The 113,301-nt window shown below is 56.8% G+C and carries 110 protein-coding genes and 2 pseudogenes (2 of these 112 running past the window's edge); 57 read left to right on the top strand and 55 right to left on the bottom strand.

Annotated features, from left to right (window positions below; genetic code table 11):
- On the bottom strand, window positions 1-338 hold the 5' end (the start) of the coding sequence (gene ydcK / locus UR289_RS14220) for a YdcK family protein (RefSeq protein WP_087822560.1). 643 nt of this gene lie to the left of the window's left edge; the window shows 338 of its 981 coding nt (coding positions 1-338); it begins with the start codon at window positions 336-338; its stop codon lies off the left edge, out of view.
- 114 nt (window positions 339-452) lie between these two features.
- Between ydcK and tehB the strand changes: the two genes are divergently transcribed.
- Window positions 453-1,067: a tellurite resistance methyltransferase TehB gene (gene tehB / locus UR289_RS14215; protein ID WP_259678412.1), complete on the top strand. Its 615-nt coding sequence runs from the start codon at window positions 453-455 to the stop codon at window positions 1,065-1,067.
- Here tehB and pepT read toward each other — a convergent pair.
- The gene (pepT, locus tag UR289_RS14210) at window positions 1,064-2,293 is read right to left on the bottom strand and encodes a peptidase T (protein ID WP_320710580.1); all 1,230 of its coding nucleotides are present in this window, start codon (window positions 2,291-2,293) and stop codon (window positions 1,064-1,066) included. The genes tehB and pepT overlap by 4 nt on opposite strands.
- 111 nt (window positions 2,294-2,404) lie before the next feature.
- On the opposite strand from pepT, the gene UR289_RS14205 reads away from it, so the two are divergent.
- The gene (locus UR289_RS14205; protein WP_221702888.1) at window positions 2,405-4,000 is read left to right on the top strand and encodes an ABC transporter substrate-binding protein; all 1,596 of its coding nucleotides are present in this window, start codon (window positions 2,405-2,407) and stop codon (window positions 3,998-4,000) included.
- 135 nt (window positions 4,001-4,135) lie between these two features.
- Window positions 4,136-4,810 carry a DUF3313 domain-containing protein gene (locus tag UR289_RS14200; protein WP_033145514.1) on the top strand — a complete coding sequence of 225 codons (675 nt, stop codon included), beginning with the start codon at window positions 4,136-4,138 and terminating at the stop codon, window positions 4,808-4,810.
- A 34-nt stretch (window positions 4,811-4,844) separates the two neighbouring features.
- Here the strand turns inward: UR289_RS14200 and UR289_RS14195 are convergent, their stop codons facing one another.
- Complete coding sequence (locus UR289_RS14195) at window positions 4,845-5,741, bottom strand: DMT family transporter (RefSeq protein ID WP_045888391.1); 897 nt, start codon at window positions 5,739-5,741, stop codon at window positions 4,845-4,847.
- 173 nt (window positions 5,742-5,914) lie between these two features.
- Here UR289_RS14195 and UR289_RS14190 point away from each other — a divergent pair, with 173 nt between their 5' ends.
- Window positions 5,915-6,787 (top strand): helix-turn-helix domain-containing protein, encoded by an 873-nt coding sequence (locus UR289_RS14190; protein WP_033145516.1) that lies wholly within the window; start codon window positions 5,915-5,917, stop codon window positions 6,785-6,787.
- Here UR289_RS14190 and UR289_RS14185 read toward each other — a convergent pair.
- Entirely contained in the window at window positions 6,767-7,933 is a 1,167-nt protein-coding gene (locus UR289_RS14185) for a benzoate/H(+) symporter BenE family transporter (protein ID WP_320710576.1), read from the bottom strand. The two genes, UR289_RS14190 and UR289_RS14185, sit on opposite strands and share 21 nt — an antisense overlap.
- A 92-nt stretch (window positions 7,934-8,025) precedes the next feature.
- Here UR289_RS14185 and UR289_RS14180 point away from each other — a divergent pair, with 92 nt between their 5' ends.
- Window positions 8,026-8,553 (top strand): helix-turn-helix domain-containing protein, encoded by a 528-nt coding sequence (locus tag UR289_RS14180; RefSeq protein WP_087822565.1) that lies wholly within the window; start codon window positions 8,026-8,028, stop codon window positions 8,551-8,553.
- Window positions 8,554-8,633: 80 nt separating this feature from the next.
- Window positions 8,634-10,598: a U32 family peptidase gene (locus UR289_RS14175; protein ID WP_320710574.1), complete on the top strand. Its 1,965-nt coding sequence runs from the start codon at window positions 8,634-8,636 to the stop codon at window positions 10,596-10,598.
- Here UR289_RS14175 and UR289_RS14170 read toward each other — a convergent pair whose 3' ends face one another.
- Window positions 10,599-10,829, bottom strand: coding sequence for a DUF2554 family protein (locus UR289_RS14170; protein ID WP_033145520.1), 231 nt, complete (start codon window positions 10,827-10,829; stop codon window positions 10,599-10,601). It lies immediately after the preceding gene.
- A 245-nt stretch (window positions 10,830-11,074) separates the two neighbouring features.
- Here UR289_RS14170 and UR289_RS14165 point away from each other — a divergent pair, with 245 nt between their 5' ends.
- Window positions 11,075-11,437, top strand: coding sequence for a hypothetical protein (locus tag UR289_RS14165; RefSeq protein ID WP_047060846.1), 363 nt, complete (start codon window positions 11,075-11,077; stop codon window positions 11,435-11,437).
- Between the two features lie 164 nt (window positions 11,438-11,601).
- Here UR289_RS14165 and UR289_RS14160 read toward each other — a convergent pair whose 3' ends face one another.
- Both UR289_RS14160 and ftrA read right to left on the bottom strand, forming a co-directional pair.
- Window positions 11,602-12,138, bottom strand: a complete 537-nt coding sequence (locus tag UR289_RS14160; protein WP_320710573.1) for a dihydrofolate reductase family protein — start codon at window positions 12,136-12,138, stop codon at window positions 11,602-11,604.
- A 478-nt stretch (window positions 12,139-12,616) separates the two neighbouring features.
- A complete protein-coding gene (gene ftrA / locus UR289_RS14155) occupies window positions 12,617-13,624 on the bottom strand; it encodes a transcriptional regulator FtrA (protein WP_320710572.1) in 1,008 nt (335 codons plus the stop codon).
- Window positions 13,625-13,697: 73 nt separating this feature from the next.
- On the opposite strand from ftrA, the gene UR289_RS14150 reads away from it, so the two are divergent.
- From UR289_RS14150 to zinT, 8 genes are all read left to right on the top strand, one after another.
- On the top strand, window positions 13,698-14,111 hold the full coding sequence (locus tag UR289_RS14150) for a rhodanese-like domain-containing protein (RefSeq protein ID WP_320710570.1): 414 nt from the start codon (window positions 13,698-13,700) through the stop codon (window positions 14,109-14,111).
- A 157-nt stretch (window positions 14,112-14,268) separates the two neighbouring features.
- A complete protein-coding gene (locus UR289_RS14145) occupies window positions 14,269-15,372 on the top strand; it encodes a cobalamin-independent methionine synthase II family protein (protein WP_320710569.1) in 1,104 nt (367 codons plus the stop codon).
- 202 nt (window positions 15,373-15,574) lie between these two features.
- On the top strand, window positions 15,575-16,846 hold the full coding sequence (gene urtA, locus UR289_RS14140) for an urea ABC transporter substrate-binding protein (protein ID WP_033145526.1): 1,272 nt from the start codon (window positions 15,575-15,577) through the stop codon (window positions 16,844-16,846).
- A gap of 22 nt (window positions 16,847-16,868) precedes the next feature.
- Window positions 16,869-18,443, top strand: coding sequence for an urea ABC transporter permease subunit UrtB (gene urtB, locus UR289_RS14135; protein ID WP_320710567.1), 1,575 nt, complete (start codon window positions 16,869-16,871; stop codon window positions 18,441-18,443).
- Window positions 18,443-19,516, top strand: coding sequence for an urea ABC transporter permease subunit UrtC (gene urtC, locus UR289_RS14130; protein WP_320710565.1), 1,074 nt, complete (start codon window positions 18,443-18,445; stop codon window positions 19,514-19,516). Before urtB ends, urtC begins: the two co-directional genes overlap by 1 nt.
- Window positions 19,516-20,313 carry an urea ABC transporter ATP-binding protein UrtD gene (gene urtD / locus UR289_RS14125; protein WP_023311769.1) on the top strand — a complete coding sequence of 266 codons (798 nt, stop codon included), beginning with the start codon at window positions 19,516-19,518 and terminating at the stop codon, window positions 20,311-20,313. Before urtC ends, urtD begins: the two co-directional genes overlap by 1 nt.
- Before the next feature lie 9 nt (window positions 20,314-20,322).
- Window positions 20,323-21,021, top strand: coding sequence for an urea ABC transporter ATP-binding subunit UrtE (urtE, locus tag UR289_RS14120; protein ID WP_320710600.1), 699 nt, complete (start codon window positions 20,323-20,325; stop codon window positions 21,019-21,021).
- A gap of 52 nt (window positions 21,022-21,073) precedes the next feature.
- Complete coding sequence (gene zinT, locus UR289_RS14115) at window positions 21,074-21,715, top strand: metal-binding protein ZinT (protein ID WP_045888408.1); 642 nt, start codon at window positions 21,074-21,076, stop codon at window positions 21,713-21,715.
- Between the two features lie 46 nt (window positions 21,716-21,761).
- Here zinT and ydeE read toward each other — a convergent pair whose 3' ends face one another.
- Window positions 21,762-22,955, bottom strand: coding sequence for an efflux MFS transporter YdeE (gene ydeE, locus UR289_RS14110; protein ID WP_221702352.1), 1,194 nt, complete (start codon window positions 22,953-22,955; stop codon window positions 21,762-21,764).
- Between the two features lie 194 nt (window positions 22,956-23,149).
- On the opposite strand from ydeE, the gene eamA reads away from it, so the two are divergent.
- The gene (gene eamA, locus UR289_RS14105; protein ID WP_033145532.1) at window positions 23,150-24,055 is read left to right on the top strand and encodes an O-acetylserine/cysteine exporter; all 906 of its coding nucleotides are present in this window, start codon (window positions 23,150-23,152) and stop codon (window positions 24,053-24,055) included.
- A gap of 32 nt (window positions 24,056-24,087) precedes the next feature.
- Here the strand turns inward: eamA and marB are convergent, their stop codons facing one another.
- From marB to marR, 3 genes are read right to left on the bottom strand one after another with little or no spacing between them, the layout of a single operon-like run.
- A complete protein-coding gene (gene marB, locus UR289_RS14100) occupies window positions 24,088-24,306 on the bottom strand; it encodes a multiple antibiotic resistance protein MarB (protein WP_029741246.1) in 219 nt (72 codons plus the stop codon).
- Between the two features lie 32 nt (window positions 24,307-24,338).
- Complete coding sequence (marA, locus tag UR289_RS14095; RefSeq protein WP_008502237.1) at window positions 24,339-24,719, bottom strand: MDR efflux pump AcrAB transcriptional activator MarA; 381 nt, start codon at window positions 24,717-24,719, stop codon at window positions 24,339-24,341.
- 20 nt (window positions 24,720-24,739) lie between these two features.
- On the bottom strand, window positions 24,740-25,174 hold the full coding sequence (gene marR, locus UR289_RS14090; RefSeq protein ID WP_008502236.1) for a multiple antibiotic resistance transcriptional regulator MarR: 435 nt from the start codon (window positions 25,172-25,174) through the stop codon (window positions 24,740-24,742).
- A 255-nt stretch (window positions 25,175-25,429) separates the two neighbouring features.
- Between marR and UR289_RS14085 the strand changes: the two genes are divergently transcribed.
- On the top strand, window positions 25,430-26,095 hold the full coding sequence (locus tag UR289_RS14085; protein ID WP_087822575.1) for a MarC family NAAT transporter: 666 nt from the start codon (window positions 25,430-25,432) through the stop codon (window positions 26,093-26,095).
- Window positions 26,096-26,180: 85 nt separating this feature from the next.
- Here UR289_RS14085 and UR289_RS14080 read toward each other — a convergent pair whose 3' ends face one another.
- Window positions 26,181-27,377, bottom strand: coding sequence for a sugar transporter (locus UR289_RS14080; RefSeq protein WP_320710560.1), 1,197 nt, complete (start codon window positions 27,375-27,377; stop codon window positions 26,181-26,183).
- Window positions 27,378-27,554: 177 nt separating this feature from the next.
- Here UR289_RS14080 and UR289_RS14075 point away from each other — a divergent pair, with 177 nt between their 5' ends.
- The 3 genes from UR289_RS14075 to UR289_RS14065 all read left to right on the top strand — a co-directional run bounded on the left by UR289_RS14075 (window position 27,555) and on the right by UR289_RS14065 (window position 29,729).
- Window positions 27,555-28,343 (top strand): PhzF family phenazine biosynthesis protein, encoded by a 789-nt coding sequence (locus tag UR289_RS14075; RefSeq protein ID WP_167819202.1) that lies wholly within the window; start codon window positions 27,555-27,557, stop codon window positions 28,341-28,343.
- A gap of 27 nt (window positions 28,344-28,370) precedes the next feature.
- Complete coding sequence (locus UR289_RS14070; protein WP_048974737.1) at window positions 28,371-29,162, top strand: PhzF family phenazine biosynthesis protein; 792 nt, start codon at window positions 28,371-28,373, stop codon at window positions 29,160-29,162.
- 84 nt (window positions 29,163-29,246) lie between these two features.
- On the top strand, window positions 29,247-29,729 hold the full coding sequence (locus UR289_RS14065) for a GNAT family N-acetyltransferase (protein ID WP_039262482.1): 483 nt from the start codon (window positions 29,247-29,249) through the stop codon (window positions 29,727-29,729).
- Here UR289_RS14065 and ptrR read toward each other — a convergent pair.
- A complete protein-coding gene (gene ptrR, locus UR289_RS14060) occupies window positions 29,683-30,561 on the bottom strand; it encodes a putrescine utilization regulator PtrR (protein WP_033145537.1) in 879 nt (292 codons plus the stop codon). The genes UR289_RS14065 and ptrR overlap by 47 nt on opposite strands.
- Window positions 30,562-30,659: 98 nt before the next feature.
- Here ptrR and sad point away from each other — a divergent pair, with 98 nt between their 5' ends.
- From sad to UR289_RS14015, 9 genes are all read left to right on the top strand, one after another.
- On the top strand, window positions 30,660-32,048 hold the full coding sequence (gene sad / locus UR289_RS14055; RefSeq protein WP_320710555.1) for a succinate-semialdehyde dehydrogenase: 1,389 nt from the start codon (window positions 30,660-30,662) through the stop codon (window positions 32,046-32,048).
- A gap of 122 nt (window positions 32,049-32,170) precedes the next feature.
- Window positions 32,171-33,760, top strand: coding sequence for a methyl-accepting chemotaxis protein (locus tag UR289_RS14050; RefSeq protein WP_058840597.1), 1,590 nt, complete (start codon window positions 32,171-32,173; stop codon window positions 33,758-33,760).
- Between the two features lie 62 nt (window positions 33,761-33,822).
- The gene (gene glsB / locus UR289_RS14045) at window positions 33,823-34,749 is read left to right on the top strand and encodes a glutaminase B (RefSeq protein ID WP_032657066.1); all 927 of its coding nucleotides are present in this window, start codon (window positions 33,823-33,825) and stop codon (window positions 34,747-34,749) included.
- Window positions 34,749-35,105 (top strand): DUF4186 domain-containing protein, encoded by a 357-nt coding sequence (locus UR289_RS14040; protein WP_047060875.1) that lies wholly within the window; start codon window positions 34,749-34,751, stop codon window positions 35,103-35,105. The genes glsB and UR289_RS14040 overlap by 1 nt, the downstream gene beginning before the upstream one ends.
- A gap of 113 nt (window positions 35,106-35,218) precedes the next feature.
- Window positions 35,219-36,658 (top strand): GGDEF domain-containing protein, encoded by a 1,440-nt coding sequence (locus tag UR289_RS14035; protein WP_045888374.1) that lies wholly within the window; start codon window positions 35,219-35,221, stop codon window positions 36,656-36,658.
- Between the two features lie 119 nt (window positions 36,659-36,777).
- Window positions 36,778-37,743: a sensor domain-containing diguanylate cyclase gene (locus UR289_RS14030; RefSeq protein ID WP_039262472.1), complete on the top strand. Its 966-nt coding sequence runs from the start codon at window positions 36,778-36,780 to the stop codon at window positions 37,741-37,743.
- 82 nt (window positions 37,744-37,825) lie between these two features.
- The gene (locus tag UR289_RS14025; protein ID WP_033145544.1) at window positions 37,826-38,353 is read left to right on the top strand and encodes a GNAT family N-acetyltransferase; all 528 of its coding nucleotides are present in this window, start codon (window positions 37,826-37,828) and stop codon (window positions 38,351-38,353) included.
- 118 nt (window positions 38,354-38,471) lie between these two features.
- Window positions 38,472-39,923, top strand: coding sequence for a tagaturonate reductase (locus tag UR289_RS14020; protein ID WP_320710550.1), 1,452 nt, complete (start codon window positions 38,472-38,474; stop codon window positions 39,921-39,923).
- Between the two features lie 200 nt (window positions 39,924-40,123).
- The gene (locus UR289_RS14015) at window positions 40,124-41,038 is read left to right on the top strand and encodes a bestrophin family protein (RefSeq protein WP_033145546.1); all 915 of its coding nucleotides are present in this window, start codon (window positions 40,124-40,126) and stop codon (window positions 41,036-41,038) included.
- On the opposite strand, the gene UR289_RS14010 is transcribed toward UR289_RS14015, so the two are convergent.
- Window positions 41,026-41,574, bottom strand: a complete 549-nt coding sequence (locus tag UR289_RS14010) for a GNAT family N-acetyltransferase (protein WP_033145547.1) — start codon at window positions 41,572-41,574, stop codon at window positions 41,026-41,028. The two genes, UR289_RS14015 and UR289_RS14010, sit on opposite strands and share 13 nt — an antisense overlap.
- A gap of 117 nt (window positions 41,575-41,691) precedes the next feature.
- Here UR289_RS14010 and UR289_RS14005 point away from each other — a divergent pair, with 117 nt between their 5' ends.
- The 6 genes from UR289_RS14005 (at window position 41,692) to UR289_RS13980 (ending at window position 47,162) form a co-directional block, all read left to right on the top strand.
- Window positions 41,692-42,162, top strand: a complete 471-nt coding sequence (locus UR289_RS14005) for a GNAT family N-acetyltransferase (protein WP_045888368.1) — start codon at window positions 41,692-41,694, stop codon at window positions 42,160-42,162.
- A gap of 12 nt (window positions 42,163-42,174) precedes the next feature.
- Window positions 42,175-42,615: a GNAT family N-acetyltransferase gene (locus UR289_RS14000; protein ID WP_033145551.1), complete on the top strand. Its 441-nt coding sequence runs from the start codon at window positions 42,175-42,177 to the stop codon at window positions 42,613-42,615.
- A 145-nt stretch (window positions 42,616-42,760) separates the two neighbouring features.
- On the top strand, window positions 42,761-43,756 hold the full coding sequence (locus UR289_RS13995) for an alpha/beta fold hydrolase (RefSeq protein WP_087822582.1): 996 nt from the start codon (window positions 42,761-42,763) through the stop codon (window positions 43,754-43,756).
- Between the two features lie 44 nt (window positions 43,757-43,800).
- Window positions 43,801-44,541, top strand: a complete 741-nt coding sequence (locus UR289_RS13990; RefSeq protein ID WP_033145553.1) for a response regulator — start codon at window positions 43,801-43,803, stop codon at window positions 44,539-44,541.
- Window positions 44,538-45,836: an ATP-binding protein gene (locus UR289_RS13985; protein ID WP_064672505.1), complete on the top strand. Its 1,299-nt coding sequence runs from the start codon at window positions 44,538-44,540 to the stop codon at window positions 45,834-45,836. The genes UR289_RS13990 and UR289_RS13985 overlap by 4 nt, the downstream gene beginning before the upstream one ends.
- Window positions 45,837-45,971: 135 nt before the next feature.
- Window positions 45,972-47,162 carry a cytochrome c biogenesis protein/redoxin gene (locus UR289_RS13980; protein WP_320710544.1) on the top strand — a complete coding sequence of 397 codons (1,191 nt, stop codon included), beginning with the start codon at window positions 45,972-45,974 and terminating at the stop codon, window positions 47,160-47,162.
- A gap of 4 nt (window positions 47,163-47,166) precedes the next feature.
- Here the strand turns inward: UR289_RS13980 and tam are convergent, their stop codons facing one another.
- A complete protein-coding gene (gene tam / locus UR289_RS13975; RefSeq protein ID WP_219939644.1) occupies window positions 47,167-47,925 on the bottom strand; it encodes a trans-aconitate 2-methyltransferase in 759 nt (252 codons plus the stop codon).
- 383 nt (window positions 47,926-48,308) lie between these two features.
- Here tam and UR289_RS13970 point away from each other — a divergent pair, with 383 nt between their 5' ends.
- Window positions 48,309-48,947 (top strand): acyl-homoserine-lactone synthase, encoded by a 639-nt coding sequence (locus UR289_RS13970; RefSeq protein WP_087822586.1) that lies wholly within the window; start codon window positions 48,309-48,311, stop codon window positions 48,945-48,947.
- A 14-nt stretch (window positions 48,948-48,961) separates the two neighbouring features.
- Here UR289_RS13970 and UR289_RS13965 read toward each other — a convergent pair whose 3' ends face one another.
- A complete protein-coding gene (locus tag UR289_RS13965) occupies window positions 48,962-49,654 on the bottom strand; it encodes a helix-turn-helix transcriptional regulator (protein WP_023311808.1) in 693 nt (230 codons plus the stop codon).
- A gap of 302 nt (window positions 49,655-49,956) precedes the next feature.
- On the bottom strand, window positions 49,957-50,541 hold the full coding sequence (locus tag UR289_RS13960; RefSeq protein ID WP_219939645.1) for a GDP-mannose pyrophosphatase: 585 nt from the start codon (window positions 50,539-50,541) through the stop codon (window positions 49,957-49,959).
- A gap of 86 nt (window positions 50,542-50,627) precedes the next feature.
- Between UR289_RS13960 and UR289_RS13955 the strand changes: the two genes are divergently transcribed.
- A complete protein-coding gene (locus tag UR289_RS13955) occupies window positions 50,628-51,395 on the top strand; it encodes a DeoR/GlpR family DNA-binding transcription regulator (RefSeq protein ID WP_320710598.1) in 768 nt (255 codons plus the stop codon).
- Between the two features lie 12 nt (window positions 51,396-51,407).
- Here the strand turns inward: UR289_RS13955 and UR289_RS13950 are convergent, their stop codons facing one another.
- The 4 genes from UR289_RS13950 to UR289_RS13935 all read right to left on the bottom strand — a co-directional run bounded on the left by UR289_RS13950 (window position 51,408) and on the right by UR289_RS13935 (window position 53,813).
- A complete protein-coding gene (locus UR289_RS13950) occupies window positions 51,408-51,779 on the bottom strand; it encodes a VOC family protein (RefSeq protein WP_047060887.1) in 372 nt (123 codons plus the stop codon).
- A gap of 87 nt (window positions 51,780-51,866) precedes the next feature.
- Window positions 51,867-52,295: a DUF4354 family protein gene (locus tag UR289_RS13945; RefSeq protein ID WP_048981345.1), complete on the bottom strand. Its 429-nt coding sequence runs from the start codon at window positions 52,293-52,295 to the stop codon at window positions 51,867-51,869.
- Window positions 52,296-52,332: 37 nt separating this feature from the next.
- The gene (locus tag UR289_RS13940) at window positions 52,333-52,776 is read right to left on the bottom strand and encodes a PACE efflux transporter (RefSeq protein ID WP_033145563.1); all 444 of its coding nucleotides are present in this window, start codon (window positions 52,774-52,776) and stop codon (window positions 52,333-52,335) included.
- Window positions 52,777-52,850: 74 nt separating this feature from the next.
- Window positions 52,851-53,813: an NAD-dependent epimerase/dehydratase family protein gene (locus UR289_RS13935; protein ID WP_320710538.1), complete on the bottom strand. Its 963-nt coding sequence runs from the start codon at window positions 53,811-53,813 to the stop codon at window positions 52,851-52,853.
- A 94-nt stretch (window positions 53,814-53,907) separates the two neighbouring features.
- On the opposite strand from UR289_RS13935, the pseudogene UR289_RS13930 reads away from it, so the two are divergent.
- A pseudogene (locus tag UR289_RS13930) lies at window positions 53,908-54,430 on the top strand (LysR family transcriptional regulator).
- Window positions 54,431-54,693: 263 nt separating this feature from the next.
- On the opposite strand, the pseudogene UR289_RS13925 reads toward UR289_RS13930, so the two are convergent.
- Window positions 54,694-54,852, bottom strand: a pseudogene (locus UR289_RS13925) (alpha/beta hydrolase); the annotation flags it as partial.
- A gap of 158 nt (window positions 54,853-55,010) precedes the next feature.
- Here UR289_RS13925 and UR289_RS13920 point away from each other — a divergent pair.
- Window positions 55,011-55,595 (top strand): hypothetical protein, encoded by a 585-nt coding sequence (locus tag UR289_RS13920; protein ID WP_320710536.1) that lies wholly within the window; start codon window positions 55,011-55,013, stop codon window positions 55,593-55,595.
- A gap of 42 nt (window positions 55,596-55,637) precedes the next feature.
- Here UR289_RS13920 and silA read toward each other — a convergent pair whose 3' ends face one another.
- Genes silA through UR289_RS13900 form a run of 4 tightly spaced genes read right to left on the bottom strand, consistent with a single transcriptional unit; the run spans window position 55,638 to window position 61,806 of the window.
- Entirely contained in the window at window positions 55,638-58,778 is a 3,141-nt protein-coding gene (silA, locus tag UR289_RS13915) for a Cu(+)/Ag(+) efflux RND transporter permease subunit SilA (RefSeq protein ID WP_320710596.1), read from the bottom strand.
- Window positions 58,779-58,788: 10 nt separating this feature from the next.
- A complete protein-coding gene (locus UR289_RS13910; protein WP_320710534.1) occupies window positions 58,789-60,039 on the bottom strand; it encodes an efflux RND transporter periplasmic adaptor subunit in 1,251 nt (416 codons plus the stop codon).
- 11 nt (window positions 60,040-60,050) lie between these two features.
- Window positions 60,051-60,392 carry a cation efflux system protein CusF gene (gene cusF, locus UR289_RS13905; RefSeq protein ID WP_320710533.1) on the bottom strand — a complete coding sequence of 114 codons (342 nt, stop codon included), beginning with the start codon at window positions 60,390-60,392 and terminating at the stop codon, window positions 60,051-60,053.
- A 28-nt stretch (window positions 60,393-60,420) separates the two neighbouring features.
- Window positions 60,421-61,806, bottom strand: a complete 1,386-nt coding sequence (locus UR289_RS13900; protein ID WP_320710531.1) for an efflux transporter outer membrane subunit — start codon at window positions 61,804-61,806, stop codon at window positions 60,421-60,423.
- A 162-nt stretch (window positions 61,807-61,968) separates the two neighbouring features.
- Between UR289_RS13900 and UR289_RS13895 the strand changes: the two genes are divergently transcribed.
- Window positions 61,969-62,652 carry a copper/silver response regulator transcription factor gene (locus tag UR289_RS13895; protein WP_320710529.1) on the top strand — a complete coding sequence of 228 codons (684 nt, stop codon included), beginning with the start codon at window positions 61,969-61,971 and terminating at the stop codon, window positions 62,650-62,652.
- A complete protein-coding gene (locus tag UR289_RS13890) occupies window positions 62,642-64,096 on the top strand; it encodes a Cu(+)/Ag(+) sensor histidine kinase (protein WP_320710528.1) in 1,455 nt (484 codons plus the stop codon). Before UR289_RS13895 ends, UR289_RS13890 begins: the two co-directional genes overlap by 11 nt.
- A 3-nt stretch (window positions 64,097-64,099) precedes the next feature.
- Here UR289_RS13890 and UR289_RS13885 read toward each other — a convergent pair whose 3' ends face one another.
- Window positions 64,100-65,005 carry a LysR family transcriptional regulator gene (locus UR289_RS13885; RefSeq protein ID WP_320710526.1) on the bottom strand — a complete coding sequence of 302 codons (906 nt, stop codon included), beginning with the start codon at window positions 65,003-65,005 and terminating at the stop codon, window positions 64,100-64,102.
- A 117-nt stretch (window positions 65,006-65,122) separates the two neighbouring features.
- Between UR289_RS13885 and UR289_RS13880 the strand changes: the two genes are divergently transcribed.
- Window positions 65,123-66,523 (top strand): MFS transporter, encoded by a 1,401-nt coding sequence (locus tag UR289_RS13880; RefSeq protein ID WP_320710525.1) that lies wholly within the window; start codon window positions 65,123-65,125, stop codon window positions 66,521-66,523.
- Between the two features lie 39 nt (window positions 66,524-66,562).
- On the opposite strand, the gene UR289_RS13875 is transcribed toward UR289_RS13880, so the two are convergent.
- The 6 genes from UR289_RS13875 to UR289_RS13850 all read right to left on the bottom strand — a co-directional run bounded on the left by UR289_RS13875 (window position 66,563) and on the right by UR289_RS13850 (window position 70,855).
- The gene (locus UR289_RS13875) at window positions 66,563-67,048 is read right to left on the bottom strand and encodes an Hcp family type VI secretion system effector (protein WP_023311839.1); all 486 of its coding nucleotides are present in this window, start codon (window positions 67,046-67,048) and stop codon (window positions 66,563-66,565) included.
- A gap of 21 nt (window positions 67,049-67,069) precedes the next feature.
- Window positions 67,070-67,504: a hypothetical protein gene (locus UR289_RS13870; protein ID WP_320710523.1), complete on the bottom strand. Its 435-nt coding sequence runs from the start codon at window positions 67,502-67,504 to the stop codon at window positions 67,070-67,072.
- On the bottom strand, window positions 67,482-67,874 hold the full coding sequence (locus UR289_RS13865) for a polymorphic toxin type 44 domain-containing protein (protein WP_032668456.1): 393 nt from the start codon (window positions 67,872-67,874) through the stop codon (window positions 67,482-67,484). The genes UR289_RS13870 and UR289_RS13865 overlap by 23 nt, the downstream gene beginning before the upstream one ends.
- A 270-nt stretch (window positions 67,875-68,144) precedes the next feature.
- Window positions 68,145-69,140 carry a DUF2891 domain-containing protein gene (locus UR289_RS13860; RefSeq protein WP_320710522.1) on the bottom strand — a complete coding sequence of 332 codons (996 nt, stop codon included), beginning with the start codon at window positions 69,138-69,140 and terminating at the stop codon, window positions 68,145-68,147.
- Window positions 69,141-69,149: 9 nt separating this feature from the next.
- On the bottom strand, window positions 69,150-70,136 hold the full coding sequence (locus tag UR289_RS13855) for a DUF979 domain-containing protein (protein WP_320710520.1): 987 nt from the start codon (window positions 70,134-70,136) through the stop codon (window positions 69,150-69,152).
- Complete coding sequence (locus UR289_RS13850; RefSeq protein ID WP_047060902.1) at window positions 70,133-70,855, bottom strand: DUF969 domain-containing protein; 723 nt, start codon at window positions 70,853-70,855, stop codon at window positions 70,133-70,135. The genes UR289_RS13855 and UR289_RS13850 overlap by 4 nt, the downstream gene beginning before the upstream one ends.
- 199 nt (window positions 70,856-71,054) lie before the next feature.
- On the opposite strand from UR289_RS13850, the gene UR289_RS13845 reads away from it, so the two are divergent.
- Window positions 71,055-71,600, top strand: coding sequence for a winged helix DNA-binding protein (locus UR289_RS13845; protein ID WP_039262429.1), 546 nt, complete (start codon window positions 71,055-71,057; stop codon window positions 71,598-71,600).
- A gap of 2 nt (window positions 71,601-71,602) precedes the next feature.
- On the opposite strand, the gene glgX is transcribed toward UR289_RS13845, so the two are convergent.
- From glgX to treZ, 3 genes are read right to left on the bottom strand one after another with little or no spacing between them, the layout of a single operon-like run.
- A complete protein-coding gene (gene glgX / locus UR289_RS13840) occupies window positions 71,603-73,678 on the bottom strand; it encodes a glycogen debranching protein GlgX (RefSeq protein ID WP_087822603.1) in 2,076 nt (691 codons plus the stop codon).
- A 15-nt stretch (window positions 73,679-73,693) separates the two neighbouring features.
- The gene (gene treY / locus UR289_RS13835; RefSeq protein WP_320710518.1) at window positions 73,694-76,162 is read right to left on the bottom strand and encodes a malto-oligosyltrehalose synthase; all 2,469 of its coding nucleotides are present in this window, start codon (window positions 76,160-76,162) and stop codon (window positions 73,694-73,696) included.
- A complete protein-coding gene (gene treZ, locus UR289_RS13830) occupies window positions 76,159-77,946 on the bottom strand; it encodes a malto-oligosyltrehalose trehalohydrolase (RefSeq protein WP_320710516.1) in 1,788 nt (595 codons plus the stop codon). The genes treY and treZ overlap by 4 nt, the downstream gene beginning before the upstream one ends.
- A 132-nt stretch (window positions 77,947-78,078) precedes the next feature.
- Here treZ and UR289_RS13825 point away from each other — a divergent pair, with 132 nt between their 5' ends.
- The 4 genes from UR289_RS13825 to UR289_RS13810 all read left to right on the top strand — a co-directional run bounded on the left by UR289_RS13825 (window position 78,079) and on the right by UR289_RS13810 (window position 81,483).
- The gene (locus UR289_RS13825; protein WP_033145585.1) at window positions 78,079-78,606 is read left to right on the top strand and encodes a GNAT family N-acetyltransferase; all 528 of its coding nucleotides are present in this window, start codon (window positions 78,079-78,081) and stop codon (window positions 78,604-78,606) included.
- A gap of 86 nt (window positions 78,607-78,692) precedes the next feature.
- Window positions 78,693-79,442: a 5'-nucleotidase, lipoprotein e(P4) family gene (locus tag UR289_RS13820; protein ID WP_414146681.1), complete on the top strand. Its 750-nt coding sequence runs from the start codon at window positions 78,693-78,695 to the stop codon at window positions 79,440-79,442.
- Between the two features lie 141 nt (window positions 79,443-79,583).
- Window positions 79,584-80,570 carry an MBL fold metallo-hydrolase gene (locus UR289_RS13815; RefSeq protein ID WP_320710514.1) on the top strand — a complete coding sequence of 329 codons (987 nt, stop codon included), beginning with the start codon at window positions 79,584-79,586 and terminating at the stop codon, window positions 80,568-80,570.
- 1 nt (window position 80,571) lies between these two features.
- Window positions 80,572-81,483 (top strand): LysR family transcriptional regulator, encoded by a 912-nt coding sequence (locus UR289_RS13810; protein ID WP_033145588.1) that lies wholly within the window; start codon window positions 80,572-80,574, stop codon window positions 81,481-81,483.
- Here the strand turns inward: UR289_RS13810 and UR289_RS13805 are convergent.
- Window positions 81,474-82,358 (bottom strand): LysR substrate-binding domain-containing protein, encoded by an 885-nt coding sequence (locus UR289_RS13805; RefSeq protein ID WP_033145589.1) that lies wholly within the window; start codon window positions 82,356-82,358, stop codon window positions 81,474-81,476. The two genes, UR289_RS13810 and UR289_RS13805, sit on opposite strands and share 10 nt — an antisense overlap.
- A 113-nt stretch (window positions 82,359-82,471) precedes the next feature.
- Here UR289_RS13805 and UR289_RS13800 point away from each other — a divergent pair, with 113 nt between their 5' ends.
- Window positions 82,472-83,959 carry a UbiD family decarboxylase gene (locus tag UR289_RS13800; RefSeq protein ID WP_320710510.1) on the top strand — a complete coding sequence of 496 codons (1,488 nt, stop codon included), beginning with the start codon at window positions 82,472-82,474 and terminating at the stop codon, window positions 83,957-83,959.
- A gap of 73 nt (window positions 83,960-84,032) precedes the next feature.
- Here UR289_RS13800 and UR289_RS13795 read toward each other — a convergent pair whose 3' ends face one another.
- Together UR289_RS13795 and UR289_RS13790 are read right to left on the bottom strand one after the other, a co-directional pair.
- The gene (locus UR289_RS13795) at window positions 84,033-85,367 is read right to left on the bottom strand and encodes a J domain-containing protein (protein ID WP_262769911.1); all 1,335 of its coding nucleotides are present in this window, start codon (window positions 85,365-85,367) and stop codon (window positions 84,033-84,035) included.
- The gene (locus tag UR289_RS13790; RefSeq protein WP_320710506.1) at window positions 85,368-87,062 is read right to left on the bottom strand and encodes a molecular chaperone HscC; all 1,695 of its coding nucleotides are present in this window, start codon (window positions 87,060-87,062) and stop codon (window positions 85,368-85,370) included.
- Window positions 87,063-87,227: 165 nt separating this feature from the next.
- Between UR289_RS13790 and UR289_RS13785 the strand changes: the two genes are divergently transcribed.
- Together UR289_RS13785 and UR289_RS13780 are read left to right on the top strand one after the other, a co-directional pair.
- Window positions 87,228-87,515 (top strand): VF530 family DNA-binding protein, encoded by a 288-nt coding sequence (locus UR289_RS13785; protein WP_033145603.1) that lies wholly within the window; start codon window positions 87,228-87,230, stop codon window positions 87,513-87,515.
- Between the two features lie 7 nt (window positions 87,516-87,522).
- On the top strand, window positions 87,523-88,815 hold the full coding sequence (locus UR289_RS13780; RefSeq protein ID WP_033145604.1) for a glycoside hydrolase family 10 protein: 1,293 nt from the start codon (window positions 87,523-87,525) through the stop codon (window positions 88,813-88,815).
- Window positions 88,816-88,853: 38 nt separating this feature from the next.
- Here the strand turns inward: UR289_RS13780 and dsbG are convergent, their stop codons facing one another.
- The 15 genes from dsbG to UR289_RS13705 all read right to left on the bottom strand — a co-directional run bounded on the left by dsbG (window position 88,854) and on the right by UR289_RS13705 (window position 105,562).
- The gene (gene dsbG, locus UR289_RS13775) at window positions 88,854-89,612 is read right to left on the bottom strand and encodes a thiol:disulfide interchange protein DsbG (RefSeq protein WP_320710504.1); all 759 of its coding nucleotides are present in this window, start codon (window positions 89,610-89,612) and stop codon (window positions 88,854-88,856) included.
- Window positions 89,613-89,653: 41 nt separating this feature from the next.
- Window positions 89,654-90,265, bottom strand: coding sequence for a DsbA family protein (locus UR289_RS13770; protein ID WP_320710502.1), 612 nt, complete (start codon window positions 90,263-90,265; stop codon window positions 89,654-89,656).
- A gap of 7 nt (window positions 90,266-90,272) precedes the next feature.
- Window positions 90,273-92,297, bottom strand: a complete 2,025-nt coding sequence (locus tag UR289_RS13765) for a protein-disulfide reductase DsbD family protein (protein WP_320710500.1) — start codon at window positions 92,295-92,297, stop codon at window positions 90,273-90,275.
- Window positions 92,298-92,344: 47 nt separating this feature from the next.
- Window positions 92,345-92,716: a hypothetical protein gene (locus UR289_RS13760; protein ID WP_087822620.1), complete on the bottom strand. Its 372-nt coding sequence runs from the start codon at window positions 92,714-92,716 to the stop codon at window positions 92,345-92,347.
- A gap of 87 nt (window positions 92,717-92,803) precedes the next feature.
- Window positions 92,804-93,364, bottom strand: a complete 561-nt coding sequence (locus UR289_RS13755; RefSeq protein WP_320710594.1) for an RNA polymerase sigma factor — start codon at window positions 93,362-93,364, stop codon at window positions 92,804-92,806.
- Window positions 93,365-93,369: 5 nt separating this feature from the next.
- A complete protein-coding gene (locus UR289_RS13750; RefSeq protein ID WP_126795444.1) occupies window positions 93,370-93,789 on the bottom strand; it encodes a hypothetical protein in 420 nt (139 codons plus the stop codon).
- 149 nt (window positions 93,790-93,938) lie between these two features.
- Window positions 93,939-94,457 carry an AAA family ATPase gene (locus UR289_RS13745; RefSeq protein ID WP_069302856.1) on the bottom strand — a complete coding sequence of 173 codons (519 nt, stop codon included), beginning with the start codon at window positions 94,455-94,457 and terminating at the stop codon, window positions 93,939-93,941.
- A 118-nt stretch (window positions 94,458-94,575) separates the two neighbouring features.
- Window positions 94,576-96,126, bottom strand: a complete 1,551-nt coding sequence (locus UR289_RS13740; protein ID WP_064672574.1) for a methyl-accepting chemotaxis protein — start codon at window positions 96,124-96,126, stop codon at window positions 94,576-94,578.
- An 89-nt stretch (window positions 96,127-96,215) separates the two neighbouring features.
- On the bottom strand, window positions 96,216-97,232 hold the full coding sequence (locus tag UR289_RS13735; RefSeq protein WP_320710496.1) for a LacI family DNA-binding transcriptional regulator: 1,017 nt from the start codon (window positions 97,230-97,232) through the stop codon (window positions 96,216-96,218).
- Between the two features lie 28 nt (window positions 97,233-97,260).
- Window positions 97,261-98,667, bottom strand: coding sequence for a sucrose-6-phosphate hydrolase (locus UR289_RS13730; protein WP_167818578.1), 1,407 nt, complete (start codon window positions 98,665-98,667; stop codon window positions 97,261-97,263).
- Entirely contained in the window at window positions 98,667-100,037 is a 1,371-nt protein-coding gene (locus UR289_RS13725; RefSeq protein WP_048974816.1) for a sucrose-specific PTS transporter subunit IIBC, read from the bottom strand. The genes UR289_RS13730 and UR289_RS13725 overlap by 1 nt, the downstream gene beginning before the upstream one ends.
- Window positions 100,038-100,103: 66 nt before the next feature.
- Window positions 100,104-101,621, bottom strand: coding sequence for a carbohydrate porin (locus UR289_RS13720; RefSeq protein ID WP_320710493.1), 1,518 nt, complete (start codon window positions 101,619-101,621; stop codon window positions 100,104-100,106).
- 173 nt (window positions 101,622-101,794) lie between these two features.
- Complete coding sequence (locus tag UR289_RS13715; RefSeq protein WP_143346974.1) at window positions 101,795-102,685, bottom strand: aminoimidazole riboside kinase; 891 nt, start codon at window positions 102,683-102,685, stop codon at window positions 101,795-101,797.
- A gap of 88 nt (window positions 102,686-102,773) precedes the next feature.
- Complete coding sequence (locus UR289_RS13710; RefSeq protein WP_143346973.1) at window positions 102,774-103,985, bottom strand: diguanylate phosphodiesterase; 1,212 nt, start codon at window positions 103,983-103,985, stop codon at window positions 102,774-102,776.
- A 95-nt stretch (window positions 103,986-104,080) separates the two neighbouring features.
- The gene (locus tag UR289_RS13705; RefSeq protein ID WP_320710489.1) at window positions 104,081-105,562 is read right to left on the bottom strand and encodes an alpha/beta hydrolase; all 1,482 of its coding nucleotides are present in this window, start codon (window positions 105,560-105,562) and stop codon (window positions 104,081-104,083) included.
- A gap of 266 nt (window positions 105,563-105,828) precedes the next feature.
- On the opposite strand from UR289_RS13705, the gene UR289_RS13700 reads away from it, so the two are divergent.
- The 7 genes from UR289_RS13700 to UR289_RS13670 are packed head-to-tail and all read left to right on the top strand — an operon-like array spanning window position 105,829 to window position 112,663.
- Window positions 105,829-106,683, top strand: coding sequence for a MurR/RpiR family transcriptional regulator (locus tag UR289_RS13700; protein ID WP_033145617.1), 855 nt, complete (start codon window positions 105,829-105,831; stop codon window positions 106,681-106,683).
- A 12-nt stretch (window positions 106,684-106,695) separates the two neighbouring features.
- Window positions 106,696-107,271 (top strand): D-alanyl-D-alanine dipeptidase, encoded by a 576-nt coding sequence (gene ddpX, locus UR289_RS13695; RefSeq protein WP_023311885.1) that lies wholly within the window; start codon window positions 106,696-106,698, stop codon window positions 107,269-107,271.
- A gap of 15 nt (window positions 107,272-107,286) precedes the next feature.
- A complete protein-coding gene (locus UR289_RS13690; RefSeq protein WP_320710486.1) occupies window positions 107,287-108,819 on the top strand; it encodes an ABC transporter substrate-binding protein in 1,533 nt (510 codons plus the stop codon).
- A 23-nt stretch (window positions 108,820-108,842) separates the two neighbouring features.
- Window positions 108,843-109,865, top strand: coding sequence for an ABC transporter permease (locus tag UR289_RS13685; RefSeq protein WP_033145620.1), 1,023 nt, complete (start codon window positions 108,843-108,845; stop codon window positions 109,863-109,865).
- The gene (ddpC, locus tag UR289_RS13680) at window positions 109,862-110,755 is read left to right on the top strand and encodes a D,D-dipeptide ABC transporter permease (protein ID WP_029740902.1); all 894 of its coding nucleotides are present in this window, start codon (window positions 109,862-109,864) and stop codon (window positions 110,753-110,755) included. The genes UR289_RS13685 and ddpC overlap by 4 nt, the downstream gene beginning before the upstream one ends.
- On the top strand, window positions 110,755-111,741 hold the full coding sequence (locus tag UR289_RS13675; RefSeq protein WP_320710484.1) for an ABC transporter ATP-binding protein: 987 nt from the start codon (window positions 110,755-110,757) through the stop codon (window positions 111,739-111,741). Before ddpC ends, UR289_RS13675 begins: the two co-directional genes overlap by 1 nt.
- Complete coding sequence (locus tag UR289_RS13670) at window positions 111,734-112,663, top strand: ABC transporter ATP-binding protein (RefSeq protein ID WP_047060929.1); 930 nt, start codon at window positions 111,734-111,736, stop codon at window positions 112,661-112,663. The genes UR289_RS13675 and UR289_RS13670 overlap by 8 nt, the downstream gene beginning before the upstream one ends.
- On the opposite strand, the gene UR289_RS13665 is transcribed toward UR289_RS13670, so the two are convergent.
- Window positions 112,660-113,301 carry the 3' portion of an SDR family NAD(P)-dependent oxidoreductase gene (locus UR289_RS13665; RefSeq protein WP_058840956.1) on the bottom strand. 108 nt of this gene lie beyond the right edge of the window, so 642 of the gene's 750 nt are visible here — the last part of the coding sequence; its start codon lies beyond the right edge, outside the window; the stop codon is at window positions 112,660-112,662. The genes UR289_RS13670 and UR289_RS13665 overlap by 4 nt on opposite strands.

The following is a 113,301-nucleotide window of genomic DNA, read 5'->3' as shown; positions in this document are numbered from 1 at the left end:
ACGTTGTCACTTATTTGTGCCCCGTGGCTGACCTCTGCCGCGTCCAGCCAGCAGCTGCCGCTGATATGCGCATCGTGGCTAACGATGCACGGCAGGGTAAGTCGCGCATTGCCGGACACGACGGCACCGGCGAACACCACGCTGTTTTCGTCGTAGATCCAACAGTCGCCGTCCTGCGCGAGGGCGCGCTCATCGTCAACCCAGCCGCCTTTCGTACCGACCGTCACGTCGTTAAAATCCACTGTCGCGATAATCTGCCGCAGCGTGACGGAGCGGGTAGTGTCGCCGTTTTTCCATTGCCAGAGGCGGGTTTCGTCGCTAAGGCGATATTTGTTCATCTTTAGGTCTCTGATAAGCGTCTTAACTAAACGTAGCAAATTTTTCGGTTTTCGAGCGGCTGGCAACCAGACGGTAAACGCCTTAAAATGGCATTCAGGATGCACTTTAAACTTATGCAGGCTCAGGAAAAAATAATGACCGTTGATGAGAATTACTTCACAGAGAAATATGGCTTAACCCGCACCCATTCAGAGGTGCTGTTCAGTGCGGCAAAGATTAAACCGGGTAAAACGCTGGATCTGGGCTGCGGCAACGGCCGCAACAGCCTTTATCTGGCGGCCAACGGTTACGAGGTGACCGCGTGGGATAAGAACCCGATGAGCATCGAGAATATCGAGCGCATCAAGGCGGAAGAAGGGATCGATAACCTCCACACGGCAATTAAAGATCTCAACAGCCTGAGTTTTGACGGCGAGTACGATTTTATTCTCTCCACCGTGGTGCTGATGTTCCTGGAGTCAAAAACCATCCCGGGACTTATCGCCAACATGCAGCGCTGCACCAGGCCCGGCGGCTACAACCTGATTGTTGCCGCGATGGACACGGCGGATTACCCGTGCACCGTCGGCTTCCCGTTTGCGTTCAAAAGCGGTGAGCTGAGCAACTACTACGAAGGCTGGGAGTTGCTCAAATACAACGAAGACGTTGGCGAACTGCACCGCACCGACGAAAACGGCAACCGCATCAAGCTGCGCTTTGCCACAATGCTGGCGCGCAAGCCCGCTTAGCGGGCAGCAAGCAGGCAGATCTGCAGGGCGGTGTTGTAAGACGCCTCGAACGACGACAGCGGCAGGAATTCAAACTTCGAGTGAAAGTTATGCGCGCCGGTGAAGAAGTTCGGCGTGAGCAGCCCTTTTGCCGAGAGCGCCGCGCCGTCGGTACCGCCGCGCATGGGCGTCGGTTTCGGCGTGATGCCGAGCGAATCCATCGCCTCGAACATCAGATCGATGGCGCGCCTGTCTTCACCAATCGCATTGCTGATATTGCTGTAGGTATCTTCAATGCGATAGTCCACCCTGGCCGTTGGATACTGGGCGGCAACCAGCGCGGCTACGTCGGCAATCTGCTGCTTGCGGGCGGCAAAGTTGTCCTTGTCAAAGTCGCGGATATTGGCCTTAAGAATGGCCTCGCTTTGCCCGGCCTGAATGCCGTTAAACCAGATATAGCCCTCACGCCCCTCGGTGCACTCCGGCGTTTGCTGGCGGTCAAAATGGTTGATGTAGTCAGTCGCCATCAGCAGGGGATTCACCAGCACGCCTTTGGCGGACATCGGGTGCGCCGTTACGCCGGTAAAGCGGATTTCAGCGGCTGCCGCATTAAAGTTCTCGTAGACAATTTCCCCCAGCTCGCAGCAGTCGATGGTCCAGGCGAAGTCGACGTCAAAGCGCTTAAGGTCCAGCGCTTTTGCCCCGTTCAGGCCGATCTCTTCGTCAGGCACAAACGCCACGACGATATCCCCGTGCTGATGTTCCGCCGTCAGGTTTTCCAGCACCGTCATGACCACCGTGACCGCCGATTTATTATCCGCGCCCAATACGCTGGTTCCGTCGCTGAAAATAATCTCCTCATTCGGATACGCCAGAATTTCAGGATGCTCGTTAACCCGCAGCCAGATGTCTTTCTCTTTATTCAGGCAGAGATCTTCACCGGTAAAGGTTAATATTTGTGGATGAATATCCGGTGATAATCCCACGTCCACGGTATCTATATGGGTAATAAAGCCGATGCGCGGCGCGCCGGGCACGTTGCCTTTTTTGACCGCCGTTACCGTGGCGAATTCATCAATCACAATATCGTCTAACCCCAGCTGTGCCAGCTCCTGCGCCAGCTCCCGCGCCATGTCGTGCTGGCCCGGCGTTGAGGGCAGGGTTTTGACTTTGGGGTCGCTCTGGCTGGTGATCGCGAGATAGCGGAAAAAACGGTGCGTTAATTGTCTGGAAAGCGGCGAGCCCATAGTGATTTATTCCTTATTTATTTTTCAGGTGTTTGCCACATCACTTTAATGTTATTTATGAAATGGCAAAAGAATTAATTAGCCGTCGAATTAAAAAGACAGGAATAAATGATGAAAAGCAAACTCACAACTATAACGCTGGCGCTTGCTGTACTCACGGTCAGTTCCACCGTCGCCGCGAAAACGCTGGTGTATTGCTCCGAAGGATCGCCGGAAAACTTTAATCCTCAGCTATACACCTCGGGAACCAGCGTGGACGCCAGCGCCGTGCCGGTCTATAACCGGCTGGTTGATTTCAAACCCGGCACCACGGAGCTGGTGCCAAGCCTGGCGGAGCGCTGGGAGGTGAGCGACGACGGCAAGGTTTACACCTTCCATCTGCGTAAGGGCGTCAAATTCCAGAGCAATAAATCCTTCACGCCGACCCGCGACTTTAACGCCGACGACGTGATTTTCTCGTTTATGCGCCAGAAAGACGTGAATCATCCGTATCACAACGTCTCTAACGGCAGCTATTCCAACTTCGAAAGTCTGGAGTTTGGCAGCCTGATTACCGGCATTGATAAAGTTGATGACCACACCGTGCGCTTTACCCTGGCGCACCCGGAAGCGCCGTTTGTCGCCGATCTGGCATGGTATTTTGCCTCTATCCTGTCCGCGGAATATGCCGACGCGATGCTCAAAGCGGGCACGCCGGAGAAGGTGGATATGGAGCCTATAGGCACCGGGCCGTTTAAGCTGGCGCAGTATCAGAAGGATTCGCGGATCCTGTTTACGGCGTTCGACGACTACTGGCAGGGGAAATCGAAGCTGGATCGGCTGGTGTTTAGCATCACCCCGGATGCCTCCGTGCGGTTTGCCAAAATTGAGAAGAACGAGTGTCAGGTGATGCCGTTCCCGAACCCGGCGGACCTGCCGCGCATGAAGGCGAACAAAGACATCAACCTGATGAGCAAAGCCGGACTGAATACCGGCTTTCTGGCGTTCAATACCCAAAAGCCGCCGCTGGATAACGTAAAAGTCCGTCAGGCGCTGGCGATGGCCATCAATAAGCCGGCTATTATTGATGCGGTTTTCCACGGCACCGGCACTGCAGCAAAGAACCTGCTGCCGCCGGGCGTCTGGAGCGCAGACAGCGAGCTTAAGGATTACGATTACGATCCTCAAAAGGCGAAAGCGCTGCTGAAAGAGGCCGGTTTTGCCAACGGCGTGAGCGTCGACCTGTGGGCGATGCCGGTGCAGCGTCCGTACAATCCGAATGCGAAACGCATGGCGGAGATGATTCAGGCCGACTGGGCGAAAATCGGCGTACAGACCAAAATCGTCACCTACGAGTGGGGCGAATACCTTAAGCGCGTGAAGGGCGGGGAACATCAGGCCGCGCTGATGGGCTGGACGACCGCAACGGGCGATCCCGACAACTTCTTTGGCCCGCTATTTACCTGTACCTCGGCAAACGGTGGCTCAAATTCGGCGAAATGGTGCTATAAGCCCTTCGATAACATTATTGCGGAAGCAAAATCAACCACCGATCGCGATAAACGCGTGGCGCTGTATAAAGAGGCTCAGCAAATGATGCATGATCAAATGCCGGCGGTGATGATTGCGCATTCAACCATTTTCGAACCGGTGCGCAAGGAGGTGACGGGCTATGAAATTGACCCGTTTGGCAAACATCTGTTCTGGCAACTGGATATAAATCAGTAATTTTTCACTGCCCGGCACGCTTCCGGGCAGTCTTTTCGCAATTTGTGCTCTCCGCATCATTTTTTGTCACAACAAACCCGTCGGTCTTTTGCTATAACTTCAAATGCATACTTGCAGATAACATGGAAAACTATCATGCGTACTCAAACTTTTTTTAAAGTTGCAGTGCTTACTGGTCTGTTGGCGTTGGCGGGCTGTTCTTCAAAAGTCGCGGCTCCCGAACAATATTCTGGCTTTTTGAAAGACTATTCAGGCTTGCAGCAGACGACGTCTGCGACGGGTAAACCAACGCTGCGTTGGGTTGATCCTTCTTATAACGAAGCTAATTACGACAGTATTCTCTGGACGCCGATTACTTATTATCCTGCGCCTAAACCGACCACTCAAATTGGTCAAAAAACGCTTGATGAGCTGCTGAATTACACCAATAACAAAATGAAAACCGCTATTGGTACCCGTAAGCCAGTCGTGACCACGCCGGGTAAACACAGCCTGATTTTCCGCGGTGCAATTACCGGGGTGAGTTCGCAGAAAGAAGGTCTGCAGTTCTATGAAGTGGTGCCGGTCGCGCTGGTTGTAGCAGGTACGCAGATGGCAACCGGGCATCGCACCATGGATACGCATCTCTTCTTTGAAGGCGAACTGATCGATGCGGCCACCAACAAACCGGTCATGAAGGTGGTGCGTAAAGGCGAAGGTAAAGATCTGAACAACGAAAGTACGCCGATGACCTTTGCGACGCTGAAGCAGGTAGTTGATGACATGGCGACGGACGCCACCATGTTTGATGTGAAAAAGACCGCGAAATAAAATAAAACGGCCTGCGTAATGCAGGCCTTTTTATTTACGCCATTCGTAAGCGTCTGAACCAGGTTTCTGGTTTGGTAAACATCACCATATTTCCCCCCAGAATCAGCAATAACCCCACGATACCGTTGATATGCCAGACGTAGCCTTCATACACCGTTGAGATCGTCAGCGCCACCAGCGGGAAGAGCAGCGTACTGTAGGCCGCTTTGCCCGGACCGATACGTCCCACCAGCGTGAAGTAGGCGCCAAAGGCAATCACCGAACCAAACACGGCCAGATAGAGCAGCGCGCCAATGTAGCTGATGGTCCACTCTGGCGCGAAGCTGTCGCCTCTGAACAGGGCAATGCAGCCCATTACCAGGGTGCCGTAGAGCATCGCCCAGGCGTTGGTGGTCATGGTTTCAAGGCCTTTGCGCTGGTGACGCATGCTGATCATATTGCCCAGCGAGAAGCCGTAGGTGCCGAGCGCGGAGAGACCAATCCCGGTCAGGAGCGACGCGCTCCAGCCGCTGGCCAGCAGATCGTCCCAGAAGAGGGTGACGATCCCAGTCAGGCCCAGTGCCGCCGCCGTCCAGAAACGCGCGGGCGGGCGCTGCCCGAAGAAGATAAAGCTGTTAATGGCGTTATAGAGTACGGCCATGGAAAAGATCACCGATTCCAGCCCGGTGTTGATGTGCGAGGCTGCGGCGTAAAAACACCAGAAGTTAAAGCAGAAAACGCAGCATCCCTGGAGCATACAAAAGAGGTGATCCCGCAGCGCCAGCTTGCGCAGGCGGCGCAGGGCGATTAACACCACCATCATCGTGAGGCTGGCGACGGCGAAACGCCAGAAAATAGAGACGGGCGCCGCTACGGGACCTTGCTGCAGGAAAATCGCAATCCAGGTGGTTCCCCAGATGACCACCACCAGTCCGTATAATAATGCGTTCATATTTTTCTCTTCTCAAACCACGGAAGCCCGCAGTATGCCGCTGAGATCGGTCAGGGGCTTTCACCGGCTTGCGGTCGACTTGCAAAATCTTGCGCTTTTTTCTTTCCCGGGGGCTGGCAACGGGAGACAACTCTTCTTAGACTGATATTCCAGTCAATCACGCGCTTACGGTCATGTCTCACGCTTACGATACCTTTGAAACGCTTTGCCAACAGAATGCGGTCCTGCGGGAAACCGTCTCGCTGAATTCGGGCATTCAGCTGGCAGCGTGGTACAACAAGCACGATACGATAACGGTAAAAAGTAACCACCATACCCTGAGCCTGTACGTGGCGGACGGCTACGAAAGCTACCAAAAAACGCCGGGCGGCTGGAAGAACGGCGGGGGGCCGGACCGTTTCTGCTTGATGCCAAAAGAGAGCGAATCGACGTGGGATATCCGTGATGACCTGTCGTTTGTGCACCTCTACTGCACCGATGAACACCTGCGCGACGTGGGGGAAAAGATCTGGGACAAGCGCCCGCTTTCGCTGACGCTCGACGAGCGCATTTTTGGTAGCGATCCGAAAATCACCGCGCTGTATCGCCAGTTTTTGCTCGGCTGCGACTGGCAGCAGCACGCCAACCAGCTCACCCTGAGCACGGCCTCTACGCTGCTCCTGACCCATCTGCTGCAAAACTACTCTAACGTTCAGTGGAAGCTGCCGGTCGTCACCGGCGGGCTATCGCCATTCGTACTGCGCAACGTGCTGGCCTTTATCGAAGAGAACCTCGGGCAACCCCTGACGCTGGCTGAACTGGCGGCGCAGGCCACCCTCAGCGAATACCATTTTGCCCGCATGTTTCGCCAGTCGACGGGGCTGGCGCCGCATCAGTACGTGATGCAGAGGCGAATGGAAAAAGCGAAGGCCCTTGTGCAGAACACGGCGACGCCGCTAACGGACATCGCGCTTGCCTGCGGGTTTAACTCCGCCAGCCACTTCAGCAACCGCTTTCGCAGCGCGACGGGCATGACGCCTTCGCAGCTACGCGCGGCGAGCGCGTGAAAACAGGGCATAGCACACGCCGCCCAGCACCAGCCCCCAGAATGCCGAACCGATCCCGAGGATCGTGACGCCGCTCGCGGTCATCAGGAACGTGACGATGGCCGCGTCGCGCTCCGCCTCGTGGCTCAGTGCCTGATATAAACTCCCGCTGATGGTGCCCAGCAGCGCCAGACCGGCCAGCGTCTGGATCCAGCTGAGCGGCAGAGCGGCCATCAGCCCGGTAATCGAGCCGCCGAAAATCCCCGCCAGCAGATAAAATCCTCCGGCTGCGATGGCCGCCAGCCAGCGTTTACCGGCATCCGGATGCGCATCCGGGCTTTGACAAATGGCGGCAGTAATGGCCGCGATACAGATAGAAAAGACGCCAAAAGGGGATAACAGCAGCGCCAGCGCTCCCGTAAAGATGATAAGCGGCGAGACCGCCAGCGGATAACCGGAGGCTTTCATCGTGGCGAACCCCGGCGCGTTTTGTGAGGCCATAGTCACCAGGAAGAAGGGCACGCCAATACTCACCAGGCTGGTGAAGGTGAACGTAGGCGCAATAAATTCAGGCATTACCAGAGATAGGGTAACCTTGTCAGTGACAACGTCACCGCCCGCCCATGCCACGATACCGCCGACCAGCAGCGTGACCACGATGGCGTAGCGCGGTGCCAGCGCTTTTGCTATCAGCCACGCCGCAATCATGCTGCCGCACAGCAGAAAGTGCCCCTCAAGATGCGCAAACGCGTGCAGGCCAAACTGCAGCAACACGCCTGCCAGCATGGCGGCAGCAAGCGAATGGGGGATCAGCCTCATCAGACGGGCGAAGAGCCCGGTGATGCCGCAAAGTAAAATGAGCGCGTTAGCAAAGATGAACACGCCGATCGTTTCCGGCAGCGTTACGCCGTGCAGGCTGGTGGCGAGCAGCGCCGCGCCGGGCGTTGACCAGGCGGTCAGCACCGGCGCTTTGTACCACCAGGAAAGCGCCAGCGTGCTGACGCCCATCCCAATCCCCAGCGCGGTCATCCAGCCTGCGATCTGCTGTGCGCTGGCACCAGCCGCCGCGGCGGCCTGCCAGATGATGGCGGCCGAGCTGGCGTAACCGACCAGCACGGCGACAAAACCAGCCAGGGCGACTGGAACAAGGTGAGAGGAAGGGCGCATGAAAACTCCGTTGTGCGTTATAACGTCCGATATAAGGTAACACTGTGCGCTATAGCGTACAAGTGGTATGCTGATCGCCATCAGGAGGGACTATGGACATCACACTACACCTTGCAACAACGCTGAAAACGCTGCGCCAGACGCGCGGCTGGAGTTTATCGAAGCTCGCGGACGAGACCGGCGTGTCAAAAGCGATGCTGGGGCAAATCGAGCGCAATGAATCCAGCCCGACGGTGTCGACGCTGTGGAAAATAGCCACCGGGCTGAACGTGCCGTTTTCCGCGTTCATCACGCCAGAGGCGGACCGGCAGGCGGTGTTTGACCCGCAGCAGCAGGCGATGGTGGTCAAACCGCTTTTTCCGTGGGACGAGGCGCTCGGGTTTGATTATTTCTCCATCACGCTGGCACCCGGCGCGCTGAGTGAATCCACGCCGCATGAGGCCGGGGTGATTGAACATGTGGTGGTGGTCAGCGGCGAGCTGGAGATGAAGCTTGACGGCACGTGGCAGACGATTTCTGCCGATTCGGGCGTCCGTTTCGCCGGCGATAAACCGCACGCCTACCGCAACAGCAGCGACCGGACGGTGCATTTTCACTCCCTGATTCATTATCCCCGCTGACGCTACGCAAAACTGTTTCGCTGACGCATACTTCTGACTACAATAGCCGCCATTTTGACCATAACGGATAACGACGAAGTATGCGCCTGCAATCCCATCATCTTGAACTTTTAAGCCCGGCCCGCGACGCCGCCATTGCCCGTGAAGCGATCCTTCATGGTGCTGATGCCGTCTACATTGGCGGCCCGGGCTTCGGTGCCCGCCATAACGCCAGCAACAGCCTGAGCGATATTGCAGAACTGGTGCCGTTCGCCCACCGTTTCGGGGCGAAAGTGTTCGTGACCCTGAACACCATTCTTCATGATGATGAGCTGGAGCCTGCACAACGTCTGATTACCGATCTCTACCAGGCCGGCATTGATGCCCTGATCGTTCAGGATATGGGCGTGCTTGAGCTGGATATTCCGCCCATTGAACTGCATGCCAGTACCCAGTGCGATATCCGCACGGTCGAGAAGGCCAGGTTTCTCTCCGACGTCGGCTTTTCGCAGATCGTTCTGGCGCGCGAGCTGAACCTGAATCAGATCCGCGATATTCACCAGGCGACAGACGCGACGATCGAATTCTTTATCCACGGCGCGCTGTGCGTGGCTTACTCAGGTCAGTGCAATATTTCCCACGCGCAGACGGGCCGCAGCGCCAACCGCGGCGACTGTTCTCAGGCCTGCCGCCTGCCGTATACCCTGAAAGACGATCAGGGCCGCGTCGTGGCGTTCGAAAAACACCTGCTCTCCATGAAGGATAACGATCAGACGGCCAACCTGGGCGCGCTGATCGACGCGGGCGTGCGTTCCTTCAAGATTGAAGGGCGCTACAAAGATATGAGCTACGTGAAGAACATCACCGCGCACTATCGCCAGATGCTGGACGCCATCATCGAAGATCGCGGTGACCTGGCGCGCGCGTCGGCCGGTCGCACCGAACATTTCTTTATTCCGTCGACGGACAAAACGTTCCACCGCGGCAGCACGGACTATTTTGTGAATGCCCGTAAAGGGGATATCGGCGCGTTTGACTCACCGAAGTTTATCGGTTTACCGGTGGGCGAAGTGCTGAAAGTGGCGAAAGATCACCTTGATGTCGAAGTGACGGAACCGCTGGCGAACGGAGATGGCCTTAACGTGATGATTAAGCGTGAGGTCGTAGGCTTCCGTGCCAATACGGTCGAGAAAACCGGCGAGAACCGCTACCGCGTCTGGCCGAATGAAATGCCCGCCGATCTCTACAAGGCGCGGCCGAACGCGGCGCTTAACCGTAATCTCGATCATAACTGGCAGCAGGCGCTGCTTAAAACCTCCAGCGAACGCCGTATCGCCGTGGATATTGAGCTGGGCGGCTGGGAAGAGCAGCTGATTCTGACCATGACCTGCGAAGATGGCATCAGCGTGACGCATACGCTCGATGGTCATTTCGAGGTGGCAAACAATGCCGAAAAAGCGCTTAACAGCCTGAAGGATGGCGTGGCGAAGCTGGGCCAGACGATCTACTACGCGCGTGCGATCGACGTGGCGCTGCCGGACGCGCTGTTCGTGCCGAACAGCCTGCTTAACCAGTTCCGCCGCGAAACGGCAGAGATGCTGGATGCCGCGCGCCTGGCGCAGTATCCGCGCGGAAGCCGTAAAGCGGAAACCGTACCTGCGCCAGTCTACCCGGACACCCATTTATCCTTCCTCGCCAACGTCTATAACCATAAGGCGCGTGAATTCTATCATCGCCACGGCGTGCAGCTGATCGACGCAGCCTATGAAGCGCATGAAGAGAAGGGCGATGTGCCGGTGATGATCACCAAGCACTGCCTGCGCTTTGCGTTTAACCTGTGTCCTAAGCAGGCGAAAGGGAACATTAAGAGCTGGAAGGCCACCCCCATGCAGCTGGTAAACGGCGATGAGGTTCTGACCCTCAAGTTCGACTGCCGTCCTTGTGAAATGCATGTGATTGGTAAGATGAAAAACCACATCTTCAAAATGCCGCAGCCCGGCAGCATCGTGGCGTCCGTCAGTCCGGACGATCTGATGAAAACGCTGCCGAAACGCAAGGGCAGCTAATTACCGAACGTGCGTGTCCGGTTTGCGCGACTTCTGCCACAGGTGGTGCTCGCGCAAACCCTCCGCCGACTCTTCCGCAGCGCTTCGCAACTCATCGCTGTCGGCTTCATGACGAAGCTGATGCGCCACATTCTTGACCAATAAATATTCGTGTCCTTTGTGCCCGGCCATAAGCTGGCCGGAAAACAGCGCACAGATAAGCATGACGAAAGATAACCCTTTTTTAATCATGGATTCACCGCTGAAAAAGAATGCGGGATAATCATGTCGATTATTTTTTAGGGTTATTATTCAAAAATTAAAATTAGCGAAAAGAAAATGTCAAATAATGTGGGTTCGGAATTACGGCTAAGATATTTCCTAAAAAAACCATGACGCTTTGTAAAGTATCATTTCTGGACCTCAATTAGATATTTGCATTAAGGATAAACCTTATATAATAGTAAGTCTCTGGCTAAGGAACAGGTCATTTCTAAATGAAAAAAATAATAGCGCTTGCGCTTCTGGCGGTTGCTGCTGTGGCCGCTGCAGGGATTCGTTATGCAGGTAATGACGAACCAGAATATATTCGTTCTGCGGAAATTCGCGTGGGTTCCTATTTAACCAGCGATTATGGTGGCGTTGCCTGCTCCAGCAAAAAAATAAACGATCGGCGCTGGGAATTAGATTGTACTCATCAGGCAAGAGGAAAAACATTCCAGTTTGCGGTGTATCCCTCTGAAAAAGCACCTTATGGTGTCGCCCGTTCCTTTTATCTTGAAGCCCTTAATGACGACGCAAAACAGAGCGCTGAGCAGGGGCTTATGCGTTATTTGCAGATCAATACTCATGCAGGTTAATAAGGTTGTTTAGCGTTCGTTAAGACAACAGGTGTTAGGTTGTAAGGGATCCGCAGCCCGGCCACGGAGTGTCGGGACGTAGAGACCAAAACACAAATCTATCCATGCAAGCATTTACCGCCAGTTATTGGCGGTTTTTTTTTGCGCAGGCCGTCGCGATGGTTTTATGGCCTCAGCCGATAATGTGACTGCACCAGACCCGAAGGGAAACTGCGGCTTGATACAAGCGTTAAATCAATATCCTGAGGAAGGGTTCCGAACAGCGGTTTTCCCGCTCCGAGCATGACAGGAACGGTCGTGATCACCATATCGGCCACCAGTCCTTCGCGCAGGAACGACTGGATCACCTGTCCGCCATCGAGATAGACCCGATGAACGTTCTGCGCAGCGAGATCGTCCAGCACCTCCTTTGGCGTGCGGCAAGAGAACTGCACTTTTCCCTTCAGCGCCTCCGGCACGGTCGTACCGGCCAGCTGTCGGGAGAGTACCAGCACGGGCCGATCGTAAGGCCATGCGTCAAAGGTCAGTACCTTTTCATAGCTACCCCGGCCCATCACGATCCACTCTTTGTCCGCGATGAACGCCTCATAGCCATGATCTTCTGTGGGATCGTCGCGCTGCAGCAGCCAGTCGATATCGTCATTCTGTCGGGCGATGTAACCATCAAGACTGACCGCGATAAAAACGTGTGTGGTGACCATCAGGTGCTCCGTATTACGAAAATTAAAAAATGAATCTTCCTCTTAGCGGAGAGGGGCCCCTTTGTAAACGTGTATTCTGAAGCAATAAGACTGTCTTCAGAATAATGACAGACTTACAGCGATGCCCTGGTCCGGCTGTAAATCGCCGAAGCGTTTCCATAAGGCCGGGGCGAGGCGCAGGGATGCGCCGAGAGGGCGTGGCCTGCAGGGATGCAGGCTCATGCCCGACCCGATAGCCTGAAGGAATAAGCTGAGGGCACCGCGAAGCGGCGATTTACCGCCGGGAGCCCGGGTCGCCAGGGTGGTGGCGATTGAGCCACCCTGGCACGTTCACAGGTTATGTCGTTAAAGAATAGCAAGGAACATAAAGTGAACGGAATGACCACCAGAGCCGTATGTTCCCCCTCACCCCAGCCCTCTCCCTCAAGGGAGAGGGGGGCGTCCGTGCAGGCATTATTTTGTGGGGAACCCTCAACCGTTAGCGGGCAGTACCCGGACGTGAAAATTGTTTGCGATACTGAGCCGGGGAAAGCGCGAACTGCTGGCGAAAATGATGACGCAGTGTCGACGCCTGACCAAACCCGGTCTGTTCAGCGATGCTGTCGATGCTCAACCGGCTGCTTTCCAGATAATCTTTTGCTCTCAGCAGGCGTTCATTGATTAACCAGCGTGCGGGCGTCGTCCCCGTTGCCGCCTCGAAGCGACGAAGGAAGGTGCGCTGGCTCATTCCGACCCGACGCGCCAGGGAGTCGACGCTGTGCGCCTCGATAAGATGCGTGTGCAGAAAGTCAAACAGCTGGCCGAGACGCTGGCTTTCCCGCAGCTGGGCTACCGGGCGGCTCAGCTGTTGTGGCTGTGAACCATCCCGGTGAGGGGGAATGACCAGCCGACGCGCCACGCTGTTGGCGGTTTCCATGCCATAATCCCGCCGCACAACGTGCAGACAGAGATCGATTCCCGCCGCGCTGCCCGCGGACGTCAGAATATCGCCTTCGTCCTGGTAGAGCACATCCTCAACCACGTCGATGTCTGGATAACGGGCTTTAAGCGCGTCGATGTAGCGCCAGTGGGTTGTGGCTTTGCGGCCGTTCAGCAGCCCCGTAGCGGCCAGCACAAATACCCCCGAACAGATGGAGAGCAGCCGGCATCCTCGCGCGCTGGCCTGGCGTAGTGCCTCGCAGAGCGCGTCCGGAACCGGTGAATCCAGCCCCCGCCAGCCGGGAACCACAATCAGGTCCGCAGACGCAAGCAGGTTTAAATCACCATCGGTAACGATGCGGATCCCGCCAGTTGCCCGAAGTTCACCGCTGTCCACGCTCGCCACCGCAAAACGATACCATTCATCGCCAAGCTCGGGACGCGGCAGGCCGAAGATCTCCACCGCTACGCCAAACTCAAAGGTACACAGACCGTCATACGCCAGCACGACCACCTGCGGGCGGGCAATTTGTCTTAAGTTTGTCATCTTTTTGCTGTTTTCTGGCATAAGCGAACGCATTCATGGGCTGAATTTGTGGATAGAGTAGTGTTAACACAAACGCCAAAGATGAGGAAGGATCATGAGCTATGTTACTGAATTTCCGGCTGCCGAGCCGCAGGAAGCCGTTACCCATTTTCTGCGCCGCCTGAGCGTTGAAACCGACTGTGCGGATGTGCGCCACGCCATCGCAAATAATGAGCAGGACTTCGTGTTGCTGCACGTGGTGGGCAGCCCGGAGCAGTTTGCCCGCCGTCACGTGCCTGGCGCACTGCACCTGCCGCGGAGCCAGATGACCGCCGAGCGCATGGCCCAATGGCCTGAAGGCACGCTGTTCGTCGTTTACTGCGCAGGGCCGCACTGTAACGGCGCGGACAGAGCCGCGCTGAAGCTGGCGCGCCTCGGGCTGCCGGTCAAAATCATGCTCGGGGGGATCACCGGCTGGGAGGATGAAAAGTTCGCCTTTGCCAGCAGCGAAACCGCCGTCGCGCTGTGAAGATGAATTTTTTTCAACACCCGTGAAATTTTCTCGTTTGCCGGAACAGGACAGGTATGACATCTTTTTTTGGACATTTAGACATCCAGAAGTCTAAAGCTTCAAATGATGAATTATCACTGCTGGCAATTATCGCCGGCAGACTGAGGAGATTTCCATGCAACGACAGCACGCCCCGTACCGCGCCGATGTAGTCGGCAGTTTTTTACGCCCGGATGCCATCAAAGAGGCTCGCCTGAAGTTCGCCAGCGGCGAAATTGACGCCGGACAGCTTCGCGCGGTAGAGGATGATGCCATTCGCCACGTCGTTGAGCAGCAGTGTGCGTGCGGCCTGCATGTGGTCACCGACGGTGAATTTCGCCGTGCCTGGTGGCACTTCGACTTCTTCGACGGTCTGCAGGGCGTTGAGCGTTACGATTCGCAGCAGGGCATTCAGTTCAACGGGGTACAAACCAAAGCCCACGGCGTGCGCGTGACCGGCAAGCTGGGCTTTGGCGACCATCCGATGCTCGAAGATTTCCGCTACCTGAAAAGCATCAGCGGCAATGCTCAGCCGAAGATGACCATTCCCAGCCCAAGCGTGCTCCATTTCCGCGGCGGCCGTAAAGACATCGATGCGACGGTCTACCCGGATCTGAATGACTATTTCGACGATCTGGCGACCGCCTGGCGCGACGCCATCCGCGCATTTTACGACGCGGGCTGCCGTTACCTGCAGCTGGACGACACCGTCTGGGCCTATCTCTGTTCGGACGATCAGCGCCGTCAGATCCGCGAGCGCGGTGACGATGCCGATGAGCTGGCACGCATCTATGCCCGCGTCCTGAACAAGGCGCTGGAAGGCAAGCCGGACGATCTGACCATCGGCCTGCACGTCTGCCGCGGTAACTTCCGTTCAACCTGGATTTCCGAAGGCGGCTATGAGCCGGTGGCGGAAGTGCTGTTCGGGACGGTCAACGTTGACGCGTTCTTCCTTGAATACGACAACGACCGCAGCGGGGATTTCGCGCCATTGCGCTTCATTCGCCCGGGCAAGCAGCAGGTGGTGCTGGGCCTGATCACCACGAAAAACGGCGAGCTGGAGAACCCGGAGGGGATTAAAGCTCGTCTGGAAGAGGCGGCGAAATACGTGGCAAAAGAGCAAATTTGCCTCAGCCCGCAGTGCGGCTTTGCCTCTACCGAAGAGGGCAACAGCCTGAGCGAATCCCAGCAGTGGGACAAAGTCCGTCTGGTCACGCAGATCGCCAGCGAAGTCTGGTAAAGCCTCATCCACAGCGCTGCATTATAAAAGTGCAGCGCTGTGCCATTCTGAGACGTTCTCTTTACATCCCGCGTTCCCCCTCCAGAAATAGCGCTACCTCCATTCTGGCATCCTTTTTGCTCCTGCTTCGCTGACACATTTTTTTCCGCGTCCACGCCGTAACGGACGTTTTCGCACAGCGTTCTTTTTCAGGAGTGAAAATATGCAGCGTCGTACCTTATTAAAAGCCTTTGCGTTATCCGCGTCCGTCGTGACGATGGGAATGAGTTTTGGCGTGCAGGCGGCCGATACCATCAAAGTGGGGATCATGCATTCTCTTTCCGGCACCATGGCCATCTCCGAAACGCCGCTGAAAGACGTCGCGCTGATGACCATCGACGAGATCAACGCGAAAGGCGGCGTACTGGGTAAAAAACTGGAGCCGGTGGTGGTGGATCCCGCCTCAAACTGGCCGCTGTTTGCCGAGAAGGCGCGCCAGCTGTTAAGTCAGGATAAAGTGGCGGTGGTATTCGGCTGCTGGACGTCGGTATCGCGCAAATCCGTGCTGCCGGTCTTCGAGGAGCTGAACGGTCTGCTGTTTTATCCGGTGCAGTATGAAGGCGAAGAGATGTCGCCAAACGTCTTCTATACCGGCGCCGCGCCGAACCAGCAGGCCATCCCCGCGGTGGAATACCTGATGAGCGAAGACGGCGGCGCGGCGAAGCGCTTCTTCCTGCTGGGTACGGACTATGTTTACCCGCGCACCACCAACAAGATCCTGCGCGCGTTCCTGCATTCGAAAGGGGTGGAGGATAAGGACATCGAGGAGGTTTACACCCCGTTCGGTCATAGCGACTACCAGACCATCGTCGCCAACATCAAGAAATTCTCCGCGGGCGGCAAAACCGCCGTGGTGTCGACCATCAACGGCGATTCCAACGTTCCGTTCTACAAAGAGCTGGCTAACCAGGGGCTGAAGGCGACCGACGTGCCGGTGGTGGCGTTCTCCGTGGGAGAAGAAGAGCTGCGCGGGATCGACACCAAACCGCTGGTCGGCAACCTCGCGGCGTGGAACTACTTCGAATCCGTGGATAACCCGACCAACCAGGCCTTCGTGGCGGATTACAAAGCCTATGCGAAGGCGCACAAGCTGCCGAACGCCGATACCGTGGTGACCAACGACCCGATGGAAGCGACTTACGTGGGGATCCATATGTGGGCGCAGGCGGTGGAAAAAGCGGGCACAACCGACGTGGATAAAGTGCGTGCGGCGATGGCCGGTCAGTCCTTTAAGGCGCCGTCAGGCTTTACGCTCACCATGGATGCCACCAACCACCATCTGCATAAGCCGGTCATGATCGGCGAAATCGAAGGCAACGGTCAGTTCAACGTGGTGTGGCAGACAGAACAGCCGGTACGCGCCCAGCCGTGGAGCCCGTTCATCGCCGGTAACGATAAAAAGCCCGACCAGCCGATGAAAACCGCCAGCAACTAAGCCATCACCAGGGAGAAACGTCATGAACGCCATGCGCATGTTCATCGCTCTTGTATGGCTTTCCGGACTGCTGCCAGGGATGGCGCAGGCATCGGATGCCGATCGTTTTGTTGCCGCCAGCCGCAGCCAGCAGGCAGAGTTGCTGACGCAGTGGGCCGCCGCGCCGGACGCCTCGAGGCTGCCGCTGCTGCAGGCACTGCAAAAAGAAAACCTCTATACCGACAGTCAAAAGCACGCCTTTGCGCAGCGCAACGGTCAAATGGTGTCGCTCGGTGACGCTAAGTCGACCGAAGGGGCAGCCAAAGCCGTTCGTCTGACCAACCGGCTGCGGGTTCTGGCCGCCACGGCCATCGCTACGCATCAGCTGGTGAGTGACAGTGTCACAGAAAGGCGGGCGGCGGCTCGTCAGCTTCAGCGGGATGCCCAGCCCGGAATGCTCGCTTTTCTGGAAAAGCGGGTAAACGATGAAACGGACGCGGTGGCACGTCAGGCGCTTTTACTGGCGGTGGCGAATCTCCAGCTAGCCAGCCCGCAGGCAGAGGTGCGCCGCAAGGCCGTCGAGTTATTAGGGCAGTCAGACGATCCGGACGTGGAGTCCAGGCTTACCCCGTTTACCCAGGCACAGACAGAGCCGGATGCCGGGGTGCGCGCCGCCGCGCAGGAGAGCCTGAGCCAGATCCAGCATCGACTGATGTGGGGCGATCTGTTGGGCCAGGCGTTTATGGGGCTCTCTCTGGGGTCGGTGCTGCTGCTGGCGGCGCTGGGGCTTGCCATCACCTACGGCCTGCTGGGCGTCATCAATATGGCGCACGGTGAGATGCTGATGCTGGGGGCGTATGCCACCTGGATGGTGCAGCAGGCGATGGCCGGGCTTGCGCCACAGTGGCTGGCGCTCTATCCCGTTATCGCGCTTCCGGTCGCGTTCTGCCTGACGGCGGGCATCGGGATGGTGCTGGAGCGCACCGTGATCCGCCATCTGTACGGTCGTCCGCTGGAAACGCTGCTGGCAACGTGGGGGATCAGCCTGATGCTCATCCAGCTGGTGCGCATGACCTTTGGCGCCCAGAACCTGGAGGTGGCCAACCCGGCATGGCTGTCCGGCGGAGTGCAGGTTTTTGCCAACCTGACGCTGCCGTGGAACCGCATTGTGGTGCTGGGCTTCGTGCTGCTGGTGCTGTTCTTTACCTGGCTCATTCTGAATAAAACCCGTCTGGGGCTCAACGTGCGTGCGGTGACGCAGAACCGCAGCATGGCCGCCTGCTGCGGGGTACCGACAGGCCGCGTCGATATGCTGGCGTTTGGGCTTGGCTCAGGAATTGCGGGGTTAGGCGGCGTGGCGCTATCGCAGCTCGGTAACGTCGGGCCGGAGCTGGGCCAGGGCTACATTATTGATTCCTTCCTCGTGGTCGTGCTCGGTGGCGTAGGCCAGCTGGCAGGCAGCGTGGCCGCGGCGTTTAGTCTGGGTATTTTCAATAAAATTCTTGAACCGCAGATGGGGGCGGTGCTGGGCAAGATCGTGATTCTGGTGGCGATCGTGCTGTTTATTCAAAAACGCCCTCAGGGGCTGTTTGCGCTGAAAGGGAGGGTGATTGACTGATGAGCCAGCCGCTGACCTTAACGCTGGCGCGCAAAGCGCCGCGCACAACGCAACTTGCAGGTAGCCTGATGGTGGTGTGTCTGCTGATATTACCGTTTTTCGCCTTACTGCCTGCGACGCATCCGCTGGCGCTGTCGACCTGGATGCTGACGTTGATTGGCAAGATCCTCTGCTATGCCATCGTTGCGGTGGCGCTGGATCTGGTGTGGGGCTACGCCGGGATGCTCTCTCTTGGGCACGGCATCTTCTTCGCCCTGGGCGGCTACGCCATGGGCATGTACCTGATGCGCCAGGCCGCGGGTGACGGTCTTCCCGCGTTTATGTCGTTTCTCTCCTGGAGCGAGCTGCCCTGGTTCTGGTGGGGAACCCAACATTTTGCCTGGGCGCTGGTCTTGATTGTGCTGGTGCCGGGCCTGCTGGCGCTGGTGTTCGGCTGGTTCGCCTTCCGCTCAAAAATCAAAGGGGTCTACTTCTCGATTATGACCCAGGCGCTGACCTATGCCGGGATGCTGCTGTTCTTTCGCAACGAAACCGGTTTTGGCGGCAATAACGGCTTTACCGGCTTCACCACGCTGCTCGGGTTTTCGGTAACGGAAACGACCACCCGTATCGCGCTGTTTCTGGCGACCGTGCTGTTGCTGCTCCTGGCGTTAGGCACCGGATTTGCGCTGGCGAAGAGCAAGTTTGGCCGCATCCTGACCGCCGTTCGCGACGCCGAAAACCGCCTGACGTTTTGCGGCTACGATCCGCGCGGGTTCAAGCTGCTGGTATGGACGCTCTCCGCCGTGCTGTGCGGCCTGGCGGGGGCGCTGTACGTCCCGCAGGTGGGCATTATCAACCCCGGTGAAATGTCACCGACCAACTCAATAGAAGCGGCAATCTGGGTGGCGCTGGGCGGGCGCGGCACGCTGGTCGGGCCGGTGATTGGCGCGGCGCTGGTGAACGGCGCCAAGAGCTTCTTCACCGTCGCGATGCCGGAATACTGGCAGCTGTTCCTGGGGCTGATTTTCATCGCCGTCACGCTGTTTTTACCGCGCGGCGTCTACGGTCTGTTTCGAAAGGGAGATAAATAATGCAGCCAGCCGAAGGGTTATTTACCCGCCAGTTGCCGGGCGATCGTTACCGTGAACAGACCGACCCGGTGCTGCAGCTTGAGGCCATTAACGTCAATTTTGATGGTTTTCAGGCCCTGACCGATCTGTCGCTGAATATCGGCGTGGGCGAGCTGCGCTGCGTGATTGGCCCTAACGGCGCCGGTAAAACCACGCTGATGGACGTTATCACAGGTAAAACTCGGCCAAAGAGCGGCAGGGCGATTTACGATCAGTCTATCGACCTGACCGCGCTGGAGCCTGCGGCCATTGCCCGCCAGGGGATCGGGCGTAAATTCCAGAAGCCCACGGTTTTTGAAGCGCTGACGGTGTGGGAAAACCTTGAGATCGCCATGAAAACCGATAAATCCGTCTGGGCGAGCCTGCGGGCAAAACTCAACGGTGAACAGCGCGACCGCATCGATGAGATGCTGGTTTTGCTGCGCCTTAGCAGCGAGCGCGACCGCCGCGCCGGGCTGCTTTCGCACGGGCAAAAACAGTTTCTGGAGATCGGTATGCTGCTGGTTCAGGACCCGCACCTGCTGCTGCTGGATGAACCGGCCGCCGGGATGACCGACGCGGAAACCGAATACACCGCCGAGCTGTTCAAAACGCTGGCGGGTAAGCACTCCCTGATGGTGGTGGAGCATGATATGGGCTTTGTTGAGACTATCGCCGACCACGTCACGGTGTTGCATCAGGGCCGCGTGCTGGCGGAAGGTTCGCTTCGCGAGGTGCAGGCTAACGAGCAGGTGATTGAGGTCTATCTGGGGCGCTAAGGAGCGATGATGTTACAGGTTAACGAACTGAATCAGTATTACGGCGGCAGCCATATCCTGCGCGGCGTGAGTTTTGAGGCCGTCACCGGAGAAGTCACCTGCCTGCTGGGGCGCAACGGCGTCGGGAAAACCACGCTGCTGAAGTGTCTGATGGGGCTGATCCCGGCGAAAACCGGGGAGGTCATCTGGCAGGGTAAAAAGATCACCCACAGCAGGCCGCACCAGCGGGTGCACTCTGGCGTGGCGTACGTCCCGCAGGGCCGCGAGATTTTCCCGCGCCTGACCGTGGAAGAGAATCTTCTGCTCGGGCTGTCGCGTTTTTCCGCCCGCGAGGCGAAGCAGGTTCCGGATGAGATCTGGCAGCTGTTTCCGGTGCTTAAAGAGATGAAGCACCGCCGCGGGGGCGATCTCTCCGGTGGACAGCAGCAGCAGCTGGCGATTGGTCGCGCGCTGGCGAGCCGTCCGCAGCTGTTGATTCTGGACGAGCCGACCGAAGGCATACAGCCATCGGTGATTAAAGAGATTGGACAGGTGATCCGCACCCTGGCGAACCGAGGCGACATGGCGATCCTGCTGGTCGAACAGTTTTACGACTTTGCCGCCGAGCTGGCCGACAGCTATCTGCTGATGTCGCGCGGCGCCATTATCCAGCGCGGCCGGGGTGAAAACATGGAGCAGGAGGGCGTTCGCGGATTGGTTGCGATTTAAAATGTTATAATATAACATCCGCATTCTTATAAAACGGAATGAGGGTGTTATGTTGGCTGCACATTTTGGGAAATTTGCCATGACTCTGGGGGCGCTGCTGGTCAGCGGCCAGCTGTTTGCTCACTCGCACGGCCATCAAATGACCGAAGCGGAACAGAGGGCGGCGAACGGCGTGTTTGAGGATAAGGACGTGAAGGACAGAGCGCTGTCTGACTGGGACGGAACCTGGCAGTCGGTCTATCCGTTCCTGCTGGACGGTTCGCTGGATCCGGTGTTTAAACAGAAAGCGCAGAAAGACAAAAGCAAAACCTTTGACGAGGTGAAAGCGTACTACCGCAAGGGCTATGCGACGGACGTGGATGCTATCGGCATCGAAAACAACGTGATGGAATTTCATAAGGGCAAAGCGGTCAGCCGCTGTCAGTATGATTACAGCGGCTACAAAATACTGACCTACGCATCGGGAAAAAAAGGCGTTCGCTACCTGTTTGAGTGTAAGGATGCCGGCAGCAAGGCACCAAAGTTTGTTCAGTTCAGCGACCACACCATCGCCCCGAAGGCCTCTTCGCACTTCCATATTTTCATGGGCAACACCTCCCACGAGGCGCTGCTGAAAGAGATGGATAACTGGCCGACCTATTATCCGAATGAGATGTACAAAGAACAGGTGGTAGAGGAAATGCTGCACCACTGATGCTTTATTGCCGGGTGGCGGCTACGCCTCACCCGGCCTGGAAGCGCTACGCCACGTTGGGCGTTTCACACCACGCCTTCACGCTCATCCCACGCAAAATCATCAGCCACGCAATAACGATGGCGACCATCATGATGACAAATAGCGACCAGTGCGGCAGGTTGGTCAGGATAATACCGGTGATCATCGGGTTTGCCGCCGCGCCGAGCCAGCCCAGCGCCTGCGCAGAGAAATAGCTTGCCTTCATCCCCGGCGGGGCAATGTTGTCGATCAGCATGTATTCACCCGGTGCATAGATAATCTCACCCAGGGTAAAGATGGCGGCAGCGATGCCCCAGTAAACCAGGTTTTCCCCGGAGAGCATAAAGCCACCCAGTCCCACGATAAAAAACAGGGTGGCGAGGGTCATCAGCGGGCGAATATTGCTGGCAGAGATCTTGCGGCCCAGCGCATATTGCAACGTCACCACCACGGCGGCGTTGACGGGCAATACCACGGCGACCACCTTTTCGGCGAAATTACTGTCTGCATGCGCGGCCAGAACGTATTGCGAAATGCAGGTCGCGAACGATCCGCCGACGTATGACGCCAGCAGGCCGGAGAGCGTATACCAGAACAGCGCGCGGTCTTTCAGCAGTACCGACGGCTGCCAGGGCATTTTCTCCTCGGCGGCATCCAGCGCAACGCTTTTCTGCACGAAGAAATGGATGAATCCGAGCGGCAGCGCGGCGCAGAAGGCTGCCAGCCAGAACGGTAGCTGCAGGCTGTACATCACCAGCAGGGTGCCAATCGGCGGCCCGATCGTCCAGCCAATGTTCAGAAAGCTGTAGTTAAGCGAGAAGACGCGCGCTTTCTGGCTTGCGGTGAGCACGTCGGAGAACCAGGCCTTCAGCACCGTCGAAAAGACGGAATAGGCGCAGTTGATCAGCGCAAAGAACAGCACCACCAGCGTGACGTTATCGACCAGCGGGATCGCGACAAACCCCGCGATAAAGGCCACGATCGCAATCAGCATGTAGCGCTTTTTATCAAACTTATCGGCCAGAATGCCAAATCCCAGGCTGAACACCACGCCGATAGTCAGCGCAATCGTCAGTGCATAACCAATATTCTCGACGCTCATGCTGTAGACGCGCGTGAGATAAATGGTCATGAACGGCAGCGTTGCTCCCCGACCGATGGTTAATAACAATGACGACGCCAGCAGCGCTGCGGTTGAGCGCCTGAGAGATGGTTTCATATTCCTGCCCGACAGTTGCTTATGCTTTTTTTAGACGTGTGTTAACAGGATTACCATGACATAAGGGGCTTGTATAGCACCTAATTTATCCGTAAGTGCTTCGCCTGACTGCCATAATTAATGATCTTCTCGCCGCGCGCTTTTTTCTGTTACCTTGAACTGTTAACAAATAATTAATAATTCAGGGGCAGGGTATGACGCGTAAAGACGGACTGCTGGCGTTGCTGGTGGTCGTAGTATGGGGGCTCAATTTTGTGGTCATCAAGCTGGGGTTGCACAACATGCCGCCGCTGATGCTGGCCGGTTTACGTTTTTTGCTGGTCGCGTTCCCGGCGCTCTTTTTCGTCGCCCGTCCGAAGATCCCGTTAAAGCTGCTGCTGGGCTATGGCCTGACCATCAGCTTTGGCCAGTTCGCGTTTCTCTTCTGCGCCATCAAGTTCGGGATGCCGGCCGGTCTGGCCTCGCTGGTGCTGCAGGCGCAGGCGTTCTTTACCATCATTCTCGGCGCCTTCGTGTTTGGCGAACGTTTACAGGGAAAACAGCTGGCGGGCATTACGCTGGCGGTGTTTGGCGTGCTGGTGCTTATTGAAGCCAGCCTGAACGGCCAGGATGTGGCGCTGCTCGGCTTTATGCTGACGCTGGCGGCAGGGCTGAGCTGGGCCTGCGGGAATATTTTCAACAAGCTGATTATGCAGCACGAGGCCCGCCCGGCGGTGATGTCCCTGGTTGTCTGGAGCGCGCTGATCCCGATAATCCCGTTTCTGGCGGCGTCGTTTATTCTGGATGGTCCGGATGTAATGCTGAACAGTCTGGTCGAAATCGATCTGACCACAATCCTTTCTCTTGTCTATCTGGCCTTTGTCGCCACCATTGTGGGCTACGGGATTTGGGGATCGCTGCTGGGGCGTTATGAAACCTGGCGCGTGGCGCCGTTATCCCTGCTGGTGCCGGTAGTGGGGCTTGCCAGTGCGGCACTCTTGCTGGATGAAACGCTGAGCGCGCTGCAGCTGTTTGGCGCCGTGCTGATCATGGCCGGGCTGTACATTAACGTGTTTGGTCTGCGGGTTCGTCGGGCGACGCGGGTAAGCGAAAAGGCATAAAAAAAGCCCCGCGTCTGCGGGGCAAAAACGAATCAGAGGCCGTGCTGATTATAATAAGGCACGCCTAATTCGTCGGATTTGTCGCTACCAGCACCCATATGGTTAAAGTCATAAGGCGACTGGTCATGTGCTGACGGCAAAATCATCGTATCAGGATTATTTTGCTGCGTTGCACGAGGGGTTTGCTCCGCGAAGGTCTGGCTGGAGAACAGCACCAGCAAGGCGAGGGCGGCGGAGGCGGTAACTTTCATGATTTCCTCGGTTACGTCTTTACAGGCGATGATTAACTACAGTGTTTTAACGGATACAGGTATCGGGATTCGCCCGGCACGCTGGTGATTCGGTACTTATGAGGCGGCACGTCAAAATAGTTCTTGAACGTACGCGTCAGGGTTTGTTGCGATTCAAATCCGTAACGCTCCGCCAGATAAAGGATCGGCTCATTGCTTTCTTTCAGTTTCTGGGCAATTTCCGTCAGCTTGCGGCTGCGAATGTATTGGCCTAATGAATGACCGGTCTCTTTTTTGAACATCCGTTGCAGGTGCCATTTGGAGTAACCTGAACGCTCTGACACTTTTTCAAGGGAGAGCGGCGATTCCAGGTTATCTTCGATCCAGTCCAAAATGCTATGAATGGTGATAGCGTCAGTATTGCGTCTGGACATCGTCATACCTCTTTTTCTGTTTACGGCAGTATTTTTTTGAGCAGAAGCTCAAGGGTTGCCACTTCATCTGCCGTTAAGTTTTTTGTTAGTTCCTGATGCAGTGTTTGTCCTACTAATTGATGACATTGCTCGCACATGGCCGCGCCATCGCTGGTCAGCTTTACCAGTACGCCGCGTTTGTCATTCGGGTTAGGGCTTCGTTCTATCCATCCTTTGCAGACGAGACGATCCAGCATGCGGGTTAACGCGCCCAGATCGACAGAGAGCACCTTTTTAAGCTCAACCGGTGTAATACACACTTCGCAGCGAATGGAACACAGCACTTTGAACTGTGTTGCGGTGATATCCAGCGGTGACAGATAGTCGTTGAGCAGGCGATCTTTTTTCTGATTTACCATATGAATAAGACGACCCAGCGGAACAACGTCGTTAAAGATATCACTGGTGCTTTTCACAATGGTTGCCCTGGCAAGTAGTTAGTCACGGCAGATATTATTGCTCAGGCAAGTATAAGTCAACTGAATGAGTCAGCCGATGCCACGAATTGCTAAAACGTTTCATGAACTTTTTTTGAGGTCTTTCAAATCATATAGATAACTGTCAGTTATCTTTCCAGGACGGAAATAATCGTTGCGTTGCGCCCATGGCTCAATGTCACACTTTCACCCTATAATTGCTGTGTTAAATATGGATAAGGACGACAACGCACTATGTTGGATTTAATAAAAGCAATCAGCCTTGGGCTGGTGGTCTTGCTGCCGTTGGCTAACCCGTTAACGACGGTGGCGCTGTTCCTCGGTCTGGCAGGGAATATGAACAGCGCCGAGCGTAACCATCAGTCGATGATGGCCTCGGTGTATGTGTTTGCCATCATGATGGTGGCTTACTATGCCGGACAGGTGGTGATGAACACCTTCGGGATTTCCATCCCCGGCCTGCGTATCGCCGGGGGGCTGATTGTGGCCTTTATCGGTTTCCGCATGCTGTTCCCGGCGCAAAAAGCGCATGAGTCGCCGGAAGCGGCCAGCAAATCGGAAGAGCTGGAAAACGAGCCGAGTGCGAATATCGCCTTTGTGCCGATTGCCATGCCGAGCACGGCGGGGCCGGGTACGATCGCGATGATCATCAGCTCCGCATCAACGGTGCGTGACAGCGCAACCTTCCCGGACTGGGTGCTGACGGTTGCGCCACCGCTGATTTTTGCGATTATCGGGGTTATCGTGTGGGCGTCGCTGCGCAGTTCTGGGGCCATTATGCGCTGGGTAGGCAAGGGCGGTATCGAGGCGATTTCCCGTCTGATGGGCTTCTTACTGGTCTGTATGGGCGTGCAGTTTATTATTAACGGCGTGCTGGAAATTATTAAGACCTATCACTGATGCAATTGCCGGGTGGCGCTTCGCTTGCACGGGCCTGCGGGTTTTGTAGGCCGGGTAAGGCGAAGCCGCCACCCGGCAAGAAGACTCACCCGTGCTGACCCTGTTCCTCCAGCGCCACCGGCCATTTACGGAAGATGAGCACTGACCAGACCAGCGCCACCAGGGCCGGAATGGCGCCCAGATAGCCAATCGCCGACATCGATACGTGCAGTATTACCTGATTTCCCACCAGCGCGCCCGCGCCAATCCCCAGATTGAAAATCCCTGAGAAAAGCGACATGGCGACGTCCGTTGCATCCGGCGCCAGGGCCAGGACCTTCGCCTGCATGCCCAGACCAATAATCATGATCGCCACGCCCCAGAACAGGCTGAGGATCGCCAGATGGCTTTCACTGCCTGCGGCAGGCATCAGCAGCAGCAGGCAGGCCAGCAGCAGACCGATAGCGCAGCTCACCAGCGTTGACGCATGCCGGTTACCCAGCTTACCGAACAGCACGCTGCCAATAATGCCCGCTCCGCCGAGGATCAACAGCAGGATGGTGGCAAAGTTGGCGCTAAAGCCCGCCACCACCTGCACAAAGGGTTCAATGTAGCTGTACGCCGTGTAATGGGCCGTCACCACAATGACGGTAAGCAGGTAGATACCCAGCAGCGCCGGGCGACGCATCAGCAGCGGCAGGCTTTTCAGCGAGCCGGAATGCTCGCTCGGCAGCGCGGGCAGCAGCTTAATCAGGCATACCAGTGTAACCAGCGCGCCCATACCAATGGCGAAGAACGTCGTACGCCAGCCGAAGTATTGCCCTACGATGCGGCCAATCGGCAGACCCAGCACCATCGCCAGTGCGGTACCGGTGGCAATCAGGCTCAGCGCCTGGGCGCGTTTACCCGCTGGCGCGAGTCGAATAGCCAGCGACGCGGTGATCGACCAGAACACCGCATGGGCAAAGGCAATGCCGATGCGGCTGATGACCAGCACCGTAAAATTCCACGCCATAAACGACAGAACATGGCTGGCGATGAACAGCACAAACAGGCCGATCAGCAGCCTGCGCCGCTCCATCTGGCTGGTCAAAAGCATAAACGGCAAGGACATCAGCGCCACAACCCAGGCGTAGATGGTCAACATAATGCCCACCTGCGCCGTTTCCATCTGGAAACTTTCAGCGATGTCAGACAACAGCCCAACCGGAACAAATTCTGTGGTGTTAAAAATAAACGCGGCAATGGCCAGCGTGACCACGCGTAGCCACGCAACCCTGCGGGAAACTGTGTTCGTTGTCATAGGGATGTCGGAGATTCGTTGCTGAAAAGAAGAGGAGACGATCTTAAAACGTCGAACGGCGAAAACTCAACCATTATGTGACGCAGATCTCAATATTTACCTTATGAAAGCGGTAGCCGGGAACGCCGTTTTCATTGAATATAAAAGAACAACACAATAAAAACAGGCGGTAAGACAATGCAGGAGATTGATTTTTATCTGGTAGATGCGTTCAGCGATACCTCATTTGGCGGCAATCCGGCCGCCGTTTGCCCGCTCAAGGAATGGTTACCCGATGAGACCTTGCTGAAAATGGCGCAGCAGCATAATCAGTCGGAGACGGCTTTTTTCGTCTGCAGTAAAGGGGGCATTGAGCTACGCTGGTTTACCACGCTCACCGAAGTCAATCTCTGCGGCCACGCTACGCTGGCGGCCGCGCACGTGCTGTTTACCGGGCTGGATTACCCGGATTCGCGGATCCACTTTGATACCGCCTCTGGCCGCCTGACGGTCAGCCGGGAGGGGGAGTGGATGACGCTGGATTTCCCGGCATGTCCAACCCATGAAGAGACACCCCCGCCGGAGATGCTCTCGGCGCTGGGTATCAGCCGCTACGTTGAAGCCCGTAAAGGGCGCGCATGGCTGATCGTTCTGGAAAATCGCCAGCAGGTTGAAGCGCTTGCGCCGCGCTTCTCGGTGATGACGCCGGGCGAGCATAAGGTGAGCGTTACGGCGCGCGGTGAGGGGAAATATGATTTTGTCAGCCGCTTTTTCTCACCGGGCGTTTCCGTCCCGGAAGACCCGGTCACCGGCTCCGCACACACCATGCTGATCCCATACTGGAGCGAAAAGCTGGGCAAAACCACGATGTTTGCCCGTCAGGTTTCAGCGCGCGGCGGCGATGTACGCTGTGAGCTGAAAGGTTCGCGCGTGCTGATGAGCGGGCAGGCCACGCTTTATCTGAAAGGCACAGTTTTTCTGCGCTAAAAACCCATAACAAGAGAGGAAGAGACAATGCAGGAAATTGATTTTTATCTGGTGGATGCCTTCAGCGATAAAACCTTTGGCGGCAACGCCGCAGCGGTATGTCCTCTGGAAGAATGGCTGCCGGACGAAACGCTGCTCAAAATGGCGCAACAGCATAACCAGTCTGAGACCGCCTTTTTCGTGCGCACCGACGGCGGGTTTGAGCTGCGCTGGTTCACCACGCTGGATGAAATTAACCTGTGCGGTCACGCCACGCTTGCCGCATCGCACGTCATTTTCGAATACCTTGATTATCCGCATACCGAAATCACCTTCACCACGCGCTTCGTGGGCGAGCTGACCGTCAAGCGCAGCGGCGACTGGCTGACGCTGAACTTCCCCGCGTGGTCGACGGAAATCGTCGAAAACCCACCTGAGCTGCTGTTTAGCGCGCTGGGCATCACGGCGGCAAAAGAGGTGCGCGTCGGACGCGATTTCATGGTGGTGCTGGAGAGCCAGCAGCAGGTTGAAGCGTTAACGCCGGATATTGGGGCCATGCTTCCGCTGGATAAAATGGTCTGCGTGACGGCGCCGGGAGAAGAATATGACTTCGTCAGCCGCTTCTTCTGCCCTGGCGAAGGGGTGCCGGAAGATCCCGTCACCGGATCCGCCCACAGCATGCTGATCCCTTACTGGAGCGAAAAGCTGGGCAAAACGTCACTCAATGCCCGCCAGGTGTCATACCGTGGCGGGGATCTGCGCTGCGAGCTGAAGGGCGACCGCGTGCTGATTGGCGGCCAGGCTACGCTGTATCTGAAAGGGCGAATCTTCCTGCGCTAGCTGAGTGACGCGCTATAAGTTAATACTATGAACCACCCCGGCAGGCCTGAGCTATGTTGATATAAAAACAGCAAGGAGCCTGCCATGTATTCCATTACCTCTGAATCTGCACGTCATCCGGACATTCTCGCGCTGATCGCGGCGCTTGACCGCTACCAGAGCGAACTCTATCCCGCCGAAAGCAATCATCTGCTCGACCTGTCCGCGCTGCCGGAAGCCTCGCTGATCCTGATGGTCATTCGTGACCAGCAGCTGCACGCCGTAGGCTGCGGAGCCATCGTGCTCAACGGCGACGGAACGGGGGAGATGAAGCGGGTCTATATCGATCCGGCCCATCGCGGGCAGCATCTCGGCGAGACGCTGCTGGCCGCCCTGGAAGATGAGGCCCTGAGCCGCCATTGCCACACGGTAAGGCTGGAGACGGGCATCAAACAGCGCGCTGCGGTTCGTCTGTACGAGCAGTGCGGGTACGATTTGCGTCCGGCGTTTGCCCCGTACGCTGACGATCCGCTCAGCCTGTTTATGGAGAAGGCGCTGGTTGAAGACGTTCGTTTAGCAGCGCTATAAAAGCTTCCAGCTGGCGGGTCATCGCTCCGCGCCGCCACACCAGCCAGGTTGTAAGCCAGCGCCAGTTTTCCGCCAGCGGCCAGGCTTCAACCTGATGATGTCCCGGCATACTCTCCAGCATCGAGCGCGGCATCAGCGCGATGCCCGCGCCCGCAATGACGCAGGCGAGCATGCCGTGATAGGACTCCATCTCATGAATGCGGCCGGGGGTGGCTCTGTCCGCATGAAACCAGCTTTCCAGATGTCGACGGTACGAGCAGTTCGCGCGAAAGGCGTAAACGTCGCTGCCGCTGACCTGCGTGGCGCGGGCGACCTCCGCGTGCCCGGCAGGCGTGACCAGCATCATCTCTTCCCGGTAGACCGGCATCCCCTCCAGCTCAGGGTGTGACAGCGGCCCGTCGACAAAGGCGGCGCTGAGGGTTCCCTCCAGCACGCCATCAATCATCGTCCCGGAAGGCCCGGTAGATAGGGCAAATTGGATGCGCGGATAGCGCTGGTTAAACTGCGCCAGCGTTTCGGGAATGCGCACCGCGGCGGTGCTTTCCAGCGCGCCGAGGGCAAATAGCCCCTGCGGCTCATCACCCGCGACGACCATGCGCGCTTCATCCACCAGGGCGAGGATCTGCCTGCTGTAGCGCAGGAAGTTATGTCCGGCGGGAGATAGGCGCAAACGCTGGTTCTCACGAATAAACAGCTCGACGCCAAGATCGGCTTCCAGCTGGCGGATGCGGGTCGTCAGGTTAGACGGCACGCGATGCACCTTCTGCGCCGCCTGGGTGATGCTGCCCGTCAGCGCGACGGCGTTAAACATTTCAAGCTGGGTTAGGTCCATAGCATTCTCGTTTCGTGAATAAGGTGGTTAGTATTATTCATTTTTAAGAAATAGCAGAGTGAGCCACAATGAATCAACCGAAATGCGTGGAGAACATCATGAAATATTCATCTGCTACACATGCCCTGTCCGTTAACCCGGCAACGGGGGAAACTCTCGCTGCTTATCCCTGGGCGACGGCGGAAGAGGTTGAACGCGCGATTTCTCAGTCTGACGCGGGGTATCGCCAGTGGCGACGCGAAAGCGTGTCCCACCGGGCGCAGAAGCTCCGGGAGCTCGGCGCCGCGTTGCGAAACCGCGCGGAAGAGATCGCGCAGACGATCTCCCGTGAAATGGGGAAACCCATCCTGCAGGCGCGGGCGGAAGTGGCAAAATCCGCAGCTCTGTGCGACTGGTATGCCGGGCACGGCCCGGCGATGCTGCGTGCGGAGCCTACGCTGGTGGAAAACCACAGCGCGGTTATTGAATACCGTCCTCTGGGGCCGATTCTCGCGGTGATGCCCTGGAACTTCCCGCTCTGGCAGGTGCTGCGCGGCGCGGTGCCCATTCTGCTGGCAGGTAACAGCTATCTGCTTAAGCATGCGCCAAACGTGCTCGGCTCTGCGGAGCTTATTGCGCAGATCTTTGCGGATGCCGGTTTCCCTGAAGGCGTATTCGGCTGGGTGAACGCCACCAATGACGGCGTAAGCCAGGCGATTAACGATCGCCGTATTGCGGCGGTGACCGTCACCGGCAGCGTGCGTGCCGGTGCGGCCATTGGCGCACAGGCAGGAGCCGCGCTGAAAAAATGCGTTCTTGAGCTGGGCGGCTCCGACCCGTTTATCGTACTTAACGATGCCGACCTGGATCTCGCCGTGAAGGCGGCGGTGGCGGGTCGCTACCAGAATACCGGGCAGGTGTGCGCGGCGGCCAAACGCTTCATTGTGGAAGAGGGGATTGCAGATACCTTTACCCGCCGCTTCGTCGACGCCGTCGCCGCGTTAAAGATGGGCGCGCCGGAAGAAGAAGAGAACTACCTGGGCCCGATGGCGCGTTTTGACCTGCGCGATGAGCTGCATCAGCAGGTGCAGGCCACCCTGGCCGAAGGGGCAACGCTGCTGCTGGGCGGAGAGAAGATCGTCGGAGAGGGCAATTACTACGCGCCAACCGTGCTGGTCAACGTCACCTCGTCGATGACGGCGTTTCGCCAGGAACTGTTTGGTCCGGTCGCGGCCGTGACTGTCGCAAAAGACGCGGAGCACGCCCTGACGCTTGCCAACGACAGCGACTTTGGCCTGTCCGCCACCGTCTTTACCGCTGACGCAGCGCTTGCGGATAAATTCTCCCGCGAACTGGAGTGCGGCGGCGTGTTTATCAACGGCTTTAGCGCCAGCGACGCGCGCGTGGCCTTCGGCGGCGTTAAGAAAAGCGGCTTTGGCCGGGAGCTTTCCCACTTTGGTTTGCACGAGTTCTGCAACGTGCAGACGGTGTGGAAGGATCGGGTGTAATTTATTGCCCGCCTGTGATTACGGCCCTCATCACGAGGGCCGTTGTCATTTATCTGCAATGGTTCTGTCATTTTCATTTCGTAGACTCGCTCGCGTCTAACGCATTGTTAATGAAGATAATTATGAACCTAACGCAAATTTTTCGCCGTATTGCGCAGCGTCTCACCCCTCGTCACTTTGGCCTGCTGACGGGTATCTTTTGCATTATTGGCCTTTTCTCCGCGCTGCAGCTCTCCTCCTCATTTCTGCTTAACGCCTCCCTGAACGACGCCCAGCGCAACGAGCAGCAAAACCTGCTGGCCTGGCAGCAGCAGAGCAAGCTGGATCTGGCCCGCGTTTCCCTGCTGGCGGCAAGCGACCTGCTTAACCGCTCCGGCGTCTGGTTTATGCAGGATAAAGAGACCGGCTCCGACGGGAGCTGGCATAGCCTGATGGACGATGCGCAAAAGGCGCTGGCGGTTTCTCAGCAGGCGTGGAAGGCCTGGCTGGCGCTGAATCCGCCGAAAGACGATGCCCTGGTGAACAGCTATCAGCTTTTTTACGGCGCGATAAACGAGCAGGCTGAAGGTCTGATTAAGACCAACACCATCGACGCGTTTTTTGCCGTACCGGCTCAGGCGTTTCAGTCTGATTTTAACGACAACTATGCGCGCTATCAGCAGGCAAGCGAGAAGCAGGCCATGCAGGGGCGTCAGAGCTTAATGGCGCAGCTCTCCGGCCTGCAAACGTTGTTCCTGTTTGCGCCGGTGCTGCTGCTTGCCATCGCGGTTGTCGTCTGGTTCGGCATGTCCAGATGGGTGATTACGCCGCTGCGTCGGTTGATTGCGCATATTAACCGGCTGGCGGCAGGGGATCTCTCCGGCACGCCGCCGAACGTCATGCGCTTCAACCGGGAGATAGGTCAGCTTAGCGACAGTATTGCGACGATGCAGCACGGTCTGCAGCAGCTGGTGACGCAGGTCAGCCATGCCACCGCGACGATGGTGGAGAACATTGACTCCCTTGCGCAGGGTAACCAGAAGCTGTATCAGCAGTCAGCGCGCCAGGCGAAAGAGCTTGAGGATGTAACGGCGCATATCGCGGCGCTGGAAAGCCATGTGGAAGGGAATACCGGCTATGCCAGGCTCGCCAGCTCGCGGGCCGATGAAGCGCGTCAGGCCGCCGTGGGGGGCGACCGGATGATGTCTACCGTGAATGCGTCCATGCAGGCGATCGTCGACCGATCTTCTGAGATGCGCGGGATCGTGGCGATGATCGACAGCGTGGCGTTTCAGACCAACATCCTGGCGCTGAATGCCGCCATCGAGGCGGCCCATGCCGGAAACCAGGGGCGCGGCTTTGCCGTCGTCGCCCGGGAAGTCGGGCTTCTGGCCAGAAAAAGCAGCCACTCGACGCAGACCATTCAGGAGCTGATCAACCGCTCGCTGCAGGGCATTGAAGACGGTTCCCGCGCCGTTACCCTGATGGAAGAGAATCTGCAGCAGGTCACCGGCCTGGTGGGCAATTTAAGCAGTTTGCTTAATGAGATCTCAACCGCCACGCTCAGCCAGGGAGACAGTATACACCAGATGACGCGCCAGCTTCAGGCGCTGAATCAGGTCTCCCGTCAGACGGACCTGCTGGTCTCAGACGCCTCGGATGCCTCTGAGCGGCTGCAAAAGCAATCCGATCTTTTATTGCAGGCCGTTTCGCGTTTTCGTCTTAGCGCCTGACGCAATACATAAGCCTCTGTTATACTCGCAGCCCGTTTTAGCCTGAGGGCAAGGAGCAAAGTGTGGCTGCGGTCATCCATAATGAGATGTTGGACGAGATTCTGGCGCAGGTTCGTCCGTTAATTGGAAAGGGGAAGGTTGCCGACTATATTCCGGCCCTTGCCTCGGTGAGCGGGAACAAGCTGGGGATTGCTATCTGTACCATTGACGGACAGCGATACCAGGCAGGCGATGCGGCTGAGCGTTTTTCCATTCAGTCCATTTCGAAAGTGCTGAGTCTGGTTGCGGCGATGCGCCAGTATGAAGAAGACGAGATCTGGCAGCGTGTCGGTAAAGATCCTTCCGGCCAGCCTTTTAACTCGCTGCTTCAGCTCGAGATTGAACAGGGTAAACCGCGAAATCCCTTTATCAATGCCGGGGCGCTGGTGGTCTGCGATATGCTGCAAAGTCGCCTCAGCGCACCGCGCCAGCGAATGCTGGAGATTGTTCGCCAGCTCTCGGGCGTTGACGATATTGCCTATGATGCGGTGGTGGCACGCTCGGAGTTTGAACACTCCGCCCGTAACGCGGCTATCGCATGGCTGATGAAATCCTTCGGTAATTTCCACAACGACGTGGCGACCGTGCTGCAAAACTACTTCCATTACTGCGCCCTGAAAATGAGCTGCGTTGAGCTGGCCCAGACGTTCCTGTTCCTTGCGCACCAGGGGCACGCGCCGCATCTCGATCAGGAGGTGGTTTCTCCGCTTCAGGCCCGGCAGGTTAACGCGCTGATGGCCACCAGCGGGATGTATCAAAACGCCGGTGAGTTTGCCTGGCGCGTTGGGCTTCCGGCTAAATCGGGCGTCGGCGGCGGGGTCGTGGCGATTGTGCCGCATGAAATGGCGATAGCCGTCTGGAGCCCGGAACTGGATGAAACGGGAAATTCCCTTGCCGGCGTGGCGGTTCTGGAGAAACTTACCCAGCGCCTGGGACGTTCCGTATACTGATGTCCGATCTGGATCCTCTCTTTTCCCGCCTGGCGCGATCGACATTTCGCTCGCGCTTTCGCCTGGGCGATAAGGAACGACAGTACTGCTGGGACAAAGGCCCCGAAACCATTGATCGGCATGCCGCGGATTTTGTCGAAAAGCGCCTTGCGCCCGCGCACCCCGCAAACGACGGTAAGCAGACGCCCATGCGCGGTCACCCGGTGTTTATCGCCCAGCATGCCACCGCCACCTGTTGCCGGGGCTGTCTGGCAAAATGGCATAACATTCCACAGGGCGTAACGCTCACGGCGCCGCAACAAAATTATATCGTCAGCGTCATCCACCACTGGCTGGTGCTGCAGATGAACGCCTAAATTTGACGAGTTATGCTCCCGTGGTATTTGTGTTATAGATGCATCCCAAGTTAGTCCCGATCATGCTGACGACCGCAATAATTGCCATAAGCTTTCATATGGAATGATATTTAATGCGTTCTGCTCTTACCGCTTTCAGGCCGTTCCAGGTTGATACGCCGCTGCGAAATGCAGCGACGATCTTCATCCTCACCACCTTATTCTATTTTGTGGGCGCGGAATTACGGCTCGTTGAGGCCCTGTCGCTGTTCTGGCCGCTGAATGGCGTCATGGCAGGGATCTTCGCCCGCTATGTTTACCTGAATCGCCTGCATTACTACGCGGTATGTTATGTCGCGATGCTGTTGTACGACGCGGTAACGACCAACTGGGGTATGGCCTCCGTGGTGATCAACCTGTCAAACATGATCTTTATCGTCGTCGTCGCCGTGCTGGTTCAGCGCGACAAGCGGCTGATGAAGAAAACCCCCGATCCGCTTAACGCGCTACGCCTGTTTAACTACTGTCTGATTGCCGCGCTGCTTTGCGCCTTGCTCGGCGCGGTAGGGTCGGTCGGGATTGACAGTCATACCTTCTGGCCGCTATTTGCCGACTGGTTTAGCGAGCAGTTCTCAACCGGCGTGCTTGTTGTGCCCTGTATGCTCACGTTACGCATGCCCGGGCGTGAGCTCAGGCTACGTCTTGAGCAACTGCTGCCGGTAATTGCGCTGATCGTCTCGGTGATCGCGTCGGTGGTGATTGGCGGAGCGGGGAGCCTCTCGTTTCCTCTGCCTGCGCTTATCTGGTGTGCGGTTCGCTACTCGCTGCCCGCCACCTGTCTGCTGACGTTTATCACGGGGGCCACTGAAATCATTCTGGTCGCCAACTCGATTATTAATATCGCCGTGGCGACGCCGTTTACGACGCCAATGATGTTTTCAGCCCGGCTGGGGATCGCCACGATGGCGATCTGCCCGGTGATGGTTTCCGTCAGCATGGCGGCGATTAATTCCCTGATCCGCCAGGTTTCACTGAGGGCGGATTATGACTTTTTAACCCACGTCTATTCGCGTTCCGGGCTTTATGAGGCGTTAAAGCATGAAGAGACGTACCGGCACACGCGTTTTCTGACCGTCATGCTGCTGGATATTGATTATTTTAAAAGCATTAATGATAACTACGGCCACGAGTGCGGAGACCGCGTGCTGGCGTCGTTTGCCCGACAGGTTCAGCAGGTCGTCGGCGAAGACGGCATGGTGGCGCGCATGGGCGGGGAAGAGTTCGCCGTGGTGGTCAATTCAGGCGACGCGCAGCACGGTTTTGAACTGGCTGAACGTATCCGATCCACCGTTGCCGGTCATCCTTTTACATGGCGTCACCAGACGCTCTATCTGACGGTCAGCATTGGCCTCGGCAGCGGAAAGGCTGAGTCCTGGCAGCTGACCGAGGTCTTCAACAAGCTCATGGCCGAAGCGGACGATCATCTCTATCGTTCCAAAAAAGCGGGTCGAAACCGTACCAGCGCCCGGGTGGCGGACGAGCAGATTGCCGCGCCCTCCGGGAGTGAAACATAGCTGCGTTAATCGTCATAAGGCATTGACGTGAATAGTAAGCGGCTTAACAGGATGTCAGAACACTGACAATGTCTCTGTTTAAGCTACGCTTTTAGTAACGCTTTACGTCAGGAGACATTATGAAAGCACCTGCAACCCCTGAAAATGAAACAGACAGACTCAACTCGCTACGAGAATCAGGTCTGCTTGAGATCGACAGTTCCCCGGCGTTTGACCGCTTAACGCGTCTGGCAAAACGCTTCTTCCAGGTGCCGCTGGCGATGGTCAATCTCATTGATGAGCATTCGCTGATCGTTAAGTCGGCCGACGGTCAGGCGCCCGGCAGCGTTCCGCGCAATATCTCATTTTGCGGCCATACGATCCTCACCGAAGCGCCGCTGGTGGTGGGGGATATGCTTCAGGACGATCGCTTTGCGGATAACCCGTTGGTGGCCGGTGAGCCTCGCGTGCGTTTTTACGCGGGTTTCCCGCTGCGCCTGCGCGACGGCGCAAGCGTTGGCTCGCTGTGCCTGATTGATTACGCCCCCCGCGAGTTTTCTGCCGCCGACCTCGCCGTGCTGGGGGACCTTGGCGCGCTGGCGGAAGACGAATTTGCTGCCATCAGCGCGGCGACCACGGATGAATTAACCGGGTTATTCAACCGTCGGGGCTTTAATCAGCTCGTGCGGTTCACGCTTTCCGTTGCCCGGCGTCGCGCTGAGCCGCTCACGCTCGGCTGGCTGGATTTGGATCGCTTTAAGGAAATTAACGATCGCTTCGGGCATGAAGAGGGGGATAAGGCGCTGAAAGCGATGGCGCAGCTAATGCGCGCCTCTTTCCGCGAAGCGGATCTGCTGGTGCGTTTTGGCGGGGACGAGTTCGCCGTGCTGTTCGCGGATACGGATGAGCAGGGCGCCTGGATTGCCATGCAGTATCTTGCCGAGCAGGTAGAAAACTATAACGCCCGCAAGCTACATCCCTGGTCGCTCCATTTCTCGTGGGGGCTCAGTGAATTCGATCATAACGGCAACGACCTGCAGCAGTGGTTAAAAGAGGCCGATGAAAAGATGTATGCCATGAAACAGCAGCGACAGCGCTCCCGGTAACATAACAAAAGCGTATGTCCGATCCGTTTGCGTTAAGAAGATGTTAAATGCACAGTGACGGTATTCAACGTAAGGAAAAACAATGAATACCTCACTGCAAATCAAAAACCTCACCCGAGACGACATTCTCACCCATCTTGATGCGCTGGCCGGGATCCTCGAAAACTGTGTGAACGGCGGGGCATCCGTCAGCTTTATGCTTCCCTTTAGTCTGGATAAGGCTCGTTCGTTCTGGCGCGGCATCGCTGAAAGCGTAGGGCGCAACGAGCGTCTGGTGCTGGCCTGTGTCGACCCGCAGGACGGCGTCATCGGTACGGTGCAGCTGATCGTCGACCAGCCGGAAAACCAGCCGCATCGCGCCGATGTGGCGAAGCTGCTGGTTCACGAGAAAGCCCGCCGCAAAGGTGCCGCGATGGCCTTGATGGAAGCGCTTGAAGCGGAGGCCCGGGCCAGAGATATTTCGGTTCTGGTGCTCGATACCTCCACCGGCAGCGGCGCCGAGACGTTCTACCAGCGTGCCGGCTGGCAAAAGGTGGGGGAGATCCCGCGCTATGCCCTGATGCCGGACGGCGCCATGACGGCCACGTCCGTGTTCTATAAGTTCTTATGATTATTTTGTACAACTACGCCGTGGATTGATCAAAACAGGGTTTCTGGTCGTTAAGTTTTGATAAGTTATCGCACCAATCTTATCAGGCTGTATGACTAATCATAAAAGGAACCCTCTTGTGAACACGCTCAACCGTCGTGATTTTCCCGGTGCTCAATACCCGGAACGCATTATTCAGTTTGGCGAAGGCAACTTCCTGCGTGCGTTTGTCGACTGGCAAATTGACCTGCTAAATGAACATACCGATCTTAACGCCGGTGTGGTTATCGTCCGTCCTATTCAGAGCGACTTCCCGCCGTCGCTGAACACTCAGGATGGTCTCTATACCACTATCATTCGCGGCCTGAACGGGCAGGGTAAAGCGGTGAGTGAGAGCCGTCTTATCCGCTCGGTTAACCGGGAGATCGACGTCTACGGCCAGTATGATGCGTTCCTGAAACTGGCGCACAATCCGGACATGCGCTTTGTTTTCTCGAACACCACCGAAGCGGGTATCAGCTACAACGCGGGTGACCGATTCGCCGATGCCCCTGCGGTGAGCTACCCGGCGAAGCTGACGCGACTGCTGTTTGAGCGTTATAGCCACTTCAACGGTGCAGCGGATAAAGGCTGGATCATCATTCCGTGCGAGCTGATTGACTACAATGGTGATGCGCTGCGTGAACTTGTCCTGCGCTATGCCCGGGAGTGGGCGCTGCCTGCCGCCTTTATCCAGTGGCTTAACGAGGCAAACAGCTTCTGCTCGACGCTGGTTGACCGTATCGTGACCGGTTACCCGCGCGACGAAGCGGCCACGCTGGAGGCTGAGCTGGGTTATCACGATGGTTTCCTGGATACGGCTGAACATTTCTATCTGTTTGTTATCCAGGGGCCGGCATCTCTTGCGCAGGAACTTCGTCTGGATAAATACCCGTTGAATGTGCTGATTGTCGACGACATCAGGCCCTACAAAGAGCGCAAAGTCGCTATCCTGAACGGCGCGCATACGGCGCTGGTGCCGGTGGCATTCCAGGCTGGGTTAGAGACGGTAGGCGAGGCGATGAATGATGCCGAGATCTGCGCGTTTGTCGAAAAAGCGATTTATCAGGAGATCATTCCGGTCCTCGATCTGCCGCGTGACGAGCTGGAATCTTTTGCCAGCGCGGTAACAGGGCGTTTTCGCAACCCTTACATCAGACACCAGCTGCTTTCCATTGCGCTTAACGGCATGACCAAATACCGCACCCGCATTCTGCCGCAGCTGCTGGCAGGGCAGAACGCAAGCGGACAATTGCCTGCACGTCTGACGTTCGCGCTGGCTGCGTTAATAGCGTTTTACCGCGGGGAGCGTAACGGGGAGAACTATCCGGTGCAGGATGATGCATTCTGGCTGGAACGTTATCAACAGCTGTGGGCGCAGCATCGCGACCAGCAGTTGAGCACCCGTGAGCTGGTGCAGTCCGTATTGAGCGTGAGCGAGCACTGGGAACTGGATCTCACGCAGGTCACCGGGCTCGTCGACCAGGTCACCCTGGATGTTGACGCCATTCTCCTGAAGGGAATGCGCGCAGCGGTGAACCCCCTTTGCTAATGACGTTACCCGGCTTCGGCCGGGTTTAATTACACCTTATTTTAGTTACAACATACTATATGCTCTTTTTTTAAAACCGCATGCAGCACCGTGCGGTTATCGCTAAGCAGGTCATAAAATTCAATGCCCCGTTAACATGCTTGCAACCGTGAGGGAGATCACGTTTAATAGCCACGCTCTTTTCCTTCCTGAAACTCACTATGATTGTTCGTCCTAAACAGCACTGGCTACAACTGATTTTTGTCTGGCACGGCTCGGTACTTCCCAAAATTTACACCCGACTGCTGCTCAACTTCCTGCTTTCTATTGCCGTTATCCTGATGCTGCCGTGGTATACCTCGCTGGGTATCAAATTTACCGTGGCGCCATTTAGCATTCTCGGCGTGGCGATCGCTATCTTTCTCGGTTTCAGAAACAACGCCTGTTATTCGCGCTACGTTGAGGCTCGCCTGCTTTGGGGGCAGTTGATGATAGCGGCACGCTCGCTGTTTCGCGAGGTGAAAAACACCTTGCCTGACGATAAGCACCTGGGGGAATTTGTCCGCCTGCAGATAGCTTTTGCCAACTGCCTGCGCATGACCCTCCGCCGGGACCTGAACGCCGAACAGCTCTCTCGCTATCTTGCTCCGGACGATTTACGTCACGTGATGAGCGCCAACTCGCCGGCGAACCGCATTTTACTGATTATGGGGGAGTGGCTGGCCGTGCGGCGGCGTAACGGCCAGCTTTCAGACATCCTGTTCCACAGCCTGAACAACCGTCTGAACGATATGTCCATCGTCCTCTCCGGCTGCGAGCGCATTGCGACTACGCCGGTGCCGTTTGCCTATACGCTGATTTTGCACCGCACTGTGTATCTGTTCTGCATCATGCTGCCGTTCGCGCTGGTTGTAGATCTGCACTACATGACGCCGTTTGTCTCGGCGCTGATCTCCTACACCTTTATCTCGCTGGACACCCTGGCGGAAGAGCTGGAAGACCCGTTCGGTACAGAAGATAACGATCTGCCGCTGGACGCCATCTGCAACATGATGGAACGCGATCTGCTGCAGATGAACGATGAAGAGAACATTCCGGAAAGGCTGATGCCGGATAAGTATTATCAGCTGACCTGACGGGCGTTCCACTCGTCGCGGGTGATCTCCCACAGTTCGGAATCCAGCATGCCGCTGACGTAGGCTTTCTTTTCCGTCCTGATAAGCCGCATGCCGCTACTGTCTGAAATACGCCGGGAGCGGCTGTTGGCGGTGGCTTTCGGGGCGCGTAATACGGGTTTGTTTAGCGTATTGAACCAGTAATCCGTCGCGGCAATGCTGGCCTCGCGCATGTATCCCTGGCCCTGAAATTCCGGGGCCAACCAGAATCCACGGTTGTTATCTTCGACGTCATACAAACAGATAATACCCATCAACTCATCCGGCACCTCGCGACGACGGATGCTCCAGAACCAGGCGATCCCTTTTGCCATATCCGGCAGCGCCACGTTGTTGACATAGTTTTCCGCGCCGTTATCCGGGTAGGGCCAGGGCACGGAAGAGACCATATAGCGGACGATCTCCCAGCGCGGATAACGCTTTTGTATCTGGGCAGCATCTTCGGCAACCAGCGGTTTTAGCAATAAGCGTTCTGTCGTGAGCGTCGGTATCGTCATCCGCGGATCTCCATATTTAAGCGTTATTCTTTTGTTTGTGTTCTGGTATTTTCATCTTTACGGCACTCTATCCCAGCGAGCTCTTTTCCCATACTACTAACAATTGCAGAGGTCAGCATGACATTAAGACGGGCCAACCCACAGGAAGCCGAAATACTCTGGAATATTCGCAATCAGGCGATTCGTCACGGCTGTAAAACCAGTTACGACGCCGACGTCATTGCGCGCTGGACGCCGGATCTCATGCCCGAACACTATCGGCAGATGGTCATTGAATACCCTTTTTACGTGGTGGAAGATGAAACGGGCGACGTTGCGGCGACCGGCTATCTGGATCTGGATACCCACTGTCTGGAGGCGATATTCACCTTGCCCGCGGCCTTCGGTAAAGGCATGGCGACCCGAATTATCGAGGCGCTCAAAAATGAAGCCCGTAGCCGGGGGATAACCCGCCTGAGGCTGGATGCAACCCCTAATGCCCAGTCGTTTTATCAGAAGCTGGGGTTTGTCACGCTGCGCGAAAACTATCATCACTCGCGTATGGCCGGGGCTGATTTACGCTGTTTTGAAATGGCGATCGACTTGTAATGTGAGGAACACATGGCTGTCACGGTAAGACCTCTACGTGAAGACGATTATTCCCAATGGCGACCGCTGTGGGATGGCTATACCCATTTTTATGACTGTTACCTCGAGGAATCCGTCACCGCATCGACATGGGAAAGGGCGCTCTCAGCGCATTCCTCGATGTTTTGCCGCGTGGTAGAAACGGATGAAAAGGTCATCGGTTTCGCGATGTGCATTCTGCACGAAGGAACCTGGTCAACGGCCCCCGTTTGCTACCTGGAAGATCTGTTTGTTGATGCCGACGAACGCGGGGCGGGAGCCGGTAAGGCGCTCATTGATGCTCTGATTGAGGAAGGCAAGCGCGAAGGGTGGTCAAAACTGTACTGGGTCACCCGGGAGAATAACCCGGCGCGAAAACTTTATGACAAATACGGTCAAGCCGACGATTACGTCCGCTATCGCATCACCCTTTAAGGCGACAAGGCCTGGGTTTGTATCACACTGTATCTGCATCGCTGGTACATACACAGGCTTGCAATAAACCCGCTTTCGCACATATCCGCTATACATTGCCGTGTTGTTATATCCCCGTGAACTGTACTCAACCGGAGATACCAACATGTTTAGCAAACTCGCGTACTCAACTCTCGCACTGACCGTTTCTCTTGGCACCGTGATGTCCTGTCAGGCTGAAGTCACCGGCACAAATTTCGCGGCAGCCTTTGATCATCCGCAGCAAATTAACGCCGGCGATCTGAATGTCGGTTATGTCGACATCGGCCCGAAAAACGGCCAGCCGGTTATTTTACTGCACGGCTGGCCTTACGATATTCACAGCTACGCCGACGTCGCGCCCGCGCTGGCGGCAAAAGGCTATCGGGTGATTGTGCCTTCTCTGCGCGGCTACGGCACCACGCGCTTCCTGTCACCCAAAACGCCGCGCAACGGCCAGCCTTCAGCCATGGCGAAGGATATTGTGAACCTGATGGATGCCCTGAATATTAAGCAGGCGGTATTTGCAGGATATGACTGGGGTGCTCGTACGGCGGATATCGTTGCGGCGCTGTGGCCAGAGCGCGTTAAGTCACTGGTGTCGGTGAGCGGGTATCTCATCAGCAGCCAGCAGATTGGCAAACAGCCGCTGCCGCCAAAAGCGGAACAGCAGTGGTGGTATCAGTTCTATTTCGCTACCGCGCGCGGTGCTGAAGGCTATGCCAAAAACACGCATGACTTCGCCCGTTTGATCTGGTCTCAGGCCTCGCCTGACTGGAAATTTAGTGATGCTGTCTTCAACGCCAGCGCAAAATCCCTCGATAACCCGGATCACGTCGCGGTGACGCTCAGCAACTATCGCTGGCGTTTAGGGCTGGAAAAAGGCGAGCGCAAATATGACAGCTACGAGCAAAAACTCGCTACGCTGCCGAATATCACCGTTCCAACGATCACCATCGAAGGCGGGAACAACGGCGCGCCGCATCCGGCTCCGCAGGCCTACGCGGGTAAATTTACCGGTAAATATGAGCACCGCACCTTCGGGGCAAACGTGGGGCACAATCCGCCTCAGGAAGATCCGCAGGATTTCGTCAAGGCCGTCGTTGACGCGGACAAGCTCTGAAATGTGCTATTTTCAGTACGTTACCCTTCGGTCTGGAGATTTCGGTGGAGCATATTGATCATATCCTTGTCGTCGATGACGACAGGGATATTCGTGAACTGATTGTCGATTATCTCGTTAAGTCTGGCTATCGCGCGACGGGCGCGGCCAACGGCAAAGAGATGCGCGTCGTGCTGGATAAACAGCATATCGACCTGGTTGTGCTGGATGTCATGATGCCCGGCGACGACGGGCTTACGTTATGTCGAGAGCTACGCGTCGGGAAATATAAAGATCTGCCCATCCTGATGCTGACGGCCCGCAACGAGGAGACGGACAGGATCCTGGGTCTGGAGATGGGCGCGGATGACTACGTGGTGAAGCCGTTTGTCGCCCGCGAACTGCTGGCGCGTATCAAAGCGATTTTACGGCGTTTTCGCACGATGCCGCCCAATTTGCAGGTGACAGAAGCCGGGCGGCTGGTGATGTTCGGTGAATGGCAGCTCGATACCGTTGCCCGTCACTTAATCGATCCGGAAGGGGTGATCGTCGCGCTCAGCGGGGCGGAGTATCGCCTGCTGCGCGTTTTCCTTGACCATCCTCAGCGTGTGCTGACCCGCGATCAGCTGCTCAACCTGACGCAGGGGCGAGACGCCGAGCTGTTTGAACGTTCTATCGACCTGCTGGTTAGCCGGGTTCGTCAGCGCCTGAACGAAGACGCCCGCACGCCCGCCTATATCAAGACCGTGCGCAGCGAGGGCTACGTTTTTACCATGCCGGTGACCATCAAAGAGGCTAACGAATGACGCTCTGGCCGCGCTCGCTGCTGGCCCGCTTGCTGCTCGTCGTGCTGTCCGGCCTGCTGCTGGCCAACGCCCTGAGCCTGACGCTGGTCATGATTGAACGAATGCACAGCGCCAGAACGGTGATGCTCGGTAATCTGGAAAACGACGTCGCAACCAGCGTCGCCATTTTAGACCGCTTACCGGCCAGCGAGCGCGCGGCCTGGCTTTCGCGCCTCGAACGGGGCAATTACCGTTATATTCTGGGACCGGGAGAGCCCGGCAACGCGCCGACGGATAAGCGTTCGCAGGACGCCATCCGAACCTTAAAAGCGACGCTTGCGTCACAGTACCCGCTCAGCTTCACCGCCGTTCCCGGTGCCGTTTCACACATCCAGGCGCATCTGACGTTACGCGACGGCGCGCCGCTGACCATTGACCTGATCCCACGCATGCCGCCGGTCGCCAGCTGGCTGCCCGTAGTGCTGATCCTGCAGCTGCTGTTGCTGGCTGCGTGCGGCTGGATTGCCGTGCGGCAGGTGGTGCGGCCTTTTTCACAATTTACCCGCGCGGTGGATTCGCTGGATCCGGCGGCCAGCACGCCAATGACGGAGAAAGGGCCGCTTGAGGTGAAGCGTGCAGCGCATGCCTTCAACGCGATGCAGGCGCGCATTCAGTCTTATCTCCGGGAGCGCGCGCAGATCCTGGCGTCCATTTCTCACGATCTTCAGACGCCGATTACCCGCATGAAGCTGCGCGTTGAGATGGCAGGGGAACCTGAACTTCGCGACAAGCTCCTGAACGATCTCGATAGCATGACGCGTCTTGTTCGCGAGGGTATAGCGTATGCCCGGTCATCAGAATCCCTGGAAGAGACCCCGCTGAAGCTGGAGCTGAACGCCTGGGTCAACAGCATCGCCTGCGATTATCAGGACATCGGTAAAAACGTGCAGCTTCAGGCAAACGATACCCGCTTGCCGATCGTTACGCGTCCGCAGGCGCTTCGTCGGGTGATGACCAACCTGCTGGATAACGCCCTTAAGTTCGGTGGGTATGCCGTTATTGCCATTGATAATTCGTCTTCCGAAGAGGTGGTGATTCATATCACTGACGGCGGACCGGGAATACCCGATGACGAGCTTGAGGCGGTATTACAGCCGTTTTACCGGGTGGAAACATCGCGCAACCGCGATACCGGCGGAACAGGACTCGGACTGGCGATTGCCGCGCAGCTCACCGCTCAGCTGGAAGGAAAGCTCAACCTGACGAACCGGGCCGGAGGCGGACTGGATGTCTCCATTACGCTACCGCGCCGTTAATTGTACGGCTTTGTATCTCCCGGCCCGGGTGATACAGAGCCAGACAAAACCTGCGTTTTTACACATATCCTGAACACATCCGCACGATGAAATAGCCTCACTGCAGCGTCGCAGGACTTGTATTGTGAGGTGTCTATGTTTCTGGTAATCGCTTTTCTGGGCGGGATGATAAGCCTGCTCAGTCCATGTACGCTCCCGGTTATTCCACTCCTTTTCGCCGGTTTTCAGGGACAGCGACGACATATTCTGGCCCTGCTGGCGGGGATGATCGTGATGTTCACCCTGGTGGCGATGGCCGTCACCGTCGCCAGCGAGTGGATCGCAGAGGCAACCATCGTCGGGCGCTGGATCGCTCTCGTTATTCTGGCCACGGCCGCGCTGGCCTTAATTTTTCCGTCATTCGCCCAGCGTATTGCGGGCCCGGCCGTCAGCGCGGGAAATGTCCTGAACACCCGAAGCGGGCAAACGCGCGGTCTGGCATCGGCTTTTCTGGCCGGGCTCGCGGTGGGGCTGCTCTGGTCTCCCTGCGCCGGTCCCATACTGGGCGCCATTTTTAGCATTAATATCGCGGGCCACTCGGCCATAGCGACGGGCGCGCTGCTGGCGGCCTACGGCAGCGGATGCGCGCTGATGTTAAGCCTGCTCGTTTTCGGCGGACGCACGCTGATGGCGCCGCTAAGAGCAAAATCGGCGCTGATGGAAAAGCTGCGGCAGGGGGCGGGCGTGGCGATGCTGGCGGCTGTCGTATTTAACGCGACGGGAATGACTTCACTTCTGAAAGGAGCAAACGGCGTTGCGGACCGTCTGGAGACAACACTCCTGACGCTGGCGAAACCCACAGCCGCGCCGGTGAAGCTCCAGCCGGTCGTGATGACAGAGCCCAGCAGCCAGCTGCCTTCATTAAGCGGGGGGACAGGGTGGATTAACGGTGACCCTGTCACGTCTGAATCCTTGCGAGGGAAGGTGGTGTTGATTGATTTCTGGACCTGGGATTGCATTAACTGTCAGCATACGCTCCCACACGTGCGGGACTGGGCCACGAAGTATCAGTCGCAGGGGCTGGTCGTGATTGGGGTTCACACGCCGGAATATCCCTGGGAAAAACCGCTCGCCTCGGTGAAAAACGGGGTAAATAAATGGCAGTTGCCGTACCGGGTGGTGACTGATAATAACTATCAAATCTGGAACGCTTTCGGGAACCAGTACTGGCCAGCGCATTACTATTTCGATGCCAAAGGCCAGCTACGCTATACCGCCTTTGGCGAAGGAGATTATGCGCAACAGGAAAAGGTCATTCAGCAGCTGCTGAAAGAAGCCCGGTCATAACCCGTCAGGGCTGGCGTTGCGCCACGATAAACAGCCGCGGAAAAGCGAGCAGTATCTGCCCATTTTCCTGGAGCGGATACTGCTCTTCCAGCAGTTCATGGTAGCGTTTCAGGTAACGTTTCTGCTCGCTCTCGTTCAGTTCCTGGAGCCACGGGCGCAAGCCGGTGGCGCTTACCCAGTCAATAATGGCCTGGTGCGAGCTCATTTTATGGAAATAGGTTGTCCGCCAGATATCCACGTCACAGCCCGCCTCGGACAAGATATCGTAGTAGGCATGCACACCCGGGAGAGGTTCGCGGCCGCGGTCAGGGTAGTCTTGTTCCAGCGCCACTTCGCGCATCGCCACATGAGTAGGTTCAAGCCAGTTGTCAGGCATCTGGATTGCTAATACGCCGTTAAGCGTGAGTAAAGAAACGAGATGAGGCAGGAGATCGTAATGGTCAGGAACCCATTGCAGCGAAGCGTTGGCATAAATCAGGTTCAGCGGTTGGCCAGGCTTGTACTGGCGGATATCGGCCTCAACAAAATGGCAGTCAGGCAATGCGGCTCTTGCTTCCTCGAGCATTGCAGGGGAGTTGTCGACCCCGGTAACGCGTGCCGAAGGCCAGCGATGCTTCAACAGCGCGGTGCTGTTTCCCGGCCCGCAGCCTAAATCAGCGATGGTGGAGACCTCATCCAGAGGAATTCTGGCGAGCAGTTCAGCGGCAGGACGCGTTCTTTCCGCGCCGTACTGCAGATAAAGAGAGGGATTCCAGTCGGCCATTTTGATTCTCCGTTTAGCATGCTTCTGCAAGAGTAGCACAGCATTAAGAACAGAGATAATAGGAGAAAAAATAGAAAAAGGAAATATTACCCCTTAAATACTTAAGGGGCAATACTTTAATTGTAATTATTTTATGATTATCGTTTTTTAATATTTTATCGGCTAAGTGCTTCTTACGCTCTGTACCCGAAACTATAAATATTAGATAATCATGAATGGATATATCCCTGGTGTTTCGTAGGTCTTTGACCTCCTGGCCACTGAGTTTCACGAGGACTTAGTGGCCGGGTACTTTTTAAGTATAAGGAATACCATGCACAATGAAAGCTGTCCTAAAAGACAGGGGATAATAGTTTCAGGTGTTATTATCAGGAATAAGAGCAATGAATTCTGTTATTGAGTTTTTTTTGCATGATTACGATGATTTACCGTCAGCATTAGCCCGCGAACTCTTCCGACTCAGGAGAAAAACCTTTCGGGACCGACTCGACTGGAAAGTTGAATGCGTTGAAGATATGGAAAAGGATCGGTTTGACAACCCAAACACGACATACTTGCTGGGTATGTATGAGGGACAGTTGTTATGCGGCGCACGATTCATTAACTCGACGCATCCGACGATGATAAGCGAAATATTTCACAATTATTTTGACGAAGCCATTATTTTCCCGGCAGATGTTCCCTGCTGTGAAATTAGCCGTTTATTTTTAGATAAAGAAACGCGAGACTCCGCAAGTCTGCAGGGCGTGCCCGCCAGTAAGGCATTGTTTCTTGCAATGAATATGTATTGCATAAAGCAAAAATACCATGGAATGTACGCTGTAGCCAGTCGCGGTATGTATGCCATATTTCGCCATGCGAACTGGAAAGTTGAAGTTATTCAACGCGGTGTTTCTGAAAAAGGGGAGGTTATTTACTATATTTATATGCCTGCCAGCACCAGCATTATTGAAGACATTATTAGCAAAGACAAATCCAGTCACTGGCTTCGCGAAATGCTGGAGCATTTACGCCACTTATAACCAGTGGCTGAGGCTCAGTCGTCCAGTAAGCGTAGTTCTGTTCCAAGCTTTATTGCGTGTCTGGCATTATTCACACCGAGCTTTTTCATTACATTTCCCATATGGAACTTAACGGTGCGTTCAGCAATAGACAAAATAACAGAAATTTCTGCGTAGGTTTTCCCGGCGCTGACCCATTTAAGGATTTGTCGCTCACGTGGTGACAGAAAAACATTCTTTTTCTGTTGATGCTGGCTATACAGGTTGAGTGTCTTCTGATGCAGTTGAACAAGGAAACTTAGAAATTGTGGCCGATATTTTTCTATATCAATACCAGAGTGCTTAGGACTGATGACGGATAAGACGACAAGATTATTCAGATAGTCATGCAGAGGAAAAGTCTGTCCCTGGTAGATATCATACTGGACGCTTTCGTTGAAAATGCGTGTCAGGTTATAACCATCCGACAGGATGACATCACTTTCCCAGAAAAAATCTTCAACACAGCGCAAAGCCCGAATGATAACAGGGTCAATGAACTGATATTTCCTGTCGAGGTAGATATCAAACCACTCGGGGCTGTTATTGATTATCCGCATCTGGGAAGGATCTTTCTTGTTCATAATGGCGTAGGCGAAGACGATCCCTTTGAAATCCTCAAAAAACGCGTCCAGCTCACTCTGAATTAGCGTATTGATCGCTATGTCGTTGTAATATGTATCCTTCACGTGAGTTGCTTGCCTCCTGTTCGAGTGGAGGAGCAAGTATAATATGCTTCGTTATCTGTAGCGAGTCGCATTTTAATCCAGCCAACAGATAAGACAGGCTACCTCAACTGGTAGCCTGGTCAACGTGTGGCATTTCTAATGGTAAATGCAGATGACTCGGCGAATTTTTGAAAATTTTGTCAAATCCCGAAATAGTTCACTAAATATAGTAGGCTGCAAAATTTAGGAGGTTTTCCGCTTTACATTTGAGTAATGGACAAGCGTACCGACCCAGATTCAAAATCAGGATTTTAACCAGCAGTCTACATAATGCCTTTAAGAGCAATATGATAAAGCAGCATGATGGTTTTACCGTCGACAATCTTGCCTGTTTCTATGCCGCGTAATGCCTCTTCAAGCGTCATTTCCAGCACGTCGATATCTTCTCCCTCAGCCTTGATCCCGCCGCCTGCGCCGGTTCTGTCTTTCGGCTGATACTCGGCAAGATAAAAATAGAGTTTTTCCGTGACGGAGCCCGGGCTCATATAGGCTTCAAAGATTTTCTGCACGCTCGAAACCTGAAACCCTGTCTCTTCTTCCGCTTCTGCTTTTATGCGGCTTTCGGGATCCATGTTGTCCAGCAGTCCCGCCGCGGCTTCGATTAAATCGTCCTCATGGCCGTTGATAAAGACGGGAAAGCGGAACTGGCGCGTCAGGATCACCGTTTTTTCCTCACGGTTGTAGAGAAGAAGAGTCGCGCCGTTGCCACGGTCGTAGACCTCCCGTTGCTGTCTTTGCCATTCGCCGTCACGGCGCTGCAGGTCGAAGGTGTATTTTTTAAGGTTGTACCAGTTATCTGACAGGGTTTCACTGTCAATGATGCGCACATCTGCACGTTTTGATTGCACGTTTGTTCCTCCTTACGTAGAGTAATTATCATAAACAGCATTATCGTGCACTTTCAAGATAAAACATGCAACATCAGGAATTCATGATGCTCACCAGTCAGCGAAAAAAATTGATCCTCGAAAAGCTCGGCGCAGAAGGTCAGGTCCAGTCAAAAGCACTCAGCATGCTCTTTGACGTCTCTGAAGACACCATTCGGCGTGATTTACGCGAGCTGGCGGCAGAAGGGCGTTTACAGCGGGTTCACGGCGGCGCGCTGCCGTCATCTTCTGCTATTGCTCCCTATGCCGAACGGCAATCCGTGAAGATGGATGCAAAAAAGAGGGTCGCCTGGAAAGGGGCTCAGCTGATTTCATCAGGGCAGGTGGTGATCGTTGACGGTGGCACGACAACTTCAGAGCTGATTACGTTTTTCCCTCCTGACCTGCGCATCACGGTGGTTACGCACAGCCCGAGCATCGCCCTGCGGCTCGTGGATCATCCGTCCATCGAGGTGATTCTGATCGGCGGTCGCTTGTATAAGCACTCCATTGTTGCGGTTGGCGCTGCAGCGATCGAAGGCATCGAAAATATTCATGCAGATCTGTTCTTTATGGGCGTGACAGGGATCCATCCTGAGGCGGGGCTGACAACCGGCGATTTCGAAGAAGCGTGCATCAAACGTGCATTTTCCGGCAGAGCCGCGGAGACGGTCGTCCTGGCTTCTCCGGAAAAGGTCAACACAGCGTCTTCGTTTGTGATTGGCGATGTGTCATCGGTGAACACCATCGTCGTTGAAGACAATACCGATCGGGACTGGATCCGCGCGGTATTGGAAAAAGGGGTCTCCGTCGTGTTGACCTCGGAGAGTGACTGAAAAAGCCTTGTGCTACGCGCCCTCCGGCGCATGGCACACAGCCTCAATATTGTGGCCATCGGGCGAGATGACAAACGCGGCATAGTAATTTTCACCGTATGACCTCAGCCCCGGCCCGCCGTTATCGCGTCCACCGGCGCGCAGGGCGGCATGGTAAAACGCATCGACCTGCTGGCGCGTGTTGGCCACAAACGCCAGATGCAGAGGAGCAGGTTTATCATTTGTCTGAAAAAGACAGAACGAAACATCGCCTGAACTCATTTCGACACCGTAGTCTGGCGTGCCTTCATCAATGAGTTCTACACCAAGCGGCTTAAGCGCATGGAGGAAGAAGGTTTTACTTTTTTCGTAATCACTGACGCCGAATTTCACATGATCGAACATGGTTCCTTCCTTTATGAGATGGAGAAATAACCAGTATAGAAGGAGAGTGGGGCGACCATACGAAAGAACGTGTCAATGTGACAATCATCAATTTATGCAGTCTTTTCCGATGCCGAAGCGGACAAATGGCATATTTAAAACGTCAGGGTTTGAGCTGGAAAAATAGACCAGTCCGGTTCTGTTGTCCCGCGGGTTGTATTTTTTCAACATTTCAAGCTCAATGCCGGTGCTCATAAATGTTTTCCCGTTTTTATCAAACAGGAAGAAACACATTTTATTATCTTTGCCCGGCTCAATACTTTTACCCGACGCGTTATCAAGCGTAACCTTGTAGCTAACCATATATTTTGCTTCGCCCGTTGTACTGTCCCATTGGCTTCCCTGAGACTCTTTTTGAGCGAAAATGGTTATCCCGGTGAGCTTGTCGTCATGGATCTCTTTCTTAGCGGCCTGAGCCGTCCCGGCGGCCGACAGCGCTAACGCAAGACAAATTCCTTTAGTCAGGAGACTTCGCATTTTTCTTCCTCTTCATTTTTTACATTGATTCACTTAGCTATAACGCCGAACGTTTCCGTCCAACGAACGTCCAGCGCAGGTAGTCGTAAAGCCAGTTAAACAGCATCGTATAGGGCAGGAAAAACAGCACCAGGCCAATCTCAACAAAAAATGCCTCCGTCACGGTCAGGTTCAGCATAACCATTGCCACAGGGATTAAGGAGATGATAAGTCCCGTTTCAAAACCAACCGCATGGATTGCGCGAACGAGAAATGTGCGTTGAAACTGATGTTTTTTCTGCAGGGAATCAAAGAGCTTATTAAAAATAAAATTCCAGACCGTTGCGGTAAGTGCAGATATCACGGACAACGAACCTGACTGAAGTACCGACACGTTCATCAGCCAGGCGAGTGACAGCGCGATGATAACGTTGGCCGTCACTTCAAAAATAACAGCATGGAAAACTCTCTCTTTAAAACTTTTATTTAATTCAATTTCCATTTGCTTACGACAGCGTTTTCAAAAGCTGAAGTATATCAGACATTTTTCAACCCTTTCTAAACGTGCAGGTTATGTTAAATACAGCCCAGGCCCGCTAGTGTAGAACGCACGGCCTCGGCAAGAGGGGTCTGAGGTTCATGGCCTAAAAAGGCGATCAGTTTTGAATTATCCATCTCTATTGTCTGCTCCCAGAGATAGTGCATCTCCCGCATTTCACGCAGCGTGGTGTTAAACGGACTCATTGCAGAGACCAGCCACCATGGAAATGACTTCACCTTTGCCTTAATACCGGCATGCTCCGCGACGTGCTTAACGGCTGCGGTCATCGTTGTCCCATCAGGATCCCAGTGTCCACGCATATGGAAACAGGAAAACGGATCGAGTTCATCCCGCCGCGCCAGCAGTGCCGCAACGGTTTCGGCGACATCCGGCAGATAAGCCCACTGATGTCCTGCGCCGGGTTGCCCGGGATTTTTAATAACCTTCGGTGGATGTCCCGGTTTTACCAGTCCCTGTGAAAACCAGTTGTTGCCTGCGAGGGGACCAAAAAAGTCACCCGCCCGCAAAATGAGCACCTTTCCGCCACGCTGAGCATAGGTTGAGAGCGCCTTCTCCATTTGCACGCGTATGGCTCCTTTTCGGGTAACCGGATCCTGAGGGGAATCCTCGCGTAAGAGGGGAAAAGCATCCGGACCGTAGTTATAAATCGTGCCCGGCAGAACGATCAATGCACCGTTTCGCTCCGCTGCGTTGATAGTGTTATGCAGCATGGGTAAAACCAGCTGTTCCCAGTTTCGATAACCCGGCGGGTTAACGGCATGGACAATCACGCTGCAATCTGACGCCGCTGCCTCAACCCGTTCAGCATTCTGCGCATCGCCGCTTATCCAGGTCATGCTTTCGTTCCGATCGTCATGTTGAGGGGCGCTGCGGCGCAATGCCCGAACATCCCATTCGTCTCGGATCAATTTACGGGCAATTTCGCCACCGATTCCACCGGTTGCGCCCAGTATCAGTACCTTATTTGTGCTTTTCATCGTCTGGCCCTTATTGGATATCTGCTTGACATATTAAGGGCCGCACGAGCTAAATGTAATTGCATAATATAAGCCAGCAGGTATGCATTTTTGTATGAAGCTAAATATCCCGTGGGAATGGTATCGCACCTTTTTGGCCGTAATTAATGAAGGGTCTCTGTCAGGAGCTGCACGCAGGCTTGCCATTACCCAGCCAACCGCCGGACGCCACATTGCGGCACTTGAATCAGCCCTGGGCCTTGTTTTATTCACCCGTTCGCAGACAGGATTGCAGGCCACGGATGCAGCCGTTGAGCTGAAGGGCCATGCGCAGGCGATGGAAAATACGGCCATGATGATTATACCCACAGCTAAACCGCGATCTGTTTACCGTACGGACCGACAGTGATATTGCCCAATTAAACCTTATACGCGCAGGGGCCGGTATCGGTATGTGTCAGGTTCAACTGGCAGATTTTTCTCCGCCGTTGCAGAGGATAATGCCTGATTTCTTTGCGTTTCATCTGGACACCTGGCTGGTGATGCATGAGGATTTACGCCACAGTCAGGCGTGCAAAACGGTGTTTGATTTTCTTGCAGAGGGTTTACAGGCTTATATCAACAGGGCAAAACGGTAAGCCATGCACTGTGAGATGATCAGCGTGACGATAGCAGCACGTGAGAAGACACTATCAGAGGACATCAGCATCCAGGCCCAACGTGTCCATAAGATGCCAGATTTCTTCTGATTCCTTATTGGTGCGCATAATGTATATTATGTTAAATTCGATATGAACATCAGAGAATAAGCCATAAACCGTTCAGTCAAAACCCTCAAAGCTGCCTTCCCTCTCACATCAATGCAGTAACCTTTGGATCACTGCATCGGTTACTGAGGAAGTTATCTTTTATTCAGATATTTATTGAAGAATGCCGTGATGTTATCGAACGGGATCTTATCCATACGATCATATAAATCGACATGCGTGGCATCTTTAACAATCAGAAGCTCTTTTGGCTTATTTGCCGCTTCATAAGCCGTTCTGGAGAAGTAAATCGAAGCAACGTGAGCTGATGAGTGCCGTGAACAACGCATCGGCCTTTGTGGGCAGTTCACTCACGGGGACGATCCGCAATCCTCAAAACACCGTCCAGTCCGGGCGCTATGTAGTCGGTCTGTTGCAGTCATTTTCGCCTAACTAAACGCTGAGTATTCAAATGGTTAAAGTTTTTCACCGCCGCCTGCAACGCTGTAACGAGGTGGCTACCAGCATAAGCAATGCCTCCCCGACACAGCTGCAACAGCTAAAAACTGAGTTGGCTGACGAAATGGGCAAACCTGTAGGTCTACACACCATGGGTATTCCAGCGGCGATCAGTACCCTCGGGGTGATTGTCAGTTTCGCTATTCCTCAGCTGTGGCTGGGGTATGGCGTACTCGCAGGACTCGACCAGTCAGCGGAACACGTATTCGTCTGGGTTGTCCTGATCGCCCTTCTATTCGCTGGCCTTAACGGCGTGACGATGTTTATGATTGGCAAAGGCAGCATGCGCGCCGTGAGGTTACACCTTACGCTGGCGGTGATAAGCCTGGTATTAACAGCAGCCTATATGCTGGTCGCGCTGAGCGGTAGCGCAGCTCCGGGCGTCAGTCTGACCGCGGCGCTAGTGAGTATCGGCATGCTACTGCTTAGCGGCAGCTGTATCCTTTCCACCGCCTTCTATAAGATGCTGCTGTTTACTCTGCATAATCGTGCCTGGCGCAAGCTTCTCAGCCAGACGCGTGCTAAAACAGCGCGCTAAGGGTTCATCCCGTAAAAAACCCGCCAGCGATGGCGGGTTTTTTTATGGCTTTTTATGCCTGCGCAGCCAGATTAACTTATACGCCGCAGGAATAATAAACAGGGATAACAACGGCGCCGTGATCATCCCGCCAATCATCGGCGCCGCTATCCGACTCATGACCTCTGACCCTGCCCCCGTTCCCCAAAGAATGGGCAGCAGGCCGGCAATAATCACCGCGACAGTCATGGCCTTTGGCCGCACGCGCAGCACGGCGCCATGGTAAAGGGCGTCATCAAGCCCCTGTTCAGTGAACGTGTCCCGATGGGACAACGCCGGCTGAGCCTCAACTGCATGACGCAAATACATCAGCATGACTACGCCAAATTCTGCCGCCACCCCGGCCAGGGCGATAAAGCCGGTGCCGGTTGCCACAGACATATGGAAGCCCTGCCAGTAGAGGAACCATATTCCCCCGACCAGGGCGAACGGCAGGCTCATCAGGATCAGCAGCGCTTCATCCACGCGGCGGAACGCCAGATACAGCAGAATGAAGATGATCATCACCGTCATCGGCACCATCAGCTTCAGTTTCTTGTTGGCGTGTTCGAGCAGCTCAAACTGCCCGGAGAATGACACGCTGGTACCCGGCCTCAGCTTTACGTTCTGACTGATGGCCGTCTTAATGTCGTTCACCACCGACACCATATCCCTGCCGCGGGCATCAATATAAATCCAGCTCGCAGGGCGGGCATTCTCCGTTTTCAGCATCGTGGGGCCGGAAACCACGTTGATATCCGCCACATCGCCCAGCGTGATCTGCTGTTTCATCGGCGTCAGGATCGGCATTTGCTTTAACGCGTTCGGGCTGTTCCGGTAGTCCTGGGGATAGCGGATATTAATCGGGTACCGGGCGACGCCTTCCACCGTTTCCCCCACCGTCGCCCCGCCGATGGCCGAGGAGACGAACAGCTGCACATCGCCCACCGTCATCCCGTAGCGCGAGGCTTTTTCCCGCTTGATATCAACGTCAATGTAGCGCCCGCCCTCCAGACGTTCAGCCAGGGCAGACACCACGCCCGGCACCGTTTTGGCTACCGCCTCGATGCTCTGCGCCGTGGCGTCGATATCCGACAGAACGGTACCCGACACCTTGATACCAATCGGGCTTTTGATCCCGGTGGAAAGCATATCGATGCGGTTACGAATGGGCGGAACCCAGAGGTTCGCCAGGCCGGGCAATCGAACGGTCTTGTCGAGTTCGTCAATAATCTTGTCAATCGTCATGCCGGGCCGCCACTCATTCTCAGGCTTGAGCTGAATCGTGGTTTCCACCATCTCGAGCGGCGCGGAATCCGTTGCGGTCTCAGCCTTACCCGTTTTACCAAAAACGGAGGCCACTTCTGGCACGGTTTTGATTAACTTGTCCGTGGTCTGTAACAGCGCCGCTGCTTCTGCCGGAGAAACACCCGGCAATGTTGACGGCATATACAGCAGATCGCCTTCGTTGATCTTCGGTAAAAACTCGCCGCCCACCTGGCTGAGAGGCCAGATCACCGTGAAGATGGACAAGGCCGCAACCAGCAGGGTTGTTTTTGGCCTGTGGAGCACTCTAATCAGTAGCGGATGGTAGGCTTTAATCAGCTGCCTGTTCAGTGGGTTACTGGTCTCAGCGGGAATTTTACCCCGGATCCAGAATCCCATCAGGATGGGGATAACGATGATGGCCAGCGCGGCCGCACCCGCCATGGAGTACGTTTTGGTGAAGGCCAGCGGACCAAACAGCCGCCCTTCCTGCCCCTCAAGAGTAAAGATGGGAATGAAGGATAAGGTGATAATCAGCAGACTGATAAACAGCGCGGGGCCAACCTCGACAGAGGCGTTGGTGATCACCTTCCAGCGCGTGGCGTTATCAATCTGCTCTCCCGGATGCTGGTGATCCCACTCCTCCAGCCGTTTGTGCGCGTTTTCAATCATGACGATGGCGGCATCCACCATCGCGCCAACGGCAATGGCAATGCCGCCCAGCGACATAATGTTGGCGTTCAACCCCTGGAAATGCATGACGATAAAGGCAATACACAGGCCAAGCGGCAGAGAGATAATCGCGACCAGCGCAGAGCGGACGTGCCACAGGAACAGTGCGCAGACGATGGCCACCACGATAAACTCTTCGAGCAGTTTGGAACTCAGATTGTCGATTGCCCGATCGATGAGCTGGCTGCGATCGTAGGTGGTCACAATCTCAACGCCTTCCGGCAGGCTGGCCTTCAGCGTCTCCAGCTTATCTTTCACCGCCGTGATGACTTCACGCGCATTTTTACCTGAACGCAGGATCACCACGCCACCCGCAACTTCCCCCTGCCCGTTTAATTCGGCAATGCCGCGGCGCATTTCCGGCCCCGTTTGTACGCGGGCGACATCGCGAAGATAAATCGGTACCCCGTTCTCTCCGGCTTTCAGGACAATGTTATTGAAATCATCCATCGTCTGCAGATAGCCGCTGGCCCGGACCATATACTCCGCTTCCGCCATTTCAACTGACGATCCCCCCGCCTCCTGGTTAGACGACTCAAGTGCCTGCTTAACCTCCGGCAGGCTAATGCCGTACTGAGCCAGTTTTAACGGATTGACCTGGATCTGATACTGCTTCACCACGCCGCCGACGGAGGCCACTTCGGCCACGTTAGGAATCGTTTTCAGTTCAAATTTCAGGAACCAGTCCTGCAACGAGCGCAACTCTGCGAGATCGTGTTTTCCGCTGCGATCCACCAGCGCATACTCAAATATCCAGCCCACGCCCGTGGCATCAGGACCGATTTCAGAGCTCACGCCGGCAGGCAGCTTGCCCTGAACCTGGTTCAGATACTCCAGCACGCGCGAACGGGCCCAGTACAAATCGGTGCCGTCTTCAAAAATGACGTACACGTACGAATCGCCAAATTGCGAAAAACCGCGCACGGTCTTTGCGCCGGGAACCGACAGCATGGTGGTAGTCAGTGGATAGGTGACCTGATTTTCAACAATCTGCGGGGTCTGGCCGGGATAGCTGGTTTTGATAATCACCTGCACGTCAGAGAGGTCGGGCAAAGCATCGACCGGGGTGTTGATGATGGTCCACGTCCCCCAGACGCTGAGGAACAGCGCCCCCATCATGACCAGGAAACGGTTGGCGACCGACCGCCGGATAATCCATTCAATCATCATCGTCTCCTTAATGGCCAGAATGCGCGTCGTCAGCGGCTTCAGCGTGACGCATGCGCTCCAGCGCGCCGGTAATATTGGCCTCCGAGTCAATCAGGAACAGACCGCTGACCACTACCGACTCCCCTTCTTCCAGTCCGCTACCAATGCCGGACTGCTGCTGAGATTCATGCAGAACGTGGATCCTTTTCGGTACAAAATTCCCGTCCGCATCAACCGTAATCACGCGCTGTTCTTTGCCGGTATCAATAACGGCCTGGGAAGGGATCAGCAGCATTTCCTGACTTTGAGTATTCAGCTTCAGGTACGCGTTCATGCCCGGTTTCAGCAGCCCATCCCTGTTAGAGACCTGCAGGCGCACCTGCAGCGTACGGGTGGTTGGATCCACGCTCGGCAGAAGACTCCATTTATCAACCGGGAATGATTTATCCGGATAAGCCGGTATCGAAACCGCAAACTGCGAGGTCTCTTTCAGCAGATAAGCAATGGATTCAGGCACTGCCGCGCCGATCCAGACCGGATCCATCCCCTGAATTTGCGCCACCACCTTATCTTTGGAAATATTCATGCCGGTACGCAGATCAAAGGCCGTGATCGCTCCGTCGATCGGCGCCCTGATGGTAAACCGGGTCTGAATAGTGCGGGTCGCACGCAGCCTCTGAATATCCTCATCCGGCATACCCGCCAGCCGAAGCCGTTCCAGAACCCCTTTGATTTGCGTCGGCGTTCCGCCGGTGCCGGATAACAGCAGAAACTCGCTCTGCGCCTCTACCCAGTCAGGAATGGTTATATCAACGAGCGGCGTGCCTTTCTTCACCTTATCGCCCGTCGTCAGCGGGTACACTTTCTCCACGAACCCTTCCGCGCGCGCCTGCACAATGACAAACTGATAGTCGTTGTAGCTGACGTTGGCCGGGATCGTCTGGGCATAGTTCAGCGTTCCGCGCGTCACCTTTTGCGTTTTTAATCCCAGGTTCTGAACCTGCGTCGGGTCAATACGGATACCGGCACTGCTTTTATTGTCGTTTTCATCCGCATATTTCGGTACCAGATCCATATCCATAAACGGCGATTTGCCGGGCTTATCGAATTTAACGTCTGGCTTCATCGGGTCATACCAGAAAAGCACCTTTCTTTCTGGTGCGCTATTTTCCGTTTTTACAGATGAATGAAAAACCTGCCATGCCGTCACCGATATCAGCCCTCCCGCAATAAGGCTGCTGACTATCATGGCAGCATATTTTATTTTTACTGAGGCCATGCCGCGTCTCGCTATTTAATGCTCTTGAGTAAAGAGAGATTGCCCTGCTGAACAAACGAGAAATTCACCTGGCTGCCGACTTTTAAGGCATTGATACTCTCGTCAGCCTGAATAAAGGTGAAACGCATGGTCATCGCGGGCCAGCCAATTTCCGGGATCGCTTCATGGGAAATCGTGACTTTTTTATTCGTGAGATCAATGTCCTTCACGATGCCGGTTCCCGTGATGACCTGCTCTGATGTCCCTTCGCTGGCAGCACTCATCATCTCGTGCTGATGAACCTCAGCCTGGAGGCCGGCAGAAAACACAATGGAGATTGCACCAAATACAACGACCTTAAGTGAATTGCGCATGGTTATTTTCCTGTTTAATTAAATAAGATTATTCGACCCAACCGCCGCCGAGCGCGGTGAAGAGATTAATTTCATTAACCTGCCGGGCATAAATAAGGTCGAGAATATTTTGCTGGGTAGAGAAAAGAGAACGCTCCGCGTCAAGCACTTCGATATAGCTGACCGCGCCGCTGGAATATAACCCTCTGGCCCGCTGTAGGGTGATGCGGAGCGAATCCAGATACCGCTGTTGTGCAGCAAGCTGCTGGTTAATGCTGTCCCGCAGCGCGAGCGCGTCGGCAACCTGTTTAAAGGCGGACTGAATTTTTTGTTCGTAATTAACCACCGACTGCTGCTGGCGAATTTCGGCCAGCTTCAGGTTGGCCTTATTTCTGCCCGCATTAAAAATGGGAATTTCTATTTTAGGAATAAAATTCCACATCCCGCTCCCGGAAGTAAAGAGGCTGGACAACTCCGTGCTTCCGGTTGATAGCCCGCTGGTGAGAGATATGGACGGGAAAAAGGCGGCGCGCGCCGCACCGATATTCGCATCGGCCGCTTTAAGCTGATACTCCGCCTCCATAATATCCGGGCGCTGCAGCAGTATCGCGGAGGAAAGATGGGGAGGCAGTTTTACCGGGGCGACATCGCTGGCGTTCATGCCGCCGTCGCCCGGGAGCGCGCGATACGTGCCGAGGACCAGCTGCAGGGCGTTATTGGCCTGCGCCAGCTCCCCCTCTCTTTTGGCAATCTCTGCCTGCGTGCTTTCGATCTGTCCCCGGGCCTGTTCCAGCGCAAGGACGCTCGTACTGCCCGTCACCAGCTGCTGCTCAACGAACGCATAAGACTGCCGGTAATTTTTCAGCGTATCCTGCGCGATACGCAGCTGTTTATACACCAGCTGCTGGTTGAAATAGCTCTGGGAAACGTTAGAGACGAGCAGGATATGCACCGCGCGACGGGCCTCTTCGCTCGCGAAAAAGTTTTGTCGGTCGGCCTCGCTCATGTTCTTCAGCTTGCCGAAGAAATCGAGTTCATAGCTAAGCGCAAGGCCAGCGTCGTACTGCTGCGCGGTGGGTTTGTCACTTTTCAGCCCGCCGCTGTACGTGATGCCCGAGGAGGCATTCAGCTGAGGGTAGCGATCCGCATCCGTCACGTTGAACTGCGCCCGGGCCTCTTCGACCTTCAGGGCGGCCATTTTCAGATCGCGATTGTTCTTCAGGGCCTCCGTAATCAGCCCGGCAACCTGAGGGTCGACGAAAAAGTTGCGCCAGCCGGTATCCTGATACCCTGCCGCCGCGGGCGTCAGGCCGTTACGGGAGAGCGAAAACTGCCGGGGGACAGGTGCCTCCGGCCGCTGGTACTCCGGGGCCAGCGAGACGCAGCCTGCCAGAATAAATACCGTACTGATGCTTAGTCGTTTTAACAGGAACATAACGGTTCAAATAAAGTCCAGAGTAGTTTTAGGGCTACTCTACGCAACGCATCCTGTTTGACGGGTGACAGGATAATGACAATGTTGTCATTTTTAGCGTAAGTCATTGTTAACGGCGGTACGCTCACTAGAATGTCATCAGCAGCCAGTCAGGGGAGCACGATGAAAATACTGATCGTCGAAGACGAAATGAAAACCGGTGAGTACCTGAGTAAGGGGCTGACTGAAGCGGGGTTTGTGGTTGACCACGCGGATAATGGCCTGAACGGCTACCATCTCGCCATGACCGCTGAATACGATCTGCTGATTCTGGATATCATGCTGCCCGATGTGAACGGCTGGGACATTGTCCGCATGCTCCGCTCTGCGGGAAAAGGGATGCCCATCCTGTTACTCACGGCTCTCGGCACGATTGAACACCGGGTTAAAGGGCTTGAGCTGGGCGCGGATGACTATCTGATTAAGCCATTCGCTTTTGCCGAGCTGCTCGCCCGGGTGAGGACGCTGTTGAGACGCGGAAATACGGTGATCGCGGAAAGCCAGCTTCAGGTGGCGGACCTGACGGTTGACCTCGTGTCGAGAAAGGTAAGCCGGGCCGGAAGCCGCATCTCGTTAACCAGCAAAGAGTTCAGCCTGCTGGAGTTTTTCCTGCGTCATCAGGGAGAGGTGCTACCCCGCTCCCTGATTGCCTCCCAGGTGTGGGACATGAATTTTGACAGCGACACAAACGCAATTGACGTGGCGGTAAAGCGGCTTCGCGCGAAAATCGATAACGATTATGAACCTAAGCTGATCCAGACGGTGCGCGGCGTAGGCTATATGCTGGAGGTGCCGGATGCGCGTTAAGCTTCCCGGGCGCCCTTTTTCGCTTGCCCTGCGGCTGACCTTTTTTATCAGTCTCTCCACGATACTGGCCTTTTTCGCCTTTACCTGGTTTATGCTGCATTCCGTTGAAAAGCACTTCGCCGAGCAGGATGTCAGCGACCTGCAGCAAATCAGCACCGCGATGCACCGCATCCTGCAGTCTCCGGTCGATCCTGACCAAAAGAAAATCAGTAAAATCAAAGAGTCTATCGCCAGCTACCGCAATGTGGCCGTCCTGCTCCTGGATCCGCAGGGCAATATCCTGTTCAGCTCGGCGCAAGGGGCAGCACTGCGCCCTGCGATGAACGCGGCGGACTTCAGCGAACACCGCCGCGCGCAGGATGTGTTTCTCTGGACGGTTGAAGACCCTGCCGCAAACATGCACGCCGGGTCCGACATGAAAATGGAAACGTACCGGATTATCGCCTCTTCAGGCACGGCGACGCTGCAGGGCAAAACGCAGGGCTACGTGATGCTGATCGGGCTCTCCATCAATTTTCATCTGCACTACCTTGAGGCGCTGAAAAAGAATCTCCTGGCGATTGCCGCGGCGATCAGCCTGCTGATTATTCTTGTCATTCGCATCGCGGTTCGTCAGGGTCATTTGCCCCTGCGTAACGTCAGCAACGCCATTAAAAATATCACTTCAGAAAACCTCGACGCGCGGCTGGAGCCGTCCCGCGTGCCCGTTGAGCTGGAACAGCTGGTCATCTCCTTCAACCATATGATCGAAAAGATTGAAGATGTCTTTACCCGCCAGGCGAATTTTTCCGCCGATATCGCGCATGAAATCAGAACCCCCATCACCAACCTGGTGACGCAAACGGAAATCGCGCTGAGCCAGAACCGCTCGCAGAAAGAGCTGGAAGATGTTCTGTACTCCAGCCTTGAAGAGTACAACCGGATGACCCGCATGGTCAGCGACATGCTTTTCCTGGCGCAGGCGGATAATAACCAGCTCATCCCTGACCGGGTGGTGTTTGATTTAAGTGCGGAGGTCATGAAAGTCTTCGATTTCTTCGAAGCCTGGGCGGAAGAACGCAACGTTACGCTGAAATTTAACGGGATGCCCTGCCTGATAGAAGGCGATCCGCAGATGTTCCGGAGAGCAATGAATAATCTGCTCTCCAATGCCCTGCGCTATACGCCAGCCGGTAAAGCGGTGACGGTCTCCATCAGAGAACAGGATAACGACGTTGAACTGATGATAGAAAATCCCGGTACGCCGATCCCGCAAGAGCATCTGCCAAAGCTGTTTGACCGTTTCTATCGCGTCGATCCGTCAAGGCAGCGCAAAGGCGAAGGCAGCGGGATCGGGCTTGCCATCGTGAAGTCCATCGTCTCCGCGCACCACGGAAAAGTCCGCGTGGAATCGGATGCGGCATCGACGCGCTTCATCCTCTCCGTGCCGGGAAAAGTGGCCTGAGCGTCAGCGCACGGCCCGACACACTTCCAGTACCTTTTCCCTGAGCCATCGATGTCCCGGGTCCCTTTCCATGCGCGGATGCCACATCTGTGACACCGTAATGGTCCGGGTTTTAAACGGCAGTTCAAAGACGTGTACGCGCTCGTTCATCGGCTGATTGAGCAGGTACAGCGCCGGCACCATGGCAATCAGATCGGACGCCAGCGCCACGGATAGCGCCGTTGGAAATCCGGGCACCACGCTGGCGACCTTGCGTTTCATCCCCCGTTCCGCCAGCGCGTCATCGACAAACCCGTGTAGCGATCCGTCCGGCGAGGCCACCACATGGCCCCACGCGACATAATCGTCAAGGCTGACGTCAGGTCGTAATGACAGCGGATGTCCCTTACGCACCGCGCCAACAAACCGATCCTTAAAGAGCCGTTGCAGCCGTATTTCCGGCCCCATATTGCTCTGCACGCCGATCTCCAGGTCGACCAGCCCCTCACGCAAATAGCGCGAGGTTTTTTCAGGTTTCGGCGAGAAGCGGATGCACACCCCGGGCGCAACGCTCGCCACCGCCGCAATCAGCAGTGGCCCAAACGCCACCACAAAGCCGTCGTTGGCTCTGATGGTGAACAGCCGCTCGAGATTTTCAACCTTCAGCGCGTCGGTGGAGGGCTGCAGCACCGCCCTCGCCTCATGCACGGCAGTTCTGGCGCGGTCCCGCGTGGCTTCTCCCCAGGGCGTCAGCACCATATGACGCCCGGCCCTCACCAGAATAGGATCGCCGGTCACCTCCCGCAGCCTGCTTAGGGTGCGGCTCATGGCGGAGGTGCTGAGGTTCAAACGTCGCGCCGCGCCCGCCACGCTGGCTTCGGCCAGCAGAACGTCGAGCGCAACCAGAAGGTTAAAGTCAGGATCGGACACGGTGACTCCTAAGATAAGGCGTTATATGCAACAGTTAAGTGCAGCTGATGCGTCTTCCGCCCTGTATACCGCATGCTTATAGTTTCGTCATCACTATTCTTATGCGGAGTAACGACGATGACGCTATTTTCAAACCTGCCCGGCGATGAAGGCTTACCCGGTCATGAACGCGCCCGGGTCATGGCCGCCGTCATGACCACCACGCTGATGGGCGTCTTTGACGGCACCATGATCAACATCGCGCTGCCCTCCATGGCAAGGGCGATGCAGGTACCCGCAAACGTTGCGGTCTGGTTCTCCAACGGTTACCTGCTTTCAGCGGCAATGACGTTAGCCATCTTCGCGGCGCTGGCGGCGCACGTGGGCTATCGCCCGGTGTTTCTTGCCGGGCTTGCCACCTTTACGCTCACCTCGCTCGGCTGCGCGCTGGCAGCGACGCCGGAAATGTTAACCGGCATGCGTATTCTGCAGGGCATCGGCGGCGCGGCCACCCTGAGTATCGCCCCGGCGATCCTGCGATCCGTTTTTCCGGGTCGACTGCTTGGCCGTATTCTGGGGCTGCACGCCCTGCTTATCGCCTCCAGCACGGCGATTGCCCCCGTGCTTGGCGGAACCATACTGGACGCGCTGAGCTGGCAGTGGCTGTTCGCCATTAACATTGTTCCGGGCAGCGTCGCCCTGCTGCTGGCGTGGCGGGCCTTGCCGCGGGAAACGGCCGTTGACCGCTCGCCCTTTGACGCGCCGGGCGCCATGCTCTCCGCCGTGCTGTTAGGTTCAGCAATCATGCTGGCCGACAGCCTTCAGCACGTGACGCAAAACATCAACCAGGTGGCCACGGGCTGGGGGCTGCTCGCGCTGGTCAGCGCCCTCGCCTTTATCTGGCGGATTCGGCGCGCGCGAAGTCCCATCCTGCCGCCCGTCATGTTTAAAAACGGACGCTTTACCCTCGCCGCCCTGACCTCGCTGGCCTCGTTTGTCAGTCAGGGCATCACCTTTGTCGCGCTGCCGTTTCTGTTTCAGAGCGTGTATGGCTACAGCCCGGTGGTCTCCGCGCTGCTGTTCACCCCGTGGCCGATTGGCATCGTGCTGATCGCGCCGCACGCGGGACGCTGGGCAGATACGATTTCCGCGCCGCTGATCTCGACAATCGGGCTGATGATTTTTGTCTGTGGACTGGTCCTGCTGGCGACGTTGCCGGACAGCCCATCCGCATGGAATATCTGCTTGCGCAGTCTGGTTTGCGGGATTGGGTTTGGCTGCTTCCAGAGCCCCAATAACCGGGAGATGCTCTCTAACGTGGCGCGGGAATATGCCAGCTATGCCTCCGGCGTGTTGTCGATTGTAAGGACATTCGGCCAGTGTCTCGGTGCCGCCGCGGTGGGCGTGCTGCTTGCGACGGCCGGATCAGACCATGGCCGGGCCGTGCATTTTGCGCTGTGGATAGCCGTCATCGCCTCAACGGGATCGGTGTTGTTTAGCGTGAGTCGGCTGCGCCCTGCAGTTCGGGCATCAGCGTAAACTGTTGCAGCGCCTTTCGGCGCTGCTCGTTTATAACGCCTACGCTGTAAGGCGTTCATTCCACGCATCAGTGTATTGAATATTTCCGTCCAGGATTTTCCATGTGATTTTTGCGTATCGCAAAGATACATTTTCCAGGTGACCAGTACCGGGACAATCTCTTGTATCATGCATAACTGGAGTTATTGAAATGACTTTCACACCTTCCATAAGAATATTGAAGTATTCCACTTCCTGACCAGCATCATTGATGTGATAGAACTTTAATTCAGCACTTTGAAGCGTTTGACCTGTAGCCACTGCTTTGTATAGATAGGGTGAAGATGAATCAATTGCTTTTGTTAAGCTGAAAGCTGAGTGTTGCCTTGTACCTGTAAGTTTACCTGTTGCCTCATCTGTTGGAATGCTCAGGTTATGGATCAGATCTCTAAGCTCTATGCTTCCTTCACGGTCTGCAACATCAGAACCGCCACGGATCATTGCTCCACCATCGTCTTTCAAAAAGAGGTGTACTGGTACAGCCATTTCTAAAACTCCTTATGCTAATTAATCTCTTATTCCATTTGCTATGAGGTTAATTACAGGCATGATCGCTACACCATCTGCATAGAACAGTTCCGAATTAGTGAATGAATAAACCTTACCTGTGATTTTTATATTTACCGTGTTCCCATAAGCAGAAGCTGTAACATTGCTTGTATTGGCTTCAAGGAACGGCGAGCGTTCTTTAAGGGCCTTCATAATGTTCCCGCTGCTGTCTTTATCTAAATAGAAGCGGTAAACATCCGACACCGTAGCTCCTCCGTCATCATACTTTGTTATGTACAGTGTGACGGTATCAGATAGTTTCTGTTTGCTGACAAAGCTATCGTGAGGAGGTGCATTAAAATAATATTGATATGTCAGAAACCCGCAAACAATGATCAATAAAATCGTTGTGAGTAAATAATGAAGCCGTTTAATAACCGTGTTTCTTTGCATATTCAATCCCTTGACTTATCCAAAACTGATCGTGAGGATCATCCCCATATGGCGGTTTTTGATACCAGTGCCCCCATTTCTTTTTGGAGGTTTTAGCTCTTTCCTGCGCCCATCCTGCCCCCATCAATAACGTTTCTGATGGTATCCCGGCAGCATAGCCAGCCGAACCATAATTGAAGTTACCAAAGTTCGCTAACTCAGGGTGTCCCTGCTTGTAATCCCAAGGCCCCTTATTTCTTACTTTTTGATAAAACCAAAGATAGGTTGTAGGGATAGCCATATTTCTACTCATACCATGCGCTCTTGCAATCCTCATGTTTGCCAATGCAAGCGCGATTCCTTCTTTTGGTAACAAAGGTATAACAGCCATATTAACCACTCTTTTCACATGGATATATGACCACGTATCGTACACTTTTGCGATAGTAAAAAAGATATCTGTTTCGAGACAAATGACGGAAAAATAACCGATTAAGATATTAATCGCATTAAAAATAAAGAAATTTAGGCTGCGCCTGCAGTTTGGGCATCAGCCTGATTCGCCCGGCGGCGCTACGCTTGCACGGGCCTACAAGGAAGCTTTGCACAATGTAGGCCGGGTAAGCGCAGCGCCACCCGGCAAGAAAGACGGCGCGTTCGTTTACTCCAGCGCCAGCAGCGCAAAGCTCGCCAGCCAGTGCCCGCCGCTGTAGTGGCTGCCGACCACATGCTCAACGCTAGCCGTCAGGTGTTTCGTCACCGCCTCGCGAAGCGCCTGCTGCGCCGGATGGTTTGCGGGAAGCGCTCTGGCAATATGCTTCATGCACCAGGCGCGGCTGAGGTTTAACCCGTCGAGATGGGCAATTTTCGGGTCGGTACGATCGCTCACTTCCGCCGGGTTCATCAGCGCCGCAATGGTGCCCGCCTCCGGGAGAAACGCGTCAAACCAGGCCGGGAAGTCTTTCTGCACCTTGCTCATCAGCAGCGCTTCCGTCAGCGCGCCGGAAATATACTCATCACCGCCGGGCTCGTAGTGGGCCGGATAGCGCGTGTCGGCGAGATAAAACCGCTCCGCCGCCGTGACAATCGCCTGCTCAAGCGCGCTATCCTCCACGGCTCGCGCGTAATCGAGCGCCAGCGCGAGGGCAAACGCCGTGTTGTAGTGCGTCCCGACGCGGATCGGATAGGTGAGCTTGCTGAGGTAATCCACCAGGCGGTTACGAATATCCTGGGTTAACGGCTCAAGCGTCCGGTACCAGCCTTCGGCCTGCGGCAGCGACGACTGCTTTAGCTCCTGGGCCAGCGCCAGCAGCCAGCCGTAACCATACGGGCGCTCAAACGAGGCGCGGAACGGCGCGGTGAAATAGGCCAGCTCCTTCGCCACGTTCTCTTCCGTCAGGTGCTTGTCGACAAGCGCGACGATCGCGTCCCGGCTCGGCAGCTCCGGGTAGAGGCGCACGCAGCGCAGCAGCAGCCAGTAGCCGTGCACCGCCGAGTGCCAGTCGAAACAGCCGTAGAAAATGGGGTGCAGTTCGCGCGGCGGCAGAACGTCACCATCATCATTCAGCAGGTGCATGATGTGGTTCGGGTATTCCTGGCGCAAATAGGTCAAAGGCATGCGGGCAAACGCGTCAGCCTGATGTTGCGTTAATTCCATAACAGCTCCTTAGCGAAACACGAGGAAATACATGAGGAACACGTTCACCACCAGCAGGGTTAACGCGGTCGGGATCTGGATCTTGATCACCTGATATTTGTCTTTCAGCTCCAGCAGCGCGGCGGGAACGATATTGAAGTTAGCGGCCATCGGCGTCATCAGCGTGCCGCAGTAGCCCGCGTACATGCCAATCGCCAGCAGCGGCGCCGGGTTGCCGTGATGCACGTTGATCAGAAACGGCAAGGCGATCCCCGTGCTCAGCACCGGGAAGGCCGCAAACGCATTTCCCATGATCATGGTAAACAGCGCCATCCCCACGCAGTAAATCACCACCAGCATAAAGCGGTTATCCGGGTTAACGAACAGGCTCACCACCTTCTGCACCGAGTCACCGGTATTGGCCGCCACGAACACGCCGCCGAGCATGGCCAGCATCTGCGGCAGGATCACCGCCCAGCCGATAGTATCGACAAGACGACGAGACTGACGAATGGCGTGCAGCGGCGTGCCTTTGGTTAGCCACCAGCCGGTGAGGATCGCCGCGACGCAGGCTACGCACAGCGCCGCCAGGGTAAGCTGTTTCTGATCGAGCAGGAACACGCCGCCAACCGACACGCCCTTCAGGAACAGGGTGCCTATAACCGTCACCACCGGGATCATCAGCGCGGGCAGGAACAACCAGTTTTTGAGGCGGTTTGACGACGCGAGACGTTCGTCTTCGGTGGACATTTTATAGTGGCCTTTTCCGACCAGACCAAAGCCCGCCAGCAGCGCGATAGCGATAACGCCGCCGCCAACGATCCGGTACGCCAGCGATTTACCCAGCTCCTGCACCATCAGGTCGCCGAACAGGAAGATCCCGCCGAATAAGAACCAGAACAGCGCCGTGGTAAAACGCTTCGGATTGGCGCGATCGCGCAGGGTCATCACAACCAGCAGCATCACGACGAAGCCGATCAGGTAGTACACGCGGTTAATGGTGATAATCGTCATCATTGCGCGGCCCCCTGCGTGCCCTGCTCCGCGCGCCAGGCCATGACGTCGCGACGGATGCTGGCATCCAGGCGCAGCAGGCGCGTCATATGAATAATTAATGCCGCAATGGCGGTTGGGATGGCCCACAGGCCGATATGCAGCGGTTCGATGCCCGCAATGCCGTTCTCTTTCAGGAAGGCGTCAATCAGCAGCACCGCGCCAAAGGCAATAAAGATATCTTCCCCAAAGAAGACAGCGATGTTGTCGCACGCGGCGGCATGGGCTTTGATTTTGTCACGGATGTGCTGCGGCAGCTCGCCGTATTCGTTCAGCGCCGCCCCTTCGGCCATCGGCGCCAGCAGCGGACGCACCGTCTGGGCATGACCGCCCAGCGACATCAGCCCCAGCGCGGCGGTGCCTTCACGGGCGACAAAATAGAGCATCAGAATACGCGCCGAGGTCGCGCTGGCGATCTTCGCCACCCAGGCCTGGGCGCGCTCCTTGAGCCCGTAATATTCCAGCAGACCAATCACGGGCAGGATCAGAATGAAGGTCGCCAGCGATCGGCTATTCACGAACTTTTCGCCAAAGGTCTCCAGCAGCATCCCGAAATCCATACCGACCAGCAGACCCGTCGCCAGCCCCGCCACTACGACCACCAGCAGCGGGTTGAAGCGCAGTGCAAAACCAATAACCACGATCGGTATCCCGATCAGCGGCAACAGCGTAGTACCGTCCATAACGTTTACCCTATCCAAAGTGAGCGTTGCGCGCCGACGGCTATTTTTTTAATTTGCGGCGAGCGATGTTGTGTTTTTCGTCAGGTTTCGGAAAACCTGCGCTAAAAAGCTATATCTGAACCTCAAAAACATGTAAACAAATTATCAATAAAATGTTCTTATTTTATCGATGAGTTTACATTTCTGGCTAAGGAACGTTATGACCTCGGAAAAGAGTGCTACCCCCCCTCACGACGATATCAACGACGGCCGAATCGTCTCGTCCCGCCACCTGGTGTCCGAGCGCTGCGCGGAACTGTCAGAGCTGGAGTACGCGCTGATCATGACCAGCAACGCGTTCAATAAATGGATGGTGCGCTGCATGACCGCAGCCGGCGAGCCCGATATGGGCGCATTTGACGTCTCGCTGCTGCATCACGTAAACCACCGCGACCGCAAGAAAAAGCTGGCCGATATCTGTTTCGTTCTTAACGTGGAAGATACCCACGTGGTGACCTACGCCCTGAAAAAGCTGGTCAAAGCGGGCTACGTGACGAGCGAGAAAGCGGGCAAAGAGCTCTTTTTCTCGACTACCGAGGAAGGGAAAGCGTTGTGTATGAAGTACCGGGACGTGCGGGAGGCGTGTCTGATCGCAATCCACGCGGAGAGCGGCATTGCCGGGAAGTCGATTGGCGAAACCGCGCAGCTGTTACGCACGATCTCCTCCCTGTATGACACCGCCGCCCGCGCGGCGGCATCACTCTAGAGCTAAGGACGTCTGAAGAGAGTAATACTGCGTCCGGCCAGTTCGTACTCTACGGTTTCGGTGAACGCTGTCCCGGTGGCAGCGTCCTCTGCCGTAGACAGCTCCAGCACCCATCCCCCTTCGCCAAACTGCGGGATCTGGAACGGCACGGTCCCTTCAAACGGGTTGAACAGCATCAGCACGTCGTGCCAGATGCCGTCCTCCTGCCTGAGATCCGGCCTGCTGATGGAGACGCCGAGCGTCGAGCCTTCATCCCACTGCTCGGCCTGCTGCGGGCCGCCGCCGGCATTGAACCAGCGGATCTCCAGCCCGTCGCGCCAGCTTTCACGGCGCAGCAGCGGCTGTTGCGCGCGAAGGTCAATGAGCCGTCGGGTAAACTCGCGCAGCGCAGCGTCGTTTTCGGTTATCCCGTTCCAGTCGATCCACGAGATTTCGCTGTCCTGACAGTAGCCGTTGTTGTTGCCCTTCTGCGTGCGGCCAAACTCGTCCCCCGCCAGCAGCATCGGCGTGCCGTGGGAAAACAGCAGCGTGGTCAGGAAATTACGCTTCTGCCGCTCGCGGGTGGCAATAATATCCGGGTTCTCCGTCGGCCCTTCTTCGCCATAGTTGTACGAGCGATTATCGTTATGCCCGTCGTTATTGTCCTCGCCGTTGTCGGCGTTGTGCTTCTCGTTGTACGACACCAGGTCATTCAGCGTAAAGCCGTCGTGAGCGGTGATGAAGTTGACGCTGGCCCACGGACGACGCCCGCGCAGATCGTACAGATCCCCGGATCCCAGCAGCCGTGCGGCAAAGTCGTTGGAGACGTTATCGCCCTTCCAGTACTCGCGTACGGTATCGCGGTATTTGTCGTTCCACTCACCCCAGCCCGGCGGGAAACCGCCGACCTGATACCCGCCGGGACCGATGTCCCAGGGTTCACCAATCAGCTTAAGTCTTGATAACACCGGATCCTGAGTCATGGCGTCGAAGAAACCGCCGCGCGGGTCAAATCCTTCCGGCTCGCGGCCCAGTATCGTCCCCAGGTCGAAACGAAAACCGTCAATATGCATCGATTCCGCCCAGTAGCGCAGCGAATCCATCACCATCTGCAGCACGCGTGGGTGCGAGGTGTTGACCGTGTTTCCCGTCCCGGTGTCGTTGATGTAGTACCGGTGCTGGTCCGGCAGGGTGCGGTAATAGCTGTAGTTATCAATCCCCTTAAACGAAAGCGTCGGGCCAAGCTCATTTCCTTCCGCCGTATGGTTGTATACCACGTCCAGAATCACCTCGATGCCCGCATCGTGATACGCGCGCACCATGTCGCGAAAGCCCTGGATCCCCGCCGGGCCGTAGTAGCGCGACGCCGGAGCAAAAAAGCCGAGGGTGTTATAGCCCCAGAAGTTCTTCAGGCCGCGATCGAGCAGATGCTGGTCGTCCGGGAACCAGTGAACCGGCAGAAGCTCCACCGAGGTGATGCCAAGACTCTTGATGTAGTCGACCGAGGCTTTGTGTCCCATCCCCTCAAACGTGCCGCGCAGCTCCTGCGGGATGGCCGGGTTCATCTGGGTAAAGCCCTTCACGTGGCTCTCATAGACGACGGTATGCGGCCAGGGCACGTTTGGCCGGCTGTTGTCCTGCCAGTCAAAGGCGTTCGGGTCGATGACCTTGCATTTCGGCGTGAACGGCGCGCTGTCGCGCGTATCAAAACTGAGATCCAGTTCATCATGCCCCAGTTCATAGCCGAAATGGGCGTCGTTCCAGTCGATATCGCCCACCAGTTCTCGGGCGTAAGGGTCGATAAGCAGCTTGTGCGGGTTAAAGCGGTGACCGTTTTCCGGATCGTAAGGGCCGTAGACGCGATAGCCGTACAGCGCGCCGGGCTTCAGGTCCGGCACATAGCCGTGCCAGACCTCATGGGTATATTCCGGCAGCTCCAGCCGGGCGATTTCGTTTTTCCCGGACGGGTCAAACAGACAGAGCTCCACCCGCTCGGCGTGAGCGGAGAACAGCGCGAAGTTGACGCCCTTCCCGTCATAATTCGCCCCCAACTGCTGGCCATGACCGGCCCGAATTTCAAACGTAGTATCCTTTGCCATTTTCGTTCTCCACGATTATTCGCAGGTAAGCAGAACCAGTACACATCCCTTTTTTGACGTTAAATCCAGCGTCTCTTGCAGAATGCGGCTCTCACCGCTGAACAGATCCCGATAGCGTTTCCCCGTCAGCTCCTCGGGTATCGCCACCGTGGTATTGACCCACAGCTGATGATTATCGGTGACATCAAAAACCAGACGCGGAACGGCGACAATCAGCGCCTCCTCGTCCTTAACGCGGGCATAGACAATCAGGTTCTCCTCGCGCTCGCCGGAGACCTTAAGCGGCAGCCAGTCGCCGTAGCGGAAAAGCGCGTCGTAGTGCGGACGCAGCCGCAGCAGCGTGGCGGTGACGAACTGCTTAACGCGCCCGTCTCGCCAGCAGGCCGGGTTATCAAACACCGTGGCATCCGCCGCGCTGAGGTTGTGCACCAGCGCGTTGAAGTCCGGCTCCCGTCGGTTATCCGGGTCAACGAGGCTAAAATTAAGCGCTTCGCTGCCCTGATAGATATCCGGCACGCCGGGAGCCGTCAGCTTGATTACCGTCTGGCTGAGGCTGTTCATCAGCCCGGCCCGGATAAAGGGCTGCATCGCCGCGCTAAAATCCTGCAGGAACAGCGCGTTGTCCGGCGAAAGCAGATGCCGCGCGTAGCTCAGCACCACGCTCTCATAGCTCTCGTTGCTGTCGATCCAGTCGGTGCGCTGTTTTGCCTCGCGCAGCGCTTTCTCGAGGAAGCCGATGAATCGCGCGTCGAGTGCTTTAAGCCCTTCGGCGTCTTCCGGTGACTGCGTGGCGGGCCAGACGCCCGCCAGCGCCTGATAGATCATCCAGGTATCGGCGGCGTTCGGCGCGGTACCGTCATTGAGAAAACGCACCTGAGTCTGGTTCATCTGTCGCCAGCGGGCCAGATTTTCCCCCCAGCGTTCCGGCGCTTCCGTCAGGGTGTAGAGACGCGCCCGGGCGTCTTCCCCGCGCTTGGTATCGTGCGTGGAGGTGCCCAGCAGCGCGTCGGGCTGACGGGCCAGACGAATGCGCATCTCCTGGTGGAAGCGGGATAATGAAAACGCGCGCGGCGTCGGGTCGGCGCCCACTTCATTGAGCGCCAGCTCGAGGTTGTGGCGGAAGAACAGCGTGTCTTCAACGGACTTCGCCATCAGCGGCCCGGTAAGCTGCTGGAAGCGGGTTCTGAACAGCGCGGCGGACTCGCGGCAATCTTCCGGCAGATCGCCGGTAAGAATGCGCACAATCAGGCTCAGCGCCGCTTCAGACGTCTCCACGCCGGCGACCACGCGGTTAAGCAGCGCCACGTCCGACGGGGTTAATCCCTCCCGGGTGCCGTAGGTGCGGTAGACCGGAAAGGCGATAAGCAGCTCGCGTAGCGCGTGGCGGATCTCCTCGCGCGGTAGCGCAACCTCATTGCGGCGGGCCAGATCCTCAGCAAGGTTAAGCAGCGTGGTGAATTCACCCTCAAAATTGCGATCGGTCATCAGGCCCTTGGCATCGCGCAGTTCCGCGTGGCGATCGACCGTTATCCCCAGCGTTTCGTCGTGGATGGTCTCCAGGCGCGACAGGTTATCGTCGTCGACCAGCACTTCCGCCAGCGAGGCGATAAACTCGTAGCCGGTGGTGCCGGATACCGGCCAGTCGGCGGGGAGCTGTTCTCCCTTCGCGAGGATTTTTTCAACCGTGATGTAGCAGTCGGGCCCGGTTTTCTCCCGCAGGCGCTGCAGATACCCCAGCGGATCGGCCAGGCCGTCGACGTGGTCGATGCGCAGGCCGTCCACCACGCCCGCGTGAACCAGCTCCAGGATCAGCCGGTGCGAATCGTCGAAAACCGCGTCGTCTTCAACCCGAACGCCGACCAGCCCGGTGATCTCGAAGAAGCGCCGCCACGAGAGCTGCTTCGGCGCTTCCCGCCAGGACATCAGCCGCCAGCTTTGCGCTTCATGCAGCTCAGCGATGCTCTTATCCTCGCTGTACGTGCCGGGGTTGAGCGGATACTCGGCGTCGTAGTAAACCAGCGCGACCTTGTTCGTGACAGGGTCACGTTTAAGGGCGATCGCACCCTTCTCCAGCTCCGCCTCAAAGGTGTCGCCGAGGAACGGCAGCGTCAGCGGGCGCGACCCGTCGATATCGAAATAGCGGAAATAGCGGCTCTGCTGGCCGTATTCAATCACGTCCCGCCACCAGGCATTTTCCAGCGAGGTGGACATATGGTTCGGGACAATATCCAGAATCAGCCCCATGCCGGCCTGCTTAAGCGCTGCCGATATGCGGTCGAAACCGTCTCGTCCGCCGATCGCGGGGTCAATTTCATTCGGGTTGGTCACGTCATAGCCGTGGGTGGAACCCGCTGTGGCGGTAAAAACGGGCGATGCGTAGAGATGGCTGATGCCGAGATCTTTCAGGTAAGGCACCAGCGCCGCAACGCGGTCGAAGGTCATGCCATTACGGAACTGAATACGGTACGTGGCGGAAGGGATCATAACGATGCTTCTCCATCAGCAAAGCGAACGACAATACCGTTCGGCGGTAAAACGTCAGTGACTTCCGGCCAGGCAAAGCGCGTCTCACCCGCGAGATCGGGCAGCGCGACGGGCTTACTACCGATATTCAGCGCCAGAGAGAGCGTCCCCGACGGGAAATGCCAGCTCACCGCCACCATGCCGGGCGCGGTCTTGATTACTTTGCCCTCAACGGCGCCGCCATGACGCAGAAGCGGAACGATATGGCGATGACGCAGCGTCAGCAGGTGGCGCGTGAAGCGCAGCCACGTTTTGCCTTCGTCGGTGGCAATCTTATTCCAGTCGAGTTTTGAACGGATAAACGTGCTCAGGTCGTTCGGATCCGGGACGGTTTCATCGTGCCCGGCATGGCCGGTAAACTCTTTTGCGCGCCCTTCCCGCACCGCCTTTGCCAGATCGCCGTGAAAATCGGTGAAGAACAGGAACGGGTGCGTTTCACCAAACTCCTCGCCCATAAACAGCAGCGGGATATGGGGGGAAAGCAGCAGCGCGGCAAGCAGCACCCGCGTCTTGTCGACACCGGCCAGGGTGATAAGCCGTTCGCCCTGGGCGCGATTCCCGGTCTGATCGTGGTTCTGAATAAAATCGACGAAGAACTGCGGCGGCTGCGTCTGGCACTCCACCCCGCGGGATTCGCCGGTTTGCAGCGAAATCTCGCCCTGGTAGACAAAGCCTTCCGCCAGCGCCCGGGCGAACTTTTTCTCCGGCTCAAAGGCAAAATCCTGGTAGTACGCGTGGGTCTCGCCGGTGGCAAACACGTGGGCAGCGTTGTGGAAGTCATCATTCCACTCGGCGGTGAACAGCGGCGTATTGCCCTGTTCATCGCGCGGATGCAGGAAAATCACGTTGCGGCTGTCTTCCGTGGTCAGGTGAACGTGACGGTGCGGGATCGCGTCGCGGATTTTTGCGGCAATCTCCTCCAGAATGTGCGTCTCCGAGGCGTCTTTAATCTGGTCGATGGCATCGAAGCGCAGGCCGTCCAGACGGTACTCCGTCAGCCAGTAGAGGGGCGCATCGGTAATGTACTGCCTTACCGGCTCGCGTTCGTAAGCGATGCCGTTGCCCCACGGCGTCATCCGCTGTGCATCAAAAAACGCGGGCGACAGCAGCGGCAGATAGTTCCCCTCCGGGCCGAAGTGGTTAAGCACGATATCCAGCACCACGGAGAGTCCCAGCCCGTGCGCGGCGTCGATAAACGCGTGGAAATCCTCCGGCGTACCGTAGGCAGAGTGCGGGGCGTACAGCAGCACGCCGTCATACCCCCAGCCGCGGGTTCCGCCACACTGAGAGACGGGCATCACTTCAAGCTGGGTAATACCAAGCTCTGCCAGATACGGTAGCTTGTCGATGGCGGCCCGGAAGGTGCCCTCCGGGGTAAACGTGCCGATGTGCAGCTCGTAGATAACCGTATCTTCCCACGGCCGCCCTGCCCAGTCCCGGTTGACCGGCTGATAGCGTTGGGGATCGATAACGATGGAGGGGCCGTTAACGTCGCCTTTTTGCGCGCGCGAGGCGGGATCGGGCACCGTCATGCCGTCCTGCAGAACAAATTGATATTCTGCACCGTGCGTGACGCCGGGTACGTCTGCCTGAAACCAGCCGTCGCCAGCTGCCGTCATCGGCACGTCGGCGGCGGCCAGACGTAGCGTAAGTTCTTTCTGTCCTTCTGCCCAGACGCGAAAACGTACAACGTCATCGGAAATAAACTCAGCACCCCACTGCTTTTGAAATGTCCTGAATTCCATTCATTGTCCTCGAATGACCCACATTTTACGCGGAACGAAGTACAAGCTTAGTTCAGGATTAAAAGTGTGTTAGGCCAGCGAATTTAACCGCTTCGTCTATTCTTTATGAAATAACTCACTACCGGGAAGACTATGCAGATTCGAAAAGGACTCAATACCGACCTCGCTCGCCTTGAATGCTGTGACTTTTCTTTCACCATTAGCCACATTGCGCGAGAGCCCTTTATCCACTGCGATTTGCATATCGAAGCCGTCGCCGTGCCCTGGATTAAAACCTACGAGCTCGATATCCAAACCCTTGAAAACCACTGCGTTAATCCGGACGCCATATTTCTTATTGCCGAAACGGATGACGGTGAAATTGCGGGATTTATTACCGCGTCAATCGGCTGGAATAAGTTTATCTCGGTGGATTACATTGCCGTGGAGCGCACGAAACGCAGAACCGGCGCCGCGCAAAAATTAATGGCCGCCGCGCACGTCTGGGCCCGCAGCGTAAACGCGCCGGGATTACGGCTTGAAACACAAAATGTGAACGTCTCGGCCTGTCTGTTTTACCGCAACTACGGGTTTACCCTGGGCGGATACGATCGTTATCTCTACAACGCCTTACCGGAAAAAGACGAAGTCGCCCTGTTCTGGTATTACATGCTGGTCTAGCGGCGCGGCCTTCATATTTCTGTCATTGAATTTCATTACGCTTTCGGGATTTTAACCAGGGTGTTGAGGAAAAAAGTGTGAATTCAATGGCTAAGGCATTACTGCTGGCATTACCTGTTTTGAGTGCAACGGCGGCGGCGACGGCCGCCGGGGGCGAGCTGTGTGAACCCAAAGCGTACGAAATGGCGCTGCGCTATCAGCAGAAATCGGCAGAGATCGTGGCCCTTCAGCTGCAGACGTATCGGTTTGCCACCGAGCGTTTCAACGAAAAGTTAAAAGAGCTGAAAACGCCTGAAAATTACGCCGTGGTAATGGACCTGGATGAAACTGTGCTGGATAACACCCCTCTGCTGGTGCGCGACACCGAGCAGTGTCACGACTATACAAAATGGGACACCTGGAGCGACTGGGAAAAACAGGGAAAACCCGGCTTAATTCCGGGCGCGAAGGCGTTTCTTGACCATGTGAATCAAAGCAAGGTCCGTATCTATTATGTTTCGGACCGTATGCAGGAAAATAAAGCCGATACGCTCAGGACGTTAAAAGCCCTGGGACTTCCGCAGGTGTCCGATGAAAGCGTGCTTCTGGACACGGTCAGCAAGGAAGAGCGTCGCCAGAACATCCTCAAAAAGCAGCAGATCGTGATGCTGTTTGGCGACAGCCTGCCGGATTTCGCCGTGCAGTTTAAAAATAAAAAGCCGAGCGAGCAGCAGCGTGAGCTGGTTGAAGCCAGCGCGGAACACTTCGGAAACGACTGGATTGTGCTGCCTAATGCCGCTTATGGCTCCTGGTCCAAAGCCACGCCGGACAGCTGGAACGCGCCGCTGAAAAAATAACGTGTTACGAGCCGGGAAAGGCAGCATCGCCACCCGGCTTCTGCGCTGTGCTATCCACTGCGTTTATAGGTCCTATCATTTCTGGGCAGGTTCTTATAATTTTACGAAGAAGTAAGATGAGCGCTTTCAAAGGAGACTCGTATGCTTACCGTGAAAAAACTTGCTCTTTCTACGCTGATTTCCAGTTCATTGCTTTTCTACCCTGCGCTTCAGGCGTCGGCAGATACGCCCCAGCACGTCGTTAAACAACCGGCGGGCGGATACAGCGTTCAGGTCGGCGACGTTCTGGTCACCTCGTTTACCGACGGGACCGTCGCGCAGGATCTGCACAAGCTGCTGCGCCGGACAACGCCGCAAAAAATCGATGCGCTGCTCGCGAAAAATTTCCAGACCAACCCGCCTGAAGTATCCATCAACGCGTTCCTGATTGCGATGCCTGGACATAAAATCCTGGTCGATACGGGCTCAGGCCAGCTCTTTGGCCCCGGCAACGGCGGACGTCTGATTGAGAGCCTCGCCACCCAGGGGATTAAACCCGAGGACATTACTGAAGTCCTGCTGACCCACGCCCACTCCGATCACGCGGGCGGCCTGGTGAAAGACGGCAAGGTGGTGTTCAGCAACGCGCGCGTTTTCGTTGGCAAACCGGACGTCGACTTTTTCTTTAACGACGAGAATCAGAAAAAAACCGGCTACGGCAAGAACTACTTTGACGTCGCGCAGAAGACCTTAAAACCCTATCTTGACGCCGGGAAAGTGGTGCCGTTTAGCGGCACATCTGAGATTCTCCCGGGGCTGACCGGCACGGTTCATCCCGGCCATACGCCGGGTTCAGCCTTCTACACGCTGACAAGCAAAGGCGAGAAGATCACCTTTGTCGGCGACATCATTCATGCCGCGGCGGTACAGTTCCCGCAGCCTGACGTGACCATTACCTACGATGAAGATCAGAACAAAGCGGCAGGCGTGCGCGAACACGCGTTTGCGGACTTTGTGAAAAATAAAGACCTGGTTGCCGCGCCACATCTGCCGTTCCCGGGTATCGGGTACGTCACCAAAGGCGAAAACGGCGGCTATGCCTGGGTTCCTGTGAACTATACCAACCGGGACGCCGGCAGCGCGAAATAAAATGACGCCCGTCTCTGACATGGACATCGACCTGATCCTGACCCTGGACGCCCTGCTTCAGGACAGGAATATCACCCATGCGGCCGCGCGGCTGGGCATCAGCCAGCCCGCGCTGTCCGCTCGTCTGGCGCGTCTGCGAACGCTGTTTGGCGAACCGCTGTTTATTCCCTCCCCACATGGACGTGGGGTGCTACCGACGCCGCGAGCGGAAGCGCTTAAGCCGCAGGTGGAGAGCGTGCTGCGCGGCATCAGCGCGATGTTTTCTCCCACCACGTTTGATGCCCAGACCAGCACCCGAACCTTTGTTATCGCGCTGCACGAAAACCCGGCGCTGATGCTGGGCACAGGGCTGCTTAACCAGGTGGGTACCGAAGCTCCAGGTATTCGCCTGCGCTTCGCCCTGCCACAGATGTCCGAACTGCCGCAGCAGCTGGAAAACGGTGATGTGGATATCTACATCGGCGTGAGCGCGGGTGCCCATGACGGCTGGGTGAGGCGCAAACTGCTCGACGATGCGTTTGCCACCGCCCAGCGCAAAGGCCATCCGCGCGGGACCGGAGCGTTAGACCTGGAAAGCTACTGCGCGCTTTCTCATCTGGTGGTGTCATCGGCGGGAGATCCGTTTACCGGCTTTGTCGATCAAACCCTGGCCGGGCTGGGCTACCAGCGGCACGTCGCGATGTCCACGCAGAGCTACGCCATGGCGCCTGCGCTTGTTGCCGGTACCGACCTGGTGTGCACCCTGCCGGAACGGATGCTGAAACAGTTTGCCGGCACGCTGGATCTCTTTGCGCCGCCGCTCCCGCTCCAGCCGATTACCATCTACATGTACTGGCACCCGAAAAACAGCCAGGATCCGGCAAATGCCTGGCTGCGCGAGCAGCTGTTGCAGGCCGCCGGGCGTCAGGTATGATCGAGGGTAATCAGGAATTTTTTAAGCACTTCTGAGCGAATAATCCGGTGGCAAACCAGCGTCAGTTCGCTTTCACGGAGTCGGTCGAGGATGTCCACGTACACCACGTTCTCAACGCTCACCGCCTTTGCCGAGGCGGGCAGCAGCGCCAGCCCAAACCCCGCCGAGACCAGGCTTATCACAGTGGGCACGTCGGTCGCGTTTTGCACCACGTCCGGCTGAAAGCCCGCCCCGCTGCAGGCGTCATAAAAGTACTGTTCCAGCCCCATTCCCTCCGGGTCGCGCAGGGAGATCCATTTTTCGTCCTTCACTGACGAAAGCGTCAGCGCGGAAGATCCCGCCAGCGGGTGCTGACGATACAGCGCCAGGACCGTTTTCTCTGACGTGAACGGGCGGCTTTGCAGATCGTCAGGCAGCGACGGCAGCGGCGCCCGGATAATAGCCACATCGAGCTGGTTGCTCTGCACGGCCGCGTAGAGCGTCTGCACGTTTCCCGTCACCAGCGACATGGTAATGGCCGGCCAGCGCGTATGCATCTGGCGCAGCGCGGCGGGCAGCCTGCCGTCGAACATCGCGCTCGACACGCACCCCAGGTTTAATACCCCCTGCTCGCCCCGTGCCGTTTGCCTGGCGTCCAGAACCGCCTGCTCGGTCAGGGAGATGGCGAGCCTGGCTTTCACCAGAAACGCTTCACCCGCGGGCGTCAGGGTTAAGCGGCGGTTCGCCCGGCTAAAGAGCGTGACGCCTAAACGTTCTTCCAGCGCCTTTATCTGCTGGCTCAGGGCCGGTTGCGCCATGTTCAGACGCTCAGCGGCCCGGTGCATGTGGAGCTCTTCGGCCACCACGATGAAATGGCGCATCTGACGAAACTGCACGGAACGCTTCCTTTTTTGATATGAGTTTACTTATCAATTTAGCAGTAATGATGCAATTGATGCTATTGGTCATTGCCATAAAAATGGAGGTATTCAAAACGAGGGAGGAAATTATGGAAAACCCGATCAACGATCTCCGCAGCGCCATCGCCCTGCTTCAGCGCCACGAAGGGCAGTATCTTGAAACCGATCATCCGGTCGATCCCAACGCGGAGCTGGCGGGAGTCTACCGCCATATCGGCGCGGGCGGCACGGTAAAACGTCCAACCCGTACGGGCCCGGCCATGATGTTCAACAGCGTGAAGGGCTATCCGGGCTCCCGCATCCTGGTGGGCATGCACGCCAGCCGCGAGCGCGCGGCGCTCCTTCTGGGCTGCGAGCCCTCTGAACTCGCAAAACACGTCGGCCAGGCGGTGAAAAAGCCGGTTGCGCCGGTTGTGGTTCCGGCCTCGCAGGCGCCCTGCCAGGAACAGGTTTTCTACGCAGACGACCCTGACTTCGACCTGCGGAAGCTGCTTCCGGCCCCCACAAACACGCCGATTGATGCGGGCCCGTTCTTCTGTCTGGGGCTGGTGCTGGCAAGCGATCCGGAAGACAGCTCGCTGACGGATGTCACCATCCACCGCCTCTGCGTTCAGGAGCGCGACGAGCTTTCCATGTTCCTTGCCGCCGGTCGGCATATCGAAGTCTTCCGCAAAAAGGCGGAAGAGGCCGGAAAACCGCTGCCGGTGACGATCAATATGGGGCTCGATCCTGCCATCTATATCGGCGCGTGCTTTGAGGCGCCCACCACGCCGTTTGGCTACAACGAGCTGGGCATCGCCGGGGCGCTGCGCCAGCAGCCGGTCGAACTGGTGCAGGGCGTGGCGGTAAAAGAGAAAGCGATCGCGCGGGCGGAAATCATCATCGAGGGCGAACTGCTTCCGGGCGTGCGCGTAAGAGAAGATCAGCACACTAACACCAGCCACGCGATGCCGGAGTTCCCGGGCTACTGCGGCGAGGCGAACCCGTCCCTGCCCGTGATCAAAGTGAAAGCCGTGACCATGCGAAACCACGCGATCCTGCAAACGCTGGTGGGACCGGGAGAAGAGCATACCACCCTTGCCGGTTTACCGACGGAAGCCAGCATCCGCAATGCCGTTGAAGAGGCGATTCCGGGCTTCCTGCAAAACGTCTATGCGCATACTGCGGGCGGCGGTAAATTCCTCGGGATCCTGCAGGTGAAAAAACGCCAGCCGTCAGACGAAGGACGTCAGGGACAGGCGGCGCTCATTGCCTTAGCCACCTATTCGGAGCTGAAGAACATCATTCTTGTCGACGAAGACGTGGATATTTTCGACAGCGACGACATCCTGTGGGCGATGACCACCCGCATGCAGGGCGATGTCAGCATCACCAATATTCCGGGGATCCGCGGCCACCAGCTGGATCCGTCCCAGTCGCCGGATTACAGCACCTCAATTCGCGCAAACGGCATCTCCTGCAAGACCATCTTCGACTGCACGGTGCCGTGGGCGCTGAAGGACCGCTTCGAGCGCGCGCCGTTTATGGAGGTGGATCCGCGTCCGTGGGCGCCGGAGCTGTTCACTGATAAGAAATAAATAGCTGAAAATTTAATAAGGTCACTCTGGCTTAAGCCGGGTGACCTTTTATTATTAGAGCGCCATATTTAATTCATCTCTCACTAAACTGATTAATCAGCGCCGCCATAACCGCAGCACAAATAAAGTAATGAATGAAAAGCCAGATAAAGCTATACCAGGCGAAATTCATCACCTCAAGGATCCGCCATGGACTGGAAAAGAGCCTGCTCATGATAATTCCGGGCAAGCGGATCGCCGGTACTTTTCGATTCGGCCACACTGCCCATACGGCTATCGCCGACAGCAGCAAAAAGATCGCCGTCATCAGGAGTGGTGGCCCCAAACCGGGTGTAGTAATGGCCGAAAGAGCAGCAAAATAGAGTCCGCCAAAGAACCACTGAATAATAATGAGTGAAAGCAGGAACTCAATGCCTAAAAAAGCGCTGAGCAATCTGGGTCTGGAATGGGCGCTTATCAACACCATATCGCTGACGTAAAGGTAGAAAATAAGCGTTGCAATTGTAATGGTACTGACGAGGGTAATACCCCCAATGGAGGGTAAAATAGCGCTGAAAAGAAAACCCCAGAATGCCAATAAGAAAAGACCCGCCGATGTGAGGCCTAATCGTGCTCTCTGCAGGAACTGCAGAATAAAAGGATTGAGCCGGGGGAGGATTTCCGGAAAAGATTGCAGTACGTATTGATATCGTGTTGCCATAGTTTCAATCAAACCCGGCAATAATCGTATCCAAAAAGGTACGTTCGGTCGTTCACTTCTGAGCAGCTTAATAGCAAGCCTCTCCCGCCATGATCCCTGCTTCCCTTCCGCCTCCATTTTCTGCCAGGCTCGGAGGATTTCAGTTTGGCGGATCTGATGATTAATGGCGTGTTGAAGGTAAAGCGGGATGATATGGCTAAAGTCGTAATCATGTATCCGCCAGTTCAGCATTTCCGCCACGATATCAAGTTGCGCTTCAGTTAATCCAGCCTGTTCAGCCAGTGCAGCGGCAAGACGTTGACTGAAAAGCCGTTGTTGTTCAAGACTTCCTCGCCCGTTAATGCGGGCGGAGAGATGCTTGAGAGAAGCAATGCCGGATATTTCTTCGTTGACGAGCTTATAAGCCAGAGCAGATATTTCCTGTTCCGTATATAACGCTTCGCGCTCTGGTAAGAAAACGGTCACGCGTTCATCAGTTTCTTCCTGACGATCAACCATTGCCGCTGGTTCATCGACTAAAACACGTTGTGGATCCTTCTCTTTGCCTTCCTTTGCTAAGCGTTTTGCATCGTCAAAGGCTTCCCGTAGGCGTTGGTAACCAGTGGGGTCGGTATCAGGACGATTCTTTTTTAACTGGCGTGCGTAGGCTCGCCGAATTTCCGATTCATCCTCTGTAGGAGCAATATCAAGAGTTTGCCAGATGCTCATCTACCTGACCCCTTCGTAGCTATTGAGAAAAAGTTCAACCTCTCGTGCAGAAAGTTCAATCCGCTGCGGCTCCTGACTCTCAAGAGCCCACTCAAATTCTGTTGTAAGCCGGTCAATGCAGGCTCGCTCGTCCCCCAGCAGCCGTTCATAGAGTCGCGAACAGCGAGCCAACAGCGCGACGTTTTCCTTACGATCGCGAGGGTGGATTTTGAGTGCGGCGAGCTTTTGCAGACTCTCGGCAATTTGTTCATCGCTCATCTGCCCCGGCACTTTTTCAATAATCCGTCTTGAGATGGCGGGGTTTCCCTGACACTGACATTCGACTTCCAGCAAACCATCGAGGGTATAGGTAAAGCGGACATCCAGAGAGACCTCTCCCGCCGGTGCAGGTGGGACATCAATAATCATTTCACCCAGAAAAATATTATCGCGAACTTTGCGCGCCTCCCCCTGGTAGATCTTCAGCAATACAGTGCGTTGATTATCTTCAACGGTATTGACTGTCTCCATCTTACTCACGGGTAGAAAGGTATTTCGTTCGATGAGTGGCAGGAAAAATCCCGTCTCAAGACGCTCCGAACTCCGCCTGGCAACTTCAACACCCAGAGAAAAAGGCATCACGTCCGTGAGAATGATATCCTCCACGGCGACATCAGACATGACCATACCGGCCTGAACGCCAGCACCAAGGGCTACGGCTTCGTCGGGATGAAGATCGTGACGTGGGAAGCGACCAAAAAGTCGCGCGACAGTCTGGCGGACGAGTGGCATGCGCGTCGCCCCTCCCACCAGAAGGATATGGTCCAGATCGCGCACTGAGAAACGCGCATCAGCGAGCGCCTGCTGAACAGGATGTTGAAGCCGATTTAAAAGCGGTTTGCAGCACTGGGCAAATTGCTCTTCATTCATTAACCATCGCCACTCCGTATCATTCCAGCATAGAGTGACCTCGGCCTGTGCATGCTGGCTAAGCGTCAGTTTCATGCTTTCGGCTTTCGCCAGCAGCTCGGCCCTCACCGTATCGGGGGCTGCTTTTAGAGCCGGGTGTTGTTGCAACATCCATTGCAGAATGGCATCCGAAAAATCATCTCCACCTAAGCGTACGTCTCCGCTGCTGGCACGGACTTCCACCACGCCCTCAAACATATCAATAATGGATACATCGAATGTCCCACCGCCAAGATCGAAAGTGAGATATTTTTGTTCTCTGTTTTCCAGTAACCCAAAAGCAAGAGACGCTGCGGTAGGTTCGTTTAAAAGGCGGATGGCATTCAGGCCGGCCAGGCTGGCAGCATTTTTTACCGCCCGTCGTTGTACATCATTAAAATAAGCCGGAACGGTGATGATCGCATCGGATATAGCCTGGCCAAGCCAGGCTTCAGCATCCTCTTTCAACTGGCGAAGCAGCAGAGCAGATAACTCCTCCGCACGAAATTGCCTTAGCCCAAGCGGAAGCTGGATGTCTGTCCCCATGAAACGCTTAAAGCTCGCCTGCGTGAGATGCGGGTGAGTTTGTAAACGATCCCGGGCAGGACGGCCTGTCAGGATATTGCCGTCATCATCAAGACCCACGACTGAAGGGGTCAGAACCTCACCAATTTTATTCGTAACCAGCACTGGCCGCCCCTCAAGCCAAACGCTGACCGCGCTGTTCGTTGTCCCGAGATCGATTCCCAGCACCTGATTATGCGTCATCGGTATACCTGTTTTTCATTGTTACTCTATTGATTATACAAATAGTTAGAAGAGAACTAATGCCCAAAAAAAGGGGGATCTTGATATTATTGCCGCTTCCCCTGCTTTCTTGTACCCTTTCACCGGAAACCCTGCCCCCACAAACATTGAGACATCCGGACACCTATGACTGCACATATTTCCAAAGATCCTTTGCATGGCGTAACGCTGGAGATGATGGTCAATGCCCTGGTGGCAAAATACGGCTGGAGCGAACTGGGCGACCGAATCAAAATTAACTGTTTCAGAAAAGATCCCAGCGTTAAATCGAGCCTGAAATTTCTGCGCCGCACCCCGTGGGCGCGCGCGGAAGTGGAAGCCCTGTATCTGGACTCCCTCAACGATGAGGTAAGCACAGAACAGGCGGCGCCCGCGTTTAATCCCTGGGCCAACAGTCGGATTATCAAGAGCTAATACGCAAATGACGCGACACGTAAAACGGATTGGTGCGCTGGCTGCCTGCGCGCTTTTACTTGTGAGCTGCTCCTCCAAACCGCCGAAATCACTGGTTACCCCTCTTCCCACCGCGAGCAAACCGACGCAGCAGGCAAACGAGCCGATGCGCGGGATCTGGCTGGCAACCGTCTCTCGTCTCGACTGGCCGCCGGTAGCCTCGGTGAACGGCCGCAGCGCGGACCAGCGCATCGCGATGCAAAAGCAGGCGCTGACAAGCAAGCTCGACAACCTTAAGCGCCTCGGCATTAACACTGTGTTTTTCCAGGTGAAGCCGGACAGCACGGCCCTCTGGTCATCAAAAATTTTGCCGTGGTCGGATATGCTGACGGGCAACATCGGCGAGTATCCGGGATACGATCCGCTGCAGTTTATGCTGGATGAAGCGCACAAGCGCGGCATGAAAGTGCATGCCTGGTTCAACCCGTACCGCGTGTCGACCAACACTAAGCCGTCAACCATCGCCGCCCTGAACCGGACCGCCTATCAGACCCCGTCCAGCGTCTATGTCCAGCACCCTGAGTGGGTGCGCATCTCGGGCGATCGCTTTGTGCTCGACCCCGGCATTCCGGAAGTGCGCGACTGGATAACCAAAGTGGTGACCGAAGTGGTGGCGAACTACGCGGTAGACGGCGTGCAGTTCGATGATTATTTTTACGCCGAATCGCCGGGGTCCGCGCTCAATGATTCGCAGACCTGGCGGCAGTACGGCCAGGGATTTGCCTCAAAGGCAGACTGGCGTAGACACAATACGCAGCAGCTGATCGTCCAGGTTTCCCGCGCGATTAAACAGACCAGGCCCGACGTTGAGTTTGGCGTCAGCCCGGCGGGCGTGTGGCGTAACCGTTCGTTTGACCCGGCAGGCTCGGACACCCGCGGCGCCGCGGCCTACGATGAATCCTACGCCGATACGCGGCAGTGGGTTCAGCAGGGCCTGCTCGACTACATCGCTCCGCAGATTTACTGGCCCTTCTCCCGGGACGCCGCGCGCTACGACGTGCTGACCAAATGGTGGGCCGACGTCGTGAAGCCGACCCACACTCGCCTGTATATCGGCATTGCGTTCTACAAGGTGGGCGAGCCGTCGAGAAACGAGCCGGACTGGACGGTTCAGGGCGGCGTGCCGGAGCTGAAAAAGCAGCTCGATCTCAACGATTCGCTGCCCAACGTGAACGGCACCATCCTGTTCCGGGAAGATTACCTGAACCAGCCGCAGACCCAGCAGGCGGTGAACTACCTGAAAGGACGCTGGGGAAGCTAAATGCCATCAGGCAGAAACGCCCCGTTTCTGCCTGTTTTTTACGGCTTCGGCCCGAACATCGCCTCAAGCTGCTGCGCATCCGGCATACCGACCACCTGCTGCAGCTCATTTTCCGCATTCAGATAGTAAATGGCCGGCGTGGCGTTAGCGCCCAGGCTGTCCATCAGCGTCTGGTGCTTCTGCAGGATCGCTACCGTTTCGCGGGAAGCCTCGCCCTCTGGCTTCGGTAATTTTTTCCCACTGGACAGTTCGTATTCGCGCCAGGCCGAAACCGGATCTTTCGCATTCAGAATCGCTGAGGCGTTGCGTCCGCTGTTGGGGTTGAGAAACGCCACCAGCAGCGTGTTGAGCTGAACCTTGCCCGCCTTCACCCACGGCTGCGCTTCAGCCCAGAACTGCTTGCAGTACGGACAGAACGGATCGGCGAAGACAAAGACCTTACGCGGGGCGTTATCCGCTCCTTCCTTCAGGGGATGCGCCGCGTTGAGGTTCTTCCACATCTCGCGGCCCATCGGGGCGTAGATCTCTTTCTGGAAATAGCCTTCGCTGAGGTTTTTTCCTTTATCATCGTACAGATAGCCTGAAATGACATGCTTGCCATCCGGGGTTAAAAAGAGCGTTACGCCCATGTCCTGATACTGCCCAAGCCAGGCGGGCGCGCCGCCGGGCGCATCCAGCTTCTTGATGATTTTAATGTTCTGCTGCTCGCCGAAGTGCTTCACCACGTCCGGTATGGCTTCAGCCGCCTGCGCCAGCCCTGACGCCGTCAGCGCTGAAAGTAACAGTAATTTTTTCATTTCCCTCTCCGGTTTGTCGGGGGCATTCCGCCCCCTTCAGGTTAGCGGTTTTTCAGTGCGTCACTGACCATTTCGTCGAACTGTTCAAACGGCACCCAGCCGGGCAGCAGTCCCTCGCCGATGAGCGTGGCGGGCGTGCCCTGGATCCCCATTTTTTCCGCGACAATCAGGCTGCGCTTGATCGTCATCAGGCTCTCCTCATCCGGCGTCGCGACGCTCACGCCCGCCCGCTTCTGCGCCTCCTGAATGCTGGCGTCATCGTGGTAGCCCTTCTTCGCCATCAGAGTGTGGTTAAGCTTCATAAACTGCCCGGGCTCCTGACGCCAGAGCGTTAACGCATCGCGCGCGGCGGTCAGCGAACTTTCCGAGCGGAAAGGTAAAAACTTAAAGACCGCCGCCACGTCCGGGTGTTTTTCGACAATCTTCTCCAGGTACGGATCGAATTTTTTACAGTACGGACAGTTGTAGTCGGTAAACACCACCAGGGTGAGTTTGGGGTTTTTCGCGCCGATGCGCGGAGAGTTTGGATCGTTAAACAGGAAATCAGCGATGATCTTCTGCGCCCGCTGCTCCTGGTCCGGCGTCAGCGGCTGGGCAGCGAACACCTGAACCGGCGCCAGCAGGAGCAGAAGCGTAATAAGGAATTTTTTCATAACACAGTTAGCCTTTTGCGTTGTTCAGGGTGGTGATGAGGGTGCGCTTGTCCAGCAGCGGCGAGAGGATTTCGCCCTCAGGCAGGCCGGGGCCATACACCGCGTTAAACGGAATAGCGTAACGGTTTCGCTTCGCCAGGAAATCCGCGATAAACGCGGACGGCTGGCTCCAGTCTCCGCGCAGGGCCACCACGTCCGGCTGGCGCAGCGCGGCAATAACGTCCGGCTGATTCAGCACCCGATGCTCGTTAACTTTGCAGGTCACGCACCAGTCCGCCGAGATATCCACAAACACCCGTTTTCCCTGCACCAGCGCCTGCTGGATGGCCTCCTCGCTGAGCGGCTGCCACGGGATGGTCTGCGCAGCATTTTGTGCCGGAGCGGCAGGCGGCGCGTTAAGCAGCCCGCGCGCCTGATACCCACCAAACGCCGACAGCGCGATAACCACGAGCCAGAACAGCGGTGAGGATTTTTGCCCCTTCAGCGCGAACAGCGCCAGCGCGACGGCGATGAGCACCAGCATCACAATCTGGCTGACCGCCTCGCCCAGATGCACGCTCAACAATGTTGCCAGCCAGAGGCTGGAGGCGAGCATCATCAGGCCCAGAACGACTTTTAGCGTGTTCATCCAGCGGCCGGGTTTCGGCAGCAGCATGGCCGTTTTCGGCACCAGGGCGACAAACAGCCACGGCAGGCTCATGCCCACGCCGAGCATCAGGAAGATCAGCCACAGGGAGTGTAGCGGCGCGCCAAGGGCAAAGGCGACCGCCGTACCGAGGAACGGCGCGGAGCACGGCGTGGCAAGCAGCGTGGCGAACATCCCTTCGCAGAAGCTGCCGCCAATCCCGGATCCTCCTGCCGTTGCCAGCCGTCCCGTGGCGGCGGAAGGCAGCAGCATCTCAAACGCGCCAAACAGGTTCAGCGCAAACAGGAAGGTGACGGCGACCATCAGGCCGATAAACCACGGGTTCTGGAACTGAATGCCCCACCCCAGCGACGCCCCGGCCAGCTTAAGCGCGGTCACCATCCCCGCCAGCAGCATAAAGGAGGTGAGGATCCCGGCGCTGGTGGCCAGAAAGCGCAGCCTGATCGCGCGCCTGTCCGAACCCGCCTGCAGGATGCTGTTAAGCTTCATGCCCATGACCGGCAGCACGCAGGGCATCAGGTTGAGGATCAGCCCGCCCAGCAGCGCAAAAAGCACCATTTTGCCCGTCCCTTCAGGCGCAGAAGGTGCAGCAGGCGTCGCGCCAACGGTCATGGTGGTTTGCTGCGCATTGCCGCCACTGGTCAGCACAAACGACAGCCTCTTGCCTTCCAGCGAGGCGGGCTTGTCTCCCCATTCGTCGGTCAGGGGTACCGTCACCCGAAGCGTATTGCCGTCGTGTTTGATGACCGGCTCGCCGGGAAGAATGTCACCTTCCAGCGGGTCAAAGTAGATCCCCGGATTATCCCACTTCCCGTCCGTCGTACCGGTAATCACCAGCTTGTCGCCAGAGAGCCACGCGGAGAGATCCCTGGATACGCCTGACGTACCGGGCACGGCACGCATCGCCTGCTCGAACTCGCTACGGAAGCCCTCATCCACCGGCTGGGTAAAATCGAGGTGCAGCGGGTAGTCCGTCAGCAGACAGACGTTACTGCACGTGGAAAGCGTGAGCGTCCCGTCGAGCGTGTCGCCCTTCACTCCGTCGAGCGTAATCGGGATAGTGACCTTGTCGTGATAGCCCTGCGTGGTCATGCCGGAGATATCGAAGCGCGACGGGACCGGCCAGGACCAGCTATCCGTTACGCCCTCCGGCCAGCTGATTTTCGGCGCGACGCCGCCCTCGCCCGGCGATCGCCAGTAGGTTTTCCAGCCGGGCTTTAGCTCAACGGTGAGCAGACCTTTAACGTGCGTTTGCTCCCTCTCCGCCTGAAAGCGGATGCGGGCGTGATCGTTTTGGGGGGAAACCAGCCAGCCTGTGTCCGCCGCATGGGCAATGCCGATGCAGGACAGCCACAGGAAGACGAATCCCCTGAAGAGGTTAACCATGTTTTACTCCGTGAACAGTGAAAATTATCGTGAGAGGACGATGATTTTCATTCACGGAAAACGCAGTTTTTAAGGTGTATTCGGGGAGGCGGTGCCTGAACGGGCTGTTCCGCGGGAGCCAATACCCGCCCCTGCGTAAGCAGCTGCAGCAGCGCGAAGAAGATGATAATGGCCGGTAGCGCGCCGTCGAAGAACAGCGGCTGCGCACAAAGCAGCGAGTGTGCGCCCAGCTGACAGGGCGACGGGCCGGGCTGTTCAGTGTTGCTGCTTTGAGCCGGGGCATCTGCACTCAGAGAAATTTGCGGATCCAGTCCCTGTAAAAAATGGTTGAGCATCACCGCACGCTGCACGAGGCAAAGCGCCATCGCGAGACAGGTGACGATCAAAAGCCATTTTCCGAGGAGCTGACGGTTGCGCATAACGTTCCAGAGTAACAAGACGCCCCGATCATAAACGATAGTGATGAATCTACAAGTGTCGGAAGTGTAAGGTTTTGTCTGTCGCCGCTATTCGCCCGTCAGCGCGTCGTAGACGTCGCGCAGCCGCGTGCGCAGAAACAGCACCGCCTTGTGCTTGCGGGATAACAAAGCCTGTTCGCTGGCGCCGGTCTCCTCTGCCAGCATTTTAATGCTGTAGCCGTGGAGTTCGGTCTTTTCAAACACCTCCCTCTGCGGCGGCGGCAGATCAGACAGCGCCTGCCCCAGCTCTTCCCACAGCAGCGTTTTGAGATACTCCTCTTCCGGCGTGTGCGGTACGCCGAAGAGGGTTTCGGCCAGCTCGTCCTCCGGGAACCCCTCCTCGTCTTCGCCCGTAAAATAGCCGGAGAGCGACACTTCGCGCTTTTTACGCGCCCGGTCGGTCATCTCGTTACGCGCCGCGCGGAACAGCCAGGCGGCAACGTTTTCGACCGGCTGCTCCACTTTCATCAGCTGATACGTCACTTCCTGCAATATGTCGTCGGCATCATCGCGAACGGACGTCCGTCCGCGGATGAAGGCTTTCAGCCGGGCGCGGCAGGCATTGAGCGCCGACATCAGCATGGATCCGCCCGCCTCCCCGGCTTTCATTTCGCTCACTCTGCTTCCGGCGCTTTTGGCGTGGCGTCGTCGCGCTTATCGTCACGATGACCGTGCCAGCCGCAGTGGCCGCGTCCGTGGCGACCAAACCCTTCGCGGCGCTGCTGAATAAACGCCTCGCGCTGTTCGGGCGTCATATTCATCCAGCGCTCGTGCATGCGGCGGTGCGCGCCAAACATCCCCGGGCGGAAACCTAACCCGCCAAACAGAATGCGGCTCAGCACCAGAATGCCCAGCGCCTGCCAGAAGCCAATGGCCTTCACGCCGAGAATGGCCGGGAGCAAGGCGTTCCACAGGGTCATCACCACCAGGCCGAGCACGATAAAAATCACCGCGCCGATGACTAAGCCCTTGCCCATACGGTGGCGACCGAATCCGCGCCCGTGACCTCTGCCGTGCATATCAAAATCTCTCATGGTGTTTACCTCGTTTACAGTAACTGATTATGGCTTGTGATGAGGTAGACGGATGAAGGAGGGAAATATTGCTGGGGTGAATGAATAATTTTGCGGAGAGCGTATTTTCACACGCCCCGTGAAAGCAATTGCTGGCGCTTGTTCACCGTTTAAGGCCGGTTTAGAGCGATCTTATTCCTTATTTCCAGGATTTTATCTGCACACTCTGCCGCTGATAACAGGGCGGTGTCCAATATGAGATGTTCTCTCTCCCAGGGGGCATACTCACGGTTTTTTACCTGTTTCCAGTCAGGAGGTGTGAGCCCTGGGATATCAGAGACTCTGTGCTCCACGCGATAACGATGTTCTTTTTCGTCTGAGCAGACAATTTCAACTTCCAGGAAAGGGACATTCAACGAAAGAGCAATATTGCGAAAAGTATCTCTCACAAGGTTAATATCATTAACGGAATCGGTCACAACGGTGGAGCCGAGCTTAAGATTCTCACTTGCTAAACCATAGATGGCAAAATAGCCCTCCGGCCCCGTTTCCTGACCCGGTTCATAGACTGAACGAATGGCCTGCTCAACAGTATCAACCCGCAGATAGACCGCCCCCAGCCTTTGAGTAACTATTTTTGCAACGGTGCTTTTACCACTGCCGGGTAGCCCACTAAAAATAATTAACATAATTTTCCCTGGTGATAATTAATATTATATTTGTGCTGCCTATAGAAACGTCCTGAATTATACAGAAACGGTTACACCAGATACAAAAAAGGCTCCCGTAGGAGCCCCCCTCATACAATCAAGCCTGCACCGGCAAACTAAAACTCGAAATACTCCGCGAAAGCTGCTGCGCCTGCTCTTCCAGGGATGCCGCTGCCGCAGCGGACTGCTGCACCAGCGCGGCGTTCTGCTGGGTCACGCCATCCATCTCGGTCACTGCCTGGCCGACCTGGCTGATCCCGCGGCTCTGCTCTTCGGAAGCGACGGAGATCTGCTCCATCAGCGTATTCACTTTATTCACCGATGAAATAATCGAGTCAATCACCTCACCCGAGCGGCTGACCAGCTCCGCGCCGTTTTTCACGCTCGAGACCGACTGCGCAATCAGGCTCTCGATGTCCTTAGCCGCCACCGCGCTTTTCTGCGCCAGGGTGCGCACTTCGCTGGCCACGACCGCAAAGCCGCGGCCCTGCGTTCCGGCGCGCGCCGCTTCAACCGCCGCGTTCAGCGCCAGAATATTGGTCTGGAAGGCGATGCTGTTAATCACGCTGGTAATGTCTTCGATGCGCTTCGAGTTCGCCGCGATGGTATTCATCGTGTCGATGACTTCACGGGTCACCGCTTCACCGGTGTGGGCATTTTTCACCGCGTCCTGCACCAGTTTCCCGGCCTGATAAACGTTGTCGGTATTGTTCGCCACCGTCGCGCTCAGCTCTTCCATGCTCGCTGCCGTCTGGGTCAACGCGGAAGCCTGCTGCTCGGTACGTGACGCCAGGTCGATATTTCCGGAGGCAATCTCCTGCGCCGCATGCGTTACGGTATGGCTCGCGTCGCGCACCTGGGCGATGGTCGCCAGCAGCGCCTGACGCATCTGCTCCATTGAGCTCATAAGATGATCGATTTCGTTATGTGCGCTCCCCTTGACCGGTACCGGAACGTCCAGCTTGCCTGCCGCAATCTGGCTGCAGTGCTCGCGCGCCAGGTTGACCGGCGCAAAGACAAAGCGCTTCATCAGCAGGCTGACGGCGACAATCACCACCACAAACAGGCTGGCAATAGCGGCAATGATCGCAAGGCCAGAGACGAAGTTACTGCTCGCATTCTCGTTCAGGCTTTTGGCATATTTCTGGTGGACGGAAAGGACCTGGTCGAGAACGATCTCGTACTGGCGGTCGAGGCGGGATACTTCCGGGATCAGCGCGTTAAATTTGGCGACATCGTGCGCCTCGGCGGCATCGATCAGCGGCGCCAGCCCCTGGTTGCGGTAGTTTTGCCAGGCGTCCTGATAGGCAGTCACCAGCGGCGCTTCATCCGTCAGACGCGGCGAAGCCATAAAGGCCGCAAAGGCGTGGTCCGCTTTGGTCAGCGCCTCCTTCACGGCGGTTAACTTTGCAGCCCCGTCTGCCGAGTTGCCCGCTTCCACCATCTTCACATACTCCATCACCCGCACGCGCAGCGTACGGCTATGGTTGATGGGGTCAATAATGGACAGCACAACCTGGATCTCTTTGTTGACGTTATCCAGGGAATTATTACTTTTAATGATGAGGCCAACGCTGGTCACAGTGCTGACAACAAAGAAGAAAAGCAGCGAGAACAGGACGATCAGGGACGACTTTTTCAACGACATAAACCAATACCTCAAGGAGAATTATTCCTTATGGTTATCGGCCATTCCAAAACTTAAATTAATTAAAGTTATTGAAGTATCGAACCGGGCTATTTCGCTGGCTTATAGCGTCGCTGCAGGGTGGCATTGAGCTTGCGCTGCAACGGCTGCGGCGTCTCCCCTTCGATCAATTTGCTAATCAAATCAAAGCAATGCCACGCCAGCTGGCGGTTATCCTGACGAATGGTATCCACCGGGATCGTCAGCGAATCGTAGAGATAGTGATCGTCAAAACTGGCTAACCTGATATCACTTTGCAACAGGTTGTGCTGGCCCATATAGCGCAGCACTCCTTCCAGCAGCCCGCAGGCGGCGGCGAACAGCGCTTTCGGCGGACGCCCCAGACGGGCGCAGAGTTCAGCAAACATCTCGTAACCGGAGCTCGGGTGATAGTTGCCGTGAATGATCCACTCCGGGCGCAGCTCCACGCCGGCCTCTCGAAGACCTTGCTTAAACCCTTCCAGGCGGTCGCGCGTCGGAGAAAGGCGCTGCTGGCCGCCGAGGAAGTAGAATTCATCAGGGTGCTGGCGCGCAATGTCGGCCACCAGTTCCGCCGTTGGAGTAATGGAATCGGTGATCACCAGCGGCAGCGCGCTGTCGTTGATGTGGCGGTCAAACAGGACAACGGGCAGCTGCTCGCTCAGCTTGTGGTAGTCCGCATCGTTAAGCATGCTGGAGGCCACAATCAGCCCATCCACCTGACGTGCCACCATGTTGTTCACCACCACCGTCTCCTGCCCCGGGTTTTCATCGCTGCAGGAGATCAGCAGCTGAACGCCCGCCTCGCGGCACAGCGTTTCCAGCTCGTGAGAAAACACGGCAAAACCGTAGTTGGTGATCTCCGGGACCACCAGACCAATGGTGTGGCTGCGGTTATCGCGCAGCGACCGGGCGTGAATGCTGGGCTGATAGTGGTGCTCTTTTGCAATCGCCAGCACGCGCTCGCGCGTCTCTTCCGCCACGCGAAGCTCTTTGCTGCGCCCGTTCAGGACCAGGCTGGCGGTGGCTTTTGACACACCCGCCAGCTCCGCGATGTCTTTAATGGTGACGCGTTTTGTTTTTCTCACAACGACTTAGATCCGGCTGCCAAAACCCTCATTCTATCATGCAGGCGCGCAGCGACCAGTAGCGTAATGTGATATCGGACGCACCTTCGAATCGCACCCGGGCCGGATGGTCAGGAAAATAGCGGCTGCTCATCACCCCTTCACCGTGATTGATGAAAATTTCAACGCTGGAGCGGTCGCAGAGAACGCGTAAATGAGTGACGTCGCCCTGCCAGTAGCGGGTCAGCGTTTCACCGGTTTTCAGGCTCGCGCGTTCAAGACGTATGCCCTGCTCATCGACCGTAAGACGCAGCGCGCCGCCAAAATCGACATTCACCTCCGATGCGCCCAGCTCAAAGTCCAGGCGCGTCGCGTCCAGGTCCGGCGCCTCGCTGGCGCGCCCCTGCCAGCGCTGCTCATCTTCACGCAGCGCCGCCAGCTCGCGCGCCGGGGTCTGCCAGAGCCTGCCGTCGCGATAGCGTAATTCGCGCGGGCAGGTCATCTGATGCATCCAGCCGTGCGCCCGGGTTGGCTGAAGCATCTCTTCCCCGTCCGGTACGCCCATCCAGCCGATCAGAATGCGTCTGCCGTCTTCCGCCAGCGTCGTTTGCGGAGCGTAAAACTCAAAGCCCGCGTCCAGCTCGCGCAGGTCGCCGTGATCGAACGCGGCGTTTGCATAGTCAAACGCCCCGCTCATCCAGGTCGCCGGATAGGTGTTGAGATAGCGATGCGGCTCGCGCGCCAGCCCCTGCGGACAGCTGATTAAGATGTGCGTTCCGTCGAGGGCAAACAGGTCCGGACACTCCCACATATACCCCGCATCCGTCAGGCCGTTAACCCCGTGACCGGCGATTTCCCCGCAGGACGCCCAGGCGTGCAAATCGGCTGACTTAAACAGCAGCACCTTGCCGCGCTTTTGCAGATCCTGCGCGCCGAGCACCATGTACCACATCCCGTCGTGCTGCCACACCTTCGGGTCGCGCACGTGGCCGGTATAGCCTTCCGGCAGCGCCAGCACCGGCCCCAGCTTCGTAAAGGTCCCGTCCGGCTGTTCCACTGCGAGGCACTGCCAGGCGGTGCGGCTGCCGTCATCGAACTTGACGTTGCCGGTATAGCACAGGGTTAAAACGCCATCGTTATCCACGGCGCTACCGGAGTAGCAGCCGTTGCGGTCATACTCTTCATCCGGCATCAGCGCCAGCGGCTCGTGCTGCCAGTGCACCAGGTCCGCAGAGCTCCAGTGCCCCCAGCATTTAAACCGATGCTCGCAGTCCAGCGGGTTCCACTGATAGAACAGGTGGTAGCGGCCGGCAAACCAGATAAACCCGTTGGGATCGTTCATCAGCCCCGTCACCGGCGCGGGGTGCCACTGCGGATAGTGGCTATCCGCCAGCGCCCGCGGCTGACCTTTCATAACGGCCTGCAGGATCGCAGGCCAGCGGGAAGGTAACGTCATTATTCAGAGTCCGTTTTATATTTCAGCAGCAGTGAGACGGTAAACGCCACGCCGAAGGCAATCACCATACCGATAATATAGTTGAGCAGCGAGCTGGCCTGCACGATGGCCATGCCCGGAATAGCGGTCAGCCCAACGGCGGTCATGTACACATGGACTGAAACCACCCAGGCCCCGCCCACAGCGCCGCCAATCAGCGCGGCGATAAACGGCTTAACAAAGCGCAGGTTGATACCAAAAATGGCCGCTTCAGTGATGCCCAGCATCGCAGAGAACGCCGACGGTAAGGTAATGGCTTTGATTTTGGCATCTTTGGTTTTGAACCACACCGCCAGACAGGCGCCGCCCTGCGCCACGTTCGCCATGGCCCAAATCGGCAGCAGGAAGTTAACGCCAATCGACGGGTTGCCCAGCAGCCCGGCTTCGATCGCGTGGAAGCTGTGGTGAATACCGGTGATCACAATCACCGAGTAAAGCCCGCCGAACAGCAGCCCGGCCAGCCAGCCCGCGTGTTCAATTAACGTGCTCAGGATAAAGGAGATGCCGTCGCCCAGCGCGCGCCCCGCCGGGCCGATAATCAGCAAGGCGATAAAGCCGGAGATAACGACGGTAAGGAACGGCGTCAGGATCAGATCTAACGCGTCCGGGATCGCGCGGCGCAGGTTTTTCTCCACGATGCTCATAAACCAGACCGCCAGCAGCACCGGGAACACCGTGCCCTGATAGCCAATCATCGCAATCTCAAGCCCGAAGAAGTTCATGGTGTGGAAGCCGGACGCCACGCCCCAGGCGTTGGTCAGCGCCGGGTGGGTCAGAATGCCGCCCAGCGTCGCGCCGAGATACGGGTTACCGCCAAATTCCCGCGCGGCGGTAAAGCCGATCAGAATAGGCAGAATGATAAACGCCGCGGAGCTGCACATGTCCAGCATGATGTAGATGGCGTTATCCGCATTGACCCAGCCGTAGGTTTTCACCATACCGAGCAGGCCCATCAGCAGGCCGGATGCCACAATCGCGGGAATGATCGGCACAAAGATGTTGGAGAGCAGACGGGCAATGCGCTGGAACGGGTTCAGCTTGCGCGCCGCCAGATCCGCGGCCTCAGATTTACTGGATTCGCTAATCCCCGCCGCCTGAATAAACGCGGCGTAAACCTTGTTGACCACGCCCGTGCCAAAAATCACCTGCATCTGTCCGGCGTTACGAAAACAGCCTTTTACGCCGTCGACCTTGCCGATCGCCTGCTGATCGGCAAGCGCGTCATCAACCAGCACCAGACGAAGACGCGTTGCGCAGTGCGCCGCGCTGGCGATATTTTCCTTGCCACCGAGCAGCGGAATAAGCTCGCGGGCGATTTGATTAAAATCCATAGATACCTCTGCCTGACTTCTTTTTATGATGTGCGAAACGCTCCCGCCGGGCGGGAGCGTGATGGGTTAAAACCAGGTTTCCATCTGGACCCCAAAGTTCCATTCCCCGCCGGTGTTGAAGCCGCTGCTGCCAAAGGCATCATCGCTGGCGTAATGATCCAGTTTGCTGCTCCAGTCCATCCAGGTGGCAAACAGGCGCAGCTCCGGACGGCTGAAGAAATCGCCGATTTTGCTCGCTTTTAACGTCGGCGCAAAGGTCAGCTTGTAGAAACTGCCGTTGACGGCGTTGCGGTCCTTATAGCCTTCCGGATTTAAATCCATGTACTGATAGCTTCCCTCAAACGCCAGGGCGAAGTTCTGCGTCACTTCTTTAATCAGGCGGGTGTTAAGCGTCACCCACTCATAGCTATCGCCCTTGACGTAGCGATCTTTACTGCTCTGCGCCAGTACGGCGGGCGCAACGCTCCAGCCGCCGCCGACTAGCGTGACACCGTAACTTGCGAAGCGCCAGGTATCCGCCTCAGACAGCAGCGCGCCGTCGGAACCGATGCTTTTTACTTCCGCACCCAGCCCGTGACCGTACAGCAGCGCCGTTTTGGCTGTCCCTTCCCGCAGGCCGTAGAAGCTCTCGTTGTGCAACCCGACCAGCGCATGAACGCCTGTATTGGCGGCGTCGGTTTTGATGAGATCGCCGTTGGTGTCTTTACGGTCGTCGTTATCCTTCGCCCGCAGGCCGCTCACCATCAGCTGGAACGGTCCGGCGAAGTGGTTCATGCTGAGAATATAGTTCTGAACGTTATTGTCGGTCTGCTCCACGCTGCCGAAGTTGCGGCCGTAGATGGAGAAGTTGCTGCGCAGCGACTCGTTCCATTTCACGTCGTAGACGCCGCCGCCGGTACCGGCCAGGAACACCACGTCGGAGTCCAGCCAGTGAATATCAAAGTTGTCGCGGTCGAAGCGTTTACCCGCCCAGAAGGTGCTGCCCTTCAGCGCGCCGGTAAAATCAGGCAGGTTGCCCAGCTCCGCGAAGGCCTGGCGAATATTAAGATCGCTGGTATCGGCTGACCAGTCGTTATAGGTTCGCTGACCGTCGGCCAGCATCGCTTTAAAGCGCGTAGTCGCCCCGTTATCCAGAGTTTGCTTGTGCTCCAGGTTCAGCTCGACGTAGGTGTCGGCTTCGTTACCCAGACGCCCTACCGCGCCGCCGGTTTCTCCGGCCGGGGTCAGATAAGGACCGCTTTTGCTGCTGGAGGCCGCATCGTTCATCAGAAGGCCCGAACGGGCGTAGCCGTGGAACTCAAACCCGCTGCTTTGATCCGCCTTCTTCTCCAGCGCTGTGGTGCGCTGCGCCACCGCCTGGGCTGTCGTTTGCGTCTGCTGCTGCGCGGCCACCAGCTGCTGCGTTTTTTGTTCCGCATCGGTGGCGCGTTTCTCAGCCACCTGCGCACGCGTTTCCGCAGCCTGGAGGCGCAGCTCCATCGCGGCAAGACGCGCTTCGATACTTGTCATATCCGTCTGGGCAAAAACAGAGGTACTTCCGGCCAGCATGCCTATCATCACGGCAAGTCTGCGTTTTTTATACATTTTGTCGCATCCCTAAAAGAAGTCATTAAACGTGCTAAATTGCTAAACCGGTTTAGGTTGCTGATACTAAACCTCTGAATTTTGGATCGGCAATCTTTTTTGCTAAACCGTTTTAGTAAGTGTGATCGAGGCGACAATTCAGGCCGCCGGATGGCGGCCAGTGAAGGAAGGAATTACAGATCGTGCTGCCACGGCAATGCGGTCATTGCCCCTTTGGCCGTGGTGGCTAATGCGCCGCAGCGCTGGGCTAAGGCGATGACCGGCGTCAGATCCTGCCCGGCGGCCAGCCCGTAGAGCAGCCCCGCCACAAAGGCATCGCCCGCGCCGGTGGTATCGACACACTCGACGGGCGTTGCCGGATAGTGCTTCACGGTGCCGTCATGCCAGGCGATCACCCCCTCTTTTCCCTGGGTGACCAGCACCAGACGCGCCGGGCAGCGCGCCATCAGCGCGTCCAGGCCGACGTTTACCTCGACATTTCCGGTTAAAAACGCCAGCTCTTCGACGGAGAGTTTCACCACGTCGGCGCTCTGCAGGGCCTGTTCCAGGCAGCGGCGCAGCGCGTTCTCATCCGGCCAGAGATCCGGGCGAATATTGGGGTCGAAGCTGACGTAACCGCCCGCCTCGCGAATAGCGGCCATCGCCTCAAACGTCGCAGAACGGCTCGGCTCTGCGCTTAATGCGATGGAACAGACGTGTAGCCATTCCCCCGCGCTGAACGTCGGCAGATCGGCGGTTTCGAGAAACAGATCGGCGCTCGGGCGCACCATAAAGGTAAACGAGCGTTCGCCCTGGTCATCCAGATCGACCACCACCGTTGAGGTGCGGTGCGCCGGGTCAAGGCGCATAGACTTCACGTCAACCTTTTCGTCAGCGAGAGTTTTCGCCATAAAGCGCCCGAAGGGATCGTCGCCAACCCTGCCGATAAAGGCGCTCTGGCCGCCCAGCCGGGCAATACCGACCGCAACGTTTGCCGGTGCGCCGCCGGGACACTGCAGCAATCTGCCTTCTCCATCGGGCAGCAAATCCACCACCGCATCGCCAAGTACCCAGATTTTTTTCATGTGATCCTCGTAGCTAAACTATGTTAAACCGTTTTAGCTATTTAAGCACACGCAGGACGAAGGGGAAATAACGCGGGAGGAAAATTGGCTAACGCACCAGATGCGGCCAGTGAATATCACCGACGCCATTAAGCTGCGGACGGGCAAACAGAAAGCCCTGGAAACGCCGGATCCCGGCAGACTCGAGCCAGCACCACTCCTCTATCTTCTCGATTCCTTCGGCCACCAGGGTAATTTCGAGATCGGAGCAACAGCTGACGATGGAGCGCACAATCGCCTGCTTCGGGCCGCTGAGGTGGATATCGCTAACTATCTCCCGGTCGATCTTAATTTTGTCCGGCTGGAAGCGAGTCAGCAGCGAAAGACCGGCATAGCCGGAACCGAAATCATCGATCGCCAGGCCAATCCCCTCACCGCGAAGTTGCTTGATGGCGCTATTGAACTGGTTGAAGCCGGAGATCATCTCGTTTTCCGTCACTTCAATGACTACCTGCTCCGGCTGCAGCCCATGTTTTTTTATCTCGCTGACCAGGAATTCCACGGCGTTGGGAACATTCACCAGCGACATCGGCAGCAGGTTTACCGCAATCTTATGGCTGCCAATGCCCAGCTTTTCCGCGAGAGCAAAGGCATACGCCTTCGTCTGGAGATCGACTTCGTAGATTTTGTCCGGGTCGAGGGCGCTGAAGAAATGCTCCGGGCTGCCGCCTTCGTTGCCGCGAATAAGGGCTTCAAGCGAACTGATCTTCCCTTCCGAGGGCTCAACAATGGGCTGGAGCGCAAACTGACAGGTTTGGTTGGCCATCAGCCCCAGATGTTCGCCAAAGGGCAACACCTCGGGTGAAAGCGTCCATTTTTCAGGTACGTAGCGTGCACCCGACAGGGCCGGACGTTTACCCGTGATAAACGTCTGGATAAATTTGAACACCCGGTCATCGGATGTGAGATAGCTGTCCAGCTTGCTGTAATTCAGAACCGACTGCAGCACCTCTTTCGGTGACTGCGTCTGCAGATCGAACAGCAGCATACCGACGTTTTCAAAGCGCCTGCGCGGGCCATAGTCCCGCATCAGCTCTACCACTCCACTGTGCCGCTTGTCGTCACGGATTTTATGGAACAGCTTAAGCACGCTCTCTTCCGACCCTTCGAGTATTTGCAGCACGTCGCTGCCTTTTGCGAGCAGAACCCCGGTGATATTCAGACTGGCATTGCGGATCCGGGCGCGCTCCACCAGTTCCCGCAGCTCGGTGGAGGGGCGGGATAAATTCAACTGGCTTCGGTAAATCAGAGTCGTCAGCACAAAAATGGGTTCCGATGAGAAAGAGAGGTGCCTTGAAGCTACTATTTAACATACTTAATCAATGCGACCTAACATATTCACACCGCAGGGGAACGTTACTTTTCCCCGTCCCCGATCCGGCTGTTAATCCTCTCCTGCATATAATCGTAAAACGGATTCGAGGTGACCCGCATCAGCGCCTCTTTTCCGACGCTCAACACGGACGTTTCGCCCCAGAGCGCAATCGTCCCCAGGCTGATGCCGTAGCGGTTTTTCACCCGAGGCTCACGACCATAGAGATCGTCATCCGGCGGGAACGGCACCGCTACGTGCGACAGGGAATAGACATCCTGCGGCCAGGACTGCGCAAGCGGCACGACCGTCTCCCGGGTGCTGCCTGCCGGAGTGATTTTCGCCACCGTCGAGAAGCTGTGCTCGCTGGCATTGGTAATAATTGTGACACCGTAACGCCTCTGCGCAACCGGCAGCAGCGCCGAGGTTGCCGTCCACGACGACGGTTTGAACAGCGGACGGAAGCTGGCTGCCTGATTGATGTCAAACACCACCAGCTCGCTGCCGTTTGCCGGAAGCTGGTCAAACAGGCCGGTCACCACCGCGCGGGTGCTGACCGTGGAATCCATGACCGACTGGAACGCCAGGATCGGCGGCAAATTCGCCAGCCTGTTCTCCCGCGCCTCGCGGCCGATTTGCTCCTGCAGGGCCTTCGTCAAAAGCCATGACTGGCGGGCGGCGTTCACCGGAAACGAGTTATATTTGTACGGGTTATATTCCGGAGAGATATTCAGCCACGCCGCTTTGGCAAACGCCGGCAGCAGCGCCGGTAACCCGGCGAAACCGGCAAAGCGCGCAAAGGCCGTCACGCCGATCATCGGTGAGAGCAGTATCACCTGCTGCGGTTTACGCAGCGCAGGCGCGTCCAGCGCATCGAGGGCGTATTTCATCGCCAGCGCCCCGCCGTTGGAGTAGCCCACCAGATGCAGAGGCGCAGCCTCGCCCGCCAGACGCGTGGCTTCCCGCACCGCAAGACGCGTTGCCGCGAGCCACATCTCCCAGTCGACGTCCGTCAGCGCGCCGGGCGCGGTACCGTGCCCGGGCAGACGCGGGACCACGGCCACAAAGCCGTGCTGTTGATAGTTAACGGCAAGCCGCCGGACGCTGTAAGGCGAGTCCGTCAGACCGTGCAGCAGCACTACCGCGCCGCGCGGCTTTCCGGCAGGCATCAGCACAAAGGAGCGGTTGGCATCGGGCGTAAACTGTCCCGGCCATACCAGGCTCTGGCGATAATAGCGGTTTAACGGCGTGCGTTCCTCGCCCTCTGTTTTCGCCGTCACCGCATTATCAAGATCGGCGAAAATGGCGTTTTCCCGGGCGATATACCGGGCAAAATCGGCGTTATCCATCTCGCGTACGGACATCTCATCGGCCCGCCAGGTATGCCACAGGTGCAGTTCCGGTCCCTGCTGCGAGAGATACACCCGCACCGCCAGCAGGACGATCAGTATGATCCCGACGACCATCCCTATTTTCTTTGCAAGCGCCATCAGGCGCACGCTGACTCGCCAGGGCAGATTTGCCATGCCGGGATCCCTTTTATATTCACAGTACATCTATCTTATCAAAAATGTGAACGGACTGACGTATTCACCAAATTCATACCTGCCGCGTCAGACAGTGCACCAAAAGTGAACTACGCTGCACAAATGTTGATCATTGGTTAAACAAATATTGCATGAAGTTTACTGCACAGCGGGTTTCACCCGCCCTGTGAACATGGCACGCGTCATGCATTGTTAACCAGGTAACAAAAATTTGGCCATTGACAGCCTGTTAACAGCGAGGCGGTATGACGACGAAACCCGAGATGTTGAGCCGTATCGAAGCGACGTTCAGCCAGCTCACGCCCAGCGAAAAGCGGGTCGGAAGCTGGCTGCTGGCGCACGCCGCGCAAATCCCGTTTGAAACGGCTGAGAGCATCGGTCAGGCGAGCGGGACCAGCGGAATTACCGTCGGACGCTTCTTGCGCAAGCTGGGGTATCGCAACCTGGAAGATGCCAAAAAGAGCCTGCGCGATCCGTATCAGCCCTGGGGCATGAACGAGCGGCTGGACTCCTGGCAGCAGCAGCGCCCCCTTTCCAGCCGCCTTCAGCATGCCCTGTCGCTGGAAGTGGATGCCATCACGCAGGTGTACCAGCTGGCGCAAACGGACGCCTTCCGTCAGGTGGTGCACAACCTCGCCCACGCCGACGCGGTGTTTGTGCTGGGGATCCAGTCCACGCGCGGGATTGCCAACGCCTTCTTCAGCCACCTCGAGTACCTCCGCCCGCGCGTGAGCTATTCGGAGGGCGCTTCCGGCAGCTGGGTGGAATCCCTCAACTCGGGGTTTTCGCATCCGTACGTCGTGCTGACCGATACGCGCACCTACTCCGCGATGGCCCGCCAGTACTGCCGCGTCGCCAGCGAGAAAGGCATTCCGCTGGCCTTAATCACCGATATCTGGTGCCCGTGGGCGCGGGATTACCCGATGGATTTACTGCAGGTGAAAACCGATACCGGTCACTTCTGGGATTCACTTGCCCCCGTGAGCTGTCTGTTCAACCTGCTGCTGTCGGGCGTGGTGGAGGCGCTGGGTGAGGCGCTCCCGGCGCGTCTGGCGGTAAACCGGCAATTACAACAAGAGTTTGGTCAATTCGAACGCTAAAGGAGCGGAGCTATGCCCGAAGAGAGTGAACTGATTGATGTGGCGAAGACGTTTCCCACGCTGCATATCGATCTGAAATACGCCACCGCCGACAACATCACCGGCCGTCCGATCTATCAGGAGGCGCTGTGCCTGCTGCATACCGACGCGGCCACCGCGCTGGCAAAAGCCATCAGCATTGCCTCGCTGGCCGGGCTGAAGCTGGTGGTGTACGACGCCTATCGGCCGCAGCAGGCGCAGGCCCAGCTGTGGGATGCCTGCCCGAACCCGGAATACGTGGTCGACGTGGCGATTGGCTCCAATCACAGCCGCGGTACGGCCATCGACGTCACCCTGATGGATGAACATAACGCCGTGCTGGATATGGGGGCCGGTTTTGACGAAATGCACGACCGCTCGCATCCGTATCACCCCTCCGTGCCGCCGCACGCCCAGCGCAACCGTCTGCTGTTGAACGCCATCATGTTCGGCGGTGGTTTTGTCGGTATCAGCAGCGAATGGTGGCACTTCGAACTGCCGAACGCCGCCAGCTACCCGCTGCTTGACGACCGTTTTGCCTGTTTTCCCCTGACGCACACTTCTCTCTAAACCTGGAGCACTGCCATGAAAACATCGCTTCTCTCGACGCTGATCGCCGCCACGCTGGCCCTGAGCGCACCGCTGGCGCTGGCTGCCGTCCCGAAAGATATGCTGGCGATCGGTAAAGCCGCCGACCCGCAAACGCTCGATCCTGCCATCACCATTGATAACAACGACTGGACCGTCACCTATCCGTCCTACCAGCGTCTGGTCAAGTACAAGCCAGGCTCTACCGAGGTGGAAGGCGATCTGGCGACGGGCTGGAAGGCGTCTGACGACCAGAAAGAGTGGACCTTTACCCTGGCGGATAACGCGAAATTCTCCGACGGCACGCCGGTCACCGCCGAGGCGGTAAAACTCTCCTTTGAGCGCCTGCTGAAGCTCGGCCAGGGGCCGTCTGAAGCCTTCCCGAAAGACCTGAAAATTGATGCCGTCGATGACCATACGGTGAAGTTCACCCTCAGCCAGCCGTTCGCACCGTTCCTCTACACGCTTGCAAACGACGGGGCGTCCATCATTAACCCGGCGGTGCTGAAGGCCAACGCGGCAGACGATGCTCGCGGTTTTCTGGCGCAAAACACCGCCGGTTCCGGGCCGTTTATGCTGAAAAGCTGGCAGAAAGGCCAGCAGCTGATCCTGGTGCCTAACCCCCACGGGCAGGGTGAAAAGCCGCACTTTAAGCGCGTATCGGTGAAAATTATCGGTGAGAGCGCCTCGCGCCGACTGCAGCTTTCCCGCGGCGATCTGGACATTGCCGACTCCCTGCCGGTCGATCAGCTTGCGGCCCTGAAGCAGGAAGGTAAAGTCGCCGTCGCGGAATACCCGTCCCTGCGCGTGACTTACCTCTATCTCAACAACAGCAAAGCGCCGCTCAATCAGGTGGATTTACGCCGGGCCATCTCCTGGGCGACGGATTACCAGGGGATGGTGAAAGGCATTCTGAGCGGCAACGGCAAGCAGATGCGCGGCCCGATCCCGGAAGGCATGTGGGGCTTTGACGCCACGGCAATGCAGTACAGCTTTGACGAGGCCAAAGCTAAAGCCGCGCTGGAGAAGGTCAAAGACAAACCCGCCAGCCTGACCTTCCTCTACTCGGACAACGATCCGAACTGGGAGCCTATCGCCCTCTCCACTCAGGCCAGCCTCGGCAAGATCGGCATTAGCGTCAAGCTGGAAAAACTGGCCAACGCCACCATGCGCGACCGCGTCGGAAAAGGCGATTACGACATTGCCATCGGCAACTGGAGCCCGGACTTTGCCGACCCGTACATGTTCATGAACTACTGGTTCGAATCGGACAAAAAAGGGCTGCCGGGCAACCGCTCGTTCTATGAGAACAAAGAGGTTGATTCGCTGCTGCAGGCCGCGCTGAAAACCACCGACCAGGCGGAACGCACCAAAGATTACCAGCAGGCGCAAAAGGTGGTTATCGACGAGGCGGCCTACGTTTATCTGTTCCAGAAAAACTACCAGCTGGCGATGAACAAAGAGGTCAAAGGCTTCACCTTTAATCCAATGCTTGAGCAGGTGTTCAACATCGCCACCATGAGCAAATAACGGTTCTCGCCGGGGGAAAGCGTATGACGTTCTGGAGCATAGTGCGCCAGCGCTGCTGGGGGTTAATCCTGGTGGTGGCCGGTGTCTGTATTATCACCTTTATTATTTCACACCTGATCCCCGGCGATCCGGCCCGTCTGCTGGCCGGCGACCGCGCCAGCGACGAAATCGTGCAGAACATCCGCCAGCAGCTAGGGCTGGACCAGCCCCTGTATGTTCAGTTTGGCCGCTACGTGGACGCTCTGGCCCACGGCGATTTAGGCACGTCCATCCGTACCGGACGCCCGGTCGCGGAAGACCTGAAGGCCTTTTTCCCCGCCACGCTGGAGCTGGCCTTTTGTTCTCTGCTGCTGGCGCTGGTCATCGGCGTGCCGCTGGGGATTTTATCGGCGGTGTACCGCAACCGCTGGCTGGATCACCTGGTGCGTTTAATGGCGATGACCGGGATCTCCACGCCGGCCTTCTGGCTTGGGCTGGGCGTCATTGTGCTGTTCTACGGGCACCTGCAGATCCTGCCGGGCGGCGGCAGGCTGGACGACTGGCTCGATCCCCCGACGCACGTCACCGGCTTTTATCTGCTGGACGCGCTGCTGGAGGGCAACGGTGAGGTCTTTTTCAACGCGCTTCAGCACCTGATTTTACCCTCGCTGACGCTGGCGTTTGTTCACCTGGGGATCGTGGCGCGCCAGGTCCGTTCGGCGATGCTGGAGCAGCTTAGCGAGGATTACATCCGCACCGCGCGCGCCAGCGGCCTGCCCGGCTGGTACATCGTCCTGCGCTACGCCCTGCCCAATGCGATGATCCCGTCCATCACCGTCCTCGGGCTGGCGCTGGGCGATCTGCTTTACGGCGCCGTGCTGACCGAAACCGTCTTTGCCTGGCCGGGCATGGGCGCCTGGGTGGTGACATCCATTCAGGCGCTCGATTTCCCTGCCGTAATGGGGTTTGCCGTCGTCGTTTCGCTGGCCTACGTGCTGGTTAATCTGGTGGTCGATCTGCTTTACCTGTGGATTGACCCGCGAATCGGGCGCGGAGGTGCCGAATGATGTTAACGCAGGAAACGCCCGTCCCGGCTAAAACCGCCGGACAACGCATCAACTGGGCAAAGCTGTTCTGGATGCTGCGTCAAAGCCCGCTCACGATCGTTGGCGGCGTCATTATGATTGCGATGCTCTTCCTGATGGTGGCTTCGCCGTGGATCGTTCCGCATGACCCGAACGCGCTGGATTTGACCGCCCGCCTGCAGGCGCCGTCTGCGCAACACTGGTTTGGTACCGATGAGGTGGGACGCGACCTGTTCAGCCGCGTGCTGACGGGCAGCCAGCAGTCGATTACCGCCGGGCTGGCGGTGGTGGCGATTGCGGGCGGCATTGGCTCACTGCTGGGCTGTTTTTCCGGCGTGCTGGGCGGGCGCGGCGACGCCATCATCATGCGGGTGATGGACATCATGCTCTCCATTCCTTCCCTGGTGCTGACCATGGCGCTGGCCGCCGCGCTCGGGCCGAGCCTGTTCAACGCCATGCTGGCGATTGCGATTGTCCGCATCCCGTTTTACGTCCGCCTGGCGCGCGGGCAAACCCTGGTGGTGCGCCAGTTTACCTACGTCCAGGCCGCCCGCACCTTTGGCGCGTCCCGCTGGCATTTGATCCGCTGGCATATCCTGCGCAACGCCCTGCCGCCGCTGATTGTGCAAGCTTCGCTGGATATCGGTAGCGCCATTCTGATGGCCGCCACGCTGGGGTTTATCGGCCTTGGCGCGCAGCAGCCGACCGCCGAATGGGGGGCGATGGTGGCCGTGGGCCGTAACTACGTCCTGGACCAGTGGTGGTACTGCGCCTTTCCCGGTGCGGCGATTTTAATTACCGCCGTGGGCTTTAACCTGTTTGGCGACGGTATCCGCGATCTGCTGGATCCGAAGTCAGGAGGAAAACAGTGATGACCGAACCGGTATTACGTATTGAGGACCTGCACCTGAGCTTCCCGATTTTTCGCGGTGAGGTTCACGCGCTGAATCACGTCTCGCTGGAGATCGGCAGGGGCGAAATTGTCGGCGTGGTGGGCGAGTCGGGTTCGGGCAAATCCGTGACCGCCATGCTCGCCATGCGGCTGCTGCCGGAAGCAAGCTACCGCATTCATCACGGTCAGGTGAAGTTACTCGGTGAAAACGTCCTGACGGCGTCCGAGAAGCAGCTTCGCCATTGGCGCGGTGCCCGAGTGGCGATGATTTTTCAGGAGCCGATGACAGCCCTCAACCCGACGCGGCGGATTGGCAAACAGATGGTGGAGGTGATCCGCCAGCATCAGCCGCTTTCGCGGCGCGAGGCGCAGCAGAAGGCGATTACCCTGCTGGAAGAGATGCAAATCCCGGACGCGAAGCAGGTCATGGAGCGTTATCCGTTTGAACTCTCCGGCGGCATGCGCCAGCGGGTGATGATCGCCCTTGCCTTCTCCTGCGAGCCGGAGCTGATCATTGCCGACGAACCGACCACCGCGCTGGACGTTACCGTCCAGCTCCAGGTGCTGCGCCTGCTGAAGCATAAGGCGCGGGCCAGCGGGACCTCGGTGCTGTTTATCAGCCATGATATGGCCGTGGTGTCGCAGCTTTGCGACAGAATGTACGTGATGTATGCGGGCAGCGTGATCGAGAGCGGTGCCACGCAAACGCTGATCCACCGCCCCGTGCATCCCTACTCCATCGGCCTGCTGCGGTGCGCACCGGAAAACGGCCAGCCGCGCGACCTGCTTCCCGCCATCCCCGGCACGGTGCCCAACCTCAGCCAGCTTCCGCAGGGTTGCGCCTTCCGCGAGCGCTGCTTTGCCGCCGGGGCGAAATGCAGCGAAACGCCGCGCTTAGCGTCGAGTGGCGCAGAAGGCCAACAGGCCGCCTGCTGGTATCCGCAACGGGAGAAACACCATGTCTGATGTACTGCTGGAACTGGATAGCGTGCACGTGAACTTTGCGGCGCGCAAAAACTGGCTGGGCCGCGTGACGGAACAGGTCCATGCCCTCAACGGGCTCGATCTGCAGATCCGTCGCGGGGAAACGCTGGGCATTGTCGGGGAATCCGGCTGCGGGAAAAGCACGCTGGCCCAGCTGCTGATGGGCATGCTTAAGCCCAGCACCGGCGCGTGTCAGCGGGCGCACCACGCGGGCGGCATGCAGATGGTGTTTCAGGATCCGCTCTCCTCCCTCGACCCGCGATTGCCGGTCTGGCGCATCATCACCGAGCCGGTGTGGGTGCAAAAACGCAGCAGCGAACGCGAACGCCGCCAGCTGGCAGAAAACCTGGCGCTGCAGGTGGGCATTCGCCCGGAATATCTCGACAGGCTTCCGCACGCCTTCTCCGGCGGGCAGCGCCAGCGCATCGCCATCGCCCGGGCGCTCTCCTCCAACCCCGATATTATCGTGCTTGATGAACCCACCAGCGCGCTGGATATCTCCGTGCAGGCGCAAATCCTCAACCTGCTGGTGAACCTGCAGCAGCAGCGTAATCTGACCTACGTGTTAATCTCGCACAACGTATCGGTGGTCAGACACATGAGCGACCGCGTGGCGGTGATGTACCTCGGGCAGATTGTGGAGCTGGGCAGCGCCGCGCAGGTGCTTGGCGAGCCGCGCCATCCCTATACCCGTCTGCTGCTCGACTCGGTTCCCCGCACCGGTGAACCGCTGGATGAAAATCTGGCGTTACGCAAAACGGAGCTTCCCGGCAATCGTCATCTGCCCGAAGGCTGTTTTTTCCGTGACCGTTGTCCGATGGCAGCGCAGGGGTGTGAACAGCCGCAGCCGCTACAGCCCTCACGCGAGGGCCGTAACGTGCGCTGCTGGCGCAGTCTGGGTTAGATTTGCGCCATCCCGCCGTCCACAAACAGCTCGGTGGCGTTAATAAAGCTGGCCGCGTCGGAGGCCAGAAACGCCACCGCTTTCCCCACCTCACCCGGCGCGCCTAAACGCCCCAGCGGTACCTGCGCGGCCAGCGCGTCGTACAGCCCCTGACGGTGTTCTTCCGGCACCAGATCGCCGAGACCCGGCGTTTTGATCGGGCCCGGGCTCACCACGTTGACGCGGATCCCGCGGCCCTGCAAATCCAGCGCCCAGGAGCGGGCAAAGTTGCGCACGGCGGCCTTGCTGGCGCTGTAGACGCTGAAGTTGGCCGTCCCTTTAATGGACACCGTCGAGCCGGTCAGAATAATCGACGATCCGGCGGACAGCAGCGGCAGCGCCTTCTGCACCGTGAACAGCACTCCGCGCACGTTGGTGCCAAAAATCCGGTCAAACTGCTCTTCGGTGATCGCGCCCAGCGGCAGCATATCGCCGCCACCGGCATTGGCGAACAGGATATCAAGACGGCCTTCTTCTTTGGCTATCCGGGCATAAACCTCATCCAGATCGGCAAGCTTTGAGGCGTCCGCGCGAATGCCCACTGCGGTTGAAGCAATTTCCGCCACCGCCGCGTCCAGCTCGGCCTGGCGACGACCGGT

It is taken from the genome of Enterobacter sp. 302C9 (assembly GCF_034106085.1).
Taxonomy (GTDB): domain Bacteria; phylum Pseudomonadota; class Gammaproteobacteria; order Enterobacterales; family Enterobacteriaceae; genus Enterobacter; species Enterobacter asburiae_B.
This window is presented reverse-complemented; position numbering and strand designations above follow the sequence as displayed.

Bases quoted from the DNA above. Each gene is read 5' to 3' on its own strand.
- tehB (WP_259678412.1), top strand. From the start codon at position 453: ATGCAGGCTCAGGAAAAAATAATGACCGTTGATGAGAATTACTTCACA.
- pepT (WP_320710580.1), bottom strand. From the start codon at position 2,293: ATGGGCTCGCCGCTTTCCAGACAATTAACGCACCGTTTTTTCCGCTAT.
- UR289_RS14205 (WP_221702888.1), top strand. From the start codon at position 2,405: ATGAAAAGCAAACTCACAACTATAACGCTGGCGCTTGCTGTACTCACG.
- UR289_RS14200 (WP_033145514.1), top strand. From the start codon at position 4,136: ATGCGTACTCAAACTTTTTTTAAAGTTGCAGTGCTTACTGGTCTGTTG.
- UR289_RS14195 (WP_045888391.1), bottom strand. From the start codon at position 5,741: ATGAACGCATTATTATACGGACTGGTGGTGGTCATCTGGGGAACCACC.
- UR289_RS14190 (WP_033145516.1), top strand. From the start codon at position 5,915: ATGTCTCACGCTTACGATACCTTTGAAACGCTTTGCCAACAGAATGCG.
- UR289_RS14185 (WP_320710576.1), bottom strand. From the start codon at position 7,933: ATGCGCCCTTCCTCTCACCTTGTTCCAGTCGCCCTGGCTGGTTTTGTC.
- UR289_RS14180 (WP_087822565.1), top strand. From the start codon at position 8,026: ATGGACATCACACTACACCTTGCAACAACGCTGAAAACGCTGCGCCAG.
- UR289_RS14175 (WP_320710574.1), top strand. From the start codon at position 8,634: ATGCGCCTGCAATCCCATCATCTTGAACTTTTAAGCCCGGCCCGCGAC.
- UR289_RS14170 (WP_033145520.1), bottom strand. From the start codon at position 10,829: ATGATTAAAAAAGGGTTATCTTTCGTCATGCTTATCTGTGCGCTGTTT.
- UR289_RS14165 (WP_047060846.1), top strand. From the start codon at position 11,075: ATGAAAAAAATAATAGCGCTTGCGCTTCTGGCGGTTGCTGCTGTGGCC.
- UR289_RS14160 (WP_320710573.1), bottom strand. From the start codon at position 12,138: ATGGTCACCACACACGTTTTTATCGCGGTCAGTCTTGATGGTTACATC.
- ftrA (WP_320710572.1), bottom strand. From the start codon at position 13,624: ATGCCAGAAAACAGCAAAAAGATGACAAACTTAAGACAAATTGCCCGC.
- UR289_RS14150 (WP_320710570.1), top strand. From the start codon at position 13,698: ATGAGCTATGTTACTGAATTTCCGGCTGCCGAGCCGCAGGAAGCCGTT.
- UR289_RS14145 (WP_320710569.1), top strand. From the start codon at position 14,269: ATGCAACGACAGCACGCCCCGTACCGCGCCGATGTAGTCGGCAGTTTT.
- urtA (WP_033145526.1), top strand. From the start codon at position 15,575: ATGCAGCGTCGTACCTTATTAAAAGCCTTTGCGTTATCCGCGTCCGTC.
- urtB (WP_320710567.1), top strand. From the start codon at position 16,869: ATGAACGCCATGCGCATGTTCATCGCTCTTGTATGGCTTTCCGGACTG.
- urtC (WP_320710565.1), top strand. From the start codon at position 18,443: ATGAGCCAGCCGCTGACCTTAACGCTGGCGCGCAAAGCGCCGCGCACA.
- urtD (WP_023311769.1), top strand. From the start codon at position 19,516: ATGCAGCCAGCCGAAGGGTTATTTACCCGCCAGTTGCCGGGCGATCGT.
- urtE (WP_320710600.1), top strand. From the start codon at position 20,323: ATGTTACAGGTTAACGAACTGAATCAGTATTACGGCGGCAGCCATATC.
- ydeE (WP_221702352.1), bottom strand. From the start codon at position 22,955: ATGAAACCATCTCTCAGGCGCTCAACCGCAGCGCTGCTGGCGTCGTCA.
- eamA (WP_033145532.1), top strand. From the start codon at position 23,150: ATGACGCGTAAAGACGGACTGCTGGCGTTGCTGGTGGTCGTAGTATGG.
- marB (WP_029741246.1), bottom strand. From the start codon at position 24,306: ATGAAAGTTACCGCCTCCGCCGCCCTCGCCTTGCTGGTGCTGTTCTCC.
- marA (WP_008502237.1), bottom strand. From the start codon at position 24,719: ATGTCCAGACGCAATACTGACGCTATCACCATTCATAGCATTTTGGAC.
- UR289_RS14085 (WP_087822575.1), top strand. From the start codon at position 25,430: ATGTTGGATTTAATAAAAGCAATCAGCCTTGGGCTGGTGGTCTTGCTG.
- UR289_RS14080 (WP_320710560.1), bottom strand. From the start codon at position 27,377: ATGACAACGAACACAGTTTCCCGCAGGGTTGCGTGGCTACGCGTGGTC.
- UR289_RS14075 (WP_167819202.1), top strand. From the start codon at position 27,555: ATGCAGGAGATTGATTTTTATCTGGTAGATGCGTTCAGCGATACCTCA.
- UR289_RS14070 (WP_048974737.1), top strand. From the start codon at position 28,371: ATGCAGGAAATTGATTTTTATCTGGTGGATGCCTTCAGCGATAAAACC.
- UR289_RS14065 (WP_039262482.1), top strand. From the start codon at position 29,247: ATGTATTCCATTACCTCTGAATCTGCACGTCATCCGGACATTCTCGCG.
- ptrR (WP_033145537.1), bottom strand. From the start codon at position 30,561: ATGGACCTAACCCAGCTTGAAATGTTTAACGCCGTCGCGCTGACGGGC.
- sad (WP_320710555.1), top strand. From the start codon at position 30,660: ATGAAATATTCATCTGCTACACATGCCCTGTCCGTTAACCCGGCAACG.
- UR289_RS14050 (WP_058840597.1), top strand. From the start codon at position 32,171: ATGAACCTAACGCAAATTTTTCGCCGTATTGCGCAGCGTCTCACCCCT.
- UR289_RS14040 (WP_047060875.1), top strand. From the start codon at position 34,749: ATGTCCGATCTGGATCCTCTCTTTTCCCGCCTGGCGCGATCGACATTT.
- UR289_RS14035 (WP_045888374.1), top strand. From the start codon at position 35,219: ATGCGTTCTGCTCTTACCGCTTTCAGGCCGTTCCAGGTTGATACGCCG.
- UR289_RS14030 (WP_039262472.1), top strand. From the start codon at position 36,778: ATGAAAGCACCTGCAACCCCTGAAAATGAAACAGACAGACTCAACTCG.
- UR289_RS14025 (WP_033145544.1), top strand. From the start codon at position 37,826: ATGAATACCTCACTGCAAATCAAAAACCTCACCCGAGACGACATTCTC.
- UR289_RS14015 (WP_033145546.1), top strand. From the start codon at position 40,124: ATGATTGTTCGTCCTAAACAGCACTGGCTACAACTGATTTTTGTCTGG.
- UR289_RS14010 (WP_033145547.1), bottom strand. From the start codon at position 41,574: ATGACGATACCGACGCTCACGACAGAACGCTTATTGCTAAAACCGCTG.
- UR289_RS14005 (WP_045888368.1), top strand. From the start codon at position 41,692: ATGACATTAAGACGGGCCAACCCACAGGAAGCCGAAATACTCTGGAAT.
- UR289_RS14000 (WP_033145551.1), top strand. From the start codon at position 42,175: ATGGCTGTCACGGTAAGACCTCTACGTGAAGACGATTATTCCCAATGG.
- UR289_RS13995 (WP_087822582.1), top strand. From the start codon at position 42,761: ATGTTTAGCAAACTCGCGTACTCAACTCTCGCACTGACCGTTTCTCTT.
- UR289_RS13985 (WP_064672505.1), top strand. From the start codon at position 44,538: ATGACGCTCTGGCCGCGCTCGCTGCTGGCCCGCTTGCTGCTCGTCGTG.
- UR289_RS13980 (WP_320710544.1), top strand. From the start codon at position 45,972: ATGTTTCTGGTAATCGCTTTTCTGGGCGGGATGATAAGCCTGCTCAGT.
- tam (WP_219939644.1), bottom strand. From the start codon at position 47,925: ATGGCCGACTGGAATCCCTCTCTTTATCTGCAGTACGGCGCGGAAAGA.
- UR289_RS13970 (WP_087822586.1), top strand. From the start codon at position 48,309: ATGAATTCTGTTATTGAGTTTTTTTTGCATGATTACGATGATTTACCG.
- UR289_RS13955 (WP_320710598.1), top strand. From the start codon at position 50,628: ATGCTCACCAGTCAGCGAAAAAAATTGATCCTCGAAAAGCTCGGCGCA.
- UR289_RS13950 (WP_047060887.1), bottom strand. From the start codon at position 51,779: ATGTTCGATCATGTGAAATTCGGCGTCAGTGATTACGAAAAAAGTAAA.
- UR289_RS13945 (WP_048981345.1), bottom strand. From the start codon at position 52,295: ATGCGAAGTCTCCTGACTAAAGGAATTTGTCTTGCGTTAGCGCTGTCG.
- UR289_RS13940 (WP_033145563.1), bottom strand. From the start codon at position 52,776: ATGGAAATTGAATTAAATAAAAGTTTTAAAGAGAGAGTTTTCCATGCT.
- UR289_RS13935 (WP_320710538.1), bottom strand. From the start codon at position 53,813: ATGAAAAGCACAAATAAGGTACTGATACTGGGCGCAACCGGTGGAATC.
- UR289_RS13920 (WP_320710536.1), top strand. From the start codon at position 55,011: ATGGTTAAAGTTTTTCACCGCCGCCTGCAACGCTGTAACGAGGTGGCT.
- silA (WP_320710596.1), bottom strand. From the start codon at position 58,778: ATGATTGAATGGATTATCCGGCGGTCGGTCGCCAACCGTTTCCTGGTC.
- UR289_RS13910 (WP_320710534.1), bottom strand. From the start codon at position 60,039: ATGGCCTCAGTAAAAATAAAATATGCTGCCATGATAGTCAGCAGCCTT.
- cusF (WP_320710533.1), bottom strand. From the start codon at position 60,392: ATGCGCAATTCACTTAAGGTCGTTGTATTTGGTGCAATCTCCATTGTG.
- UR289_RS13900 (WP_320710531.1), bottom strand. From the start codon at position 61,806: ATGTTCCTGTTAAAACGACTAAGCATCAGTACGGTATTTATTCTGGCA.
- UR289_RS13895 (WP_320710529.1), top strand. From the start codon at position 61,969: ATGAAAATACTGATCGTCGAAGACGAAATGAAAACCGGTGAGTACCTG.
- UR289_RS13890 (WP_320710528.1), top strand. From the start codon at position 62,642: ATGCGCGTTAAGCTTCCCGGGCGCCCTTTTTCGCTTGCCCTGCGGCTG.
- UR289_RS13880 (WP_320710525.1), top strand. From the start codon at position 65,123: ATGACGCTATTTTCAAACCTGCCCGGCGATGAAGGCTTACCCGGTCAT.
- UR289_RS13875 (WP_023311839.1), bottom strand. From the start codon at position 67,048: ATGGCTGTACCAGTACACCTCTTTTTGAAAGACGATGGTGGAGCAATG.
- UR289_RS13870 (WP_320710523.1), bottom strand. From the start codon at position 67,504: ATGCAAAGAAACACGGTTATTAAACGGCTTCATTATTTACTCACAACG.
- UR289_RS13865 (WP_032668456.1), bottom strand. From the start codon at position 67,874: ATGGCTGTTATACCTTTGTTACCAAAAGAAGGAATCGCGCTTGCATTG.
- UR289_RS13860 (WP_320710522.1), bottom strand. From the start codon at position 69,140: ATGGAATTAACGCAACATCAGGCTGACGCGTTTGCCCGCATGCCTTTG.
- UR289_RS13855 (WP_320710520.1), bottom strand. From the start codon at position 70,136: ATGATGACGATTATCACCATTAACCGCGTGTACTACCTGATCGGCTTC.
- UR289_RS13850 (WP_047060902.1), bottom strand. From the start codon at position 70,855: ATGGACGGTACTACGCTGTTGCCGCTGATCGGGATACCGATCGTGGTT.
- UR289_RS13845 (WP_039262429.1), top strand. From the start codon at position 71,055: ATGACCTCGGAAAAGAGTGCTACCCCCCCTCACGACGATATCAACGAC.
- glgX (WP_087822603.1), bottom strand. From the start codon at position 73,678: ATGGCAAAGGATACTACGTTTGAAATTCGGGCCGGTCATGGCCAGCAG.
- treY (WP_320710518.1), bottom strand. From the start codon at position 76,162: ATGATCCCTTCCGCCACGTACCGTATTCAGTTCCGTAATGGCATGACC.
- treZ (WP_320710516.1), bottom strand. From the start codon at position 77,946: ATGGAATTCAGGACATTTCAAAAGCAGTGGGGTGCTGAGTTTATTTCC.
- UR289_RS13825 (WP_033145585.1), top strand. From the start codon at position 78,079: ATGCAGATTCGAAAAGGACTCAATACCGACCTCGCTCGCCTTGAATGC.
- UR289_RS13820 (WP_414146681.1), top strand. From the start codon at position 78,693: ATGGCTAAGGCATTACTGCTGGCATTACCTGTTTTGAGTGCAACGGCG.
- UR289_RS13815 (WP_320710514.1), top strand. From the start codon at position 79,584: ATGCTTACCGTGAAAAAACTTGCTCTTTCTACGCTGATTTCCAGTTCA.
- UR289_RS13810 (WP_033145588.1), top strand. From the start codon at position 80,572: ATGACGCCCGTCTCTGACATGGACATCGACCTGATCCTGACCCTGGAC.
- UR289_RS13800 (WP_320710510.1), top strand. From the start codon at position 82,472: ATGGAAAACCCGATCAACGATCTCCGCAGCGCCATCGCCCTGCTTCAG.
- UR289_RS13795 (WP_262769911.1), bottom strand. From the start codon at position 85,367: ATGAGCATCTGGCAAACTCTTGATATTGCTCCTACAGAGGATGAATCG.
- UR289_RS13790 (WP_320710506.1), bottom strand. From the start codon at position 87,062: ATGACGCATAATCAGGTGCTGGGAATCGATCTCGGGACAACGAACAGC.
- UR289_RS13785 (WP_033145603.1), top strand. From the start codon at position 87,228: ATGACTGCACATATTTCCAAAGATCCTTTGCATGGCGTAACGCTGGAG.
- UR289_RS13780 (WP_033145604.1), top strand. From the start codon at position 87,523: ATGACGCGACACGTAAAACGGATTGGTGCGCTGGCTGCCTGCGCGCTT.
- dsbG (WP_320710504.1), bottom strand. From the start codon at position 89,612: ATGAAAAAATTACTGTTACTTTCAGCGCTGACGGCGTCAGGGCTGGCG.
- UR289_RS13770 (WP_320710502.1), bottom strand. From the start codon at position 90,265: ATGAAAAAATTCCTTATTACGCTTCTGCTCCTGCTGGCGCCGGTTCAG.
- UR289_RS13765 (WP_320710500.1), bottom strand. From the start codon at position 92,297: ATGGTTAACCTCTTCAGGGGATTCGTCTTCCTGTGGCTGTCCTGCATC.
- UR289_RS13760 (WP_087822620.1), bottom strand. From the start codon at position 92,716: ATGCGCAACCGTCAGCTCCTCGGAAAATGGCTTTTGATCGTCACCTGT.
- UR289_RS13755 (WP_320710594.1), bottom strand. From the start codon at position 93,364: ATGAAAGCCGGGGAGGCGGGCGGATCCATGCTGATGTCGGCGCTCAAT.
- UR289_RS13750 (WP_126795444.1), bottom strand. From the start codon at position 93,789: ATGAGAGATTTTGATATGCACGGCAGAGGTCACGGGCGCGGATTCGGT.
- UR289_RS13745 (WP_069302856.1), bottom strand. From the start codon at position 94,457: ATGTTAATTATTTTTAGTGGGCTACCCGGCAGTGGTAAAAGCACCGTT.
- UR289_RS13740 (WP_064672574.1), bottom strand. From the start codon at position 96,126: ATGTCGTTGAAAAAGTCGTCCCTGATCGTCCTGTTCTCGCTGCTTTTC.
- UR289_RS13730 (WP_167818578.1), bottom strand. From the start codon at position 98,667: ATGACGTTACCTTCCCGCTGGCCTGCGATCCTGCAGGCCGTTATGAAA.
- UR289_RS13725 (WP_048974816.1), bottom strand. From the start codon at position 100,037: ATGGATTTTAATCAAATCGCCCGCGAGCTTATTCCGCTGCTCGGTGGC.
- UR289_RS13720 (WP_320710493.1), bottom strand. From the start codon at position 101,621: ATGTATAAAAAACGCAGACTTGCCGTGATGATAGGCATGCTGGCCGGA.
- UR289_RS13715 (WP_143346974.1), bottom strand. From the start codon at position 102,685: ATGAAAAAAATCTGGGTACTTGGCGATGCGGTGGTGGATTTGCTGCCC.
- UR289_RS13705 (WP_320710489.1), bottom strand. From the start codon at position 105,562: ATGGCAAATCTGCCCTGGCGAGTCAGCGTGCGCCTGATGGCGCTTGCA.
- UR289_RS13700 (WP_033145617.1), top strand. From the start codon at position 105,829: ATGACGACGAAACCCGAGATGTTGAGCCGTATCGAAGCGACGTTCAGC.
- ddpX (WP_023311885.1), top strand. From the start codon at position 106,696: ATGCCCGAAGAGAGTGAACTGATTGATGTGGCGAAGACGTTTCCCACG.
- UR289_RS13690 (WP_320710486.1), top strand. From the start codon at position 107,287: ATGAAAACATCGCTTCTCTCGACGCTGATCGCCGCCACGCTGGCCCTG.
- UR289_RS13685 (WP_033145620.1), top strand. From the start codon at position 108,843: ATGACGTTCTGGAGCATAGTGCGCCAGCGCTGCTGGGGGTTAATCCTG.
- ddpC (WP_029740902.1), top strand. From the start codon at position 109,862: ATGATGTTAACGCAGGAAACGCCCGTCCCGGCTAAAACCGCCGGACAA.
- UR289_RS13675 (WP_320710484.1), top strand. From the start codon at position 110,755: ATGACCGAACCGGTATTACGTATTGAGGACCTGCACCTGAGCTTCCCG.
- UR289_RS13670 (WP_047060929.1), top strand. From the start codon at position 111,734: ATGTCTGATGTACTGCTGGAACTGGATAGCGTGCACGTGAACTTTGCG.